The 113,777-nt window shown below is 66.6% G+C and carries 99 protein-coding genes and 1 tRNA gene (1 of these 100 running past the window's edge); 50 read left to right on the top strand and 50 right to left on the bottom strand.

The genetic code is table 11. The annotated features are described in order from the left end of the window. Positions 1 to 50 carry the beginning of a DoxX family protein gene (locus GV832_RS11040; RefSeq protein WP_168774911.1) on the bottom strand. Its footprint begins 316 nt before the window's first position, so 50 of the gene's 366 nt are visible here — the first part of the coding sequence; the start codon lies at positions 48 to 50; the stop codon falls past the left edge of the window. 127 nt (positions 51 to 177) lie between these two features. On the opposite strand from GV832_RS11040, the gene GV832_RS11035 reads away from it, so the two are divergent. From GV832_RS11035 to GV832_RS11020, 4 genes are all read left to right on the top strand, one after another. After that, positions 178 to 1,065, top strand: coding sequence for a LysR family transcriptional regulator (locus GV832_RS11035; protein ID WP_168774910.1), 888 nt, complete (start codon positions 178 to 180; stop codon positions 1,063 to 1,065). Positions 1,066 to 1,426: 361 nt separating this feature from the next. Next, positions 1,427 to 2,311 carry a DMT family transporter gene (locus GV832_RS11030; protein WP_168774909.1) on the top strand — a complete coding sequence of 295 codons (885 nt, stop codon included), beginning with the start codon at positions 1,427 to 1,429 and terminating at the stop codon, positions 2,309 to 2,311. A 192-nt stretch (positions 2,312 to 2,503) separates the two neighbouring features. Beyond that, positions 2,504 to 5,632 (top strand): error-prone DNA polymerase, encoded by a 3,129-nt coding sequence (locus GV832_RS11025; RefSeq protein WP_168774908.1) that lies wholly within the window; start codon positions 2,504 to 2,506, stop codon positions 5,630 to 5,632. Between the two features lie 513 nt (positions 5,633 to 6,145). Further along, positions 6,146 to 7,783: a DUF4139 domain-containing protein gene (locus tag GV832_RS11020; protein WP_168774907.1), complete on the top strand. Its 1,638-nt coding sequence runs from the start codon at positions 6,146 to 6,148 to the stop codon at positions 7,781 to 7,783. A 300-nt stretch (positions 7,784 to 8,083) separates the two neighbouring features. Here GV832_RS11020 and GV832_RS11015 read toward each other — a convergent pair whose 3' ends face one another. Further along, positions 8,084 to 8,728 carry a carbonic anhydrase gene (locus GV832_RS11015; protein WP_168774906.1) on the bottom strand — a complete coding sequence of 215 codons (645 nt, stop codon included), beginning with the start codon at positions 8,726 to 8,728 and terminating at the stop codon, positions 8,084 to 8,086. Positions 8,729 to 8,897: 169 nt separating this feature from the next. Here GV832_RS11015 and GV832_RS11010 point away from each other — a divergent pair, with 169 nt between their 5' ends. The 3 genes from GV832_RS11010 (at position 8,898) to GV832_RS11000 (ending at position 11,774) form a co-directional block, all read left to right on the top strand. Continuing rightward, positions 8,898 to 9,314, top strand: a complete 417-nt coding sequence (locus GV832_RS11010; protein ID WP_168774905.1) for a hypothetical protein — start codon at positions 8,898 to 8,900, stop codon at positions 9,312 to 9,314. 257 nt (positions 9,315 to 9,571) lie between these two features. Further along, positions 9,572 to 10,963, top strand: coding sequence for a leucyl aminopeptidase family protein (locus tag GV832_RS11005; RefSeq protein WP_168774904.1), 1,392 nt, complete (start codon positions 9,572 to 9,574; stop codon positions 10,961 to 10,963). 1 nt (position 10,964) lies between these two features. Beyond that, positions 10,965 to 11,774, top strand: coding sequence for a C40 family peptidase (locus GV832_RS11000; RefSeq protein ID WP_168774903.1), 810 nt, complete (start codon positions 10,965 to 10,967; stop codon positions 11,772 to 11,774). 244 nt (positions 11,775 to 12,018) lie between these two features. Here GV832_RS11000 and GV832_RS10995 read toward each other — a convergent pair whose 3' ends face one another. Together GV832_RS10995 and GV832_RS10990 are read right to left on the bottom strand one after the other, a co-directional pair. Then, positions 12,019 to 12,351 (bottom strand): DUF2794 domain-containing protein, encoded by a 333-nt coding sequence (locus tag GV832_RS10995; protein WP_168774902.1) that lies wholly within the window; start codon positions 12,349 to 12,351, stop codon positions 12,019 to 12,021. A 469-nt stretch (positions 12,352 to 12,820) separates the two neighbouring features. Further along, positions 12,821 to 13,798 carry an asparaginase gene (locus GV832_RS10990; RefSeq protein WP_168774901.1) on the bottom strand — a complete coding sequence of 326 codons (978 nt, stop codon included), beginning with the start codon at positions 13,796 to 13,798 and terminating at the stop codon, positions 12,821 to 12,823. Positions 13,799 to 13,986: 188 nt separating this feature from the next. Between GV832_RS10990 and GV832_RS10985 the strand changes: the two genes are divergently transcribed. After that, positions 13,987 to 14,505 (top strand): invasion associated locus B family protein, encoded by a 519-nt coding sequence (locus GV832_RS10985; protein ID WP_168774900.1) that lies wholly within the window; start codon positions 13,987 to 13,989, stop codon positions 14,503 to 14,505. A gap of 12 nt (positions 14,506 to 14,517) precedes the next feature. On the opposite strand, the gene GV832_RS10980 is transcribed toward GV832_RS10985, so the two are convergent. Further along, positions 14,518 to 16,641, bottom strand: coding sequence for a calcium-binding protein (locus tag GV832_RS10980; RefSeq protein ID WP_168774899.1), 2,124 nt, complete (start codon positions 16,639 to 16,641; stop codon positions 14,518 to 14,520). Positions 16,642 to 16,756: 115 nt separating this feature from the next. Next, complete coding sequence (locus tag GV832_RS22430) at positions 16,757 to 18,946, bottom strand: calcium-binding protein (RefSeq protein WP_354001952.1); 2,190 nt, start codon at positions 18,944 to 18,946, stop codon at positions 16,757 to 16,759. 253 nt (positions 18,947 to 19,199) lie between these two features. Here GV832_RS22430 and rlmN point away from each other — a divergent pair, with 253 nt between their 5' ends. Further along, positions 19,200 to 20,396, top strand: a complete 1,197-nt coding sequence (gene rlmN / locus GV832_RS10970) for a dual-specificity RNA methyltransferase RlmN (RefSeq protein ID WP_168774897.1) — start codon at positions 19,200 to 19,202, stop codon at positions 20,394 to 20,396. 75 nt (positions 20,397 to 20,471) lie between these two features. Here the strand turns inward: rlmN and GV832_RS10965 are convergent, their stop codons facing one another. Together GV832_RS10965 and GV832_RS10960 are read right to left on the bottom strand one after the other, a co-directional pair. After that, positions 20,472 to 22,313 carry a family 20 glycosylhydrolase gene (locus tag GV832_RS10965; RefSeq protein WP_168774896.1) on the bottom strand — a complete coding sequence of 614 codons (1,842 nt, stop codon included), beginning with the start codon at positions 22,311 to 22,313 and terminating at the stop codon, positions 20,472 to 20,474. A gap of 107 nt (positions 22,314 to 22,420) precedes the next feature. Beyond that, a complete protein-coding gene (locus tag GV832_RS10960) occupies positions 22,421 to 23,176 on the bottom strand; it encodes a GntR family transcriptional regulator (RefSeq protein WP_168774895.1) in 756 nt (251 codons plus the stop codon). A gap of 224 nt (positions 23,177 to 23,400) precedes the next feature. Here GV832_RS10960 and GV832_RS10955 point away from each other — a divergent pair, with 224 nt between their 5' ends. The 9 genes from GV832_RS10955 (at position 23,401) to GV832_RS10915 (ending at position 32,133) form a co-directional block, all read left to right on the top strand. Further along, positions 23,401 to 24,324 carry a carbohydrate ABC transporter permease gene (locus GV832_RS10955; RefSeq protein WP_265332510.1) on the top strand — a complete coding sequence of 308 codons (924 nt, stop codon included), beginning with the start codon at positions 23,401 to 23,403 and terminating at the stop codon, positions 24,322 to 24,324. Position 24,325: 1 nt separating this feature from the next. After that, positions 24,326 to 25,171 (top strand): carbohydrate ABC transporter permease, encoded by an 846-nt coding sequence (locus GV832_RS10950; protein ID WP_227754373.1) that lies wholly within the window; start codon positions 24,326 to 24,328, stop codon positions 25,169 to 25,171. Between the two features lie 28 nt (positions 25,172 to 25,199). After that, positions 25,200 to 26,405: an ABC transporter substrate-binding protein gene (locus tag GV832_RS10945; RefSeq protein WP_168774894.1), complete on the top strand. Its 1,206-nt coding sequence runs from the start codon at positions 25,200 to 25,202 to the stop codon at positions 26,403 to 26,405. 79 nt (positions 26,406 to 26,484) lie between these two features. Further along, entirely contained in the window at positions 26,485 to 27,579 is a 1,095-nt protein-coding gene (locus tag GV832_RS10940) for an ABC transporter ATP-binding protein (protein ID WP_168774893.1), read from the top strand. 10 nt (positions 27,580 to 27,589) lie between these two features. Next, a complete protein-coding gene (locus tag GV832_RS10935) occupies positions 27,590 to 28,732 on the top strand; it encodes a Gfo/Idh/MocA family protein (RefSeq protein ID WP_168774892.1) in 1,143 nt (380 codons plus the stop codon). Beyond that, entirely contained in the window at positions 28,729 to 29,712 is a 984-nt protein-coding gene (locus tag GV832_RS10930; protein WP_227754372.1) for an SIS domain-containing protein, read from the top strand. The genes GV832_RS10935 and GV832_RS10930 overlap by 4 nt, the downstream gene beginning before the upstream one ends. Continuing rightward, on the top strand, positions 29,709 to 30,614 hold the full coding sequence (locus tag GV832_RS10925; protein ID WP_227754371.1) for an ROK family protein: 906 nt from the start codon (positions 29,709 to 29,711) through the stop codon (positions 30,612 to 30,614). Before GV832_RS10930 ends, GV832_RS10925 begins: the two co-directional genes overlap by 4 nt. Then, positions 30,611 to 31,684 (top strand): N-acetylglucosamine-6-phosphate deacetylase, encoded by a 1,074-nt coding sequence (locus GV832_RS10920; RefSeq protein ID WP_168774891.1) that lies wholly within the window; start codon positions 30,611 to 30,613, stop codon positions 31,682 to 31,684. The genes GV832_RS10925 and GV832_RS10920 overlap by 4 nt, the downstream gene beginning before the upstream one ends. Then, a complete protein-coding gene (locus tag GV832_RS10915; protein WP_168774890.1) occupies positions 31,681 to 32,133 on the top strand; it encodes a MaoC family dehydratase in 453 nt (150 codons plus the stop codon). The genes GV832_RS10920 and GV832_RS10915 overlap by 4 nt, the downstream gene beginning before the upstream one ends. A gap of 12 nt (positions 32,134 to 32,145) precedes the next feature. Here the strand turns inward: GV832_RS10915 and GV832_RS10910 are convergent, their stop codons facing one another. From GV832_RS10910 to cysQ, 6 genes are all read right to left on the bottom strand, one after another. Beyond that, complete coding sequence (locus tag GV832_RS10910; RefSeq protein WP_168774889.1) at positions 32,146 to 33,843, bottom strand: beta-1,6-N-acetylglucosaminyltransferase; 1,698 nt, start codon at positions 33,841 to 33,843, stop codon at positions 32,146 to 32,148. After that, a complete protein-coding gene (locus tag GV832_RS10905; RefSeq protein ID WP_168774888.1) occupies positions 33,840 to 34,850 on the bottom strand; it encodes a glycosyltransferase family 2 protein in 1,011 nt (336 codons plus the stop codon). Before GV832_RS10905 ends, GV832_RS10910 begins: the two co-directional genes overlap by 4 nt. A 167-nt stretch (positions 34,851 to 35,017) precedes the next feature. Beyond that, complete coding sequence (locus GV832_RS10900) at positions 35,018 to 35,935, bottom strand: glycosyltransferase family 2 protein (RefSeq protein ID WP_354001956.1); 918 nt, start codon at positions 35,933 to 35,935, stop codon at positions 35,018 to 35,020. 92 nt (positions 35,936 to 36,027) lie between these two features. Next, positions 36,028 to 36,942 carry a UTP--glucose-1-phosphate uridylyltransferase GalU gene (galU, locus tag GV832_RS10895; protein WP_168774887.1) on the bottom strand — a complete coding sequence of 305 codons (915 nt, stop codon included), beginning with the start codon at positions 36,940 to 36,942 and terminating at the stop codon, positions 36,028 to 36,030. Between the two features lie 175 nt (positions 36,943 to 37,117). Continuing rightward, positions 37,118 to 37,918: a 3-deoxy-manno-octulosonate cytidylyltransferase gene (locus tag GV832_RS10890; RefSeq protein ID WP_168774886.1), complete on the bottom strand. Its 801-nt coding sequence runs from the start codon at positions 37,916 to 37,918 to the stop codon at positions 37,118 to 37,120. Further along, positions 37,915 to 38,706 carry a 3'(2'),5'-bisphosphate nucleotidase CysQ gene (gene cysQ / locus GV832_RS10885; protein ID WP_168774885.1) on the bottom strand — a complete coding sequence of 264 codons (792 nt, stop codon included), beginning with the start codon at positions 38,704 to 38,706 and terminating at the stop codon, positions 37,915 to 37,917. The genes GV832_RS10890 and cysQ overlap by 4 nt, the downstream gene beginning before the upstream one ends. A 119-nt stretch (positions 38,707 to 38,825) precedes the next feature. Here cysQ and GV832_RS10880 point away from each other — a divergent pair, with 119 nt between their 5' ends. From GV832_RS10880 to radC, 5 genes are all read left to right on the top strand, one after another. Continuing rightward, positions 38,826 to 39,647, top strand: coding sequence for an ABC transporter permease (locus tag GV832_RS10880; RefSeq protein ID WP_168774884.1), 822 nt, complete (start codon positions 38,826 to 38,828; stop codon positions 39,645 to 39,647). A gap of 165 nt (positions 39,648 to 39,812) precedes the next feature. After that, entirely contained in the window at positions 39,813 to 41,717 is a 1,905-nt protein-coding gene (gene dnaK / locus GV832_RS10875; RefSeq protein ID WP_168774883.1) for a molecular chaperone DnaK, read from the top strand. A 63-nt stretch (positions 41,718 to 41,780) separates the two neighbouring features. Further along, positions 41,781 to 42,938 (top strand): molecular chaperone DnaJ, encoded by a 1,158-nt coding sequence (gene dnaJ, locus GV832_RS10870; RefSeq protein WP_168774882.1) that lies wholly within the window; start codon positions 41,781 to 41,783, stop codon positions 42,936 to 42,938. 69 nt (positions 42,939 to 43,007) lie between these two features. Then, entirely contained in the window at positions 43,008 to 44,336 is a 1,329-nt protein-coding gene (locus GV832_RS10865; RefSeq protein ID WP_168774881.1) for a calcium-binding protein, read from the top strand. 44 nt (positions 44,337 to 44,380) lie between these two features. Further along, complete coding sequence (gene radC / locus GV832_RS10860; RefSeq protein WP_168774880.1) at positions 44,381 to 45,154, top strand: RadC family protein; 774 nt, start codon at positions 44,381 to 44,383, stop codon at positions 45,152 to 45,154. 332 nt (positions 45,155 to 45,486) lie between these two features. Here the strand turns inward: radC and GV832_RS10855 are convergent, their stop codons facing one another. From GV832_RS10855 to secA, 3 genes are all read right to left on the bottom strand, one after another. Further along, positions 45,487 to 46,992: a phosphate ABC transporter substrate-binding/OmpA family protein gene (locus GV832_RS10855; RefSeq protein ID WP_168774879.1), complete on the bottom strand. Its 1,506-nt coding sequence runs from the start codon at positions 46,990 to 46,992 to the stop codon at positions 45,487 to 45,489. A 12-nt stretch (positions 46,993 to 47,004) separates the two neighbouring features. Next, a complete protein-coding gene (locus tag GV832_RS10850) occupies positions 47,005 to 47,871 on the bottom strand; it encodes a hypothetical protein (RefSeq protein WP_168774878.1) in 867 nt (288 codons plus the stop codon). A 118-nt stretch (positions 47,872 to 47,989) separates the two neighbouring features. Further along, on the bottom strand, positions 47,990 to 50,707 hold the full coding sequence (gene secA / locus GV832_RS10845) for a preprotein translocase subunit SecA (protein WP_168774877.1): 2,718 nt from the start codon (positions 50,705 to 50,707) through the stop codon (positions 47,990 to 47,992). Positions 50,708 to 50,908: 201 nt separating this feature from the next. Between secA and GV832_RS10840 the strand changes: the two genes are divergently transcribed. From GV832_RS10840 to GV832_RS10830, 3 genes are all read left to right on the top strand, one after another. Continuing rightward, positions 50,909 to 51,781, top strand: a complete 873-nt coding sequence (locus GV832_RS10840) for a peptidylprolyl isomerase (RefSeq protein WP_168774876.1) — start codon at positions 50,909 to 50,911, stop codon at positions 51,779 to 51,781. Positions 51,782 to 51,791: 10 nt separating this feature from the next. Further along, on the top strand, positions 51,792 to 53,114 hold the full coding sequence (gene argJ / locus GV832_RS10835; RefSeq protein ID WP_168774875.1) for a bifunctional glutamate N-acetyltransferase/amino-acid acetyltransferase ArgJ: 1,323 nt from the start codon (positions 51,792 to 51,794) through the stop codon (positions 53,112 to 53,114). Between the two features lie 108 nt (positions 53,115 to 53,222). Next, on the top strand, positions 53,223 to 53,621 hold the full coding sequence (locus tag GV832_RS10830; protein ID WP_168774874.1) for a (deoxy)nucleoside triphosphate pyrophosphohydrolase: 399 nt from the start codon (positions 53,223 to 53,225) through the stop codon (positions 53,619 to 53,621). 58 nt (positions 53,622 to 53,679) lie between these two features. On the opposite strand, the gene GV832_RS10825 is transcribed toward GV832_RS10830, so the two are convergent. The 3 genes from GV832_RS10825 to GV832_RS10815 form a co-directional block, all read right to left on the bottom strand. Continuing rightward, on the bottom strand, positions 53,680 to 53,880 hold the full coding sequence (locus GV832_RS10825) for a hypothetical protein (RefSeq protein WP_168774873.1): 201 nt from the start codon (positions 53,878 to 53,880) through the stop codon (positions 53,680 to 53,682). A gap of 318 nt (positions 53,881 to 54,198) precedes the next feature. Continuing rightward, positions 54,199 to 54,594: a hypothetical protein gene (locus GV832_RS10820; RefSeq protein ID WP_168774872.1), complete on the bottom strand. Its 396-nt coding sequence runs from the start codon at positions 54,592 to 54,594 to the stop codon at positions 54,199 to 54,201. Positions 54,595 to 54,606: 12 nt separating this feature from the next. Beyond that, positions 54,607 to 55,008: a DUF6497 family protein gene (locus GV832_RS10815; RefSeq protein WP_227754369.1), complete on the bottom strand. Its 402-nt coding sequence runs from the start codon at positions 55,006 to 55,008 to the stop codon at positions 54,607 to 54,609. A gap of 112 nt (positions 55,009 to 55,120) precedes the next feature. On the opposite strand from GV832_RS10815, the gene GV832_RS10810 reads away from it, so the two are divergent. Genes GV832_RS10810 through GV832_RS10800 form a run of 3 tightly spaced genes read left to right on the top strand, consistent with a single transcriptional unit; the run spans position 55,121 to position 57,148 of the window. After that, a complete protein-coding gene (locus GV832_RS10810) occupies positions 55,121 to 55,468 on the top strand; it encodes a DMT family protein (protein ID WP_168774871.1) in 348 nt (115 codons plus the stop codon). Then, positions 55,468 to 56,661 (top strand): multidrug effflux MFS transporter, encoded by a 1,194-nt coding sequence (locus GV832_RS10805; protein WP_168774870.1) that lies wholly within the window; start codon positions 55,468 to 55,470, stop codon positions 56,659 to 56,661. Before GV832_RS10810 ends, GV832_RS10805 begins: the two co-directional genes overlap by 1 nt. A gap of 40 nt (positions 56,662 to 56,701) precedes the next feature. Next, on the top strand, positions 56,702 to 57,148 hold the full coding sequence (locus GV832_RS10800; protein ID WP_168774869.1) for an SRPBCC family protein: 447 nt from the start codon (positions 56,702 to 56,704) through the stop codon (positions 57,146 to 57,148). Here the strand turns inward: GV832_RS10800 and betA are convergent. Next, the gene (betA, locus tag GV832_RS10795; RefSeq protein WP_168774868.1) at positions 57,145 to 58,806 is read right to left on the bottom strand and encodes a choline dehydrogenase; all 1,662 of its coding nucleotides are present in this window, start codon (positions 58,804 to 58,806) and stop codon (positions 57,145 to 57,147) included. The genes GV832_RS10800 and betA overlap by 4 nt on opposite strands. Positions 58,807 to 58,815: 9 nt before the next feature. Continuing rightward, on the bottom strand, positions 58,816 to 59,460 hold the full coding sequence (gene betI / locus GV832_RS10790; protein ID WP_168774867.1) for a choline-binding transcriptional repressor BetI: 645 nt from the start codon (positions 59,458 to 59,460) through the stop codon (positions 58,816 to 58,818). A gap of 97 nt (positions 59,461 to 59,557) precedes the next feature. On the opposite strand from betI, the gene choX reads away from it, so the two are divergent. Genes choX through choV form a run of 3 tightly spaced genes read left to right on the top strand, consistent with a single transcriptional unit; the run spans position 59,558 to position 62,396 of the window. After that, a complete protein-coding gene (gene choX / locus GV832_RS10785; protein WP_168774866.1) occupies positions 59,558 to 60,487 on the top strand; it encodes a choline ABC transporter substrate-binding protein in 930 nt (309 codons plus the stop codon). A gap of 53 nt (positions 60,488 to 60,540) precedes the next feature. Continuing rightward, a complete protein-coding gene (gene choW, locus GV832_RS10780) occupies positions 60,541 to 61,371 on the top strand; it encodes a choline ABC transporter permease subunit (RefSeq protein ID WP_168774865.1) in 831 nt (276 codons plus the stop codon). A 2-nt stretch (positions 61,372 to 61,373) separates the two neighbouring features. Further along, a complete protein-coding gene (gene choV / locus GV832_RS10775) occupies positions 61,374 to 62,396 on the top strand; it encodes a choline ABC transporter ATP-binding protein (protein WP_435531757.1) in 1,023 nt (340 codons plus the stop codon). A 46-nt stretch (positions 62,397 to 62,442) separates the two neighbouring features. Here choV and GV832_RS10770 read toward each other — a convergent pair whose 3' ends face one another. The 3 genes from GV832_RS10770 to dprA form a co-directional block, all read right to left on the bottom strand. Continuing rightward, positions 62,443 to 63,039: a hypothetical protein gene (locus GV832_RS10770; RefSeq protein WP_168774863.1), complete on the bottom strand. Its 597-nt coding sequence runs from the start codon at positions 63,037 to 63,039 to the stop codon at positions 62,443 to 62,445. A gap of 25 nt (positions 63,040 to 63,064) precedes the next feature. Next, positions 63,065 to 65,659: a type I DNA topoisomerase gene (gene topA, locus GV832_RS10765; RefSeq protein WP_168774862.1), complete on the bottom strand. Its 2,595-nt coding sequence runs from the start codon at positions 65,657 to 65,659 to the stop codon at positions 63,065 to 63,067. 229 nt (positions 65,660 to 65,888) lie between these two features. Continuing rightward, a complete protein-coding gene (dprA, locus tag GV832_RS10760; protein WP_227754368.1) occupies positions 65,889 to 67,070 on the bottom strand; it encodes a DNA-processing protein DprA in 1,182 nt (393 codons plus the stop codon). Positions 67,071 to 67,233: 163 nt separating this feature from the next. Between dprA and GV832_RS10755 the strand changes: the two genes are divergently transcribed. From GV832_RS10755 to GV832_RS10740, 4 genes are all read left to right on the top strand, one after another. After that, on the top strand, positions 67,234 to 68,511 hold the full coding sequence (locus tag GV832_RS10755) for a 4-aminobutyrate--2-oxoglutarate transaminase (protein ID WP_168774861.1): 1,278 nt from the start codon (positions 67,234 to 67,236) through the stop codon (positions 68,509 to 68,511). 106 nt (positions 68,512 to 68,617) lie between these two features. Continuing rightward, positions 68,618 to 69,268 (top strand): ABC transporter ATP-binding protein, encoded by a 651-nt coding sequence (locus GV832_RS10750; protein WP_168774860.1) that lies wholly within the window; start codon positions 68,618 to 68,620, stop codon positions 69,266 to 69,268. Continuing rightward, the gene (locus tag GV832_RS10745; protein WP_168774859.1) at positions 69,265 to 71,622 is read left to right on the top strand and encodes an FtsX-like permease family protein; all 2,358 of its coding nucleotides are present in this window, start codon (positions 69,265 to 69,267) and stop codon (positions 71,620 to 71,622) included. The genes GV832_RS10750 and GV832_RS10745 overlap by 4 nt, the downstream gene beginning before the upstream one ends. Beyond that, positions 71,612 to 72,634 carry a lipocalin-like domain-containing protein gene (locus GV832_RS10740; RefSeq protein ID WP_168774858.1) on the top strand — a complete coding sequence of 341 codons (1,023 nt, stop codon included), beginning with the start codon at positions 71,612 to 71,614 and terminating at the stop codon, positions 72,632 to 72,634. The genes GV832_RS10745 and GV832_RS10740 overlap by 11 nt, the downstream gene beginning before the upstream one ends. A gap of 3 nt (positions 72,635 to 72,637) precedes the next feature. Here the strand turns inward: GV832_RS10740 and GV832_RS10735 are convergent, their stop codons facing one another. Then, the gene (locus GV832_RS10735) at positions 72,638 to 73,909 is read right to left on the bottom strand and encodes an RsmB/NOP family class I SAM-dependent RNA methyltransferase (protein WP_168774857.1); all 1,272 of its coding nucleotides are present in this window, start codon (positions 73,907 to 73,909) and stop codon (positions 72,638 to 72,640) included. A gap of 198 nt (positions 73,910 to 74,107) precedes the next feature. On the opposite strand from GV832_RS10735, the gene GV832_RS10730 reads away from it, so the two are divergent. From GV832_RS10730 to GV832_RS10720, 3 genes are read left to right on the top strand one after another with little or no spacing between them, the layout of a single operon-like run. Then, entirely contained in the window at positions 74,108 to 74,500 is a 393-nt protein-coding gene (locus GV832_RS10730) for an MAPEG family protein (RefSeq protein WP_168774856.1), read from the top strand. Between the two features lie 13 nt (positions 74,501 to 74,513). Continuing rightward, entirely contained in the window at positions 74,514 to 74,873 is a 360-nt protein-coding gene (locus GV832_RS10725) for a YciI family protein (protein ID WP_168774855.1), read from the top strand. Positions 74,874 to 74,876: 3 nt separating this feature from the next. Continuing rightward, positions 74,877 to 76,097: an RNA polymerase sigma factor gene (locus GV832_RS10720; RefSeq protein ID WP_168774854.1), complete on the top strand. Its 1,221-nt coding sequence runs from the start codon at positions 74,877 to 74,879 to the stop codon at positions 76,095 to 76,097. Between the two features lie 92 nt (positions 76,098 to 76,189). On the opposite strand, the gene GV832_RS10715 is transcribed toward GV832_RS10720, so the two are convergent. The 5 genes from GV832_RS10715 to GV832_RS10695 all read right to left on the bottom strand — a co-directional run bounded on the left by GV832_RS10715 (position 76,190) and on the right by GV832_RS10695 (position 80,684). Then, positions 76,190 to 76,393: a hypothetical protein gene (locus GV832_RS10715; protein ID WP_168774853.1), complete on the bottom strand. Its 204-nt coding sequence runs from the start codon at positions 76,391 to 76,393 to the stop codon at positions 76,190 to 76,192. A gap of 1,879 nt (positions 76,394 to 78,272) precedes the next feature. Then, positions 78,273 to 78,349: transfer RNA gene (locus tag GV832_RS10710), tRNA-Arg, on the bottom strand. A 53-nt stretch (positions 78,350 to 78,402) separates the two neighbouring features. Then, the gene (locus tag GV832_RS10705; protein WP_354001951.1) at positions 78,403 to 78,867 is read right to left on the bottom strand and encodes a GNAT family N-acetyltransferase; all 465 of its coding nucleotides are present in this window, start codon (positions 78,865 to 78,867) and stop codon (positions 78,403 to 78,405) included. Next, positions 78,864 to 80,306, bottom strand: coding sequence for a hypothetical protein (locus GV832_RS10700; protein ID WP_168774852.1), 1,443 nt, complete (start codon positions 80,304 to 80,306; stop codon positions 78,864 to 78,866). Before GV832_RS10700 ends, GV832_RS10705 begins: the two co-directional genes overlap by 4 nt. Positions 80,307 to 80,372: 66 nt before the next feature. Beyond that, positions 80,373 to 80,684 carry an ETC complex I subunit gene (locus GV832_RS10695; RefSeq protein ID WP_168774851.1) on the bottom strand — a complete coding sequence of 104 codons (312 nt, stop codon included), beginning with the start codon at positions 80,682 to 80,684 and terminating at the stop codon, positions 80,373 to 80,375. A gap of 309 nt (positions 80,685 to 80,993) precedes the next feature. On the opposite strand from GV832_RS10695, the gene uvrB reads away from it, so the two are divergent. From uvrB to GV832_RS10680, 3 genes are all read left to right on the top strand, one after another. Then, on the top strand, positions 80,994 to 83,171 hold the full coding sequence (gene uvrB / locus GV832_RS10690; RefSeq protein WP_168774850.1) for an excinuclease ABC subunit UvrB: 2,178 nt from the start codon (positions 80,994 to 80,996) through the stop codon (positions 83,169 to 83,171). Between the two features lie 42 nt (positions 83,172 to 83,213). After that, a complete protein-coding gene (locus GV832_RS10685) occupies positions 83,214 to 83,477 on the top strand; it encodes a hypothetical protein (RefSeq protein WP_168774849.1) in 264 nt (87 codons plus the stop codon). Positions 83,478 to 83,712: 235 nt separating this feature from the next. After that, positions 83,713 to 83,901, top strand: coding sequence for a hypothetical protein (locus GV832_RS10680; RefSeq protein WP_168774848.1), 189 nt, complete (start codon positions 83,713 to 83,715; stop codon positions 83,899 to 83,901). Here GV832_RS10680 and GV832_RS10675 read toward each other — a convergent pair. Continuing rightward, positions 83,882 to 84,172: a hypothetical protein gene (locus GV832_RS10675; RefSeq protein ID WP_168774847.1), complete on the bottom strand. Its 291-nt coding sequence runs from the start codon at positions 84,170 to 84,172 to the stop codon at positions 83,882 to 83,884. The two genes, GV832_RS10680 and GV832_RS10675, sit on opposite strands and share 20 nt — an antisense overlap. 42 nt (positions 84,173 to 84,214) lie before the next feature. Further along, positions 84,215 to 85,225: a LacI family DNA-binding transcriptional regulator gene (locus GV832_RS10670; RefSeq protein WP_227754367.1), complete on the bottom strand. Its 1,011-nt coding sequence runs from the start codon at positions 85,223 to 85,225 to the stop codon at positions 84,215 to 84,217. A 176-nt stretch (positions 85,226 to 85,401) separates the two neighbouring features. Between GV832_RS10670 and GV832_RS10665 the strand changes: the two genes are divergently transcribed. From GV832_RS10665 to GV832_RS10645, 5 genes are all read left to right on the top strand, one after another. Beyond that, on the top strand, positions 85,402 to 87,630 hold the full coding sequence (locus GV832_RS10665) for an alpha-L-rhamnosidase (RefSeq protein ID WP_227754366.1): 2,229 nt from the start codon (positions 85,402 to 85,404) through the stop codon (positions 87,628 to 87,630). Between the two features lie 50 nt (positions 87,631 to 87,680). Beyond that, a complete protein-coding gene (locus GV832_RS10660; RefSeq protein WP_168774845.1) occupies positions 87,681 to 88,946 on the top strand; it encodes an ABC transporter substrate-binding protein in 1,266 nt (421 codons plus the stop codon). Positions 88,947 to 89,075: 129 nt separating this feature from the next. Further along, the gene (locus GV832_RS10655; protein ID WP_168774844.1) at positions 89,076 to 89,939 is read left to right on the top strand and encodes a carbohydrate ABC transporter permease; all 864 of its coding nucleotides are present in this window, start codon (positions 89,076 to 89,078) and stop codon (positions 89,937 to 89,939) included. Next, on the top strand, positions 89,936 to 90,775 hold the full coding sequence (locus GV832_RS10650; RefSeq protein ID WP_354001950.1) for a carbohydrate ABC transporter permease: 840 nt from the start codon (positions 89,936 to 89,938) through the stop codon (positions 90,773 to 90,775). Before GV832_RS10655 ends, GV832_RS10650 begins: the two co-directional genes overlap by 4 nt. Positions 90,776 to 90,778: 3 nt before the next feature. After that, on the top strand, positions 90,779 to 91,768 hold the full coding sequence (locus GV832_RS10645; protein WP_168774843.1) for an ABC transporter ATP-binding protein: 990 nt from the start codon (positions 90,779 to 90,781) through the stop codon (positions 91,766 to 91,768). 6 nt (positions 91,769 to 91,774) lie between these two features. Here GV832_RS10645 and GV832_RS10640 read toward each other — a convergent pair whose 3' ends face one another. The 9 genes from GV832_RS10640 to GV832_RS10600 form a co-directional block, all read right to left on the bottom strand. Then, positions 91,775 to 93,496 (bottom strand): methyl-accepting chemotaxis protein, encoded by a 1,722-nt coding sequence (locus GV832_RS10640; protein ID WP_168774842.1) that lies wholly within the window; start codon positions 93,494 to 93,496, stop codon positions 91,775 to 91,777. 20 nt (positions 93,497 to 93,516) lie between these two features. Further along, on the bottom strand, positions 93,517 to 94,089 hold the full coding sequence (locus tag GV832_RS10635) for a hypothetical protein (RefSeq protein WP_168774841.1): 573 nt from the start codon (positions 94,087 to 94,089) through the stop codon (positions 93,517 to 93,519). 79 nt (positions 94,090 to 94,168) lie between these two features. Next, positions 94,169 to 95,077 carry a 5-oxoprolinase subunit C family protein gene (locus GV832_RS10630; RefSeq protein ID WP_354001949.1) on the bottom strand — a complete coding sequence of 303 codons (909 nt, stop codon included), beginning with the start codon at positions 95,075 to 95,077 and terminating at the stop codon, positions 94,169 to 94,171. Further along, complete coding sequence (locus GV832_RS10625) at positions 95,074 to 95,694, bottom strand: 5-oxoprolinase subunit B family protein (RefSeq protein WP_168774840.1); 621 nt, start codon at positions 95,692 to 95,694, stop codon at positions 95,074 to 95,076. Before GV832_RS10625 ends, GV832_RS10630 begins: the two co-directional genes overlap by 4 nt. Beyond that, positions 95,691 to 96,431, bottom strand: a complete 741-nt coding sequence (locus tag GV832_RS10620; protein ID WP_168774839.1) for a LamB/YcsF family protein — start codon at positions 96,429 to 96,431, stop codon at positions 95,691 to 95,693. The genes GV832_RS10625 and GV832_RS10620 overlap by 4 nt, the downstream gene beginning before the upstream one ends. Positions 96,432 to 98,197: 1,766 nt before the next feature. Next, positions 98,198 to 99,736, bottom strand: coding sequence for a hypothetical protein (locus GV832_RS10615; RefSeq protein WP_168774838.1), 1,539 nt, complete (start codon positions 99,734 to 99,736; stop codon positions 98,198 to 98,200). 96 nt (positions 99,737 to 99,832) lie between these two features. After that, positions 99,833 to 101,716 (bottom strand): S8/S53 family peptidase, encoded by a 1,884-nt coding sequence (locus GV832_RS10610; protein WP_168774837.1) that lies wholly within the window; start codon positions 101,714 to 101,716, stop codon positions 99,833 to 99,835. Positions 101,717 to 101,723: 7 nt separating this feature from the next. Then, a complete protein-coding gene (locus GV832_RS10605) occupies positions 101,724 to 102,716 on the bottom strand; it encodes a phosphatase PAP2 family protein (RefSeq protein ID WP_227754365.1) in 993 nt (330 codons plus the stop codon). 136 nt (positions 102,717 to 102,852) lie between these two features. Beyond that, entirely contained in the window at positions 102,853 to 104,502 is a 1,650-nt protein-coding gene (locus GV832_RS10600; protein ID WP_168774835.1) for a hypothetical protein, read from the bottom strand. Between the two features lie 258 nt (positions 104,503 to 104,760). On the opposite strand from GV832_RS10600, the gene GV832_RS10595 reads away from it, so the two are divergent. Continuing rightward, positions 104,761 to 104,907 carry a hypothetical protein gene (locus GV832_RS10595; RefSeq protein ID WP_168774834.1) on the top strand — a complete coding sequence of 49 codons (147 nt, stop codon included), beginning with the start codon at positions 104,761 to 104,763 and terminating at the stop codon, positions 104,905 to 104,907. A 99-nt stretch (positions 104,908 to 105,006) separates the two neighbouring features. Beyond that, positions 105,007 to 106,848 (top strand): dihydroxy-acid dehydratase, encoded by a 1,842-nt coding sequence (ilvD, locus tag GV832_RS10590; protein ID WP_168774833.1) that lies wholly within the window; start codon positions 105,007 to 105,009, stop codon positions 106,846 to 106,848. Between the two features lie 143 nt (positions 106,849 to 106,991). Here the strand turns inward: ilvD and ureG are convergent, their stop codons facing one another. Genes ureG through GV832_RS10550 form a run of 8 tightly spaced genes read right to left on the bottom strand, consistent with a single transcriptional unit; the run spans position 106,992 to position 112,152 of the window. Continuing rightward, positions 106,992 to 107,621, bottom strand: coding sequence for an urease accessory protein UreG (ureG, locus tag GV832_RS10585; protein WP_168774832.1), 630 nt, complete (start codon positions 107,619 to 107,621; stop codon positions 106,992 to 106,994). Continuing rightward, a complete protein-coding gene (locus GV832_RS10580; RefSeq protein WP_227754364.1) occupies positions 107,618 to 108,328 on the bottom strand; it encodes an urease accessory protein UreF in 711 nt (236 codons plus the stop codon). Before GV832_RS10580 ends, ureG begins: the two co-directional genes overlap by 4 nt. Then, the gene (locus GV832_RS10575; protein WP_168774831.1) at positions 108,325 to 108,855 is read right to left on the bottom strand and encodes an urease accessory protein UreE; all 531 of its coding nucleotides are present in this window, start codon (positions 108,853 to 108,855) and stop codon (positions 108,325 to 108,327) included. Before GV832_RS10575 ends, GV832_RS10580 begins: the two co-directional genes overlap by 4 nt. Position 108,856: 1 nt before the next feature. Continuing rightward, positions 108,857 to 110,566 carry an urease subunit alpha gene (ureC, locus tag GV832_RS10570; protein WP_168774830.1) on the bottom strand — a complete coding sequence of 570 codons (1,710 nt, stop codon included), beginning with the start codon at positions 110,564 to 110,566 and terminating at the stop codon, positions 108,857 to 108,859. After that, positions 110,566 to 110,871: an urease subunit beta gene (locus GV832_RS10565; RefSeq protein WP_168774829.1), complete on the bottom strand. Its 306-nt coding sequence runs from the start codon at positions 110,869 to 110,871 to the stop codon at positions 110,566 to 110,568. Before GV832_RS10565 ends, ureC begins: the two co-directional genes overlap by 1 nt. Further along, the gene (locus GV832_RS10560; protein WP_168774828.1) at positions 110,868 to 111,035 is read right to left on the bottom strand and encodes a hypothetical protein; all 168 of its coding nucleotides are present in this window, start codon (positions 111,033 to 111,035) and stop codon (positions 110,868 to 110,870) included. The genes GV832_RS10565 and GV832_RS10560 overlap by 4 nt, the downstream gene beginning before the upstream one ends. Positions 111,036 to 111,043: 8 nt before the next feature. Next, positions 111,044 to 111,346: an urease subunit gamma gene (locus GV832_RS10555; RefSeq protein WP_168774827.1), complete on the bottom strand. Its 303-nt coding sequence runs from the start codon at positions 111,344 to 111,346 to the stop codon at positions 111,044 to 111,046. Then, positions 111,343 to 112,152: an urease accessory protein UreD gene (locus GV832_RS10550; RefSeq protein ID WP_227754363.1), complete on the bottom strand. Its 810-nt coding sequence runs from the start codon at positions 112,150 to 112,152 to the stop codon at positions 111,343 to 111,345. The genes GV832_RS10555 and GV832_RS10550 overlap by 4 nt, the downstream gene beginning before the upstream one ends. Positions 112,153 to 112,386: 234 nt before the next feature. On the opposite strand from GV832_RS10550, the gene GV832_RS10545 reads away from it, so the two are divergent. Next, complete coding sequence (locus GV832_RS10545; RefSeq protein WP_168774826.1) at positions 112,387 to 113,568, top strand: alpha-hydroxy acid oxidase; 1,182 nt, start codon at positions 112,387 to 112,389, stop codon at positions 113,566 to 113,568. The last annotated feature ends 209 nt before the right edge of the window (positions 113,569 to 113,777 follow it).

Genomic DNA, 113,777 nt, shown 5'->3' with positions numbered 1-113,777 from the left:
GCGAAGGCCGCTGTCAAAAGCACCCTGATCCCGATCAAAGCGTATTTCATGTCCCGTTCCCGTGTTGTTGGTTCCTTTCGCCAGTGTGCCACTTGCATTTTTCAAAGCTATTCCCACAATTCTGACAGACACTGTTCAACTGCGCACAGAAGAGCCCCAATCCATGAGCCTGACATCATGAGTCTCGACACCTGGGACGAGATCCGCACCGCCTATCAGGTGGCCCGTCTGGGCACCGTTTCCGGCGCGGCCGAGGTGCTGGGCGTCCACCATGCCACCGTGATCCGCCATATCGACGCGCTGGAAAAGCGGCTCGGCGCCAAGCTCTTCCAGCGCCATGCGCGGGGCTATACCGCGACCGAGGCCGGGCGCGATCTCTTGGCCACGGCCCAGCGCAGCGACGAGCAGTTCAGCCAGCTCGTCAGCCGCATCAAGGGCCAGGGCGAGACGGTGACGGGAGAATTGGTGGTCACCACGATCACCGGCATGGCCAAGCTCCTCGCGCCGATCTTCGCCGATTTCCAGGCCGAGCATCCCGGCGTGGTGATCCGCTATCATTCCGACATGCGGCTTTACCGGCTGGATTACGGCGAGGCCCATGTGGCGATCCGCGCCGGTGCCATGCCCGAGGACCCGGATTACGTCGTCCAGCCCCTGCTGCGGATGGGCATGGGTCTTTACGCCGCGCGGTCCTATGTGACGGCCCATGGCCTGCCCGAGGGTGCCAAGGACTATGCCGCCCATCGCTTCATCGGCCCGGCCGATCCGGAAAGCCGCGCGCCCTTCAACCGCTGGCTGCGCGAGAATGTGCCCTCCGAGCGCGTGACGATGCGGATCTCGGAGCCCGAGGCGATCACACCGGCCGTGCGGGCGGGCCTGGGCCTGGGCTTCCTGCCGCTGCGCGAGGCCGAGGCCGATCCCGACCTGGTCGAGGTCCTGCGCCTCGGCCCCGACTGGGAGAGCCCCTTGTGGATCGTGACCCATGTCGACCTGCACCGGACGCTGAAGGTCCAGGCCTTCCTGACCGTGCTGAAGAAGGCCGCCGCCGGCTGGAACTGCGCGTGAAGGGGGCTGAAGGGGGGAAAGCCGGGGGCTGAGGTCGAGGGCTGAGGTCGAGGGCTGAGGTCGAGGGCTGAGGTCGAGGGCGCCCTGCCGACTGCACGCCTCCCGCCCGAGGGCCCGACCCCGCCCCGCCGACTGCGCCTTCACGGCGGGTGACGGCGGGCGCCCATCCGACAGGGCCCGGGCACAGTCGGCAGGGCCGCGCCCAAGCATGACCTCCATCCTGTCAGTCGGCAGGGCCACCGCCCTCCAAGTCGGCAGCGCCAAGCCCGTCGCTCGCCGCCCCCCCCTGCAGTCGACAGAGCCCCCCTTGACCCTCCCTCCCTGCGGCCCCAACACTGGCCCGTCCCTTCCCGGAGCCCGCATGTCCCCCTCTTCCCAAGGCCATCTCGCCATGCTGGCCTTCTCGGCCCTCGTCGCGGGCTCCTTCTCGCTGGGCGCGCTGGCAGCGCCCCTGATCTCTCCCGCAGCCCTCACCGTGGCGCGCTTTGCCCTGGCCGGGGCGGCCGTGGGGCTGGTGGCAAGCCTCACCTCCGGCCTGCCGCGCCAGGCCGCGACCGCCCCCTGGCGCTATCTCGTGCTCGGAGGCCTCTTGGCCGCCTACTTCGTCCTGATGTTCAAGGGCCTGCAAACCGCCGAGGCCATCCCGACCGCTGCCGTCTTCACCCTGACACCGCTGATGGCGGCAGGCTTCGGCTGGGTCCTCCTGCGCCAGGTCACCTCGGCGCGGATGGCGCTGGCCCTGGGGCTTGGGGGGATCGGCGCGCTCTGGGTGATCTTCCGTGGCGATCTCCGGGCGGCCCTGGCGCTGCATGTCGGACGGGGCGAGGTCATCTATTTCTTCGGCTGCGTGGCCCATGCGATCTATGCCCCCATGGTGCGCAAGCTGAACCGGGGCGAGAGCGCCCTGGTCTTCACCTTCGGCACTATGCTGGCGGGCTTCGTCCTCCTGGTGCTCTGGGGCGCGCGCGATGTGCTGGAGACCGATTGGACCGCCCTGCCGCCCATCGTCTGGATCTGCCTCGTCTACGTGGCCTTCGCGGCCTCCTCGATGACCTTCGTGCTCTTGCAATATGCAGCGCTGCGCCTGCCTGCGGCCAAGGTCATGGCCTATACCTACCTGGTGCCCGCCTGGGTCATCCTGTGGGAACTGGCGCTTGGCCATGACCATCCGCCCTTGAACGTCCTGGGCGGAGTGGGGCTGATCCTGCTGGCCCTGGGTCTCCTGCTGAAGAACGAAAGCCCCTGACGCCGCCCGCCACCCAGCCCGCCGCCCTGGCGGGCATCGCGCCCCCTCGTCCGGCCCGCGCAGTCGGCAGGGCCGCCCCCCGCCAAACCCATCGCCCCCGGTCCAGTCGGCAGAGCCCCCTCCCCAGACTCACTGGCAAACCCCGCCGCATCGCGCTAATGTTCGCTTTATGTTCCTGAACAGCGCGGTCTCATGCCCTTCGTCGAACTCAGCGCCATCTCCAACTTCACCTTCCTCACCGGGGCCTCCCACCCCGAGGACTACATCACCCGCGCCCTCGAACTGGGCCTTCCCGCCATTGCCATCGCCGACACCAACTCCGTCGCGGGCATCGTCCGCGCCCATACCCGCGCCCGAGAGATCGCCCGCGACACGGGACAGGACACTGGGGCGCCTATCCGCCTGATCCCCGCCGCCCGCCTCGTCCTGACCTGCGGCCTGACCCTCACCGCCCTGCCCCGCGACCGCCTGGCCTGGGGCCGCCTCTGCCGCCTCTTGACCCTTGGCCGCACCCGCGCGCCCAAGGGCGACTGCGCAATCACCCTCCAGGACCTGCTGGACTGGGGCGAGGGCATGGCCCTGATCCTCCACCCGCCCGAGACCAAGGCCGGCAAGACACAGGCCGCCGCCAGGAAAGCCGCCACCCCGCCCGAAAGCGAAGCCGACAGCGAAGCCGACCGCGCCGCCCCAAGCTCCGCACAAACCCCGCCCCCGGTGGGCAGCGGCGCGGGTGATTGGGTGAAACGGGCGCAACGGGTCACGCGCCGCTTTCCCGGCGCCTGCCACCTGGCGATGGCCCCCGCCTATGACGGCCAGGACCCCCAGCGCTTCGCCCGCCTCACCCGCCTGGCCACCCGCCTCGGCATCCCTACCCTGGCCACGGCCCGCCCGCTCATGCACCACGGCTCCCGCCGCAGGCTGGCCGATGTCCTGACCGCCATCCGCCTCGGTCGCCGGATCGAGGCCCTGGGCTTCGACGCCGCCCCCCATGCCGAAACGCGCCTGCGCTCGGAGCCCGAGATGCTGCGCCTTTTCAAGGGCTTCGAAGACGCCGTTCACCGCAGCGGCGCCCTGGCCCAGACCCTCACCTTCTCGCTGGACGAACTCCGCTACGAATACCCATCCGAGGTGGCCAATGGCGAAACCCCTGCCGCCCGCCTCGCCCGCCTCGCCTGGGAAGGGCTGGCGCAGCGCTACCCCGCGGGCATCCCGGACCGCGCCTCGGCCCAGATGCGCCACGAGCTCGACCTGATCGGCAAGCTGAAATATGAGCCCTATTTCCTGACCGTCCATGACATCGTGGCCTTTGCAAGGTCGCGCAACATCCTCTGCCAGGGACGCGGCTCGGCCGCCAATTCCATCACCTGCTATGCCTTGGGCGTCACCTCGGTCTCGCCCGAGATCGGCACCATGGTTTTTGAGCGCTTCATCTCCGAGGCCCGCAACGAGCCTCCCGACATCGACGTCGACTTCGAACACGAACGCCGCGAAGAGGTCATCCAGCACATCTACGAGAAATACGGCCGCCACCGCGCGGGCCTTTGCGCGACCGTCATCCACTATCGCGGCAAACGCGCCGTGCGCGAAGTGGGCCGCGCCATGGGCCTGACCGAGGACACTTTGTCCGCCATGTCCTCGCAAATCTGGGGCTTCGGCTCCTCCAAGACCATGAACGAACAGCGCCTGCGCGAAATCGGCCTCGACCCTTCCGACCGGCGGCTGCAACTCACCCTCAACCTGATCGAGGAGATCCAGGGCTTCCCCCGCCACCTCTCGCAGCATGTCGGCGGCTTCATCATCACCGAAGGCCGCCTGGACGAGCTTGTCCCCATAGAGAACGCCACGATGGAGGACCGCACCGTCATCTGCTGGGACAAGGACGACATCGACGCCCTGGGGATATTGAAGGTCGATATCCTGGCGCTCGGGATGCTCTCTTGCATCCGCAAGGCATTCGACCTGCTGCACAAGCACCACCACACGGATTACACGCTGGCGACGCTGCCGCCCGAGGACCCGAGGGTCTATGACATGCTGGGCCGGGCGGATTCCCTGGGCGTCTTCCAGGTCGAAAGCCGGGCGCAGATGAATTTCCTGCCCCGGATGCGGCCGAAAAGCTTCTATGACCTGGTCATCCAGGTGGCCATCATCCGCCCGGGGCCGATCCAGGGCGACATGGTCCATCCCTATCTGCGCAGGCGGAACGGACAGGAAATCGTCACCTTCCCCTCCGACGCCCTGGGTCGCGTCCTGGGAAAAACCCTCGGCGTGCCGCTCTTCCAGGAACAGGCCATGCAGATCGCCATCATCGGCGCGGGGTTTACGCCGTCAGAGGCCGACCGCCTGCGCCGCTCGCTCGCCACCTTCAAGAAACACGGGAGCGTCTCCGAGTTCCAGGAGCGTTTCCTGACCGGCATGGCCGCCAATGGCTATGACGCGGATTTCGCCGCCCGCTGCTTTGCCCAGATCGAGGGCTTCGGCTCTTACGGCTTCCCCGAAAGCCATGCGGCAAGCTTTGCGCTCCTGGTCTATGCAAGCGCCTGGGTGAAATGCCACCACCCCGGCATCTTCGCCTGCGCTTTGCTCAATTCCCAACCCATGGGCTTTTACGCCCCCGCCCAGATCGTCCGCGACGCGCGGGAGCATGGGGTGATCGTCCTGCCGCCTTCGATCAACCGACCCGCCTGGGACAATGTGATGGAAGAGACCGAAGCCGGTCTCGCCCTGCGCCTGGGGTTCCGCCAGATCACCGGCCTCGCGGAGGAGGAGGCCATGTGGATCACCGCCGCCCGCCGCAATGGCTATGCGGGGGTCGAGGATGTCTGGCGCCGCTCGGGCGCCACGCCTGCGACGCTGGAGCGCCTGGCCGAGGCGGATTGCTTTGCCGAGTTGGGGATCTCGCGGCGGGAGGCCCTCTGGGCTGCCCGCGCCCTGGTCAAGGGGGGCGAGCTGCCGCTTTTCGCAGGCGACCTCGACGGTGAGGGGATCCAGGAGCCGGCGGTGATCTTCGCCGCGATGAGCGAGGGCGAGGCGGTGGTGGAGGATTACCTGAGCCTGCGCCTGACGCTCCGCAGCCACCCGATGGCCCTTTTGCGCCCCTGGTTCACCCCCGAGATGCCCGGGGCGCCGCCCGGCCCACCAACCGCAAATCCCACCCCAGCCGCCGCAATCGGGGGCATCGAGCCCCCTCATGCGGCCCTGCCGGGGAAAGCGGAACCCGGTCGCCCAATGCCCCAGGCGCGCAAGCCCCCCCTGCGCCGCCCCCAACCGCCGCGCTGGCTTTCCCGCCTCGCCAAGGACGAAGCGCGCCAAGGACCGTGAGAGGGGGGGAAAGCGGACAGAAGCCAAGAACCGGGGCAGAGGAAGCCAGGGCGCCTGCAGCCAAGGCACGTCAAACTGCAGCCAAGGCAACCGTGACCTGAACGCCCAGGCCCCGTGGGAGCCCGAGGGACGACACCATCCCAAGCCGAGACGCCGCTCCCGCCCACAGGCTGGCAAAGCCCGCCGCCCCCCCAAAACTCCACCGCCCCCCGAGCTTCCCCATCGGGCGCCCCGCACCCCTTCCAGCCTCCGCCATCCGCCGGATTCCCGTTGCACCTGGCGCCCCCCCCGTCCCCTTTCACACTGGCCCAAATATCCCGGGAGAGGTCTGGAGAGGGCAGAGCCCTCTCCAGCCACCGCCGCCGCGCGGGCCGAGCCAAAGGCGAGGCCCCCCTTGCCCGGAAGCCCCCCCTCAGCGCCCTCCCCCCGGCCACCTCCCGCCCATCGCCCCACCCCACCCTTGCCCAGGCCCCGCACCTCCCCTACCCTCGCGCCATAGCCCCGGAGGATTTCATGACCCGCTTGCCCCCCCGTCTCACCCTGATCGCCGCCCTCCTGCTCACGGCCCCCGCCTGGGCCGACCAGATCGCCGCAACCTCCCGCATCACCGCCGTCACGATCTATCCCATGGGCGCCGAGGTCACGCGCGAGGTCACCTTCACCGCAACCGCAGGCGCCCATGACCTGGTGATCACCGACCTGCCCATCGACACCGAAACCACCTACCTGCGCCTCGCCTCCCCCGACACCGACCTCGGCGCATTCGCGCTCCGCACCGACCGCCTGCCCCCCTCCGAGGCCCCGGAATCCGAGGCCACCAAGGCCGCCAAGGCCAAGGTCAAAGAGGCCGAGACCGCACTTAACGCCGCCCAATCCGCCCTCGCCTCGGTCAACGCCAGGATCGAGGCGCAGAATGCCGCCATCGCCCTCCTCTCGGGTCTGAAACTCGATGCCGCGGGCCAAAGCGCCGAGAGCCTGACCGCGATCTCCGACATGGTGGCCGCCAAGGTCCTCGCCGCCCGCGAGGCCGCCATCGCAGCAGGGGCCGACCTGCCCGCCGCCACCGAGGCCCTGGCCAAGGCGCAGGAGGCCCTGACCGCTGCGCAAGAGGCGGAAGCCGCCCTCGCCCAGGGCGCCGAGGACCGCGCCGCCCTGACTGTCGCCGTAACCGCCAAGGGCGGCGAGGGCCATGTGACGGTCAAGCATTTCGTCTCCGACACCTCATGGCGCCCGGTCTATGACCTGCGTCTCGACCGCAAGGCGGGCACGGTGACGCTGGATCGCGGCCTCCTCGTCACCCAGTATTCCGGCGAGGACTGGACGGGCGTCGACCTCACCCTCTCCACCGCGCAGCCCGGGCAACAGGCCCAGGCGAGCAACCTCTGGCCCGAACTGCGGCAGGTCTATGACCCGGCGGAACTCGCCAAGCAAAGCGACGCGACCATGGATGAGGAGGCCATGGCAGGGGCAATCATGGAGGCCGTCGCCCCCGCCGTCGAGGCGCGCTCGATGATGTCAGCAGGCATCCAGTTCCAGGGCGACACGGTGACCTATCACTACCCCGTCCCGGTGGACCTGGCCAACGGCGTCGAGGACCTGCGCCTCGCGCTCGACAGCCAGAGCCTGCCCGCCGATATCCTGGCGCTTGCCGTGCCGCGCTACGACCAGACCGCCTTCCTGCAAGCCGAGATCACCAACTCCGGCGCCGATATCCTCTTGCCCGGGACGGCTTTCCTGTACCGCGACGGGATGCTGACCGGGCAGACCGACCTGGCCTCCCTGGCGCCCGGCGACAAGACGAAGCTCGGTTTCGGCGCGATCCCGGGGCTCAAGCTCACGCGCGAGATGCCCGAGACCATGACCGGCGACCGGGGGGTCTTCACCACCTCGACCGAGCGGCAGGAGAAGGCGGTCCTGAAGATCGAGAACCTGACGGAGGAGGCCTGGAAGGTCCGCCTGATGGACCAGGTGCCCTATTCCGAACAGGAAGAGCTGAAGGTGACTTACGAGGCCAATCCGGCGGCCACGGAAGAGAATCCCGAAGGCCAACGCGGCCTCCTGGCCTGGGATTTCGACCTTGGCGCAAAGGAGACGAAGGAGATCGCCCTGACCACGACGCTCTCCTGGCCCGAGGGCAAAGAGCTGCAATAAGCCGCAAGAGCTGCAATAAGCCGGGCGGCCACCAAGACCCAAGCGTGGCGCGCGTGAGCGCGCCACCCCCGCCGGGCGGCGCGAGGGCTTTGCCCGAGCGCACCCTGTCCGGAGGAGGGCGCGCGGGACGCCAGCTGTGACCGGTCCAAGCTTCGGCCCAGCGCTTCGCCCCAAGGCTTCCCCGGATCGCCGCTCCGCACTCCGGGCCCTGCCGACTGCCAGCCCTGCCCCCATATGAAACCCGGCGCTCCGCCGACTGACAGACGGGCGCTGAACCCCGCCGTTTCCGGGGGCGCCCCTTCAGACCGCGATGAAACCGCGTTGGGCGTCGTATTGCTCCAAGAGCCCCTCGCCCGTGTTGTTCCAAAGCCCATGCAGGGTCAGCATGTCTTCCTTGACCGCCTTGGCGACGAAGGGGAAGGTCATGAGGTTTTCAAGGCTCACCAGCACCGCCTGGCGCTCCAGCGCCGGGATGCGCTCACCGTCGGGCAGATGGGCCACGCGCTGGAACCCCGGGCGCAGGATGTCCATCCAGCGGCCCACGAAGGACGATTTCTCCAACAGTTGCGGCGCATGGCCCGAGCACATGTCGTCGCAGCCCTTCACCCCGCCGCAGGACGAATGCCCCAGCACCACGATATGGGCCACCCCCAGCGAGGTCACCGCATATTCCACCGCGGCCGAGGTCCCGTGATACTCGCCATCCGGGTTATAGGGCGGCACCAGGTTCGCCACGTTGCGGTGGATGAAGAACTCCCCCTCATCCGCCCCGAAGATCGAGGTCACATGCACGCGGCTGTCGCAGCACGAGATCACCATGGCACGGGGATGCTGGCCCTTCTCGGCCAACCTGCGATACCAGGCGCGGTTTTCCTGGTAGGTCGTGGCTCGCCAGCCCTGAAAGCGGCTGACCAGGTAAGCGGGAAGGGGTCTGGCGTATTCCATGCAAGCTCCTCGGGCAAGGCTCCTTGGCGGTTCCCCCCTGATAGGCTGCAATCGCAGCAACTTCGAGAGGAATCTTGCGCATTTCCCCGCGCAGCCCAAGCCCGCCCGCAACCAATTCTAAAGCAAGGCGGCGCAATTTCGGCCCTGGGTGTGTGAACGGAGATGGGACATGACTTTGGGCGAAACAACCCTGGACAAACGGACTGGCAACAATGTCTTCACCTTGCGGCCGAAGGAGCGGGTGCGCCAAAGCGTCGAGCCGATTGCGACGATCTACCGCAACCTCGGGACCTCTTCGGCCGAACAGGTCGTGACACGGGCCCTGACCGAGCTGGCGATCACCATGGCAAGCCTGGCCGCGCAGGTGCAGGCCCATGACCTCGAGGACCTTGGCCGCAAGCTCCGCCGCCTTCAGCGCATGGCCGAGAACATCGGCATGATCAGCCTCGGCGCCGTGGCGGGCGATGTGCGCGACTGTCTTGAAGGGGCGGACCCCACGGCATTTGCCGCCGTCTGGGCGCGGCTTCTGCGGGTGGCGGAACGCTCCCTGGCGCAGGATTGCATCGCCGATCAGACGGTGGTCTGAAGGCGCTCGGTTCGCGCTGCGTAGCCCGGGGTAATCCCCGGGTCTTGCCCCAATGGGCCTTGGGCGTGACCCTTGGGCCACCCGGGGTTTACCCCGGGCCACGCGGCGCGGCCAAGGGCCCTTTGCGACTTGGCCGCGACATCCGACGCTGGGTCTTGGGCCCGGCTGCGCCCGGCCCAAGGGGGAATTTCCGGCAAATTCCATCCTAGCCGGGGCGCGCGGGTTGAATTAGGCTCCGGTCCAGACCGGAGACCCTCATGACCTATCCCCTGACCCAGCCCCGTTTCGCCCCTGCCGAGGCCCAGGCCCTGAACCTGACCGTGATCCGCGCCGAGGACTGGCCCGCCCTGTCCGAAACCCATCCGCAGCGCGACTGGCTCCGGGCCTCGGGCTTCGAGGCAGGGCTTGGAGAGCTGCGGCTTCTGCCCGGCCCCGGGGGGATCCTGGGCGCCGTGGCGGGGCTGGGCAGCGCCCAGGCTCGGCGGCGCCAGCGCTTTGGCCTGGCCAAGGCCATCGCCGCCCTGCCCGAGGGCGCCTGGACCCTTCAGGGAGACCTCACCCCTGCCGAGCGCGAAGAAGCCGTCCTCGCCTGGCTGCTGCAGGGTTATCGTTTCGACTGCTACCGCGCCAAGGGCCGGGCGGGCGCGCTCCTGGTTGCCCCCGAGGGCGTCGATGCGGCCAGGCTCCTCGCCATGGCCGAAGGCGAATACCTGACCCGCGACCTGGTCAACACCCCCGCCCAGGACATGGGTCCCGCCCAGCTCCAAGCGGCCTTCGCCGATCTGGCCGCGCGGCATGGCGCCAGCTTCCAGGCCGTGGTGGGGGATGACCTGCTGCCCGGCTATCCGATGGTCCATGCCGTGGGCCGCGCCGCAGCGCCCGACCGCGCGCCCCGCATCATGGAGCTGCGCTGGGGGGCGGAGGGCCCCGCCCTGACGCTGGTCGGCAAGGGGGTCTGCTTTGACACGGGCGGGCTGAACATCAAGCCCTCAAACGGCATGCAGCTGATGAAGAAGGACATGGGGGGCGCCGCCACGGTCATGGGGCTTGCCCATATGATCATGACCCTGGGGCTGAAGATCAGGCTGCGGGTCATCGTGCCCTCGGTGGAGAATGCGATTTCCGGCAATGCTTTGCGCCCCAAGGACATCCTGACCTCCCGCAAGGGGCTGACGGTCGAGGTCAATGACACCGATGCCGAGGGCCGCCTGATCCTGGGCGATGCGCTGGCCTGGGCCTGCGAGGAGGAGAGCGACCTTCTGGTCTCGATGGCGACGCTGACGGGGGCGGCGCGGGTGGCGGTGGGGCCGGATCTTGCGCCCTATTACACCGATGACGCGGCAGTCATGGCCGCGCTGGAAGCGGGCGCGGTCAAGGGCTTCGACCCGGTTTGGCGGCTGCCCTTCCATGACGCCTATGAAAGCGTGATCGAGCCCGGGATTGCCGATCTGGACAATGCCCCGGGCTATGGCTTTGCGGGCTCGGTCACGGCGGCCTTGTTCCTGCGGCGCTTCACCGATCAGCGGCCTTACCTGCATTTCGACCTTTACGCCCATTCGCCCTCGGACCTGCCCGCCCGCCCGAAAGGCGCCGTGGGCCAGGGCGCCCGGGCGGTCCTTGGCGCCGTGCAAGGCCTGTGGGGGGTGTGAGTTGGACCGCCGCCTCACCCCCGCCACCGCCCGCATCGCCCATGCCAGCCTGGCAGGCCAGACCGAGTTGCCCCTGACCGAGGGGCAAAGCCTGCGCATCACCCTGCCGCTGGTGGACCTGCTGCGGGCGCCTCAAGGCCCGCGCGAACGCCAGCTCTGGCTGGGCGAGCGCTTTACCGTCATCGACCGCGAGGGCGGCTTCGTCTTCGGCCAGGCGCAGAAGGACGGCTATTGCGGCTGGCTGCCCGAGGCTGCGGTGGCCGAGGGGCCGCAGCCCACGCATTGGGTGGCGGTGCCCGGCAGCCATCTCTACTCCGGCCCCAAGGTCCAGGCGCCCGAGATCGCGGCCCTGCCCATGGGAGCGCGGGTGACGGTGACCGGCGAGACGGGCGCCTTTGCAGAGACGCCGCAGGGCTTCGTCCCCATGGTCCATCTTTTGCCGATCGGGCGCTGGCTCTCCGATCCGGTCTCGGTCGCCGAAAGCCTTCTGGGCTCGCCCTATCTTTGGGGCGGCAATTCCCGGGCGGGGATCGATTGTTCGGGCCTGGTGCAGCTGGCCTGGCACGCCTGCGGGGTGAGCCTGCCCGCCGATTCCGACCTTCAGATGGCCGCCCTGCCCGAGGCCTCGGGCCCCTATCAACGCGGCGACCTGATCTTCTGGAAGGGTCATGTCGCGATGGCGGTCGGAGAGAGCCTTTTGATCCACGCCAATGGCCACCGCATGGCCGTGACCTACGAGCCCATCGCCGCCTGCATCGCCCGGGTCGAAGCCGCCGAGGGCCTGAGCCCCTCGGGCCACCGCCGCGTCTGAACCAGGCGGAGGCCTGCGGCCAAGCCCATGTCTCGGCTGCGCCTCGGGAGGGGGGCGCTGCCCCCCGCTGCGCTCCCCCCGGGATATTTGTGAAAAGATGAAAGGCGGGGGGCCGGGGTCTGGCCTGGGACGTCGGGGCCCGAAAACGGGGGGGGGGCCTGGAGGCTTTCGGTATTTCCGGGCTGACGGGATGTGAAGCAGGGCTTGGGCCTGCGTCGGGACGATGTTTGGGACGAATTGGCCGTCAGTCCACCGGCCGCACCGGCTTTTCCAGCACACGCAGCACCTGGGCCAGGTCATGGCCCCGGCGCAGGACCCTGCCGTCCTGGCCAAGGACCGCGAACATGCCCTGTCTTGCCCGCAGCTCTGGCCGTTTTTCGATGCGGTAAAGCGGCACTTCGGCGGCGCGGCGGAAGATGGCAAAGACCGCCACCTCGCGCCCGGTGCTGAGCGCGTAATCGCGCCATTCACCCGCCGCGACTTGCCGCCCGTAGACCGAGAAGATCGCGCCGAACTCGCGCCGGTCGAAACAGACGACCTCGGGCGAGGGCAGGGGAAGGGGCGTGGGCGCGTTCATGTCACAAGATTATCGCAGGAGCTTTACAAATCAAGACGCAGGGGACAGGGCGCTGTGCGTCTTGATCCCCTGAAGCGGATGCAGTGGGCCCGCTCCGCAAGCGCCAGGAGACAGAAGGGGCGCCCGGGGACCGCAGCCTTGGGCCGCGTCACAAAGGGGCGGAGCCTCTCGAGAGACCGACTTCTCCACAGGCAAAGCGCCTCGCCCGCAGAAAGGCCACGCCTGCGTCACGAGCCCGCCACGAATCTGGGGCAAACAGGGCCCAGGACAGGATCAGGCCGGGTGGACGAAGCCCCCACCCAGACCACCCGACCCCTGACCGCAGCAGGAAGCCCCCCGCCAGGACGGCAGGGGGCTTTCGATGCTTTGGGGGTCCGCAAGGACGGAGGCGATCCGCAAGGATAACCCCGCAGTCGGCAGAGCCCCGGGAAGCAGCCCATGACCGGAGGGCGCAGTCGGCAGGGCCCCCTTACAGGAACCCTTCCGCCAGTTTCAGCACCCCGGTCTCGATGCCGCGCCAGTTCTTCTGCACCGCGTTCAGCCGCTTCTTCGCCGCCGGGTGGTTGGCGTCCAGCACCCCGAGCCGCACCAGCAAAGCCACCATCACCGCATCCGAGGCCCTGGCCCCGCCATCGACGATCTTCAGCGCAATCCCGCGCTTGAGCTCGGGGATGATCGCGATGTGATAGGCCTCGGCCCCGCCCTTCAGCGCCACGCGGCCATCCATGGCCCGCATCAGCTCGGTATCGGCCCCGGTATCGCCCGAGACCATCTCGGGGAAGGCCCGCATCGCGGAAGCGAGCCGGAACATCGCCCGGTCACGCGCATCGCCCTCTCCGCTCGCCCCCGCAAAGCGGCCCATGGCCCGCGCCATCCCGGCAACCGTCAGCGCGAAATTCGGCGCCGAGCAGCCATCGACGCCCCAGCCCGCCGCCTCTTCGCCCGTCACTTCCGCCATGGCCTGGACGATGGCCTTCTGCAGCGGATGGTCGATCTCGACATATTCCGGACCGGCGCCAAGGTGCTTGGTCACGGTCAGGAAGCCCGAATGCTTGCCCGAGCAATTGTTGTGGAACTGGCAGGGGCGCTCTCCGGCGGCGATCAGCCGGTCGCGCTCGATCTTGTCGCTGGGCTCATGCGCCCCGCAGCGCAGATCGGCCTCGGAGAGCCCCAGGCCCTTGACCCAGGCCTCGGCCATCTTCACATGAAACCCCTGGCCGATGTGGCTGGCGCAGGCAAAGGCCAGTTGCGCCTCCTTCAGCCCGAAGGCATCGGCCGCGCCCGTCTCGATCAGCGGCAGGGCCTGGAGCATCTTGGCCGAAGAGCGCGGATAGACCACGGCGCCGGGATCGCCCCAGGCCTCGATCACCTCGCCCTTGTCATCGCAAATCACCGCATGTCCTGCATGGTAGCTCTCCAGCAAGCCCCCACGCCAAACCTCGATCATCCGTTCCGCTTGGTTGTTTCCCGCCATTTTCCCTCGCTCTCAGCGATTTTACGCCCTCGGGCGGCCCATGGGGCTTTCGCAGGCCGCACCTTTTCGCTACCACATCACCTATCGAGTGATGTAATCCCGCGCCACAGGAAAAACCCCTTTTCAAGGGTCCGGGCGGGGCCGAGGCTGGAGGTTCTAGGATGACGAACTGGAAGATGCGTTCTGTGGCAGGCCTCGTGCTGGCCCTGGCGGCGGGCGGAGCGCTGGCGCAGACGTCCGACAACGTGGTGGCCTCCAAGACCGCCTGGAGCGTCTTTGCCGAGACGGATCCCGTCGAATGCTGGGGCGTCTCCAAGCCGCAATCCACGGTCAACACCCGCGATGGCAAGGAAGTGACCGTCAAGCGGTCCGATATCCTGCTTTACATCACCTATCGTCCGGGCCAGCCCGGCGAGGTCTCCTTCACCGGCGGCTATACTTTTGCCGAAGGGTCCAATGTCGATGTCACGATCGACGGCAATTCCTTCAAGATGGTGACGCAGGGCGAATGGGCCTGGGCGGGCTCTCCGGCCGATGACGCCAAGCTCTTGGCCGCGATGCAAAAGGGCTCGACCGCCGTCCTGGTGGCACGGTCCGGCAAGGGCACGCAGACCAAGGACACCTTCAGCCTCTCGGGCTTTTCCGCCGCCGTGGGCGAGGCCTCCAAGCGCTGCAAGTAAGGGCCCCGGGCCTCAGCCGATCAGGAAGATGTCAGAGGCGGTCAAGAGGTCGGTGTGAACAATCGCGACCGTCTTGGCGCCCCAGTCGTTGCCTGACCCGTCGGGGTCGATCATGAGTTCCTTGGTCGTGCTGTTGAAGAGCACCCATTGCGCGCCGTTCTTCGGCACGGGCGCATTGGGGAAGCCGTCCCAGACCATGAAATGCGACGGATCAAGCGCGCCCGAAGGCAGGCCCTCCAGCCAGAAGGGCAGCTCGATCCGGTCTTCGCCATGGACGAAGTCCAGGAAAGTCGGCCGGCCCTGGGCAAAGGCGTCGAGCAGCGAGAAAGTATCGGCCCCTGCTCCGCCGGTCAGCTTGTCATAGTCGCCAAGCCCGCCGTCCAGCGTGTCGTTCCCCGCCCCGCCGTTCAGCGTGTCGTTGTGGGCGCCGCCCCAGAGGCTGTCATCCCCGGCGCTGCCCGTGATCAGGTCCGGCATCCCGGTGCCCCAGACCTCTTCGATGCCCGCGACCGAGGCCGTCTTGCCCGTGCCGTCGTTGCGCAAGAGCCCGAGGGCGAGGTCGATGTCGATCCCGGCTGTCAGGGTCTCGCCGGGGCGGAAGAAGCTGAGGATGTCCCAGTCCAGCCCGCCATCGATGCGCCCGCCGCCCGTCCCGGGCTCGAGCCGGTCATTGCCCGCCCCGCCCAGCAAGCGGTCGGCCCCTGCCCCGCCGAACAAGAGGTCGTCGCCCTGGAAGCCGGACAGGCTGTCGGCCCCACCCGCGCCCCACAGCGTCTCGGCCCCCGGAGTGCCGGACATCTGGTCGCCATGGCGGCTGCCCAGGATGATCTCGAAGCCCTGGATGGTCTCGGTCGCGCCGTAGCCGTCATCAAGGACCTGGCCCCTGATCCGCGACAGTTCCAGGACCACGCCATGGCCGGACTTGTCCACCCCATCAAAAGACAGCACGTCGATGCCAAGCCCCCCGGCAAGGGTATCGACCCCGCGCCCGCCGGCCAAGGTGTCGTTGCCCGCATTGCCGGTCAGGAAATCGTTGCCCCCCTCGCCCGAGAGGAAATCGTCGCCGAAGCCGCCATCCATCGTGTCATGGCCAAGTCCGCCCCAAAAGCCGTTGGACTTGGCATTGCCAAAGATCCGGTCGCCAAAGCGCGAGCCCTCGACCGTCAGGATCCCGGAGGCGGTCTCGACATTGCCGAAGCCGTCGTCCAGGATTTGCCCGGTGGCATTGAAGGTCTGGACCGAGACCCCGTGATCGGCGGTCACGAACAGCAGGTGCGGCACATCGCCCACAAAGGTATCGCGTCCCGCCCCGCCGTCGAAAACATCCTCCCCGCCCGAGCCCGCCAGGGTGTCGTCCCCGGTCCCGCCATAGATCGTGTCCGGTCCCAGGGTCGCTGTGATGCGGTCGTTGCCCGCATTGCCCCAAAGCTTCATGCCCAGCTTGTATTGCGACTCGGCGACATGGATGTTGTCGGCCCAGGCGCTGGCCGAGATCATCTCGATATCGGTGGCCTTGTCATAGCCGCCGAACTGGTCGCGGATGGCCAAGGTGGCGCCGTGGTCAAGCATCGTGACCACGATGCCCCGAGTTCCGGTCTCGAAGTCATAGGCGATGCCATCCCAGGGCGAGACATTGGTCCTGCGGTCGGAATCCCCCATCAAGAGGTCGTCGCCCGCCCCGCCAAAGAGCCAGTCGTTGCCCGCCTCGCCCTGCAGCGTGTCGTTCCCGCCAAAGCCATGCAGGCCCAGATCCTGGGAATAGGCGCCCGACACCACATCGCCCTGGGCGAAGATCTTTTGCAGGAAGGCCGCGCCATCGGTCGGGCCCGTCCTTGTGCCGCCCACGACCCCGAGGCTGGGCAAGAGCTGGGCCAGACTGAGGTAGGGCATGGGAAAGGTTATCAGCACGCCGTTCTCGGCCCCGGCGGGCCGGATCGCGACCCCACTCACATTGCCCGACAGCGGCACCCCATCCTTGAACGTGAAGCTGTTGCCCCACAACCTGACCGTCCCACCGGCGGCGGTCGTCCAGGACATGCCATGGACGCCATTGTCCAGGACGAATGTGCCAGTAACGAGGTCCTGCACGTTGCCGGTGATCAGGGAGATGTCGACTCCGATGGTGACGGTGGCCATTCGGGCTTCCTTTTGCGGCCTCGTCCCTTCGGGGGCGGGGGATCAGGTGGCTGCTTCCGGGATTGGACGCGGCTCTGGCAGGACCGGGGGCGCCATGGCCCCCGGCTGAACTGGCTCAGCCGATCCAGATATCGGAGGCCGTCAGCGCGGCCAGGTTGGTCAGCCGCGCAACCAGCACCGACCCAATGCCGCCAAGCCCGTCGCTGTCGATGTAAATATCCCCGGTCGTCGTGTTGTAAACCACGCGCTGCAGGGTCGTCGCCGCAGAGGTCATCCCGGCCCCGGAGCCGAACCGCGCCGCAGCCAGATAGGCATCCAGGCCCAGGTCGGAGGCGAAACGCCAAAGCTGCAGCTCGTCCACGCCCGCCGCGAAGTCCAGGACGACATCCGCCCCCGTGCTGTTCAGGACAAAGAGATCGGCCCCGGACAGTCCCTCCAGGGTATCGACACCCTCCCAGCCCCAGAGCTCGTCTTGGCCCTGGCCACCCGACAGAAGGTCATTGCCCTCGCCGCCGATCAGGATGTCGTTGCCGAGGAAGCCACGCAGCGTGTCGTTGCCCTCGTTGCCCCAGATCGTGTCGCTGCCCGAGCCGCCGACGATCGTGTCGTTCCAGAGCGTCCCCGCCACCTGCTCGAAGCCGAAGACGGTTTCGACATTGCCATAGCCGTCCTTCAGCACCTGGCCCGAGGCCAGCGAGAGATTGACCGAGACCGCATGCTTGGCCCCGTCATCCTCGTTCCAGAAGGCCAGAAGGTCATTGCCCGCACCGCCCCCCATGGCATCTCGGCCCTTGCCGCCCATGACCGTGTCATCGCCATCCCCGCCCCAGAGCGTGTCATTGCCAAGGCCGCCGTAAAGCTCGTCCCAGCCGCCGCGACCTTCAAGCGAGTCATTGCCCGAAAAGCCCCAGAAGACATTGTCGAGCGCATCGCCCAAAAGCGTGTCGCCAAGGATCGTGCCCGAGACCGCCTCGATGCCCGAGACCTGTTCGATGGACCCGAACCCGTCGTTCAGCACCCGTCCCGCCGCCAGATCGACCCGCACGCCGACCGTGACGTCGGTGTCGTCCATCACAAGCTCGTCCCAGCCCGCGCCGCCGTCGATCGTATCGACCCCGGCCCCGCCACCGATCACGTCGTCCTCCAATCCGCCGCTGAGCGAGTCATTGCCCTCCCCGCCATAAAGCGTGTCGCCATACCAGCCGCCGGTCAGGGTGTCGTTGCCCTCGTTGCCGTAGAACTCCATCGCGATCGATCTGGCTGTCATCTGGTCGGCAAGCTTGCTGCCATAGACCCCGAGCAGCGCTTTCGACTTGTTTTCCCAATTGAAGAAACCGTCATTGATGACACCCGAGGACGTATCGTAACGGATGCCGGTCCAGGCCGTGTCGGCCGACCAGAAGGCCAGGTAATTCGCGGTGATCTCGTCGCGCCCGTCGCCGCCATCTGCCACATCGGCGCCGCGCAAGGTGTCATCACCGTCCCCGCCGTAAAGCGTGTCCTGCGTGGTGCCCGTCATGCTGGAGACCAGCGAGTCATTGCCATCCATGCCCCAGACCACCAGGGGCGGAGCCGCGCTGTTCGGCTGGATGATCATCGTGTCGTTGTAATTGGTCAGCTCGAATTGCTCTGCCCGGTAGACCTGGTCGGTGCCCGAGCCCGTGACGACCTCGGCCAGGAAGGTCCCGGTCGGGTCCAGCTTGCCGGTCATCCGCACGCCCGCCGCCAGGGTCAGCCAGGAGACAAGGTCAAGCCCCGCCCCGCCATCCAGCCGGTCAGCCCCGACGCCGCCATCGAGGAGGTCGTCTCCCGCCCCGCCGTTCAGCGTGTCATTGCCGACGCCGCCATAAAGCCCGCTGTCCCCCGCCCCATCGTTGATCAGGTCATTGCCGAGATAGCCCGCGATGGAGCGACCATAGTCGACCACGTGGTTGACCGTGTCATTGCCCGCGCGGATCGTCACCTGGAAAGCCTCTGCCTGGGCCGTGGTCGAGGGCGTGCCGCCGAAGAAGCCCAAGAGCTGGTTGACCATGACGCCCACGCCCAGCGACAGGCCCGAAATGGTGAAGGTGCCGCCCCAGCTGGGCTCGCTTGCCACGATCTGGCTGATGGTCCCGGTCAGGGGCTTGCCCGTGGCGCCATAGGTAAAGCCCGTGCCCGTGACCGTGATCAAGACGCCGGGGGTCGCGCTTTGATAGCTGAAGCTCGTGGCGGTGCGTCCCGTGGCCAGGATCGAGGCGCCGATCAGCACGTCATAAGAGTTGAATTCCGCCGCCGTCGCATAGGTAAAAACAGCCACTGTCACATTCCTTCCAGCATGCACCGACTGGCGATTTCGCCAGCTTGACCCTTGGCGCATTTGGCAAATCGCTCCCGCCCCTGTCAATCGGGGGGCAAGGTTTCTTTTACGAATGGCCATATGGTTTTCGCGCGAACCGCGCCCCGGGCCGCGTGACCATCTCTGCCAGGTCAAGGCCGCCTTGCGCCCGCCCCCCCAGCCAGCGGCTTTCTTTTTCCCTTGCCCTGAATTATAGGAACCGCTTGCACGGAGAGAGCCGATGACCGCCCCCATCAAGTCCCCAGTTTCTGCCCCGATCACGCAAGATGTCCTGACCCTGCCGCGCAAGCTGGCCGAGGGGGGGAAGTTGAACATCATCGGCCTGACGCGCGACCAGCTGAAGGAAGCGCTGATTGCGGCGGGCACGCCGGTGGGCCAGGTCAAGATGCGGCTCGGCCAGGTCTGGCAATGGGTCTATTACTGGGGCATCCGCGACTTCATGGCGATGTCGAACCTCGCCAAGGATTACCGCCAGCTGCTCGCGGACAATTTCGTGATCGAGCTGCCCGAGGTCGTGACGCGGCAGGTGTCTTCGGATGGAACGCGGAAATACTTGGTCAAGGTGGCGGGCGGCCATGAGGTCGAGGTCGTCTATATCCCCGAAGAGGGGCGCGGGACGCTTTGCATTTCCAGCCAGGTGGGCTGCACGCTGACCTGTTCCTTCTGCCACACCGGCACGCAAAAGCTGGTGCGCAACCTGACCGCCGGAGAGATCGTGGGCCAGGTCATGCTGGCGCGCGACGACCTTGGAGAATGGCCGGTCAAGGGGGAACCCAAGCCGGAAGTGCGGCTTCTCTCCAACATCGTCCTGATGGGCATGGGCGAGCCGCTTTACAATTTCGACAATGTGCGCGACGCGATGAAGGTCGTGATGGATGACGAGGGCATCGCCCTTGGCCGCCGCCGGATCACGCTGTCGACCTCTGGCGTGGTGCCCGAGATCGCCCGCTGCGCCACCGAGATCGGCTGTCTCCTGGCGGTGTCCTTCCACGCGACCACGGACGAGGTCCGCGACGTGCTGGTGCCGGTGAACAAGAAGTGGAACATCGCCACGCTGTTGGAGGCTCTGCGCGCCTATCCGGGCCTGTCGAATTCCGAACGGATCACCTTCGAATATGTCATGCTGGACCATGTGAACGACAGCAAGGAAGACGCGCATCGGCTGGTGAAGCTCCTGGACGGCATCCCGGCCAAGGTCAACCTGATCCCCTTCAACGAATGGCCCGGCGCGCCGTATAAACGGTCGAGCGGCAACCGGATCCATGCCTTTGCCGATATCATCCACAACGCGGGCTATGCCTCGCCGATCCGCACCCCCCGGGGCGAGGATATCATGGCGGCCTGCGGGCAGCTGAAATCGGCGACCGAGCGGGCGCGCAAGAGCCGCGCCGAGATCGCGCGCGAGGCGGGGCTTTAAGGCCCAAGCCTTCCCCCCTCTCCCCGCCGTCCCGGGCTTGACCCGGGACCTCGACGCGGAAAGCGCAGCGCTTGGTCAGGGGAGACCCGGGGTATACCCCGGGTTCACGCCCCCCCTGTGCCGCTGCCAGCCGATGCGGTCCAACAGCGGCCCATAGGCCTGGGCCAGGGCGCGGAGGCTCGGGCCATCGACGCTGTCCCTGCGGTCCCAGGCCTTGTTGGCCAGGCCCAGGATGCGCGGCGCCACCATGGGTTCCATTTCGACGTCTTGCGTGGTGAATTCGCCCCAGAAACAGCCCTCGACGCCTGCGACCTTGTCGGCAATGTCGGGAGCGCTGTCTGGCACGGGCTTCCAGTTCACCACTTGCTCAAGCGGCGTGATCCCCGCCCAGGTCGCGCCCCAGTCCTCGGGGTCGGGGCTATGGGCAATGTCGAAATAGGTGTTCTGCGCCGGGCACATGACGACCTGGTGGCCCTTGCGCGCGGCATGTATCCCCTCGCCCTGCCCCGTCCAGGAGAAGATCAGCGCGTCATGGCCGATGCCGCCCTGGTTTCCCCGCGTGGCCTCCTCCCAGGCGGCGGTGCGGATGCCGTGCTGGGCCAGGTATCCCGCCATCTTGGCCATGGTCCAGCCCTGGACGTCGAGATGGGTCGCAAGCCCCTCCCGCGCCTTCAGCGCCGTCACTTCCGGCGAGCCCGCCCAGGCGTCGGGCGGCAGCTCGTCGCCGCCGAGGTGGATCATGCCCATCGGGAAGAGGCTTGCCACCTCCAGCGCCAGGGGTTCCAGGAAGGCCCAGGTCTCGGGCAGCGCGGGGTTCACGATATTGTCGCGGTAGCCCTGGATCGAGACCTCGGCACGGTTGTCGGCGCGGTCTTGCAGGCCCGGGTGGGCGAGGTTCAGGCAGAAGCTGTGGGCGGGGACCTCGATCTCGGGCAGGACCTGTATATGCAGCGCCTGGGCATGGGTCAGGATGCGCTGCACATCGGCCTTGGAATAGCTGCCCCCCGAGGAGATGCCGCCGCCGAAGACGGAAGGCACCGCATGGCCCTCGCCGCGCAGCGCGGTCTTCTCCCAGATCTCGGGGGTCGAGGTGGTTTGCAGCCGGAAGGCCTCGTCGTCGGCGAAATGCCAGTGGAAGCGGTTGAGCTTCAAGAGCGCCATGAGGTCGAGGAGCTTCAGGATCGTCTCGACGGCGAAGAAATGCCGGGCGCAGTCGAGATGCTGGCCGCGATAGCCGAAGCGGGGGCCGTCTTGCAGGTTGCCATGGGGAAGGGCTCCATGGGTCTCGCGCAGGGTCAGGAGGGTGATGGCGGCGTGGAAGACAGCCGCCTCGTTACCCGCGCGGATCGTGATCTCGGGGCCGATGGTGATCTCGTGGTCGTCTTGCAGCGCGGGGTCGAGGGTCACGGTGACCCTGGGCCCGGGGCCGATGAGGGGCGCGATGCCCCGGCGGCGGGCCAGGGCATCGGCGGCGGCAAAGGCGGGATGGCTGGCGTCGAGCGTGGTGAACCGGGTCTCGCCCGGGGCGGGGTGCCAGCTCTGCGGCTGGGGGATCAGGCGCAGGCCCGGGTGGTCGGGCACGCGGGGCGCCTCGGCCTGGCGGATGCCCTGTTCCAGCGGCGGCAGTTGGATCGGGCCCTGTTGCGTCCGCAGGTAGGCGCCGAGCGGCAGCCAGGCACGGTTCCTCGGCACGAAGCCGGGGTTCTCATGCGCCAGGGTCAGCTCATGGGGCTCGCCGGGTGCCAGGTCCGGCAGGGCGACCTCGAGGTATCCGGCGACCTGCCGGGTCAGATGGCCGCCGGCAATCACGGTTCCAGGCGCCATCAGCGAGGCGCAGAAGGTGGGGGATTTCAGCGCCCGATCCGAGGTGATCGTGCAGGCGATGTGGGAACCTTGGATCTTGGCGGTGAAGTGCATGGCGGGTCTCTTTGCGCTGTTCGGGTCGAGGCCCCGGGGCTCAAGCCCGAAGCGGCGGGGAATGGGTGATACCGTCGCGCTGCGTAGCCCGGGGTATACCCCGGGGTTTACGGGTTGGGCTCTTGCCGCAGCTCGGCCACGAAGTCGTAGATGTCCGACCGATAGAGGCCGCGCGTGAACTCGATGGGGCGGCCCGAGGGCAGATAGGCGGTGCGGTCGACGCGCAGGACCGCCGTCCCCTGGGCGAGGTTCAGGAGACGCGCCTCCTCGGCGCCGATGTTGACGGCGTTGATGCGCTGGACGGCGCGGGTGGGGGCCGTGCCACTCGCCCGCAGCACGTCGTAAAGCGAGGTCTCCACCGCCTCGGGGTCGGGCAGGACATCCAGGGGCAGCGAGGAATATTCCAGCGCGATCGCCGCCCCATCGGCGGAGCGGATGCGGTCCACCCGCGCCACCCGCGTGGCGCCCGCAAGGCCCAGCGCCACCTGCTCATCCGGCGTGGGCAGGAATATCCCGCGCCGCAGGATGCGCGAGGTCGAGGTCATCCCCCGCGCCCGCATATATTCGGTGAAGGAGAGAAGCGCGGAGAGCGACTGCTCCATCTTGGGCGGCTGGGGGCGCACGAAGGTCCCCGCGCCGCGCCGCTGCTCGAGAAGCCCCTCTTCGACCAGTTGCGCCACGGCCTGGCGAACCGTCACCCGGCTAACCTCGGCCAGGTCGCCCAGGTCACGCTCGGGCGGGAGTTGGGTCCCGGGCTCCAAAGCGCCAGAGCGGATCAGCCCGGCGATATGCTGCGACAGCTGCATGTAGCGCGGGCCACGGTCGGCGCGATACCAGGTTTGCAGGGCGAAGGGCGCATCCATATTGGTATTACTTTCCCGGATGTAAACCAGACCACTTGCCGTAGATGACCCCTGAATCGGGATAAAAACAAGCGGAAAATCCGGTGGATGCAAAAATTCTGCCGGATTGGTATTAATTAGGTAGCATCGCGAAGAAGATTTGGTAACATTCCCGTAACGAGAGATTCGGGGCTGGCACAGACCCCGGACAGGGAACCCGAAGCGGAACCCATACCGGGAGAGGAATGACCATGACGGACGCGCCTGCGATCCAGACCGCACAACGCCGGGGCCTGTCGGACGCGGCCTTCGCCTGGCTTTTGATCTCGCCGGCACTGGCCTTCATCGCGGTCATCGTGGCCTGGCCCCTGGTCGAGACCATCCGGCTCTCCTTCACCGATGCCACGCTGGGCGGCGAAAACTATATCGGGCTGCAGAATTACATCGACCTCTTCTCCAGCCCCAAGTTCTTCGACACGGTGGGGCGGACCTTCTACTGGATGTTCCTGTCGGTCAGCCTGAAGCTGATCGTGGGCCTGATCGGGGCCACGCTGTTGAACGCCGCGATCCCGGGCAAGGCGCTCTTTCGCATCCTGGTCATGCCGCCCTGGGTCATTCCGGTGGCCATCGGCGTCATCGGCTGGAAATGGATGTACAACGGCTATTTCGGCCTGGTCTCGGGGCTCTTGCAGGAGTTCGGGCTGATCGAGGGCCAGATTGCGCTTCTGGCCACCAAGACCTCGGCCTTCTATGCGGCCATCGTCACCGATGTCTGGGTGGGCACGCCCATGGTGACGCTCTTCTTCCTGGCCGCCATGCAGGGCGTCAGCCGCGATCTTTACGAGGCCGCCTGGGTCGATGGCGCGGGCCGCTGGTATCGCTTCCGCCGCATCACCATTCCGCAGATCATGCCGGTCATCGTCTCGATGGCGCTTTTGTCGGCGATCTGGACCTTCAACTCCTTCGAGATCATCTGGATCCTGACCGAGGGCGGCCCGCGCGGGGCCACGACCACCCTGATCATCGACACCTACAAGGTCGCGATCTCCTCCCAGCGTTTCGGCGAGGGGGCTGCGCGGGCCGTGGTCATCGTGGCGCTCCTGGCCATGTTCTCGCTGGCCTACCTTTACTTCCTGAACCGGGTGAACCGGCATTACGGGGCGAAATGACATGCTGATCGAGCGGCTTTCCATCTGGCAGAAGATCGGCGTCTATGCGGCGACCTTCGTCTTCCTTCTGTTCATCCTGATGCCCTTCATCGAGATGTTCCGCGTCTCGCTGCGCCCCATGTCGCATCTGATGACGGCCGATTTCACCTGGTGGAGCGATGACTTCTCCTGGCAGGCCTATCGCGACATGTGGAAGACCGTGCCGCTCCTGGGGCTTTACATCTTCAACTCGATCTTCATTGCCACGGCGGTGACGGTCCTGACCATGGTGGTCGTCGTGCCCGCGGCCTATGCCTATGCCCGGCTGGAGTTCCCCTTCCGCGCCCTGTCGCTGGGCGGGTTCCTTGCCGTCAACATGTTCACCGGGGCGGTGCTTTTGATCCCGCTTTACCGGGTGCTGCGGTCGCTGTCTCTGCTCAACACCTACTGGGCGATCATCATCCCGGGCGTGGCCTTCCTGATCCCCACGGGCATCTGGCTCTTGCGGTCTTACCTGGAGAAAATCCCGCGCGAGCTGGAGGAGGCGGCTTTCGTCGACGGCGCCTCGCGGATGTATACGCTGCGCCGCGTGGTCATCCCGCTGGCCGTGCCGGGGCTGATCGTGGTGGGGACCTCGGTCTTCATCGGGGCCTATGCGCAGCAATTCCTTTTTGCGATCACCTTCAACAATGTGCGCGAAATCCAACCCCTTCCGGCCGGGCTTTACGAGTTCGTCGGATACCAGGACGTGACGTGGAACGAGATGATGGCGGCGGCCCTGACGGGTGTGCTTCCGGTCATGCTCTTCTTCCTCTTCCTGCAGAAATACCTCGTCGCCGGTCTGACGGCGGGCGCGGTGAAAGAGTGACATCAGACAGCAACCAAGGGAGACTAGAATGAATATCAAGACCCTGACCATGGCGGCGGCCCTGCTGGGCGGCACGGCCCTCTCGGCCCAGGCTGAAGAGCTGCATTTCATCATGTGCGGCGGCGAAGTCCGCCCGGCCGACCAGAAGGTCATCGACAAGTTCCAGGCCGACAATCCCGGCGTGACGGTCAAGATGGAAGCCGTCGAATGGGGCACCTGCCAGGACAAGTCGATGCAGCTCGCCGCTGCGGGCGATCCGCCCTCGCTGGCCTATATGGGCTCGCGCACTTTGCGCCAGCTGGCGGGCAATGACCTGATCGTCCCGGTGACCTTCACCGCCGAGGAAGAGGCCATGTTCCAGCCCGGCGTCCTGAAGACCGTGACCAACGGCGGCCAGTATTGGGGCATCCCGCATGCCTTCTCGACCAAGGCGCTGTATATGAACTGCGCCGTGATCCAGGCCGCTGGCGCCGAGTGCAAGGCCCCTGCCACCTGGGCTGACCTGGTGGCCCTGGCCAAGCAGGTGACCGACAATACCGACGCCGCTGGCATCGGCATCGCCGGCAAGGATTTCGACAACACGATGCACATGTTCCTCGACTTCCTCTACTCCAACGGCGGGGCGGTCTTCGATGCCGAGGGCAAGCCGGCGCTGGACAGCCAGCAGACCCGCGAGACGCTGCAGCTTTACGCGGACCTCCTGCCCTATATGCAGGCCGGCCCGACCGAGTGGGAGCGGGACCAGATGAAGGACCTGTTCAACGACGGCCAGATCGCCATGTATGTCACCGGCCCCTGGGGCAAGGGCCAGCATGCCGAAAAGGTTCCGACCCAGCTGATCGCGCCGATCCCGGCTGGCCCCTCGGGCCCCTCGGGCACCATCCTGATCACCGACTCGCTCGCCGTCTTCAAGGGCACCGGGCATGAAGAGCTGGCCATCAAGCTCGCCAAGGCCCTGACCTCGGGCGAGGCGCAGTATGACCTCGACAGCTCCTGGGGCCTGACCCCGATCCTGGACTATGAAAAGGCCGGGATGACGGATGTCTACTACACCAAGGACAGCTGGCCGATCTTCGTCGCGGGCATCTCGACCGGCGGGCCGGAGCCCATGGTCGAAGACTTCAAGGCGCTGCAGGCCGTCTTCACCAACATGGTGCAGGGCATCATGCTGGGCGAAGGCTCGGTCGACGAGCTGGTGACGACGGCTGGCGAAGAGCTCGCCGCCGTCCGCTAAGTGACCTGGGGGGGCGCCAGCCGCCCCCCCTCCCCCCGGGCCGGACCCCGCCCCCATCCCCCTTTCGACGGAGCTGCCCATGGCCACGCTTGACCTTCGTTCCATCACCAAGTCCTTCGGCACCGCCTCGGTCCTGAAAGGCATCGACCTGGCCATCCGCGACAAGGAGTTCGTGGTCTTCGTCGGCCCCTCGGGCTGCGGCAAATCCACCCTGTTGCGCATCGTCGCCGGGCTGGAAGAGGCGACCTCGGGGCAGATCGTGATCGGGGGCACCGACGTGAGCGCCCTCGCCCCGGTGGATCGCGGGATTTCCATGGTCTTTCAAAGCTATGCGCTTTATCCCCACCTCTCGGTCTTTGAGAACATCGCCTTCCCCCTGCGCGTGGCCAAGCTCTCCGAGGCCGAGGTGAAGTCCAAGGTCGGCAAGGCGGCCGAGATCCTGCAGCTGACCGACAAGCTGCATCTGAAGCCCGGCCAGCTTTCGGGCGGCCAGCGCCAGCGGGTCGCCATCGGGCGGTCCATCGTGCGCAACCCCAAGGTTTTCCTGTTTGACGAGCCCCTGTCGAACCTCGACGCGGCCTTGCGGGGCGACATGCGGGTCGAGCTTTCACAGCTCCACCGCGACCTCTCCGCCACCATGGTCTATGTCACCCATGACCAGGTCGAGGCCATGACCATGGCCCATCGCATCGTTGTCCTGAACGCCGGACGGGTCGAGCAATTCGGCACGCCGATGGAGCTCTACCACCACCCCGCCACCCGTTTCGTCGCCACTTTCATCGGCCAGCCCAACATGAACCTCCTGCCCGCAAGGGTCGTGGGCCAGGATGCAAGCGGCCTGACCGTCGACATCGACGGCGGCCCCCGCATGACGCTCCCGGTCGAGGGGCGCGCGGCCCCGGGCGACCGCGTCGAGGTCGGCATGCGGCCCGAGAACCTGCACCTTGGCCAGGGCCTGACCATGAAGGTCCGCGTGCTGGAGCGGCTGGGCGGGGTGTCCATCACCTATGGCATGCTCGCCTCCGGTCAGCGGCTTTGTGCAGCACTTCCGGGCGATGCGCCGATCCGCGAGGGAGAGGAGCTCTCGGTCGCGATCAACCCCGCCGATGCCCATGTCTTCGATGCCTCCGGTGCCGTGATGCGCCGGACCCAAGCCCCTGCCCTTGCCGCCTGAAGGAAGAAAAATGCGTATCGTCACCGCCGGGATCGGCCTTCGGGCCGGCCATGTCCTTTCAACCCTGAAAGCCGCCATGCCAGAGGCCGAGATCGTGGGCTTCTACGACCCCCAGCCCACGCATCTGGAGATGATCGGCCTGGACACGCCGCGTTATGACAGCATCGAGGCGATGCTGGCGCAGGCCAAACCCGACCTCTACTGCGTCTTTTCTCCGAACGTCTTTCACCTGGAGCAGCTGCGCATCGGGCTGGAAGCCGGGGTTCAGATCTTCACCGAAAAGCCGGTGGTCGTCTCGATCGAGGAGACCCTTGAACTGGCGCGGCTTCTCTCCATCCATGGCGGGGCCAAGCGGGCCATGGTGGGCCTGGTCCTGCGCTATTCGCAGCACATGGTCGACCTGCGGGCGGCCCTGTCGGCGGGGCAACTGGGCCAGGTGGTCTCCTTGGAGGCCAACGAACATATCCCGCCCTATCACGGCGCCTTCTTCATGCGCGATTGGCGGCGGATGGCGGGGCTGACCGGCGGCTTCATGCTGGAGAAATGCTGCCACGACATCGACATTTACAACATGGTGACAGGCTCGCGGCCCCGCAGGGTTGCGAGTTTCGGCGGGCGCAAAAGCTTCCTCCCGGCGAATGCGCCCGCCTCGAATGCCGAGGCCGAGATCTTCCACGTCAAGAAATCGGTCTGGAACTCGGTCGCTGACCCCTTCCATTCGGATGGCGATATCATCGACTGGCAGACGGCGATCCTTGAGTATGAATCGGGCGCTTCGCTCGCCTTCCACACCAACCTGAACGTGCCCGACGACCAGAGGCGCTTCTGCGTGCTGGGCACCCATGGCATGGCCGAGGGCGATTTCGTGCGCGGCTATCTGAAGGTCACGGCGCGGGATGGCACCAGGCTGGCCGACCACGACTATACCGCAGGTGCTGCCGCCAAGGGCGCCCATTACGGCGCCGACGAGATGATGTGCCAGGACATCACCGCCTATCTGCGCGGGCAGTCCAAGGGGCTCCCGGTCTCGATCCTGGACGCGATGGAGGCGGGGATTGCCGCCATCGCCTTGGACCAGGCCCGCATCACGGGCCAGGTCGTGGACCTGACCGAGACCTGGGCGAAACTCGACTCCTATGGGTTGCGCAAATGAGCCCCGGTCACCACATGCGCGCCGAGCTGGCCGAGGCGGCAGGGGTCTTCCGCGCCACGCTCGAGGGCGCGGTCAGCCCCGAAGCGGCGGCCGAGATCGCCCGGCTCTCGCCCCGCGCGATCTATACCATTGCGCGCGGGTCGTCGGATGCGGCGGCCAATATCCTGTCTTACGAGTTCATGCGCGAGCTTGGCGTGCCGATGACCTCGCTGCCGCCCTCGGTCTTTTCCGTCGGGCGCGGCGTGGCGATGGACGAGACCCTTGCGCTGGTGGTCAGCCAGTCGGGCGCCTCGAATGACCTGGTCCTCTCGGCGGAGGGCGCGCGGGCGCGGGGGGCCAGGGTTGTGGGTCTGATCAACGCAGCCAGCAGCCCGGTCTCCGCCCATGCCGACCTGATCCTGCCCATCGGCGCGGGGCCAGAGTTGGCCGTCCCCGCCACCAAATCCGTCGTCGGCGCCATCGCGGCGGGCATGGCGCTTTTGGGCGCCATGGTGCCCGATTACCGCGCCCGCGCCCTGGAACAGGACTTCCTCCTCACCGCCCTGCCCGAGGCCAAGGCCGTGCTCTCGGCCCTGTTGCGCGCCAACCATGTCTATGTCATCGGCCGCGACACCGGCTATGGCGCGGCGCAAGAGCTGGCCCTGAAGCTGAAAGAGACCTGCGCGATCCATGCCGAGGCCTATTCCTCTTCCGAGGTCCTGCATGGCCCCCTGCAACTGGCGACCAACCCGCTCTTGGTGCTGATCCTGGACACCGGCGCCGAGGATGTGCAGGCCAGCCTCGACACCGCCGAGGCGCGGTTCCGTGCAGCGGGCGGCACGGTCCACCGGCTGCGCACCGGGATCGCGGGCCTGACCCCGGCTGCGGCGGCGGCCTGTCTTCTGTGCCTGACCTATCCGCTGGTGCTGGAGACCGCCCTGGCGCTTGGCCATGACCCCGACCGGCCCGAGACCCTGTCGAAAGTGACGCAAACAATATGATCATCGCGGCTGGCATCGACCTGGGCGGGACCAAGATCGAAGCGCAGGTCTTCGACGCCCTTTGGCAGCGGGTGGATGCCCGGCGGATGCCCACGCCGCGCGATTACCCTGGCCTCGTCGCCGCCATGGCCGAGATGGTCGCCTGGGCCGAGGGCTTTGGCCCCGGCCTGCCCGTGGGCATCGCGGCGGCGGGGCTGATCCACCCGGTCACCGGGATTGCCCTGACCGCGAACCTCGCCGCCACGGGCAAGCCCTTCCCTGCCGACATCGCGGAGGCCTCCGGGCGCGGCGTCACTTATGTGAACGACTGCCGCGCCCAGGCGCTCTCCGAGGCGCAGTTCGGTGCGGCGCGGGGTTATCCCACGGCGCTCACGCTGAACCTCGGCACCGGGCTTGCCGGGGGGATCGTGGTGAACGGGCGCCTCCTGGAGGGCCCCTCGGCCACGGGCGGCGAGTTCGGCCACTTCGCCCTGCCCGCCCATCTGATGACCGACCTGCCGCTCCTCGCCTGCGGCTGCGGGCGCCTGGGCTGCACCGAGACCCTGATCGCGGGCCCCGGCCTCTCGCGCATCCTGGCGCATCGGACGGGGCGAGAGCTGCGCGCCGAAGAGATCGTCGCGGGCAAGGCCCTGGACCCTGACCTCGCCCAGGCCTGGCAGGTCTGGCTTGGCCTGACCGCCGAGCTGATCCACACCCTCGTCATGGTCGTCGATCCGGGCTGCATCGTGCTGGCGGGCGGGCTCTCGCGGGCTCCGGGCCTGGTCGCGGACCTTTCGGACGCCTTGACCCGGGTCGCCTTGCCGGGCTATGGCGCGCCTCCGATCCTCTTGGCCGAGGGCGGGGACACGACCGGCGCAAGGGGCGCCGCCTATGCTGCCTTTGCCCAAGGGAGGGCGGAATGACCCGTCTGGAACCCGACCTGATCTTCGACGGCGAGACCCTCCGCAAGGGCGTGGTCGAGATCGAGGAGGGCCGCGTCGTGGCCATCGGTCAGGGGCGGGGCGACAGGGTTCCGGGCATCCTGACCCCGGGCTTCGTCGATTTGCAGGTGAATGGCGGCGGGGATGTGCTCTTGAACACCTCTCCGACCGTCGCGGGGATGGAGGCCATTGCCGCCGCTCATCGCCGCTTTGGCACGGTTGGCATCCTGCCCACGGTGATCACCGATGCTCCGGGCGTGCTGGACGCGGTGACCGAGGCGGCCCTGGCGGCGCGGGGGCGGCCGGGGATCCTGGGCCTGCATATCGAGGGGCCGCATATCTCGACCGCAAGGCGGGGAACGCACAAGGCCGAATTTGTCCGGCCGCTGGATGCGCGCACGCTGACCGCCGTGGCGCGGCTGCGGGCTGGGGGCGTGCCGATCCTGCTGACCCTTGCCCCCGAGGCCGTGCGCCCGGGCCAGGTGGCCGAGCTGGTCGCAATGGGTGCCGTGGTCTCGATCGGCCATTCCGATGCGACGGCCGATGAGGTGCGCGCGCTGCTGGCCGAGGGCGCGCGCTGTTTCACACATCTTTTCAACGCCATGTCGCCCATGCTGAACCGTTCCGAAGGCGTCACGGGGGCCTGTATCAACTCCAGCGCCTATGCCGGGATCATCTGCGACGGCATCCATGTGGCCGATGCGATGGTGGGCCTGGCCTTGCGGGCCCGGCCCGTGGCGGACACGACCTTCCTCGTCTCGGATGCCATGCCGACGGTGGGCGGGTCCGACCGCTTCACGCTTTACGGCAATGAAATCCATGTCGAAAACGGGCGGCTGGTGAATGCGGAAGGATCATTGGCCGGCGCCCATGTCACCATGGCCCAAAGCCTCAAGCGGCTGATCGAGGTCGTGGGCCTCGCCCCCGAGGCAGCCCTGCGGATGGCCACCACGATCCCTTCGCGGGTCATGGGCCTGCCCGAGGGCATCATCGGACAAAGGGCCAGCGACCTGATCCTCCTGGACGCCTCCTGGCAGGTGCAAGAGCTGTGAGGCCCCTGCCCCCCGGCCTGCATGACCTGGGCACGCTTGCACCCGGGGACCATTGGCAGACGGGCCACGTCACCGTTTCAGCCGAGCGGATCGCGGAGTTTGCCCGCCTGACCGGGGATCAGACCGCGCTTCACCTCTGCGACAAGGCGGCCCGGGCTGCGGGCTTTCCGGGCCAGGTGGCCCATGGGCTTTTGGTCGTCAGCCTGATCGAGGGGCTGAAGGCGCAGGCCCCGGTGCAGCTCGCGACCCATACGGCACTGGGATGGGAGGTCACTTTCCGCGCCCCGGTCCTGGCGGGCGGCACCCTCTCGGCGCGGCTGCGGGTCGAGGAAGTGCGGCGGGTTGGCGCCAAGGGCCTTGTGGTGCTGGCGGTCGAGGGCTGGACCGAAACCCGGGTCCTGACGGCCCGCGCGCGGTATTTCGGGACTTTCACGCCGGCCGGAGCGTGAGATCAGTCAGCGTCACTTCACCAGATAAGGCCGCCCGCGGCGGGACGCGGCGGTGGTCGGGTCCTCCCCGGTCGGGAAATCGCCCATCATCACCGGCTGCATGCCCTGGTTGCGCAGGTTTTGCAGGAACTGGCCAAAGCCCTTGAGATCCGCCAGGCGCGGCGCCTCGGTCAGGCGGCGCTGCGAGCGCGGGCTGATCTCGTCGATGATCGACTGCAAGGGCTCCATCGGGTTTTCGACGAATTCGGCCAGGGTCCAGATCCGGATCCGGGCCTTGGCGTAATGGCTGCGCAGGATGCCGACATGGTCGCTTTCCAGCTTTTGCAGCCGCGCGGCCTCGCGCCTGATGTCGCTGAAATTGCGATTGGAGTGGAAAAGCGGGATGGCCCAGGCCCCGGTGATCACCGAAATCTGCGCATTGGGGTCGCAGGCGACGAACCAGGAAATCTCCTGGTTGTCGTTCGGGCCGAACTGGAAGCACTGACGCTCGCCCCGCGTGTTCCAGATGAGGTTCGAAAGGAAGTTCTTGGGGGCATAGTCGCGCAGCGCGGCGCTGTCCGAGAGAGCGCCCGAGAACACCGTCTCACCGCCCGCATATTCGACCCGACCCGGCGCAAAGAGATGGCCATGCGCCCGCGTCCCTGCGACCTTGCCGAGCCAGGCTTCGAAATTCTCGAAGACCTCGGAGAAGCCCTCGAAGACGGAATAGGGTGCGGCGGTGCGGCCATTCTCCCAGTTTTCATTGGGATAGCGGCTTTGCATGTAAAGCCCGGCGCGGCCCTTGGTGCGGCGGTCGACGGCCTTGGAGAAGAGCCGGTCGATCTTGCCGGGATTGGGCTCGGCGCTGGCCTGGCCGTGAGAGTTGCCACGCAGGAACGTGTCGTAAAGCTTGTCGGCCTGGGGCCAGATCTTGCGGGCGACGAAGCAATCCGACCGCCTGAGCAGCTGCAAATGGTCGTCGTAGAAGATATGCGGCTTGCCCTGGTAGTCGAACTTGGCCAGCGTCAGCGAGCGGCTTTCGACATTGGTCGAAAACCGCCGCACCATGGTCTGGAAATAGCTCTCATCCGGGATCCAGACGCGGCGGAAATAGCGGTCCAGCTTGGCGCGGTCGGGGTTTTCCAGGATGGCCGAGAGGGTCTGGCGCGTCAGGCACCACCATTGGCTGCCCAGGTGCGGCACGATGCCCTCGGGGATCGGGCGGCGAAAGCCCACGCGGCGTTGCAGGCTGACGTAAAGATCGAAGGCCTTGCGCTGCGACCGCCAGGAAAACGGAAAGCGCAGGGTGAAGCGTTCGAGGTTCAGCCCCCCCACCGTCCAGCCCACATCCGTCGTCGTCACGCTTTCGATGAAATCGGTGCGCGGGCGGCTTTCGAGATAGGCGCGCAGCTCCTCGACCGGGCGGAGCGGCAGGCAGGAGCCCGAGGCGAGGTAGACATGGCGCACATCGTCAAAGCGTTCCAGCATCAGGCTGGAGGCCGCCTGGGTGGCCGCCACGATGCCCCAGGTGCCCCATTCGCAGGCAAAACGCTGCGAGAACAAGACGTTGGGCAGGTCGGTCAGCGACTGCACCAACCCGTCATAGGCCAGCTTCGCCACGCGCTTGTCGACATGGATGACCACGGGGCAGCCCCGCTCGGCCCAATGCCGCGCGACCTCTGCCGCGCGTTCCAGCGCCGTGTGACAGAGCATGACGAAGCCCACGCTCATGCCCAGTTCCCCTTGGACATGAGGCCCAGGATCTCCAGCTGGCGCCAGTTGATGTATTTCTCGGAATACTTGCACCAGAGGTCGGGATGGCGGGCCAGCTTGTCGTGATAGGCCTTGTATTCCTTCGAGGCGCCGTAATGCTGGCCCCGCGCCATCTCTTCCGCGGCCTTTTCGGCGAAAGTATCGAGGAACTTGGCATGCAGAAGGCAACCCGAGGCCTTCTCCCCGCCGCGTTCGTCATAGACCAGGTTCAGACCGCGCGGCAGGATCATATGGGTCGAGGAGAGATAGGCGTAGGACCGCTGCCAGCGCACCAGCGGCACCTTGTTCAGCGCCGGTGCCATCTCGGGCCGGTCGGCGAAGAAGACCCGCGCCCTGGGGCCCCCTTGAATCCACAGGTTGCCCATCGCGTGGTTGCGGTGGATCGTATAGTTGCCGCTGTCGAACCACTGGGCGATCTCGAAAGGGTTCTGCCCCTCGTGATAGGGCTGGGCGGTGATCGAGCCCTTGGGATACATGTCCAGCATCATGGCCGAAAAGCTGCGCACCGCGCTGGCGTCCAGCCAGTCGGTCAGGGCACGCAGGGGCCGCGTCTCGCAGAAGGGATAGACGAAGAACTCGTCGACATCGACGGTCAGGCACCAATGGTCGTGGCAATAACGCCGCTGCAGATGGGCCAGCCAATCGACGCCAAAGCGCGAGCGCTTGTAGCTGCCCTTGGTCGTCCAGAGCGAAACGTCGGGCTGCGGTTCCAGGTATTCGCGCGAGCCATCGGTGCTGTCATTGTCGACGAAGAAGAAGTGTTCGACGCCAAGGTCGCGGTAATAACGCAAAAAGAACGGCAGGCGGATGCGTTCATTGCGCAGGGTGCAGAGAAGGATGATCGCATCCCGGGGCATGGTCCGGGTGCGGTCGGCCACGACGCGCATCTCTCGCCCCTTGATCCTTGCGCGAAGATGCGCAAGACGGCGGCGATAGCGCAGCTTGATGGCCTCTGTGATCTTCAACCCGCGCCTCCGACGTCGATCGGTGCCTTTCCCTTGGTCTATGCCTCAATGCTGAAGGAAGCCTTGACGCGACAGACCTTTCCCCGGGCAACCGGTTCTTTCTCGACGTATTGTTCACGTTTTGAAGTCAATCGCGGAAAAAATCCAGCGTTTCCCTGCGGGATTTGTTACAAATCCGCGACCTGTCGCCAAAGTCCACGCTGGATCAGGCCCAGGGCCTCGAGCTGGGCGGGCCCCTCGTAGCGCGCCGAACCCGCGTGCCAGAGGTCGGGACCGGCGATGATCCCGTCGTAATAATCGCCATAGCGCTCGGGATGGGTGAAGTGTTCGGCCCTCTCTCGCTCTTCGCGCGATTTCTGGACGATTTCGGGCAGGAATTTCGTGTGCAACAGCGCCCCGGTCGGCAGATCGGGGCGCGAGAAGCCGGCGTTCAGGCGCACGGGCAGAACGAGATGGGTCGAGGAGAGATAGGCGTAGCGCCAATGCCAGAAGACCAGCGGCGTCTTGTGCAGATGCGGCGCGCGGGAGGGGTCGTCGGCGAAGAAGACCCGCGCCCTTGGGCCGCCCCGGATCGAGACATGGTCATAGCGGGCAACCGGGGTGCGGCTGTAACCCGTGGGGTCGAAATAGGGCAAGACTTCCAAGGGGTTGACGGCATGGATTTGAGAACCAAGCGGCCCCTTGGGGTAAAGGTCCAGCATCAGGGCGGACATGAAATCCACGCCCCTCGCGCGGAGCCAGGCGGTCAGGGGACGCAGGCCGCCCGCGTCGTCGGGGAAGGTCAAGAGCTCATCCGCGTCAAGCGTCAGGCACCAATGGCCCGAGCCATGGCGCAAGAGCAGCCAATTCACCCAGTCCATCCCGAATCGGCTGGCCTTGTAGCTGTGGGGCGTGGTCCAAAGCGAAACATCGGGCTGGGCGGCCAGGTGGTCAGCGCTGCCATCGGTGCTGGCATTGTCGACAAACAGGAAACGATCCACGCCGAGCTTGCGATGGTGATCCAGGAACCAGGGCAGGCGGGCGGCTTCGTTGCGGATGCAGCCGAAGCCCAGAATCGCGCCCTTGGGCAGGTCGCGCCGCGTCACCTGCGTCAACTGGGACCGGGCACGGAAGGCCCGGACAAGCAAACGCCTGCGCAGATGGCGCAGGCGCAGGGCTTCCCAAAGGGAGGCCAAATCTATTGTGCCGCCTTTTGCATGGCGACCATGTCGTTCAGATAGGCCGAGAATTCCTCGCGCAGATCGGGACGCGACAGGCCGAAGGCCACCGTCGCCTGAAGGAACCCGGCCTTGGAGCCGCAGTCATAGCGCTGGCCCCGGAAGCGGAAACCGAAGACCTGGCCGGGCTTCTTGGTCTCCATCGCGATGGCGTCGGTGAGCTGGATCTCGCCGCCGGCGCCGGGCTTCATCTTGTTGAGGTTGGCCATGACCTTGGGCGTCAGGATATAGCGCCCGATCACGGCCAGGTTCGAGGGCGCCTCGGCGGCCTTGGGCTTTTCGACCATGCCGCGGACCTGGACGATGGAGCCCATATCCTCGGACACATCCAGCACGCCATAGGAAGAGGTCTTTTCGACCGGCACTTCCATCGCGGCAACCATGTTGCCGCCGGTCTGTTCATAGGCCTCGATCATCTGCTGCAGGCAGGGCTTTTCGGCGGCGATCACGTCGTCGGGCAGCAGGACGGCGAAGGGCTCGTTCCCGATCAGGCGACGGGCGCACCAGACGGCGTGACCGAGCCCCATGGCGCGGTTCTGGCGGACATAGGCGATGGCGCCGCTGTCCATGTTGGTCTCGCGCAGGGTTTCCAGAAGCTGATCCTTGCCGCCGCGACGCAGCGTGGATTCAAGCTCGGGCGAGTGGTCGAAGTAGTCTTCCAGCGCCGACTTGCCGCGCGCGGTGACGAAGATGAATTCCTTGATGCCCGCAGCCCGCGCCTCGTCGATGGCGTATTGGATCAGGGGGCGATCCACCAGGGTCAGAATCTCTTTCGGGATGGACTTGGTGGCGGGAAGGAACCGCGTTCCCATACCGGCCACCGGGAACACCGCCTTGGTGACCTTCTTGATCTTGCGGGCCAATTGTACTGCCATCTGATCTCTCTTTAACTGAGTGCCTTGCCGCAGAATGCCCGCGACTCGGGGAAGAGTTGTTACTGTTTACCCGGTTTTCTTTGCCAAATCGTAGAGCAAACGTCGAAAAATTTATCATTCTTGTGAAGGGTCGGTAAAGTTGTTGCACGAAAGCGACCCGGTCGACAAGGTATGATCATTTTTTGACCGCGTCCATGGCCTGCATCATGGCTTCGATCACCGCGACATCCGAGGGGTTGTTCAGCTCCCAGAACTTGCGGCCATGGGCTTGAACCTGCACGCAAAGCACCTTGCGACCCTGTTCCAGGAAACGCAGCTGTTCCAGCCCCTCGAGCCGCTCCAGCGGGCCCATGGGCCAGGTCGGATAGGCGGCAAGCGCCTGGGGCCGATAGGCATAGACGCCGACATGGTGGAAGACCGGGGTCTCATCCTCGGGGGCGAAGGTGCGGCCGGTATAGGGGATGACCTCTTTCGAGAAGTAAAGCGCCCGGCCCCCGGACCCGAAAACCGCGGTCGTGCCGCCGACGCGGCCCGCGCGGCGGTCGGCCAGGAAGCCCTCGACGGCCGCACCGTCACAGGCCAGGACCGGCGTGGCGATATCGGCCTCGGGATCGGCCAGGAGACCCTTGACCAGGTCCTCGACGAACCAGGCGGGGGTCAGCGGCGCATCGCCTTGCAGGTTCACCACCACGTCATGGCCCGGCAGCTTCTGCACCACCTCGGCGCAGCGCTCGGTGCCGTTTTGCGCGTCGGAGGAGGTCATGACGACCTCGGCCCCAAAGCCCGCCGCATGGGTCGCGATGCGGTCATCATCGGTCGCCACGACGACACGGTCGACGCCCTTGACGGCCATCGCGGCCTCCCAGGAACGGCGGATCAGGGTCTTGTCGCCATCCGGGCCCTTCAACGAAACCAGGGGCTTGCCCGGGTAGCGGGTCGAGGCATAGCGGGCGGGGATCGCGATCAGGACGCTCATTTTTGCAGCGCGACCCCGGGGGCATAGGCGATGAAGAAGGGGTTGTCCCAGCCGGGCTTGCCATAGGCCAAGGGCGTGTGGTCGTCAAAGCGCACGACATGGCCGCCCGCCCCGCGCAGGACCGCATCGCCCGCCGCCGTGTCCCATTCCATGGTCCGGCCAAGGCGCGGGTAAAGATCGGCCTCTCCGGTCGCCACGAGGCAGAACTTCAGCGAGGAGCCGGCCGACTTCATGTCGGCCACGTCATACTTGGCGATATAGTCATCGGTGGCCTGGTCCCGGTGGCTTTTCGAGGCCACGACCATCAGCGGCCCCTTGGGCGTCGAGACGCGGATCGGCGCCACGGGGCCCGCCACGGCGGCGTCATGGGCGCCGGTCTCCTCGACCGAGGTGCCATCGGCCAGGGTATAGAAGAGCCGATTCTGCGCGGGCGCATAGACCACGCCGCGCAGGGGCACGCCGTTTTCGACATAGGCGATGTTGACCGTGAAATCGCCGCGCCGCTGGACGAATTCCTTCGTCCCATCCAGCGGATCGACGATCAGGAAGGTCGAAGCGGTCAGCGCATGCGAGGCCGCCTGCTCTTCGGTGATCAGCACCAGGTCGGGGAAAGCCTCACGCAGGCCCGCCGAGATCAGCGCATCGGCGGCCTCGTCCGCCTCGGTCACCGGAGAGCTGTCGCCCTTGGCCTTCACCGCGAAGTCGGGGCCATTGTAGACCTCCATGATTCGGGCCCCGGCCTCGATGGCCAGGCGGCGGAGGACGGGAACGAGGCGGTCGAAATCCATTGCGGCTCCTGATGGACATGATCTTGCCGCGTCCTTATGCTGTAATGGTTAAGGGATCGGCAAGGTTTCCCGTTCAAACTCGCAAAGATTGAGCAGATCGGCGCAGGAAAGAGGCAGGCATGTTCCATATCGGTGCGCCCCGGACCACGGCCGGTGGCTTTGTGCGGACGGTCGAGCTGATCTTCAACGTCGCGGTGCGCGATATCCGCAAGGCCCATGGCAATGCGATCATCGGGCTTTTGATCTCGATCGTGCAATCCGTGACGATGGTCCTGTTCTTCTGGCTGATGTTCACGCTTCTGAACATGCGCGGCACGGCGGTGCGTGGCGATTTCATGCTCTATTCGATGAGCGGGATCTTCATGTACATGACGCATATCAAGGCGATCAGCGCCGTCGCCAAGGCCGAGGGGCCGACCTCCGCCATGATGAAACATGCGCCGATGAACACGATCGTGGCCATCGGCGGCCAGGCCCTGGCGACGCTCTATCAGCAGGTCCTGGCGATCTTTGTCATCCTGTTCTTCTACCACACCTGCTTCAACGAGATCACGATCCACCAGCCCGTGGCCGCCATGGGGATGATCCTGATGGCCTGGTTCTCCGGCATCGCCATCGGCATGATCTTCAAGGCCGCCACCCCCTGGTCACCCAGCTTCTTCGGCATCGTCACCTCGGTCTATACAAGGATCAACGTCCTGGCCTCGGGCAAGATGTTCCTCGCCAATGCGACGCCGACCTGGCTTTTGTCCTGGTTCTGGTGGAACCCGCTCTTCCACATCATCGACCAGCAGCGCGGCTTCGTCTTCCTGAACTACAACCCGCATTACTCCTCGCTCTGGTATCCGGTCTGGGTCTCTTGCGGGCTCCTGGTGCTGGGGCTGATGGCCGATACCTTCACCAACAAATACGCCAGCGCCAGCTGGAGCGCGGGCCGCTAGGCTTTTCGCGCAATCCGGTGGAAATCGGCGCGCGGCGCCCATTGCAGGGCCATTTCGCCCCCCTTATATACGCCTCGAGCCCGGAGCGATCCGGCTCTCGTTCGGGATCGGGACGGACGCCTGATCGGGTCCGCCCCAACATATCGCCTTAGAGAGGACTATCACATGGCCAAGATCATCGGCATCGACCTCGGGACCACCAATTCCTGCGTCGCCATCATGGACGGCTCGCAGCCCCGCATCATCGAAAACTCCGAAGGCGCGCGCACCACGCCCTCCATCGTTGCCTTCACCGAGAATGAGCGTCTGGTCGGCCAGGCCGCCAAGCGCCAAGCCGTCACCAACGCCTCGAACACCATTTTCGCGGTCAAGCGTCTCATCGGCCGCCGCGCCGATGATGCGATGCTGGCCAAGGATCTGAAGAACCTGCCCTACAAGGTCTTGAACGGCGGCAATGGCGACGCCTGGGTCGAAGCGCGCGGCGAGAAGTATTCGCCCAGCCAGGTTTCGGCCATCATCCTGCAGAAGATGAAGGAAACCGCCGAAGCCTACCTGGGCGAGACGGTGACCCAGGCCGTCATCACCGTTCCGGCCTATTTCAACGACGCCCAGCGTCAGGCCACCAAGGATGCGGGCAAGATCGCGGGCCTGGAAGTCCTGCGGATCATCAACGAGCCGACGGCTGCGGCCCTGGCTTATGGCCTCGACAAGAAGGAAACGAAAACCATCGCGGTCTATGACCTCGGCGGCGGCACCTTCGACATCACGATCCTGGAAATCGACGACGGCCTCTTCGAGGTGAAATCGACCAACGGGGATACCTTCCTCGGCGGTGAAGACTTCGATATGCGCATCGTCAACTACCTGGCGGACGAGTTCAAGAAAGAGCATGGCGTCGACCTGACCTTGGACAAGATGGCCCTGCAGCGTCTGAAGGAGGCGGCTGAAAAGGCCAAGATCGAGCTGTCGTCCTCCAGCCAGACCGAGATCAACCAGCCGTTCATCAGCATGGACCGCAACACCGGGCAGCCCCTGCACCTGGTGGTCAAGCTGACCCGTGCGAAACTCGAAAGCCTCTGCGAAGACCTGATCAAGCGCTCGATCAAGCCCTGCCAGGCCGCGCTGAAGGATGCGGGCGTCTCGATCTCCGACATCGACGAGGTCGTCCTGGTCGGCGGCATGACCCGCATGCCCCGCGTGATCGAGGAAGTGACCAAGTTCTTCGGCAAGGAGCCCCACAAGGGTGTGAACCCGGATGAAGTCGTGGCCGCTGGCGCAGCGATCCAGGCCGGCGTGCTGCAAGGCGACGTCAAGGACGTGGTTCTCTTGGACGTCACGCCCCTGTCCTTGGGCATCGAAACGCTCGGCGGCGTCTTCACCCGCCTGATCGACCGCAACACCACGATCCCGACGAAGAAGAGCCAGATCTTCTCGACCGCCGAGGACAATCAGAACGCCGTGACCCTCCGCGTCTTCCAGGGCGAGCGTGAAATGGCGGCCGACAACAAGATGCTCGGCCAGTTCAACCTGGAAAACATCCCGCCCGCCCCGCGCGGCGTGCCCCAGATCGAGGTGACCTTCGACATCGACGCCAACGGCATCGTGACGGTCAAGGCCAAGGACAAGGGCACCGGCAAGGAGCAGGCGATCACGATCCAGGCCTCGGGCGGTCTGAGCGACGCCGATATCGAGCGCATGGTCAAGGACGCCGAGGCCAATGCCGATGCCGACAAGGCCCGCAAGGAGCTGGTCGAGGCCAAGAATCAGGCCGAAAGCCTTCTGCACTCGACCAAGAAGTCGATTGCCGAGCATTCGGACAAGGTCGACCCCTCGACCGTCGAGGCGATCGAACTGGCCATGGGCGCGCTGGAGGAAAACCTCAAGACCGAGGACGCCGGCAAGATCAAGGGCGGGATCCAGAACCTGACCGATGCGGCCATGCGTCTGGGCGAGGCGATCTACAAGGCCCAGGCCGAGCAGAACGAAGCGCCTGAGGGTCGCGATGGCGGCGATGACGATGACATCGTCGATGCCGACTTCGAGGATCTGGGCAACTCCAAGCGGAAGTAACCGCGCCGCATGGCGAAGGCTGCCCCCTTGGGGGCGGCCTTATCGCTTTCAGAAAGGTCAGAAATGGCAAAGCGCGATTACTATGACGTGTTGGGCGTGGCCAAGGGCGCTTCTGCGGAAGAGCTGAAGAAGGCCTATCGCACCAAGGCCAAGGAGCTGCACCCCGACCGCAACTCCGACAACCCGGATGCCGAGGCCCAGTTCAAGGAAGTGAACGAGGCCTATGACATCCTGAAGGATGAAAACAAGAAGGCCGCCTATGACCGTTACGGCCATGCCGCCTTCGAGGGCGGGGGCCCGCGGGGGGGCGGTCAGGGCTTCCAGGGCAATGGCGATTTCGCCTCTGCCTTCTCGGATGTCTTCGAGGACCTCTTTGGCGATTTCATGGGCCGGGGCGGCCAGCAGCGTGGCGGCGGCGGACGCCGGGCGCAGCGCGGCCAGGACCTGCGCTATAACCTGCGCGTGACGCTGGAAGAGGCTTTCAAGGGCGTCCAGAAGACCATCACCGTTCCGACCTCGGTCGGTTGCGACACCTGCAACGGCACCGGGGCCGAGGGCGGGGCGGAGCCTGTCGTCTGCCCGACCTGCTCGGGCATGGGCAAGGTCCGGGCGCAACAGGGCTTCTTCACCGTCGAACGCACCTGCCCGACCTGCCAGGGCGCGGGCCAGACGATCAAGAACCCCTGCAAGTCCTGCCATGGCGCCGGTCGGCTGGAGCGCGAGCGCTCCCTGTCGGTCAATATCCCGGCCGGGGTCGAGACCGGAACCCGGATCCGCCTGGCCGGAGAGGGTGAGGCGGGGATGCGCGGCGGCCCCTCGGGCGACCTTTACATCTTCATCGAGACCCGCGACCACCCGATCTTCCAGCGCGACGGGGTCAACCTGTTTTGCCGGGTTCCGGTGTCCCTTATCACGGCGGCGCTGGGGGGCGAGGTCGAGGTGCCCACCATTGACGGCGGCAAGGCAAGGGTGAAGGTCCCCTCGGGCACCCAGACCGGCAAGCAATTGCGCTTGCGCGCCAAGGGCATGCCCGCGCTGCGCGGCGGCGGGGTCGGCGACATGCTGATCGAGCTGGCGGTGGAGACACCGGTCAATCTCTCGACCCGGCAGAAGGAATTGCTGCGCGAGTTCGAAAAGCTCGAGGCCGACGAGAACAACCCGGAAGGGTCCAGTTTCTTCGCCAAGGTCAAGGGCTTTTGGGACGGGATGAAGGGTCAGTAACCCAAGCGCGCTTGCCCGAATCATCGGGCAAGCGCAATCTGGCACCGGATTTGAGAACCGGAGATTGCCATGGTCGTTGCCCTTCCTGTTGTTTACACCTCCAAGACCCTCGTCGTGAATGGGGATGCCGAAACCGGCCCCGTGGCCCAGAACTTCGGCACAAATGTCGCGCCTGCGGGCTGGACCACTTCGGGAACCTTTACCGGCGTGGCCTATGCGGCCGGGACCAGCAACGATCTGAACCCGACCACGGCAGCGGCGCTGCAAGCGGGCTCGGCCTATTTCTCGGGCGGCACCTCGGCGGCCCTGTCCGTGGCGCGGCAAACCGTCAGCATCGCCACCTATGCCGCCCGGGTCGACGCGGGCCAGCTGAGCCTGGACCTCGCGGCCCAGCTGGGCGGCTTTGCCTCGCAGGACGACCATGCCAGCGTCGTGGCGAATTACCTTGCGGCCGATGGCGTTACGGTCCTGGGCAGCGTGACCCTGACCGGACCGCTCTCGGCGGGGCGGGGCGCGGTCAGCACGCTTGTGGACCTCGAGCAGATCAGCGCAATCGCGGTGGGCACGCGGTCCATCGAATTCGTGGTGACGATGGAGCGCACCGCCGGAAGCTATAACGACGGCTATGCCGACAACATCAGCGCGCATCTGGTGGGCCTGACGCGCGGCCAGGTCCAGGTCATGGCGACGCGGGATTTCTCGGGCGCGGCCCTGGCGGCCAGCACGGGGGTCAGCTTCCTTGGGGCTGCGGATGCGACGGCCTCCTTCGGGGCGGCGCAGTTCGGAGCGGGCGGCATCGCCCTGGCCGGGCTGATCGAGGGCAACACCCAGGACAACACGCTGAGCATCCAGATGGCTCCGGGTGCCGCGTTCAACGCCAGCCGCCTGGCCTTTGCCAGCTGGACCGAGGGGCACGACCTGGTCACGATCACGGGGACCGACACGGGCGACAGGGTCACGGGTTCGGGGCGCTCGGACGTGATCGAGACGCTGGATGGATCGGACACCGTGGTGGGCGGGGCGGGCAATGACACGATCGACGGCGGGGCGGGGCTGGACCGGTTGATCGGCGGCTTCGGCGCTGACCGCTTCGTGCTGGCGGCCACGACGCAGAACCGCGACACCATCACCGACTTCGTTTCGGCACAGGACAAGTTCATCGTCGAAGTGGCGGATTTCCCGACCGCGTCGGGCCTGGTCGCCGGGACGGCCCTGGGCAGCGCCTTCCTCGCCCATGGCACGGATTTCGCCGCCGGGATCGAAGATCGCTTCATCTATAACACCTCGAACGGCAAGCTCTGGTTCGATGTCGATGGCACCGGGGCCCTGGCTGCCAAACTGGTGGCGGTCCTGTCCGGCTCCCCGGTCCTGGCCGATTTTGACTTCGTTTTGATCTGATCCATTAACCCTTCGTCAACCATGCCCGTGGCAGGATCGCGGGCATGGCACATCAGGGTTTCTCAGACAATCAGGCCGGGCTCTTCACCCTTGGGGATGGGGACGAGGCTGAACCGCTGCCGCTGGGCGCGCCCGGCGGCAAGATCCCGTCCTATATCGCCGATCACCGCAAACGGCTGCGCGCGCGCTTCATGGAGGGTGGGGCGGCAGCCCTGCCTGACTACGAGATGCTGGAACTGGTCCTGTTCCGTGCCATTCCGCGCCAGGATGTCAAGCCGCTGGCCCGGCTGCTTCTGGACACGTTCGGGGATTTCAACCGGGTGATCTCGGCCTCACCCCAGCGGCTGATGCTGGTCAAGGGCGTGGGCGAGGCGGTGGTGCAAGAGTTCAAGATCGTCGAGGCGGCGGCGGGGCGGCTGATGCGGGCCAAGGTCATGAACAAGCCGCTCCTGTCCTCCTGGGACGCGCTGTTGCAGTATTGCCAGACCGTGATGGCCCACCGCGAGACCGAGCAGTTCCGCATCCTCTTCCTCGACCGCAAGAATGTGCTGATCGCCGATGAGGAGCAGGGAAAGGGCACGGTCGACCATGTACCGGTCTATCCGCGAGAGGTGGTCAAGCGGGCGCTGGAGCTGAATGCCTCTGCCATCATCCTGGTGCACAATCATCCCTCGGGCGATCCGACGCCGTCAGAGGCGGATATCTCGATGACGATGCAGATCCAGGACGCGGCGCAGGTCCTGGGCATCGTGATCCACGACCACCTGATCATCGGCAAGAGCCGCGAGCTGTCATTCCGGGCCGAAGGCTATCTGTAACCCAGTGGAGCGCCTTTCAGGCGCAAGTCCATTTCTCGCCTCTGGCTGACGCCAACCGGCTCGGCGCTAGGGCAAGCTGCCGCACAATGCCTGCCCTCGGCCGCAACCAGCAAGCCGCGGGCGCCATGCGCACCAGAACCGTTTTTCGCAGAAAAACGGCCCCCTCCCTGCGCGACACGAGCCCCGCAGGGGCTTGGGGCGCTCAGGGACACCCACCCGGGCCCCAACCAAGGCGCGACCAGATCCCCCCGCACCCCCGTTTTTCGCAGAAGAACGGCCCCCTCCTTGCGGCGCCCCCGCCCCGCAGGGGCTTGGGCGCCGCAAGGACCCGCTCACGGCACCTCGCCATCCCCCCGGATCGGCTGCTGAAAGGCCGGGCGCATCCAGAGCTCCACTCGCCGGTTCAGCCGCCGCCCGGCCGGAACCCGGTCGCAGGCCATCGGCAGAGCCTCACCGAAGCCCTCGACCTGCGGCAATTGACCGACCTCGAGACCCGGCACCAAGAGCTCCAGCGCGGCCAGCACCGCCTCGGCCCGACCCAGCGCCAGATCGCGATTGGTCGCCGCACTGCCCTCGCCATCCGAGAAGCCCGCAAGCGTCAGGGCCTGGCCCTTGAAGAGTCCCGCCTCCAGCATCTGCGCCAGGTCCGCCAGGTTGTCGCGGCTGGCCGCGTCCAGCGTCGTCGTCCCCTCCTCGAAGCGGAAGGTCAGCGAGAGCCGGTCCGCCCCCTCCATCGCCCCCACCAGGGCCTGGAGATCGGCCAGCGTCGTCTCCTCCCCTGCCCCCTTGATCGCGTTGATCAGCCGCGTCCCGTCGGCGCCGACGGCCAGGCGCTCGACGCTGCGGTCGGTCAGGCCGGTGCGGGCGATGACGGCCTGGGCGGCGGGGGTCGAGAGAAAGGCCAGGAAGTCGCGCGCCACCAGGGGCAGGCGGTGGCGCGGCTTCAAAAGGAAGACCGGCAGGGTCAGCGGATAGTCCTGCGCCTTGACGGCCAGCCGCCCCGGAGACAGCGGAAAGCCGCAGCTGTCGGTCAGGGGCAGGACGCGGGCCGCGCCCGCCTCGCTGCGCCCCGTCACGGCAAGCGCCCAGGGGTCGCGGGCCACGGCAAGGGCCAGCTCCGCCGCCGAGCCATGGCGCACCGCCACCACCGGGTCACGCCCCAGCCGCGCGGCCAGGGCCCGGGCCAGGTCGCTTTCGGCCTGCAGCCCATGCAGCACCAGGGGCATATCCGGCCCACCGATCTCGGACCAGTTCGACACCTCGCCCGAAAGCACCCGCGCAAGGTCTGTCGTGGCGATGCGCGGCACGGGGTTGTCGGTCGCGACGATGGGCACCATGGCATCCAGCGCCACCGACTGGCTGCCAAGGTCCGGCTCGGTCAGCGAGGAGAAGGCCAGCTGCGCCCCACCCGTCAAAAGCGCATCGCGGGCGGCCTCGGGCGTGGCAGGCGTAAAGGAGACCTCGGCCAGGGTCTCGCCCTCTGCCGTGGTGAGGATCATCGGCGTGCCTGCCCTATAGCCCCAGCCATGGGTCTTCGCGAATTCCCGCACCAGGGGCTCCAGAAGGCGCGAGGCCATGTCGGCGCTGCCGGTGATCGCAATCACGGCCTTGGGTGCGGTCATCTCCGGGCAGGCAGGCCCGTCGCAGGTCACGCCCTCGGCATCGACGGTCAGGGGGCCAAAAGGCGTCTGCATGCGGAAGAACTCGCCGTCATAGCCGTTCAGCGTGCCCGCCACCGACAAGGCACCATCGCGCGAGGTCAGGGTGATGTCCTGCGCCCCGCCCTGAACCGGAATCAGAAGCGCGGCGAAGACCGCCGCGCGCGCACCCTTGACCATCCCACACCCCGCTTACCGCGAGGCGACTTTCACGTCTTGGTCGAGATTCTTCAAGTGCATGACGACCGGACCCGCCGAACATTCCGGCAAATCGACGCGCAGACCCGTGGCCTCGGCCTGGCCCAAGCGGCTGGAGAAGGTCCGGGCGATCAGTTTCTCGCCGCAAAGGCCGGGAAGCGAGGTCGCCCGCAGCGTCACCTCGGCCTGCGCCTCGGCGGGATAGGTATAGACCTGCGCCAGGGCCGGGTGCGGCAAGGCGGCATCGCCGAGCTCGGCCATCCAGCCCGCATCCGTGCCCAGCGTGGCGCGGGGCTCGGCCAGGCTGACCTCGACGCGCCCATCCCAGGCCACGAGGTCAAGCGCTTGGGGGCCCGTCCAGCTGACAGCAAAGCGGCGATGGTCTTTCATATCCGGCACGGGGGCGGCCTCGGCGATCTTGCGCCCGTCCTGCAGCAGGATCTCGACCTCTCCGCTGGCCTCAAGCGCGGGGAGGGTCAGGCGCAGGGGGCGGCCCACCGGCATGGGCACGGCAAAGCGCAGACCCGCATGGGAGATCTCGACCCGCTGATCGGCCAGGCAAGGTGCCTCCAGCGTCAGGACGATCAGCGCCCCGGTCTTGGGCTCCAGGGTCAGGGCCGACGTGCAGGCATGGCCCGGCGCCAGCCGCGAGAGCGGCCAGGTCGGCCCAGAGGTGCCGACAGGGCTTGCGGAAAGCGGCGTGATGGCCTGGGGGGCCAGATCGAAGCGCCGGGCGTCCTGGCGTTCCCGCGCAGCGCTTTCGACGAAAAGCCCGCAGGACAGCGCCAGGCCCAGCACGAATGCCGCCTGAGTCACCCGCCACAGCGGGGTCAAGGACAAGACGGGCGGGGCATCGCGCATCAGGATCTCCTGTTAACCATACAGAAAGACCTGAGCCGCAATCCGGGCTTGCTTAGGGTCGGAATGGGGAATTCTTGCGGCGAAGATGGCCCGAATGTGGCCAACTTCGCCGCAAGTGTTAATCCAGCCTGCCGTGGCAGTGCTTGAACTTCTCGCCCGAGCCGCAGGGGCAAGGGTCATTGCGCGAGGGATTGCCCCAGGTCGCGCGGTCCTCGGGGTCGAAGCCCGCAAGGGCTGCGGCTGCCGCCGGAGCCGCAGCCTGCAGGGCCGGAACCGGCTGCGCCTGCACGGGCTCGGACTGGGTCGCCTGCTGCTGCGCCACAAGCTGCGCCATCATCGCCTGCTGCTCTTCCTGGGTGATCGGCCGGATCAGGCCCAGCTTGTGGGTCACTTCCTGCCGCAGGGAGTTCAGCATCGATTCGAACAGCGCGAAGCTTTCGGTCTTGTATTCGTTCAGCGGGTCGCGCTGCGCATAGCCCCGGAAGCCGATGACCGAGCGCAGATGCTCCAGCCGCACCAGGTGCTCGCGCCACTTGGCGTCGATGGTCTGGAGAAGCAGCTGTTTTTCGATTTGGCGCATCGTGTCGGGGCCGAAGGCCTGCGTCTTGCCCGCCATCATCTTGTCGCTTTCCGCGATGATGCGCTCCAGCATGACGGCCTGGTCAACGCCCTCTTCGGCCGCCCAGGCAAGGATCGGCAGGTCCATGTTCATCTTTTCGATGACAGCGGCGTAAAGCCCCTTGGCGTCCCATTGATCGGCATAGGACTTGGGCGGCAGGAAGACATCGACCAGGTCCTCGGCCACCTGGTGGCGCATGTCCTGGGCGATCTCCTCGATATCGGAGGCCTCCATGATCTCCAGCCGCTGGCCGAAGATCGCCTTGCGCTGGTCGTTCATGACGTCGTCGAACTTCAACAGCTGCTTGCGGATGTCGAAGTTGCGGCCTTCGACCTTGGCTTGCGCGCGTTCCAGCGACTTGTTGACCCAAGGATGCTCGATCGACTCGCCATCCTTCAGCCCCAGGGTCGAAAGCACCTTGTCCAAGCGTTCCGAACCGAAGATGCGCATCAGGTCGTCTTCCAGCGAGAGGAAGAAGGCCGAGCGGCCCGGGTCGCCCTGGCGGCCCGAACGGCCACGGAGCTGGTTGTCGATCCGGCGGCTTTCGTGGCGCTCGGTGCCCAGGACAAAGAGCCCGCCAGCCGCCAGAACCCGCGCCTTTTCCTCGGCATGTTCCGCTTCGACACGGGCGCGGACCTCGTCGGGATGGGCGGTCGGATCGGCGGCCAGGGCCTCCATCACCGTCATGTCCACATTGCCGCCCAGCTGGATGTCGGTGCCGCGACCGGCCATGTTGGTGGCGATGGTCACCGCGCCGAACTTGCCGGCATCGGCCACGATCTTGGCCTCTTGCTCGTGCTGGCGGGCGTTCAAGACGTTGTGCTTGATCCCCGCCGCTTGCAGAAGGCCGCTCAGGTATTCCGACTTCTCGATAGAGGTCGTGCCCACCAGGATCGGCTGGCCCTTTTCATGCGCCGCCGCGATGGTCTTGACCACGCCGTCGTATTTCTCTTTCCCGGTGCGGTAGACCTGGTCGTGGTCATCCTTGCGGCTGATCGGACGGTTGGTCGGCACCTCGATCACGCCGAGCTTGTAGATTTCCATGAACTCTTCGGCCTCGGTCGCCGCCGTGCCGGTCATGCCCGCAAGCTTGCTGTAAAGCCGGAAGTAGTTCTGGAAGGTCACCGAGGCCAGGGTCACGTTCTCGGGCTGGACCTTGACGCGCTCTTTCGCCTCCAAGGCCTGGTGGAGCCCCTCGGACAGGCGACGGCCGCGCATCATGCGGCCGGTGAATTCGTCGATCAGCATGACCTCGCCATCCTTGACGATGTAGTGCTGGTCCTTGGCGTAAAGCTTGTGGGCCCGCAGCGCCTGGGTCACGTGGTGGACCACGGTGGTCGATTCCGGGTCGTAAAGCGACTGGCCCTCGGGCAGGACGCCCATGGCCTGAAGGCGGCTCTCGACGAATTCGTTGCCCTCTTCGGTATAGGTCGCCTGGCGGGACTTTTCGTCCAGCTTGTAATGTTCGGGCTGCAATTCGGGGATCAGCAGGTCGATCTTCTGGTAAAGGTCGCTGCGGTCCTGCGAGGGGCCAGAGATGATCAGGGGCGTGCGCGCCTCGTCGATGAGGATCGAGTCGACCTCGTCCACCACGGCGTAGAAATGCCCGCGCTGCGCCATTTCGGCGATCGAGCCCTTCATGTTGTCGCGCAGGTAGTCGAAGCCCAATTCGTTGTTGGTCGCATAGGTGATGTCGGCGCGGTAGGCCGCCATCTTCTCGGCCTCGGGCTGATAGGGATAGACGACGCCGGTCGTCATCCCCAGGGCGCCGTAAACCTTGCCCATCCAGGCCGCGTCACGCTTGGCCAGGTAGTCGTTGGCGGTCACCACATGCACGCCCTTGCCCGCCAAGGCGTTGAGATAGGTCGGGAAGGTCGCCACCAGGGTCTTGCCCTCACCCGTCCGCATTTCCGCAATATTGCCGCGATGGAGGAAGATGCCGCCCATCAGCTGCACATCGAAGGCCCGCAGGCCCAGGGCGCGCTTGGCGGCCTCGCGGCAGTTGGCGAAGGCCTCGGGCAGGACCGCATCCAGGTCCTCGCCGCCTTGAACGCGGGCTTGCAGGGCCCGGGTCTTCTCGATGATGCCTTCGTCGGTCAGGGCCGCGAATTCAGGCTCCAGCGCGTTGATCTGCGCCACCAGCGGCCGCACCGCCTTGACCGCCCGATCATTCGGCGTCCCAAAGATTTTCCGCGCAAGCGATCCGAAACCCAGCATCACGTCTCTCCGGCCAAGGTCATCACCGCCAATCGGCGGCTGACAGCATCGTGTGAGGCTTGGCCTTGCCCGCACAACTGTCACCCCCTAGAAGGGCCGGGAGCAGGGCCTTCATCCTGTCCAGAGGACGCCCGGGATTTAAGGGTTGGCCCTGCCATAGTCAACGCTGCGTGATCCGCAGCCGCTTCAGGAGCGTGTGAGATGATGAAACTTTCGGGATTCTGCGCGGTTCTGGCGCTGGCGGCGGGCCTTGGTCAGCCGCTGATGGCCGAAACCGCGGCCACGCCGGCAGCAGCCGCGCCGACCGCCGAGACGGTGCTGGCCACCGTGAACGGCGTGAACATCACCCTGGGCGATGTGATCGTCACCCGCGAGGGCCTGCCCGCGCAGTACCAGGCCCTGCCCGACGAGCAGCTCTTCACCGGGCTTCTGGACCAGCTGATCCAGCAAGAGACCCTGCGCCAATCGGCCGGGCAGAGCCTGACGCCGAAGCAGACCCGCGCCCTGGCCGCGCTGGAGCGCAACTTCCTGGCCAACGAGGCCCTGTTGAACGGCATCAAGGACGCGACCTCGGATGCGGCGATCCAGGCGGCCTATGACGCGAAATATGCCGGACAGGTGCCGACGCTGGAATATCACGCCTCCCATATTCTGGTGGACAGCGAAGAGAAGGCCAAGCAGCTCCTGATCGAGATCCAGGGCGGCAAGCCCTTTGCCGAAGTGGCCAAGACCAATTCGCTGGATGGCTCGGCGGCGCAGGGCGGCGACCTTGGCTGGTTCGGCCTGGGCGTCATGGTCAAGCCCTTCGAAGAGGCCGTCGTCTCCGCCAAGACGGGCGAGGTCGCAGGCCCGATCAAGTCGGATTTCGGCTGGCACCTGATCCTGGTGACCGAGACCCGCGACAAGGCGGCGCCTCCGCTCGAAGAGGTCAAGCCGCAGATCGCGGCCGAATTGCAGCAGGCCGCCATCGACGCCTTCATCAAGGGCAAGATGGATGCGGCGAAAGTCGAACGCCCCGACATCTCGGCCATTGACCCGGCCGTGATCAGGGATACTGCTTTGCTGGACCAATAAGGGGATGACCATGGGCAAGACCGACTGGAAGGCCGAGGCGAAGTCGCTGAAGAAGGAACTGAAAGCGGCAAAGGCCGCACCGGAGCCCAAGGCCAAGACCAAGGCGGCCAAGCCGGTCTCGCCCCTCGCGCCCGCCGCCTTCCCCGACCTGCCCCTGGTGCGCGGCGCCTCTTTCGCCGCGGCCGAAGCGGGGGTGAAGTATCAAAACCGCAAGGACGTCATGCTGATCAAGCTGGACCCCGGCACCGCCATGGCCGGGACCTTCACGCGGTCCACGACCCGGTCGGCCTGCGTGCGCGATTGCCAGCAGAAGATCGCCTTGCCCTCGAAAGAGGGCGCGGCCATCATCGTGAACTCGGGCAATTCCAATGCCTTCACCGGCAAGCGCGGCGAAGCCTCGGTCAAGGCCATCACCGAGGGCGTGGCCAAGGCGCTCGGCCTGCCCGCTGCCCGCGTCTTCTCCTCCTCGACCGGCGTGATCGGCGAGCCCCTGCCCCATGAGAAGATCGTGGCGGTGCTGCCCTCCCTCGTCGAGGGTCTGAAGGAGGACGCGATCTCCATGGCCGCCCAGGCCATGATGACGACCGACACTTTCCCGAAAGGCGCGGCTGCGACCATCGCGGGCGAGGGTGGCGACATCCATATCGCGGGCATCGCCAAGGGTTCGGGCATGATCGCGCCGGATATGGCGACGATGCTGGTCTATATCTTCACCGACGCGAAAATCCCCCAGGCGACCCTGCAAAAGCTCCTGTCGCGCAATGTCGATGCGAGTTTCAACTCGATCACCGTGGACAGCGACACCTCGACCTCGGACACGCTGCTCCTGGCCGCCACGGGCCAGTCCGAGGCCGCCGAGCCCAAGGGCGCCGTCCTCAAGGCCTTCGAGGCGGCCCTGTCCCAGGTCATGCTGGACCTCGCCCACCAGGTGATCCGCGACGGCGAGGGCGCGACCAAATTCGTCGAGATCAACGTGACCCGCGCGGCCTCCCCGGGTGACGCGGCGAAAATCGCCTTCGCCATCGCAAACTCGCCCCTGGTGAAGACCGCCATCGCAGGCCAGGACCCGAACTGGGGCCGCATCGTCGCCGCCATCGGCAAATCCGGCGCCATGGCCGACCGCGACCGCCTGACGATCAAGTTCGGCGATATCCTCGTGGCCGAAAAGGGCTGGCGGAACCCGAAATACCGCGAGGAAGACGGCGCGGCCTATATGCAGCAGCCCGAGCTGCAAATCTCGGTCGACATCGGCCTTGGTCGTGCCAACCGCAAGGTCTGGACCTGCGACCTGACCAACCGCTACATCGAGATCAACGCGGATTATCGCTCGTAACCGGCCCCCGAAAAGGGGCGCGCCCTCGCCGCGCGCGCCCCTTCCCCTTTCACATTGGCTCAAATATCCCACGGGGGTCCGGGGGTGTGAAACCCCCGGGATATCCACATGAAACTGCTCCTCGTCTCTGCCGTAGCGCTCATCGACCAAGATGGCCGCGTCCTCCTCGCCCAGCGCCCGCCGGGCAAGTCCATGGCGGGCCTCTGGGAATTCCCCGGCGGCAAGGTCGAAGAGAATGAGACCCCCGAGGCCGCGCTCATCCGCGAGCTGCAAGAGGAACTGGGCATCGAGACCCATAGCTCCTGCCTCGCCCCCCTGACCTTCGCCAGCCATGCCTATGAGAAGTTCCACCTGCTTATGCCGCTTTTCGCCTGCAGGCGGTGGCAGGGCATCCCCACCCCGCGCGAGGGTCAGACCCTGGCCTGGGTCGCGCCGCAGAGGCTGCGCGACTACCCGATGCCGCCCGCCGATATCCCGCTGATCCCGATCCTGCGCGACTGGCTCTGAAATGAAAACGCCCGGGGCACCAAGGGCCCCGGGCGTTTCCTTCCGCACTGCGCGAAGCTTAGCGGCAATAGCCCTGGTCGCCGGCCACCGCGCCCAGAACGCCACCGGCAATGGCCGATTGCGCGAGGTTGTTGCTGGTGGCCGCACCGAAGGCCGTGCCCGCGACCGCGCCCAAGGCGGCGCAGTTCGAATTGACCGGACCATTGCAGCCCGCGAGAACCGCGGTCAACAGGGCCATGGCTGCGAGAGATTTATACATGTTCTGCCTCATTCCTCGTTATGCACACTAAAGATGCTTCGCCATTGTCCCTCATTCGAGGACAATAGGCAAAGTGGTATCCCCCCGACCGGCAAAGCTCCGCCCAAGAAACGAACCGACCAGGAGGCAGGGCCGAAGGGGGAAAAAACGGCCCGACCTGGTGGCCGGGCCGAAGGGGAAGGAAGGGTCAGGCTCAAAGGGATCGCTTTCGAACCCGCATTCACCATGTTCCGGCCCAGGCCGCTTGGCAAATAACGCAGATGTGTTGTGGCTGCTTCCCGCCCGGGAGCCTGGGAGGTTTCGGCAAAAGCCTGCCGATCAGTCCCAGTCCTCGTCGTCCTCGCCCTCGAAGAAGTCCTCGGCGTCTTCGGCAAAGACCTCGGGAAAGGCGACCTTGGCCTTGGCCAGGTCGATGCGGAACAGCGTCTCGTAAGAGGCCGGGTCCCAATTGTCGGCGACCGGAACGACCTCGCGCCCGATGAGCCAGGAAAGCCGTCCGGCATCCAGGTTGCCGCGCTCGAACTCCTCCTCGCCGAACTGCGCCCACAAGGCCGCCATGAAGGCCGTGTCGGCCTTGCGGTCCAGGACCTTGCGGTCGCGGAACCTCTCGCGACGGACGATCTTGGAGGCGCCCTCCTTCACATTCGCCCGGCGAATGGTGAATTGCATGTCGGTGCCCGGCAGGCGGCTTGGGAATCCCCGGTGTTTTTGCATGGCGCGTCCCTCTCAGAAGGGTTCCCATAGGCAGTTTCCGGCCTCGATGGAATAGGCGTTGAAGAATTGCGTGGCCTCGGGGTCGCTTTCGCCGAAGGGCACATCGCGGTCCGACATCGAGATGATGATTTCGGCGGGCATGGGCCCGTTCACCGGCAGCTTTGGCAGGGCATAGGTCTGGCAGAGCCAGTCCATATCGGCCCCCGCCGTTTCGGCATCGACCGTGCCGCCCTCACGCGCGACCTCTGGCGCCAGGAAGCGGTAGCGCAGGGCCAGGCCATAGGCGCCGGGGACATTCGAGATGACCTCCAGGAGCGTGACCTCCTGCCCCGAGGGCAGCACGACCTTGCCCCCGGTCTCTGCCTGCACGGGCAGAGCCAAAGCCACAAGGCCCAGCCATACCGCTTTGCGCATCCTGCCCCCCTTTCGACCGGCCCCAACATAGGCGCGGATTTCCGCCCCGAAAAGCCCCGCCCTTCCCCCGGCGCCCCCCTTGCGCTATCTGGGCGCCATTCCCGGAGGTCCCATGTCCATTCCCGCGCCGATCCTGACGATTCTCCTCTTGGCCGCCTCGAACATCTTCATGACCTTCGCCTGGTATGGCCATCTGAAGTTCAAGACCGCGCCGCTGGTCGTGGTCATCCTGGTCTCCTGGGGCATCGCGCTCTTCGAATACATGCTGCAGGTCCCCGCCAACCGCATCGGCCACGGGGTCTATAACGCCGCCCAGCTCAAGACGATCCAGGAGGTTCTGACCCTGACCGTCTTCGTGGCCTTTTCCTATTTCTACCTGAAGGAGCCGATTTCCTGGTCCCAGGGCATCGGATTTGGCTTTATCGCGCTTGGCGCCTTTTTCATCTTCCACAAGTTCTGATGTTCCTCAACCGCAAGACCCCGCCCAAGATCGTGACCCTGACCCTGCTGGCGGGGCTCTCTTCCTTTACCCTGTCGCTGATGCTGCCCGCCCTGCCCGCCATGGCTTCCTGGTTCGGGACCTCGGTTTCGACGATGCAACTGGCCGTCTCGCTTTACCTCGCGCTCTCGGCGGTGGTGCAGCTGATCATCGGGCCGATCTCGGACCGCTTCGGCCGCCGCCCGGTGATCCTGGGGGCGCTGGTGGTCTTCCTTCTGGCGACCATCGGCACGATCTATGCCCCCGATGCCGGGACCTTCCTGGCCTTCCGCATGGCCCAGGCCGTGGTTTCGACGGGCCTCGTCCTCTCGCGTGCCGTGGTGCGCGATATGGTCGAGGGCCCCGCCGCCGCCTCGATGATCGGTTACGTCACCATGGGGATGAGCCTTGTCCCCATGATCGGCCCGCTGATCGGCGGCGCGCTGGAGGAGCGTTTCGGCTGGCAATCGACCTTCTGGCTGCTTTTTGGCCTTGGCGTCGCGACCACGGCCCTGGCCTTTGCCGACCTGGGCGAGACCTTTACCCGCCGCGAGGGCGGCACTTTCGCCCAGATGCGGCTTTACCCGCGCCTGTTGAAAAGCCGGATCTTCTGGGCCCATTGCGGCGTGGCAAGCCTGGCCTCGGGGGTCTTCTACGCCTTCCTGGGTGGCGCGCCCTACGTCGGCGCAGAGGTCTATCACCTGTCGTCCTCGCAGATCGGGGCGGCCTTTGCCCTGCCTTCGGTGGGCTATATGGCGGGGAACTACCTTGCGGGGCGCCATTCGGTAAGGGTGGGCATGGTGCGGATGATCGTCATGGGGACGTCGGTCACCACCTGCGCCATGACGGGGCTGGCGCTGATCACCGCGCTTGGCCTGTCGGGGCCTTGGGTCTTCTTCGGCGCCATGGTCTTTTTGGGGCTAGGCAACGGGATGAGCCTGCCCAATGCCAATGGCGGCATGCTGCAAGCGGTGCCCGAGCTTGCCGGTTCGGCCTCGGGCCTTGGCGGAGCGATCTCCATCGGCTCGGGCGCCGGGGTCTCGGCGCTGGCCATCTGGCTCTTGCCGCCGGGCGCGGGCGACCTGCCGCTGATCGTGCTGATGGCGGTGTCCTCGGCCCTTTCCACCCTCTCGCTCTTGATCCTGCCGCGCCGCAGCCTGGCCTTGCAAGCCTGACCCGCCTTGGCTAAGCAGGGCCGCATTTCATGTAAGGACGATGCCCATGCTGCTTGAAGGGAGTATCCGCACTTCCGGCCCGGCCGAGACCGTGCTGCTTGGCCTGACCCGGGTCGAGACCCTGACCGCGATCTCGCCCGCCGGGTTCGAGTTCCGCACTGTCGAGGGCGGTGTGGCCGAATTTGTGATCCGGCGGGGCTTTGGTCCGATCACCCTGACGCTGCAAGGCAAGATGAGCGTGGAAAAGGCCGACGCGGGCTACAAGCTGGAGATCAAGGCCGCCCATCTGATCGGCGGCAGGGTCCTGGTCGCCCTGGATGCCACCTGCGGCGAGGCCGAGGGCCAGGGCATCCTCTCGTGGAAGGGCGAGTTGACCGCCCAGGGCATGGCCGGCCGGCTCTTGTCCGAAAGGTCCGACCGCGCCAACGAGATCCTGGGCAACCTCTTCATCCGGCTGCGCGACCATGTCGAGGGCGCAGCCGCCTAACGCTGCGCCGTCCGCCAGTTCGGGTTGATCCAGGGCTGAAGGTTCGAGCGCGGAAGTTTGCGACCAAGGATATGATCGGCGATCTTCTCGCCGGTCATGATCGAGGGCCCGTTCAGGTTGCCATTGGTCACCTGCGGGAAAATCGAACTGTCCGCCACCCTCAGCCCCTCGACCCCGATGACCCGCGCTTCGGGATCGACCACGGCCAAGGGGTCATCCGCCCGCCCCATCCGGCTGGTGCCGCAGGGGTGATAGGCGCTTTCCACATGTTCACGGATGAAGCCATCGAGCTCGGCATCCGATTGCAGGGCCTCACCGGGCTGGATTTCCGATTTCACATGGCCCGCCATGGCCGGTTGAGCAAAGATCTCGCGCGTCAGGCGGATGGCCTTGCGGAAATCCTCCCAGTCCGAGGGCTCGGACATGTAGTTGAACAGGATTTTCGGCGAATCCTTCGGATCGGCCGAGCGCAGGCTGATGCGCCCCCGCGACTTCGACCGCATCGGCCCGGTATGGACCTGGAAGCCATGGCCATGCGCGCTGGCCTTGCCGTCATAGCGCACGGCGATGGGCAGGAAGTGATACTGGATATCGGGATATTCCAGCCCCGCACGCGAGCGGATGAAGCCGCAGCTTTCGAACTGGTTTGAGGCCCCCAGCCCCTTGCCGGTCAAGAGCCACTCGGCCCCCACCAGCGCCTTGCCCCAGAGGTTCCAGTATTTGTAGAGCGTGATGGGCTTTGCGGCCGCGAATTGCAGGTAAAGCTCCAGGTGGTCCTGCAGATTGCCGCCCACGCCGGGACGGTCGGCCACGACCTCGATCCCCATCTCGCGCAGATGCGCGGCGGGACCGATGCCGGACAGCATCAGGATTTTCGGCGTGTTGATGGTCGAGGCCGAGACGATCACCTCGCGGCTCGCCCGGATCACCTCGATTCGGTCGCCGCGATTGACCTCGACGCCGACCGCGCGGCCGTTCTCGATGACGACCTTGCGCGCATAGGCCCGGTAAAGCTGCACCCGCCCCGATTTCATCGCGGGCTTGAGGTAAGCCGTCGCCGCCGACCACCTTTTGCCCTTCCAGATCGTGGCCTCCATCGCGCCGAAACCCTCCTGGGCCTCGCCGTTGTAGTCGCCCGTCACGTTGTAACCCGCCTGCCGCCCGGCCTCGACGAAAGCGTTGAAGAGCACGTTGTTCCGAGGGCCGCGCGTGATGTGCAAAGGCCCATCGGTGCCGCGATACGCGGACACTTCCGAGGTCCCATCCGCCTCGCCGTGCCAGTTCTCCATGCGCTTGAAATAGGGCAGGACATCGGCATAGGCCCAGCCCTGGGCGCCCATCTCCTCCCAGGTGTCATAGTCCCGCGCATGGCCGCGCACATAGACCATGCCGTTGATCGAAGACGACCCGCCGATCACCCGCCCCCGGGGCGTCGCCAGGCGGCGCCCCCCCAGATAGGGCTCCGGCTCCGACTGAAACCCCCAGTCATAGCGCTTCATGTTCATCGGATAAGAGAGCGCCGCCGGCATCTGGATGAAGGGGCCGGCATCCGTGCCGCCCTCTTCGATCACGATGACCGAATGGCCCGCCTCGCCCAGGCGGTAAGCCACCGCCGATCCCGAGGACCCCGACCCGATGATCACATAATCCGCCTGCATATCCGTCTCCTAGATCATCCGCTTGGGCGAGGGGGCCCCGGCGCCCGCCACAGACTCTTGGGGGGTGGGCGGGTGGGAGGGCGCCGGGGCCCCCTCCTTCCCGAGCTCTGCCGCCAGGTATTCCAAGGCCATCGCCACGGCCGCCGCCCCATCCGGAGCGCCCGATTTCAACACTTCCCGCAGGTAAAGCCCGTCGATCAGCGCCCCAAGGCCATCCGCCACCGCCTCGGCCCGCTCGCCGCAGAGGGGCCTCAGCCCCGCCAGGAGATTCGACCGCAGCCGCCGCTGATAGACAGCCAAGAGCCGCCGCGCCTCGGGAACCGACTGCGCCAGGACCCAGAAGTTCAGCCAGGCCCCGATCGCCTCGCGCCGGAAATTCGCCGCACTGAACGAGGCCCGCAGCACCGCCTCGACCCGCGTCAGGGGCGTCTTGGCCAGGTGCAGCGCACCGCGCACCTCAGCGCCGTAGATCGTCAGGACATGGCGCATCGCGGCCAGGAACAACTCTTCCTTGGACCCGAAATAGTGATGCGCCAGGGCCGAAGACATGCCCGCCCGCTTGGCGATCTGGCTGACGGTCACGTCCAAAGACCCCGTCCGCCCGATCTCGGCGATCGTGGCTTTGACGAGAGCCTCTTTACGGATAGGCTGCATTCCAACCTTCGGCACGGCAGTCCTCAAAAAAAGCTTGATTTGGGATGCTTGCTTGAAGTTTATTGACTCGTCAATCAACAAAAACGGGGAGCTTGGAATGAAACTGAAAACGGCGCTGATGGCTTCGGCCGTCACCTTCGCCCTTGCCGGTTCGGCCTTTGCCGAAGGCTGCGACAAGGTGACCTTCTCGGATGTGGGCTGGACGGATATCACCGCCACCACCGCCGCAACCACCTTGGTGCTCGAGGCGCTCGGCTATGAGACCGAGACGAAAATCCTCGCGGTTCCGGTGACTTACACCGGCCTGGCCGAAGGCGACATCGACGTCTTCCTCGGCAACTGGATGCCCACGATGGAGGCCGACATCGCGCCCTATCGCGATGCCAAGACCGTCGACACCGTGCGCGTGAACCTGGAAGGCGCCAAGTACACGCTCGCCACCAACGAGGCCGGTGCCGCGCTTGGGATCAAGGATTTCAAGGACATCGCCGCCCAGAAAGAGGCGCTGGAAGGCAAGATCTATGGCATCGAGCCGGGCAATGACGGCAACCGCCTGATCTCGGACATGATCGCCTCGGGCCCCTTCGGCCTCGATGGTTTCGAAGTCGTCGAGAGCTCTGAACAGGGCATGCTGGCCGAGGTCGCCAACAAGGACGGCGAATCCAAGCCCATCGTCTTCCTCGGCTGGGAGCCCCATCCGATGAACGCCAACTTCAAGATGACCTACCTGACCGGCGGGGACGACTATTTCGGCCCGAATTTCGGCGGCGCGACCGTCGCGACCAACACCCGCGCGGGCTATGTCACCGAATGCCCGAACCAGGGCAAGCTGTTGCAGAACCTCGCTTTCTCCCTGCAGATGGAGAACGAGATCATGGGCGCCATCCTGAACGACGGCAAGGACCCGCGCGATGCGGCCAAGGCCTGGCTCGCGTCCAATCCCGCCGCCTGGGAGCCCTGGCTCGAGGGCGTGACCACCAAGGACGGCGGCGACGCCAAGGCAGCCGTCGCGGCCGCCCTGCAATAAGCCCTGAGCCCCGGGAAGAACTCCCGGGGTTTTCCTTTCCGCGCGGGGGATAGATGGACTTTCTCAGCTCTTGGGTCATCCCGGTCGGAGCCACGGCGAAATGGGTTTTCGACGGGCTCAAGGCCAATTTCAAACCGGCTTTCAAGGCCTTTGGCGATGCCACCGAAAACGCCATCGAGGGGCTGACCGACCTGTTGCAATGGCCCCATGCCCTGGTCGTCGTGGCGCTCTTCGTGGCGCTGACATGGGTGATCCAGCGCCGCTGGCAGCCCTGCGTCATCGTGGCGCTTGGGTTTCTCTTCATCCTGAACCAGGGCTACTGGAAGGAAACCACCGAGACCCTGGGCCTCGTGGCCTTCGTCTGCATCATCTGCATGGCGATCGGCGTGCCCATGGGGGTGCTGGCCGCGCATCGGCCCCGGCTTTACCAGGCCATGCAGCCCGTGCTTGACCTGATGCAGACCCTGCCCGCGCCGGTCTACCTCATCCCCTTCGTCATCCTCTTCGGCATCGGCCTCGTGCCCGCGCTCTTCGCCTCGATCATCTTCGTGGTGCCGACCTCGATCCGCCTGACGCATCTGGGCGTGTCCTCCACGCCCACCGCACTGCTCGAGGCCGCAACCTCCTTCGGCGCCACCCCGCGCCAGGTCTTGTGGAAGGTCGAACTCCCCTGGGCGCGGCCGCAGATCATGGCCGGGTTGAACCAGACCATCATGCTCTCGCTGTCCATGGTCGTGATCTCGGCCTGGGTGGGCGCGGCGGGCCTCGGCGTCCCGGTCGTCAAGGCGCTGAACCAGGTGCGTCCGGACCTGGGGTTTGAATCCGGCACCGTCATCGTGGCGCTCGCCATCCTTCTGGACCGCATGCTGAGGACGCCGAAATGACCCTGCCCGCTGTTGAATTCGACAAGGTCTCCATCGTCTTTGGCGACCACGCCGACCGCGCCCTGCCCTTGATGGACCAGGGCCTTTCGCGGGGAGAGATCCAGGCCCAGACCGGCCAGGTCCTGGGCGTGCATGACTGCTCGCTCTCGGTCGCCGAGGGCGAGATCCTCGTGCTGATGGGCCTCTCGGGTTCTGGCAAATCGACCCTGCTGCGCGGGGTGAACGCCTTGAACCCGGTCGTTCGGGGCGAGGTGCGGGTGGCGGATCAGGGCCGCATGGTCTCGGTCACCAAGGCCGAGCCCGAGGCTTTGCGCAAGCTCCGCCTTTCGAAAATCGCCATGGTTTTCCAGCAGTTCGGCCTGCTGCCTTGGCGGACGGTGCGGGAGAATGTCGGCCTCGGGCTGGAGCTTGCGGGGATGGAGCCCGCCAAGCGCGCCCCCAAGGTCGATGAGCAACTGGCCTTGGTGAACCTGACGCAATGGGCCGAGCGCAAGGTCGGAGAGCTCTCGGGCGGGATGCAGCAGCGTGTCGGCCTCGCGCGGGCTTTCGCGACCCAGGCGCCGATTCTCTTGATGGACGAGCCCTTCAGCGCCTTGGACCCGCTGATCCGCGCCAAGCTTCAGGACGAGCTTCTGGACCTTCAAGCAAGGCTCAAGCGGACGATCATCTTCGTCAGTCACGACCTCGACGAGGCCTTCAAGCTGGGCGACCGGATCGCCCTGATGGAGGGCGGGCGCATCGTCCAGATCGGCACGGCGCGCGAGATCATCGCGAACCCGGTCAGTGACTATGTCGCCGATTTCGTCGCCCATATGAACCCGCTGGGCGTGTTGACCGCGCGGGATGTCATGGTGGCGGGAGGGTCGGAGGCCACGGCCTCGGTCGATTGCGAGACGCCGGTCAAGGCGGTGATGGAGCTCCTCTCCAAGGGTGTCGAGGAGCTTGCGGTGACCGAGGGCGCGGCGCGGATCGGGCGGATCAGAAACGCCGACCTGATGGCCAAGCTCTTGAATCCACGCGGGTAAACTGCAGGCCCCGGATCACCCCGGACTTGATCCGGGGCCTGGCACCTCAGTTCTGGCGGATGAAGGTGACCTGGCCTTGCGTGCCGGTGAAATCGCGCAGGTCCATCTCGGTGTCGGTGGCATATTCCAGCTGCCAGCAGACCGCCGAGCCCGGGTCGCCGCCCATCGGGATCAGCGACAGGGCGATGCCGCCCGGCGTCACCCCATCGGCGCAACCGTCCGAGGCCTGGATCAGGAAGCTGGCCGCAACCTCTCCGTTCACGACCTCATCCCATTGCAAGCCGTTGATCTGGATAAAGAAAGGCGTCTCTTCGCCCATGGGCTTCCAGGCGCCCTGGATATAGCGGAGCGTGTCCTGGTAGAGGTCCTCCGGTTCCGTCTTGATATAGGTGACCTGGATGGGGGCGGAGATATCGCCCAACTCCCCCAACTCTCCGTCGAAGGAAACCGCCGTGATCGGGTCGAGCCCGGCCATGAAGTCCCAGACCTCGGGGGCGGTCGCCTCGACTGCAGCCGTCAGGATGAAGCCCGAGGCCACGATGGTGCAAGCGGCCTGGTCGCAACCCAAGGCATAGCCCCGGTCGGAAATCGGGTCGGCCAAAGCGGGTGAACCCGCGAGGGCGGCAAGCAGAATCAGGCGCATCGGTCTCTCCCCTTGGGTCAGGCGATCATGAGGCCGATGTCTTGACAGCCGGTTTCTTCGCGGCGGGTTTCTTGGCGGTTGCGGGCTTCTTGGCAGCGGGTTTCTTCGCCGCCTTGGGCGCGCCCTCGGCCTTGGGGGCGGCCTTGCGTGCCGGTTTCTTCGCCGGGCTCTTCCCCGCCTTTTCCGCAATCAGAACAAGGGCTTCCTCGATGGTCAGCGTCATGGGGTCAGCGGTCTTGGGGATGGTCGCATTGACCTTCTCCCACTTGACGTAAGGCCCATAGCGCCCCGGCATGACCTGGATCGCGCCGCCATCGGGATGCGCGCCCAGTTCTTTCAGCGGCCCCGCAGCAGGCGCCCGACCCGGACGCAGGGCCTTTTGCGCCAGGACCTCCATCGCGCGGTTCATGCCGATGGTGAAGACCTCTTCGGGGTCGGTCAGGTTCGCATAGGTGCTGTTGTGCTTGATATAGGGGCCAAAGCGACCAAGGCCCGCCTCGACCAAGGCACCGTCGTCGGGGTGAGGCCCGATGGCGCGGGGCAGGTTCAACAGCATGATCGCGCGTTCGAGGGTGATCGACTCGGGCGACCACCCCTTGGGCAGGGAGGAGCGCGGGGGTTTCGGCTGCTCGGTCGTCGCCTCTCCCTTTTGCACATAGGGACCGAAGCGGCCGGTTTTCAGGCTGATATCAAGACCTTCGTCCTGACCCAGGACCCGGTCGCCCGAGGCCTCATCGGCGCCATTGATGGGCCGGGTATAGCGGCATTCGGGGTAGTTGCCGCAGCCGATGAAGGCCCCACCCGAGCGGGCGGTCTTCAGATGCAGGCGGCCCTGGCCGCAGGTTGGGCAGATGCGGGGGTCAGAGCCATCCTCGCGGGGCGGATAGAGATGGGGCGCAAGGAACTCGTCAATCTTGTCAAGGACTTCGGTGATCCGCAGCTCTGCCGTCTCGGCAATCGCCGCCGAGAAGTCGCGCCAGAAGCGCGAAAGGACTTCCGTATAGGTCCGGCTGCCGTCCGAGACGTCGTCGAGCTCGGTCTCCAGGTCCGCCGTGAAGTCATATTCGACATAGCGGCGGAAGAAGTTGGTCAGAAAGGCCGTGACCATCCGCCCCTTGTCCTCGGGGATCAGGCGGTTCTTGTCTTTCCGCACATATTCCCGGTCCTGGATCGTGGTGATGACCGAGGCATAGGTCGAGGGCCGGCCGATGCCGAGCTCTTCCATCCGCTTGACCAGCGTCGCCTCGGTGTAACGCGGCGGAGCCTGGGTAAAGTGTTGTTCCGGCGTGACTTTTCGCTTCTCCGCCGCCTCGCCCTCCATGATCTGCGGCAGGCGGCCCTCGTCGTCGCCGTCGTCGTCGCGGCCCTCGTCATAGACCTTCAGGAAGCCGTCGAAGAGCACGACCTGGCCATTGGCGCGCAAACCCACCTGGCCATCGGGAGAGAGGACATCGACCACCGTCCGCTCCATCCGGGCGGCCGCCATCTGGGAGGCAATCGTGCGCTTCCAGATCAGGTCGTAAAGCTTGCGCTGATCGGGATCGGCCAGGCGCAGTTTCTCGGGCGTCGCATGCATGTCGGTCGGACGGATGCATTCATGCGCCTCTTGCGCATTCTTGGCCTTGTTCTTGTACATGCGGGGGCTGTCCGGCACATAGGCCGCGCCGAATTCGGACTTGATCGCGTCGCGGGCCTGCATCACGGCTTCGGGCGCCATGTCGATGCCATCGGTGCGCATATAGGTGATGTAACCCGCCTCATAAAGCCGCTGCGCCGCCGACATGCACATCTTGGCGCCCATGCCGTATTTGCGCGAGGCCTCTTGCTGAAGCGTCGAGGTCATGAAGGGCGGATAGGGGTTGCGGGTGGCGGGCTTCTTCTCGACCGCCTTCACCGAAAATGTTCGATGATCAATGGCCGAGACCGCCAATTCCGCCGCCGTCGCGGTCGGAATATCGAATTTGTCCAATTTCTTGCCGCCAAGCGTCACCAAGCGCGCCGCATATTCCGTGCCACGCGGCGTGGCCAGGACGACATCGACCGACCAGAATTCCTGCGGGCGGAAGGCCTCGATCTCCATCTCGCGTTCGACGATCAGGCGCAGGCAGACCGACTGCACGCGCCCCGCGGACTTGGCGCCCGGAAGCTTGCGCCACAGGACCGGCGAGAGCGTGAAGCCCACGAGGTAGTCCAGCGCGCGGCGGGCCAGATAGGCCTCGACCAGGGGGACATCGACCTGGCGGGGCTTGGCCATGGCCTCGGTCACGGCGGCCTTGGTGATGGCGTTGAAGGTGACGCGGGAGACCTTCTTGCCCTTCTTGATCGTCGAGGCCAGGGCCTCTTGCAGGTGCCAGGAGATCGCCTCGCCCTCGCGATCGGGGTCGGTGGCGAGGATCAGTTCGTCATCGGTCTTCAGCGCATCGGCGATGGCCTTGACATGCTTGCGGCTTTCCGCCGCAACCTCCCAGGTCATGGCGAAATTGTCGTCGGGGTTCACGGACCCGTCCTTGGGCGGCAGGTCGCGGACATGGCCGTAGGAGGCCAGGACCGTGTAGTTGCTGCCCAGGTATTTGTTGATCGTCTTGGCCTTGGCCGGGGATTCGACAACGACGACGGGCATGGAATTCCTTTCACCACAAGCCTTGCGACCCAAGGGCCTCAGGCGGGGCTAGATGGTAGGCTTTGGGGGGGAAAGTCAACCGGGGGGATTTCGCGCGGGTCCGGCCCCCGGAAACCTTGGTCCGAAAGGGACCGGCGTGGCGCGGGGGAATAGCGCCGCGATCCCGCGGCGCTATTCCCCCGCGCCACCCTGGTCTCCGGTGACACCGTTTCCGGTGGGATGGTGGGGATCACACCCGCGACAGCATCCCCCCGGCGCGACGCTCGATCTTGCCTTCCAGCTCCAGCGCGATGAGTTCGGGGTTCAGGGCCGAGGGCGGCATGGCGAGATCGCGGATCAACTGATCCTCGGGCAGCGGAGAAGGCCCAAGCCGCGACAGGATCATGTTGTGCAGCCGCGAGATATCCAGGAGCGGTTTGCGCGGCGGCACGGGGCCGGGCAGCGGCGCGGGCTCGTGCAGGGCGGGTTTGGTGGAGGTGTTCCGCGCCTCTTCGGCCGGGGAGGGGGAAGCTTTCCCGGCCTGGGAGCGCAACTCTGCGCTCCCATCCTCTGCGGTCGGCCCGGGCCGGGGCATCTCCTCGCCCAGCGCCGCGAAGATGTCGCTCACCCCGCGCACCAGGGCCGCGCCGTCCTTGATCAGGCGGTTGCAGCCGGCGGCGCGGGCGTCGAAAGGGTGACCCGGCACGGCCAGGACCTCACGCCCCTGTTCCAGCGCGGCTTCGGCGGTCAGCAAGGACCCCGACCGCGCCGCAGCCTCGACCACCACCACCGCCCGGGACAGGCCGGAGATGATTCGGTTGCGCAGGGGGAAATGGCGGGTCTGCGGCTCCATCCCCGGGGGCATTTCTGACACCCGGCACCCCTGCTCCAGGATTTGCTGTGCCAGGGCCGTATTCTCAGCCGGATAGATGTGATCCACCCCGCCCGCCTGCACCGCCACGGTCCCCGTGGCCAGGGCCGCGCGATGCGCCTCGGCATCGATCCCGCGCGCCAGGCCCGAGACCACGACCTGTCCCCCCTGCCCCAGCCCCTCGGCCAGTTTGCGCGCCATGCGCAGGCCCAGGGACGAGGCATTTCGCGCCCCGACCACGGCCACCATGGGCCGCGACAGCAAGCCGATATCGCCCTGAACCCAAAGCACCGGCGGCGCGTCGGGCAAATCCATCAGCCCGGCCGGGTAATCCCCCTGGCCATGGATCAGAAGCCGCGCCCCCGCCTTCTTGCCCGCCGCCATCTCGGCCCGCACGACGCCCAGGGGGCAAGGCTCATAGCCCTCGACCCCGGCGGCGGCGGCGATCTTCGGCAATTCGGCCAAGGCCCCCTCGACCCCATGCTCGGCCACCAGCCGATGCCAGGTCACCGGCCCCACGCGGCGCGAACGGATCAATTGCAGGCAAAGAATCGGGTCCAAGGCGGCACCTCCTGCCCAGACCCTCCCGCCTTAAGGTTAACAACCGGTGAATCGCTCTGGACTGATGCCTGCGGCGTCTCTGGCCCTAAGCCTGCGGCATCTCTGGCATTGTGCAAAACCGTGAAATTTGATCATATGGCGCCAACCATTGATGGAGACCCAAATGAAGAACGCAGAGGTGGCGACCCGCCGTGTCGAGGCGATTTCGCGCGGTGTGGGCATGCAGACCCAGATCTATGTCGACAAAGCCCTGAACTCCGAGGTTTGGGACATCGAGGGCAACCGCTATATCGACTTCGCGGCGGGCATCGCGGTGGTCAACACCGGCCACCGTCACCCCAAGATCATGGCGGCGGTGCAGGCCCAGCTTGAGCGTTTCACCCATACCTGCCACCAGGTCCTTCCTTACGAGAACTACATCCACCTGGCCGAGCGCCTGAACGCCGCCGTCCCCGGCGAAGGCCCGAAGAAGACGATCTTCGTGACCACCGGCGCCGAGGCCGTCGAGAACGCCATCAAGGTCGCCCGCATCGCCACCCAGCGCCCCGCCGTCATCGCCTTTGGCGGTGCCTTCCATGGAAGGACCTTCATGGGCATGACCCTGACCGGCAAGGTCGAGCCCTACAAGAAGGGCTTCGGCGCGATGATGCCGGACGTCTACCACGTCCCCTTCCCGCAAGAGGTCCACAATATCTCGACCGAGGACGCGCTGGCGGGCATCACCAAGCTCTTCAAGGCCGACCTCGACCCGGCCCGCGTCGCCGCCATCATCTTCGAACCCGTCCAGGGCGAGGGCGGCTTCTATCCGGCGCCGAAGTCGCTTGTCGTGGCTTTGCGCAAGCTCTGCGACGACAATGGCATCGTGCTGATCGCCGACGAGGTCCAGACCGGCTTCGCCCGCACCGGGACTTTGTTCGCCATGGAGGCCTACGGCGTCTCGGCGGACCTGACCACCATGGCCAAGGGCCTGGGCGGAGGCTTCCCGATCGCTGCAGTGACCGGCAAGGCTTCGATCATGGATGCGGCCCATCCGGGCGGTCTGGGCGGCACCTATGGCGGCAATCCGATCGGGATTGCGGCGGCCCATGCCGTGCTGGACGTGATCGAAGAGGAACAGCTCTGCGCCCGCGCCAATGAGCTCGGGAGCCGCCTGAAGCAGCGCCTGGAGGGTCTGCGCGCCGTCACGCCGGAGATTTCCGACATCCGCGGCCCGGGCTTCATGGTCGCCGTGGAATTTGCCAATCCGGCCAACCATGCCCCCGATGCCGACTTCACCAACCGCGTGAAGAACGAGGCGCAAAAGCGCGGGCTGATCCTTCTGACCTGCGGCGTCTATGGCAATGTGGTGCGCTTCCTGGCGCCGATCACCATCCCGGACGCGATCTTCAACGAGGCCATGGGCATTCTTGAGGAATCCGTCGCCGCCGCCCGCGCGGTCTGATCCCAAGGCATATCACCGCAAAGGCCGCCCTTGGGGGCGGCCTTTTCATGTCGACAGCTTTCCTTTCCCCCGCAAAGGTTTATCTTCCCCCGCGGGAGGACCGCCGATGCTTCTGCACGTTCAAGACCTGCGCAAGACCTATCCGGGCAGCGAGACGGAAGTCCTGCGCGGCGTCTCCTTGACCCTGGCCGCGGGTGAGACCCTGGCGCTGACCGGCGAATCCGGCTCGGGCAAGAGCACGCTTTTGCACCTGATCGGCGGGCTTGACCGGGCCGATGCCGGGATCGTGGCGGTTGAGGGCACCGACCTGACGGCGCTTGGCGATGCCGAACGCGCGGCGCTGCGGCGGGGGACGGTGGGGGTGATCTTCCAGCAGTTCAACCTGATCCCCTCTTTGACCGTGGCGGCCAATATCGCCTTTCAGGCCCGGCTCGCGGGGCGGCACGAGCCCAAGCGCGACCGGGGCCTCGCGGAGCGTCTGGGCCTGACGGATCACCTGGCGAAATACCCCGAGCAGCTTTCGGGCGGCCAGCAGCAGAGGGTGGCCATTGCGCGGACGCTCGCCGCACTCCCCCGGCTGGTCTTGGCAGACGAGCCCACGGGCAACCTGGATGAGGCCACCGCCGACCGGGTCATGGACCTTCTCTGCGAGCTGGTGGCCGAGACCGGGGCGGGGCTGATCCTCTGCACCCATTCCGAGCGCATCGCGGGGCGGATGGGGCGGCGGCTGCACCTGCGGGCCGGGGTCGTTTCGTGATTTGGGCGATCCTCTCCGCGCTTCTGGGCCATTGGCGCCGCAACCCCTTGCAGCTTTTGACTCTTCTGGCGGGGCTGGCCCTGGGCACCGCGCTTTGGTCCGGCGTCCAGGCGATCAATGCCGAGGCGCGGGCGAGCTATGACGAGGCGGCCAGCGCGCTCGGTGCGGGCCTGTCGGAACTCCGCGGGCCGATCACGCTGGAGACCTATGTCGCGCTCCGCCGGGCGGGGTGGAATGTCTCTCCGGTGATCGAGGGGCGGCTGGGGGGCGTCCGCCTCCTGGGCATCGAGCCCCTGACCGCGCCAAGGGGCCCCGTGACCCAGGGCGCCGATATCGCTTCCCTGATCACCGGCGGGGACCAGATCTTCGCCCGGGAGGAGGTCCTGGCCCGCCTGCCCGAGACCGGGGCCAAGGGCGTGGTGGCCGAGACGCCGCCCGACACCGCCCTGGCCGATATCGGGCTGGCGCAGAGGCTCCTCGGTCGCGAAGGCCAGATCGACCGGCTGATCGTCGCGGCCGACCAACCGCTCTCCCGCCCGCCGCTGACAGAGGTCGCCCCGGGCCTGACCCTGCGCGCGCCTTCTTCGGGCCAGGATGTTGCGCGGCTGACCGACAGCTTCCACCTGAACCTGACGGCCTTTGGCCTTTTGTCCTTTGCCGTCGGCCTCTTCATCGTCCATGGCGCCATTGGCCTCGCCTTTGAACAACGCCGTCCCATGGTCCGCACGCTGCGGGCGCTTGGGGCTCCTCTGAGGGGCCTCGTCGTGCTGATCGCCGCCGAGCTGGCGCTTCTGGCCCTGGTCGCGGGGGCGCTGGGGGTGGTTTTGGGTTACCTCGTCGCCGCGACGCTTTTGCCCGATGTGGCGGCGACCCTGCGCGGGCTTTACGGGGCCGAGGTGTCGGGGGCGCTTTCCTTGCGGCCCTCCTGGTGGCTTTCGGGGATGGCCATGGCGCTGGGGGGGACGGCGGTGGCGGCGGGAGGCGCGCTCTGGTCGCTGGCACGGACGCCGCTTTTGGCCAGCGCGCAGCCCCGCGCCTGGGTCCTGGCGCGGCGGGGGAGGTGGCAATTGGCGCTCTCCCTGGCGCTTCTGGCCCTGGCGGGGGGGCTGGCGCTTTGGGGCCAGGGGCTGATCTTGGGCTTCGTCATGCTGGGGGCGCTTTTCATCGGCGGCGCTTTGGCCCTGCCGACACTTCTGGCAGGGGCGCTCGGGCTGGGCGGAGCCCGCGCCAAGGGCCCCGTCGCGCAGTGGTTCTGGGCCGATACCGAGCAGCAACTGCCGGGCCTCTCCCTGGCCTTGATGGCGCTGCTTCTGGCCATGGCGGCCAATGTCGGGGTTTCGACCATGGTCTCGTCCTTCCGCACGACCTTCGTGGCCTTCCTCGACCAGCGCCTCGCCTCCGAGCTTTACGTCACCGCCACCGACGCCACCCAGGCAAGCGCCATCGAGGCCTTTGCCGCGCCAAGAACCGATGCCGTCCTGCCTATCCTGATGACCGAGACCCGCATCAAGGGCCTGCCCGCCACGATCTACGGCGCCCGCAACCACCGGACCTATCGCGACAACTGGCGCTTCCTCGAGGCCGCGCCGGGGGTCTGGGAGAGCTTGGCCCGGGGCGAGGGCCTCCTGGTTAACGAACAGCTCTTCCGCCGCGCGGGGCTCAGGCTTGGCGCCATGGTGCCTGTGGACGAGACCCTGAGCCTGCCGGTCCTGGGCATCTATGGCGATTACGGCAACCCGGTGGGGCAAGTGGTCATCACCGAGACGACCTTCCGCCAGCACTTCCCGCAAGTGACGGCGCAACGCTTTGGCCTGCGGCTGGACCCCAAGGGCGTCCCCGCGCTGCGCCAATCCCTGCGCGAGGGGCTTGGCCTCGATGACAGCGCCATGATCGACCAGGCCGGGCTGAAGGCCATGTCGCTCGCCGTCTTTGAACGCACCTTCACCGTGACCGCCGCGCTGAATGTCCTGACCCTGGCCGTGGCGGGCTTTGCCATCCTGATGAGCCTTCTGACGCTGGCCGCCATGCGCCTGCCGCAACTGGCCCCGGTCTGGGCGCTTGGCCTGACCCGCGCGCAGCTCGCCCGGCTGGAGATGGCGCGGGCCATGGTCCTGGCCGCGCTGACCGGGGTCCTGGCGCTGCCCCTGGGGCTCGCCTTGGCCTGGGCGCTTCTGGCCGTGGTCAATGTCGAGGCCTTTGGCTGGCGCCTGCCGCTTTACCTCTTCCCGCTGGATTACCTGCGGCTTGGGCTCTGGGCGCTTCTGGCGGCGGGGTTGGCCGCGCTTTGGCCGGCGTTCCGGCTGTCGCGGATGCCGCCCACGGCGCTTTTGGGGGTCTTCCGCCATGAACGTTAAGCTTCTGATCCTGCTTGTCCTTCTGCCCTTCCAGGCCCTGGCCCAGGGCTTCGCGGGCCTGGGGTCAGAGGCCGGCGACTTCGCCCAGCCCGAGCGCGGCCATGTCCTGACCTTTCCCGAAGATCACGGCGCCCATCCGGCCTTTCGCATCGAATGGTGGTATATGACCGCCAACCTCAAGGGCGCGGATGGCCGGGATTACGGCTTGCAATGGACGCTCTTCCGCTCGGCCCTGGCGCCCGTCGATGGCCAGGGCTGGGAGACCCCGCAGGTCTATATGGGCCATGCCGCCGTCACCACGCCGGAGGCCCATTTCGTGGCCGAGCGCCTGGCGCGCGGCGGCATCGGACAGGCCGGGGTCACGGCTTCGCCCTTTGCCGCCTGGATCGACGAATGGGCGCTGATGGGGCCCGATTTCGACCATCTGACGATGCGGGCCCAGGGCAGCGACTTCGGCTATGATGTCGCCTTGACGGCCAAGGGGCCCTTGGTCCTGCAAGGCGACAGGGGCTATTCGTTCAAATCCGCCTCGGGCCAGGCGAGCCATTACTACTCGCAGCCCTTCTTCGACCTGACGGGCACCTTGACCCTGCCCGAGGGCGAGGTGGCGGTCACGGGGCAGGCCTGGTTCGACCACGAATGGTCCTCGCAGCCCCTGGCGGAGGATCAGACCGGCTGGGACTGGTTCTCGCTGAGCTTTGACACGGGCGACAAGCTGATGGGCTTTGTCCTGCGCGGGGAGAGCGACTACACCTCCGCCACCTGGATCGCGGCGGATGGGACGGCGACGCCCCTGCCCAATGGCGCCTTCCAGGCCGAGCCGGTGGAGCAGACCGGCCTTCCCACGACCTGGCGCGTGACCCTGGCCGAGCAGGGCCTTGACGTCACGGTCACCGCGCTGAACCCCGGGGCCTGGATGACGACCTCGGTGCCCTATTGGGAGGGGCCGGTGACGATCACCGGCAGCCACCAGGGCCGCGGCTACCTGGAGATGACGGGCCGGGGCGACTGAGGTTCACGCCTGACGGGTGAGAATCGCGGCGAAGAAGCCATCCGTCCCATGGGCCTTGGGCGTCAGCGAGAGGTGATCGCCCAGGGCCTGCAACGGCGGGAAGGCCTCGCCCAGGGGCAAGAGCGCAAAACCCGGATGGGCGGCGAGGAAGGCCGCCACCTGGGCCTCGTTCTCTTCGACCAGGACCGAGCAGGTGGCATAGACCAGCCGCCCACCGGGCCGCACCAGGCGCGCGGCGCTGGCCAGGATGCGGGCTTGCAGCGCCATAAGGGCCGAAAGCCCGAGGTCGGGGGCGCGCCAGCGGGCATCGGGATTGCGCCGCCAGGTGCCCGTCCCGCTGCAAGGCGCGTCGATCAGCACCCGGTCATAGCCGCCCTTGTGACGCTTGACCCATTTGTCGGTCTCGGAGGCCAGGACCCGGGTCTCCACATTGTGCAGCCCCGCCTTGCGCAGCCTCTCGGCGCAGCGCTTGAGCCGCGCCTCGTTCACGTCGCAGGCCACCAGGTGCCCCCGGTTCTGCATCTGCGCCGCCAGGGCCAGGGTCTTGCCCCCCGCCCCGGCGCAGAAATCGACCACCCGCTCTCCGGGCTTGGCCTCGACGAGATGCGCCACGAGCTGGGACCCCTCGTCCTGGATCTCGATCTCTCCACTCTTCAGCCCCGGCAAAAGCGCCAGCGAGATGCGGTCAGGCAGGCGGATGCCAAGGGGCGACAGGGCCATGGGCTCGGCGCGCAGGCCAAGGCGCGACAGCCCGCGCAGGGCCTGATCGCGCGAGGTCTTGACCGGGTTGACCCGCAGGTCCAGGGGCGGCGCGACCAGGGTCGCGGCCATCTCTGCCGCAAAATCCGCGCCGAAACGGCGGCGCAGGGGCTCCAGCGCCCAGTCCGGACACTCCAGCCGGACGGGTTCGGGCATCTCGGCATGATCCAGCGCAGAGCCGTGCAGCGCGGTCACAAGGGCTGAATCCGCGGCCGAAAGCGGGGTGGGAAACAGGCGCGCGACCTGATCGGGGCCCTTGCGCTCGCCCAGGGCAAGCCAGGCCAAAAGGCGCCCACGGGCTGTTTCGGCCCGGCCCTGGCGGCTCAGCCACCAACCCAGCCGCGCCCGATGGCGCAGGATGGCATAAAGCGTCTCGAGCATGGCGCCGCGGTCCTGGTCGTCGATATGCCGCCGGGCGCGGAAGAAGGCGGATGTGACGGCATCGGCCGGGCGCGGGGCGCTTTCGACTTCGGTCAGAAGGTCCAGGATGGCAGCGAGCCGGGAAGAAGGGGTCACGGTGACAAGATCGCGATGAGAAGCGCCGCCAGCGGTTTAACCGCTTGCCGCGCTTTTGGAAACCGGCTTTCGCCCTGCGCGCCCTGGCGCTGCTTTCAGAAAAATCGCCGCCCACCAAGATTTTTTCCGCAGCCCTGTCGAAATCTGCAAGCCTGTGACGTCCTTGGGGTATCGAAACCCTGAAGCCATGGAGTTCTCATGCTTTTTTCCATCACGCCGCTCTACGCCCTGCCTGTTGCCATGATCTACCTTGCCCTCTGGTTCCGCGTGACCTCGATGCGGTCGGCCCGGGGCATTTCGATCGGCGATGGCGGCGACCGGGTGCTTTTGCAGCGCATGCGCCAGCACGGCAACTGCGCCGAATGGTCCAGTTTCGTCCTGATCCTGATGATCCTGGCCGAAGGCATGGGCACCCCTGCCCCCTGGCTCCATGTGTCGGGGGCGCTCTTGCTGGTGGGGCGCATCGCCCATCCCTTCGGCCTGCTCCCGGACAACGCGGGCCATCCGCTGCGCTATGTCGGCAACGGCACCAATATCCTGGCCGCGCTGAACGCCATGATCTGCATCGCCATCCATCTCCTCGGGCTGTGAAAGGACCCTTGCCATGCAATACATGCTCTTGATCTATAACGACCCCGCCCTTGAACCCGCCTATGGCACCCCCGATTTCCAGGCCATGATGGCTGGCTTCTTCGCCGCCAACGAGCGGATGAAGGCCGATGGCGTCCTGCGCGGCGGGGAGGGGCTGCAAGGCACCCATACCGCCACCAGCCTGCGCATCAAGGCGGGCAAGGTTGAGACGATGGACGGCCCCTTCGCCGAAACCCGCGAGCACCTGGGCGGCTATTACGTCATCGATGTCCCCGACCTCGATGCCGCCCTGACCTATGCCGCCCTGATCCCCGCCGCGCATTTCGGCACGATCGAGGTGCGGCCGCTGATGGACTACAACCCGGCAGGCTGACCCATGACCGCTCCCGCCTCCGCCATTTTCGTGACCAAGGCACTTGACCGCGTGATGAGGGCGGATCGGGGGCGGCTTCTGGCCATCCTCGCGGCGGGGCTGCGCGACCTGGCCCTGGCCGAAGAGGTCCTGCAAGAGGCCGCCATCTCGGCCCTTGTGCATTGGGGGCGGTCGGGACTTCCGGCCGCCCCTGCGGGCTGGCTCTTGCAGGTGGCACGGCGCCGCGCGATCGACCGGCTGCGCAGCGCCAGCCGCGACAGCGCCCGGGGCCGCGCCCTGGCCATCCTGGCCGAGGAAGAGGCCGCCCCCGACCACCAGGCCATCCCTGACGAGCGGCTGCGGCTGATCTTCGCCTGCTGCCACCCCGCGCTGGATCCGAAGTCCCGCGTGGCCCTGACCCTGCGCAGCGTCTGCGGCCTGACCACGGCCGAAATCGCCCGCGCCTTTCTGGATGCCGAGCCCACGATGGGCCAGCGCCTCTCGCGCGCCAAGGCCAAGATCGCGGCGGCGGGCATCCCCTTTGCCGTGCCCGATGCCGAACATTGGCCCGAGCGGCTGGATGGCGTGCTGACCGCGATCTACCTGATCTTCACCACGGGCTACCTCTCCCCGCCCGCAGAGGCCCGCGACCTGTGCCACGAGGCGCTCTACCTGATCCGGCTGGTCGACCGGCTGCGCCCCGAAGACCCCGAGATCGAAGGGGCCATGGCCATGATGCTCTTGACCTCGGCCCGCAGGCGCGCCCGGATCGGGGCGGATGGCGCGACGCTGCCGCCCATGGCGCAGGACCGCAGCCTCTGGGACCGGGCGCAGATCGAAGAGGGCCGCGCGGTGCTGGCCCGGGCCCTGGCCCGCCGCCGCCCTGGCCCCTTCCAGATCAAGGCCGCGATTGCCGATTGCCAGATGGCCGAGCCGGGCCCCGACTGGCCGCAGATCGCGGCGCTTTACGCGGCACTTTGGCAGCATGAGCCAACCCCGGTCGTGACGTTGAATGCCGCCGTGGCGGTGGCCGAGGCCGGAGACCCCGCGCGCGCCCTCGCCCTGACCGAGGGCCTGTCCGAGGCGCTGAGCGATTTTCAGCCCTATCACGCCGCAAGAGCCTCCCTTCTGGCCGCGACCGGGGCGTCAGACGAGGCCCGCAAGGCTTATCTTCGCGCCATCGCGCTGGCGCAAAGCCCCTCGGATGCGCTGTTCCTGCAAGCGGCCCTTGCCCGATTGCCCTGATCGGCCGGAGGGACGGCGCCGGGGATGACGGGCCCGGGCGTATGCGGCCCGTGGACGGCAGGGCATCCGGCTTGTGCGCCCGGTCAGGCGGCTCAGCCTTGGGCGATGCGATCACGCGCCCCGTGGTGGCGGGCAGCCGCCTGCACGTCGCCCAAGACGGGCTCCCGACCGCTGCCACCGTCGCAGAGCGCCTGGCCAGGCTGGGTCGGCGGAAGCGCGACCTTCCCGCCGAACCAGTCGGCCCCGGCCGAGATCGTGTCCAATATCCAGGGGGCGCCGACCCGTGTTCCTTCCATCACCCCGCTGCGCGGCCTGGCCGCTTCGCGGGGTTCTTTCCCCTTATCCCCGAACCGGCTCCGTGACCTCGGCGCGGATCACCGAGGTCACGGAGCCGGCGATGCGGCGAAGGTCGCGGCCGTCAGCTCCTTTGCCACTCTCACGGCACTTGCGGGTTCTTCGAGACTGCCAGGAACGACGGTGAAATCATCCCTGATCAGGCATGGGTGACGCGGACAAGCGTCGTTCAGGCCGCGGCCGGATGCCTCATTTGCAAGCGGCGGAGTGAGCCCATTGGGGGCGCCGAGTGGGAGCCTGCGGCCGCGATTGAAAAGCACGTGTTTGTCAGGAGCGTGATTTGGGGCGCGGAAAGCCCTTGGGCGCTTGGATGGGGGTCACCTGCGCGCCGCGTTGACAGACTTGGAACGAGAGCTTCAGGTCTTGGCGAAAGGGCGAATTTCCTCCAGGGACAGACCCATGTTCAGAGCAGCCCCCATGGTCACGACCAAAGGGGAGTAAAGTGGGGCGCGGCTTGCCCGAAGAAAGCTGTGCGCGACGCCGAACCTCCGCATCCGGCCCATCGCTGCGATCCTCGGGCCAATGCGAGCATCCTCGACCAAGGGAAAACCTGCCTCCGGTCAAGGGAGGCTCGTGTCGGGCGCAGTCAGACCTGGCTGCGGCATCCTCGCCCAGCCGCCATATCCCATGGGGATGCCTCGGGAATTGACCTTGGCCATCGAGAGGCGGCGGAGACGGCGCCCTCCATGGCCCGCGTGGTGAAATGGCCGCCACCTGGGACCTGGCCCCCTAAATCGAGGGATCGTGCAGGGTCACGAGCCGCTGCGGATCGCAAAGGGACAACCTTCGCCTTCCGCCAGGAAACCGTTCATCCGCCGAGGCCAGGTCAGTATCCGGATGGACCTGGATGATCCTCGCACCGGGGTGATCAAGGCGACGCTGCGCCTCGCAGATATCTCGCGCCCATAGAAGTCCGGAAGATCTCCCGGTCGGGCGAGGCGGGGTGATGATATAGCGAAAGATTGTCATGCCGCGCATTTTGGCCGTGGCGTGGTTAAGGGCGGGTGAAGAAGAGATGTGGTTCGCAAGTTGCCCATGGCGGCTTGCATGGGCCTCCGCCAGGGATCTGCGACACGACATGCCCCGGAGCCGCCTGCCCTCCCGGGCCAGGGCTCGACGCGACAGCGGCCGGCATTTGCAGGTTATGGATCAAGTCATTGACATCACCTGACATTTCATGACGCACACATGGCATTTCTTGGCGCGGTGTCCGGCCCGCGTCTCCGAGGGGCCGCGGAGGCTGAGATCGTCGGGCGCGATGTTGGGCTCTTCGTTCCGGGAGCAAAGGGCCCATGAGATAGGACGAGGCAACTGCGCTGGGTCGAGTTCCCAGCCCTTGCCGTTCCGGCGGACGCTGTCGCGGGGCCTTGGGAAAAGCTGCGGCGCGTCAAGGTTCGAGGGCCCTTTCTCGCCGAGCCTGCAAGAACGGCGGGTCGGGCTTCGTCGCCGTGGTCTAGCCGTCTCGGCCTCTTGGTCTGCACGACGCAGATCAACCACTTTGGGGGCGGCGTCGATACCTGGGGCAAGCGGTTCCTTGACCCGGCGGCTCTTGCACGATCCATCGGATTGCGGGGCAAGATCGCTTCGTCAGCAGTCTTGCGAAGGGTCATGTCCCGGCCCTGCGGAAGTCAGGTTTGCGGCCCCTTTCGCCGGGCGGAGTCGCCTGTGGCGCCATCTTCCTCCGGGACGAAGGGCAGGCCGCCACCCGCTGGGCTGGAAATTCGTTACCAATAAAAGAACTGTCTCAAGACCGCCAAGGGCAATGGATCGGATGCTGTGGTATCCGGAAAAGCCATGCTGTGGCGGGCAGGTGCGGAAATGTGGCGACCCCGGAAGGAATCGAACCCTCAACCTCGGACTTAGAAGGTCCTTGCTCTATCCAGTTGAGCTACGGGGCCAGGTGGTCTGCCACGGGGTCTTCTTGCCCAAAGGGCCCGGGGCTTGCAAGGGGTCAGGCCAAGACCTTGGTCATATAGACCGACATCGGGTCCAGCCGGTAATCGGCGAAGGGCGGGCATTCGGTGAAACCGGCCTTCTCGTAGAGCCTGCGCGCCGGAAGGAACATCGCCTGGCTGCCGGTCTCGAGGCTGAGGCGGGCCACGCCCGCAGCCTTCGCCTCGGCCAGAAGGTGATCCAGCATCAGGCGCGAGAGACCCCGGCCGCGCTCTTCGATCAGCACATGCATCGACTTGATCTCGGCATGACCCGCTTCGATCACCTTGAAGGCGCCCATGGCGACCGGGCGCGCCCCGTCGCGCATGACAAAGAAGGCGACCTCTGGAACATCCAGCTCCGAGGCATCCATCATGTGGATGCTCTCGGGCGGGGTGTCGGCATGCATGTCGGCGGTGTGGCGTTCGAACAGAAGCGCCAGCTCCGCCGACTGCGGGTTTATGCGAGAGACCGTCAGGCTCACTGGCCGCCCATCATCGAGACGCCGTTGATCAGCGGGTTCATCGGGTTGGTCGCGTCGATCTCCCAGATCAGCTTGTCGCCCTCTTGCTTGGCCATGCCCTGCGCCATGCCGAAGCCCATCATCGCCTGCATCTTCATGTCTTCCGGCGCGCCATTGATCGCGGCTTGCAGTTTGTCGGCGCCGGTCAGCGTCACAAGCGCCTTGCCCGAGGGCATCTCGCTGGCGATATCCACCGTCATGTCGCCCTGGTAGGTCAGCTCATAGCCGTCGCCCGTGATGGCGGAGGGGTTGATCGAGACCTGAACCGTGCCATTGGGCAAGAAGCCCTTCTCGACAGCGGCGTCGAACGCGGTCGTGTCGGCCATCCCGTCTTCGGGCAGATCGAAGGCGCCAAGCAAGGCGGTGACCCCGGCGGCGGCATCGAAGCCCGTGGCCTGGAAGTCGATCGAGACTTTCTGCGGCAGGATCGGTGCGGCCCAATCGGGCACCAGGCCCGGCGGCAGGGTCAGGCCCGAGACCGAGAAGGCCTCGCGGAACTTGCCTTCGGTGACGGCGCCGTTGAGATCGACCGTGAAAGTCACCTCGTCCAGCGCGACCGGGCCGACCGGGGTCTCGGCCGTGACGCCCGAAACCTTGCCGTCGACAAGGATGTTGTTCCACAGCGGCAAAGCAGCGGTGATCGCCGCCTTGGCCTCGTCCTTGGCGCCCTTGATCGCGGCCTCGTCGGGATGGGCCACGAAGAAGGCCAGGATGCCGAGGATGCCTTCGCTGCGCAGGCCGGTCAGCTTGCCTGCATAGTTGGCCGAGGCCGCCTTGATGGCGATGGGCATGGCGGGCATCCCCTCGCCCTGGGGCATCGACATGGTCATGCTGATGCCGGTCGAGTCATATTTGACTTCGCCATCCGCCCCGCCCGAAGCCCCCGCCACGGCGGTCGAGCTCGCGGTGGTCATCTCGACGATCATCTCGGAAGTCAGCGTGCTGCCATCGGGCATGGTCTGCGTCTGGACCTGCTTCAACCCCTCCAAAGTGCCGGTCGAGGAGGTCATGATCATCAGGCTCTCGTCGAAGACGCCTTCCATCGTCAACTTGGCGATGTCCTGCTTGCCTTCACCGCCCATGCCGTCCTTGGTGATGATCGAGAAGGCCTGGTCCTGGCTCACGCCCCAGGTGCCGTCGCCATTGTCGGTCAGCGTCATCTCGATGGGCGACGTCGTGAACTCGGCGCCATTCATCGCGAGGCCCGCCATCAGGATCGAGCCATCCAGCGTCACGGCATAGTCTTCGCCGTCGATCTCGACCGAGACCACGCCCTCGGTCGAGCCGAGATAGGTCTGGAAGACTTCGGTCAGATGGGCGGCGCCCTCTTCGGTGGCGGGGCCCGCAATCGCGGTCGAGGCCATCAGCAGGGGGATCAGGGCAAGGCTATATTTGGTCATGATAATCTCCCGAAAGGGGGTCAAAGCAAAAGGGCCCCATGCGGGGCCCCGAGGATCATCGCGTGGTCAATGGGTCCAGGCGCCCTTGCGGTCGGTGGCGAAATTCTCGCCATAGCCACGGGCGCGGATGTTGGGACGGCGGTCATGCGGCAGGGTCACGTCAAAGGCGATCCCGCGCGCGGTGGCATAGGCCTCGGCCGCCTCGCGCGTCTCGAAGCGCAGCTTGACCTGCGCCTCCATGTCGCCGGAAGAGGTCCAGCCCATCAGCGGATCGACCTCCCGCGCCGAGGCGGGGGCGAATTCCAGGACCCAGCCATGGGTCTTGGCGGTGCCGGACTGCATCGCGGTCTTGGCAGGTTGATAGATGCGGGCGCGCATGGGGATTCTCACGTTCGGAACACGCAAGCTTTTTGATCCATGAGGGGGGAAAATGCAAGGTGCTGTCGGCTGGTAGCTGGGAGTGGGTTGGGGTGTGTGTGCATCCCAGCCGACAGTCTGCTGCTTGCAAACCCAATATGCATCGGGACTTTTTGTCGCGCAACCAAAAGATGTATTGTTTGACTTGTGTTTTCGCTAAAATTGCATCGACTCTTTCAACCCTGCCGCAACTTCGGTTGCCTTCTGGTTAACGCGCCCCTTCCCCGGGAACAAAAACGGAATAGATTGGGGGCTTGAAGGGAATCACCCATGCCGCACAACAATTCGAACGCCTTGACGGAACGCCCCGAGGTCCTGTCCAAGCCCAAGCTGGAGGGCGGGCGGCGCTTCGTCATGCACTCGCCCTTCCAACCGGCGGGGGATCAGCCGACCGCGATCCGCGAGCTGTCGGCGGGGGTTCTGGCGGGGGACCGCGACCAGGTGCTTTTGGGCGCCACGGGCACGGGCAAGACCTTCACCATGGCCAAGGTGATCGAGGAAACCCAGCGCCCGGCGATCATCCTGGCGCCCAACAAGACGCTCGCCGCCCAGCTTTACGCTGAATTCAAAGGGTTTTTCCCCGAGAATGCGGTGGAGTATTTCGTTTCCTACTACGACTACTACCAGCCCGAAGCCTATGTCGCGCGGACCGACACCTATATCGAGAAGGAATCCCAGATCAACGAGCAGATCGACCGGATGCGCCACTCGGCGACAAGGGCGCTTCTGGAGCGGGACGATGTGATCATCGTGGCTTCGGTCTCCTGCATCTATGGCATCGGCTCGGTCGAGACTTACTCGGCCATGACCCAGGACCTGATCGTGGGCCAAAGCTACGATCCCCGAAAAGTGATGGCCGAGCTGATCGCCCAGGCCTATCGCCGCAACGATCAGGCCTTTCAGCGCGGGACTTTCCGGGTGCGCGGCGATGTCATCGAGCTCTGGCCCGCCCACCTTGAAGACCGCGCCTGGCGATTCTCCTTCTTCGGCGACGAGCTGGAGGGGATCACGGAATTCGACCCTCTGACCGGGGGGAAGACGGATGTCTTCAAGCAGATTCGCGTCTATGCGAACAGCCACTATGTCACCCCGCGTCCGACGCTGCAGCAGGCGATGAAGGGCATCAAGATCGAGCTGGCCCAGACGCTGGACCGCATGATCAAGGAGGGCAAGCTCCTCGAGGCGCAGCGGCTGGAGCAGCGCACCAATTTCGACCTGGAAATGCTGGAGGCCACCGGCTCCTGCGCCGGGATCGAGAACTATTCGCGCTACCTGACGGGGCGGGCCCCGGGCGAGCCTCCGCCGACGCTGTTTGAATTCATCCCCGACAATGCCATTGTTTTCGCAGACGAATCCCATGTCTCGGTGCCCCAGATCGGCGGCATGTATCGCGGCGACTATCGGCGGAAGTTCACCCTGGCCGAACACGGCTTCCGCCTGCCCTCCTGCATGGACAACCGCCCCCTGAAGTTCGAGGAATGGGACGCGATGCGGCCCCAGTCGGTGTTTGTCTCGGCGACGCCTGCGGCCTGGGAGATCGAGCAATCCGGCGGCGTCTTTGTCGAACAGGTGATCCGCCCGACCGGCCTTTTGGACCCGGTCGTCGAGATCCGCCCCGTCGAGATGCAGGTCGACGACCTTTTGGACGAGATCCGCAAGGTCGCGCTCCAGGGTCTGCGGGTGCTGGTCACGACCCTGACGAAACGCATGGCCGAGGACCTGACGGACTATTTCCACGAGCAGGGCATCCGCATCCGCTATATGCATTCCGACATCGACACGATCGAACGCATTGAAATCCTGCGGGATTTGCGGCTTGGCGCCTTCGACGTGCTGGTGGGCATCAACCTCTTGCGCGAGGGTCTGGATATCCCTGAATGTGGCCTCGTGGCGATCTTGGACGCCGACAAGGAGGGCTTCCTGCGCTCGGAAACCTCGCTGATCCAGACCATCGGGCGCGCGGCGCGCAATGCCGATGGCCGCGTCATCATGTATGCCGACCGCATCACGGGCTCGATGGAGCGCGCCTTGGCCGAGACCAACCGCAGGCGGGCCAAGCAAGAGGCTTATAACATCGCCCATGGCATCACGCCGACGACCGTGCGCAAGAATGTCGAGGATGTGCTTCAGGGCCTGTGGGCCGGCGACACCGACCAGGCCCGCATCACGACCAAGGTGGAAAAAGCCAATGTCGGTCAGAACCTTGCGGCCCATCTGGACGCCCTGCGCACCCAGATGCGCAAGGCGGCCGAGAACCTGGAATTCGAAGAGGCCGCCCGTCTGCGCGACGAGGTCAAGCGGCTGGAGGCGGTGGAGCTCGCCGTCTCCGACGACCCGATGGCGCGGCAAAGCGTGATCGACGACGCGGTCGAAGAGGCGGTGTCGAAATCGGGCCGCTCCACCGCCGGGCGCGCGGGGCAAAGGGGCGGGAACAAGCGGCGGAGGTAGCGGGGCCTACGAAAGACGAAGCGCCGTGATCCCCGGGAATGAATGATGAAGAAGTCGATGTTGCTGATTTCACATCAAGGCCCCGATGTCTTGAAGGTTCATCTCGAACCCTGGCCTGAGCTGCACAGTCTACGGACCGGCCAAAGCCTTGAAGTCGTTGTTGAAAGAAGCGACGCGGCAACTGGGCCGTTCTTTGAGGTCAGCCATAAGGATGGCGCCCTCGTGGTCTATCCAGCAGGCAACATGAACCCTTTTGTCGATATCTTCGCTCTGCGGGATGGCAGCCGATTGGCGACAGAAGAGTAGCGAAAGATCCGCAGTCCATGGCGGATCAAACCGGAGCACAAGCCAGTCGGGAAGCTTGACGGCGAGGGATTGCCGTTGCGATCAGTCCTGGAACGCGTGGTGCGGCATCGGCTTGGCGCAAGGCTCGCGCTTCGGAGAGGCCCCGGGGACACCTTGGCTCTGCGGCAACCTCGGCGCCCCTTGCCAAAAGCCCATCGGATCGCCATGTCGGACAAAAGCCGCGAAAGAGAGCCCCATGCAAAAACGCCCCTTCCTGGACCCCGATCACCCGATGTTCGCGCGTGCCTGGGTGCGCTGGCTGGTCTCGATCGGTCCCATGGCCTGGTCGGTGCTGGAATTCTGGCAGTCCGAACCGATGTGGGGCATCATCTTCCTCGCCATCGGCGCCTATGCGTTTTGGGTGCTTATCTGGAACAGGAGGTAAGCTTCCCCCGCATCTCGCCGCTGTCGCCCGACAGGACATGGGGCGTGCAGCCGGTCACCTGCTGCACCACCAGCAGCATGTTTTCATAGATCGTATCCTGCTCGGACCGCGGCGCCCAGCCATAGCGGATGACCTCGAAGGTCTTGTCCTTGCGGTAGACGGCATAGTCATGTCCATCCACGGTCACACGGGTGCTTTCCGCCCCCGCCATTTGCCAATGCGGAGAGGCGTCACAGGCGGCCAGAAGGCCAAGGATCAGGATGTATCTCATGACCTGACCATGGCGCAGCTTGGTTAACGGACGGTTAATCCCCTAGAGGCTCGCGCGGGGCACCAGCCTTGGCGTGATCAGCCGGTGTTCGGGCACTGTGCGCCCCCCGATGCGGCTGAGAAGGGCCTGGGCCGCCATCTTGCCCATCCGCGCCCCGTCCTGATCGACGGAAGCCAGCGAAATCAGGGGCAAGGCCGCGACCGGGCTGTTGTCATAGCCCACGATGGCCAGATCATGCGGCACCCTTATCCCCAGCTGATGCGCCAGGTTCAACAGCGGCACGGCGTCGAGGTCCGACCAGCAGAAGACCGCCCTCGGCCGGTCCGGCGCGGTCAGGACGGCCCGCAACTCCGCCTCGCGCGGGAGGTTCGAGGGCGGGACCCGGATCACCCGCGGGACCAGCCCCGCCGCCGTCATGGCCGAGCGATAGCCGCTCTCGCGCTGGGGCGAGACATCGGCCGAGTGATCCGGGCCATGGTCCATCGCCAGCATGGCAATGTCGCGATGCCCGGCCTCGCACAGCGCCCGCACCACCATCCGCGCGCCCTCGAAGTCATCCGAGTTGATCGTGTCGAAGCTCTGCGCGGTCGGCTCGTGGTGGCCCACGACCACCGTCGGGATCTGCCGGGCATAGCGGTCCAGGGTCTCGCCCGAGATCTGGCTGGCCACCAGGATCAGCCCATCCATCCGGTTGTCGATCATCTGCTCGATCAGCTGCGCCTCGCGCCCCGCCCGGGCCGCGCCGATGCCCACCATGATCTTGTAACCGGCCGCATCCGTTATGCTTTCGATGCCGTGATAGACAGAAGGCAGGAAAGGGTTGGCGATTTCGACCAACAGAACCCCCAGCGTGAAGGTCTGCCCCCGCATCCCCCGCGCCGCCACCGAGGGCCGATAGCCCAGCTTCTCGATCGAGGCCTCGACCCTGCCCCGCAGACTGTCCGACACGCCGTAAGCATTGCGCAAGACCTTCGAGACCGCCGCAACCGACACCCCCGCATCCGCCGCCACCGTGCGGATCGTCACCCGGACCTCTTCCCTGCCATCAGCCATCTGCCACCCCTTCATGGCCACCTTATCAAAAACCTGTTGCAAGGCAAAGCGGATCGTAGAATGATTGACGTATAACGGTATACGAAACGCCGGAGGGGCGATTCGCATACCCAAGGGAGGATGACAGGATGGGCCTTGAGGGGCAGGCGCGGGGCGTTTCCGCGATGGATAAAGCTTTGCCTGCGTTCAATTTTACCGCCGCGATGATCGCTCCGGCCTGCGACGCTGGCACGGGGGGGCCGGGCAGTTTCGTGGCGCGCGACTTCGACCTGGCCGAGGTGCCCGCCCAGGCCATTCTGCACCTGACGGCGCAGGGGCTGTACCGCGCTTTCCTGAACGGGGTGCGGGTGGGCAATGACCTCCTGACCCCGGGCTGGACCTGCTATGACGACCGCCTGGCCTATCAGAGCTACGAGGTCGCGGCGCTTCTGAAGCCGGGCAAGAACCGGCTGGAGATCTGGCTCGGCGACGGCTGGTATCGCTCGCGGCTGATGTGGGCCTTGAACCCGATCCCGAACACCTGGGGCGACCGCATCGGCGCCATGGCGGAGCTGGTCGCCGGGATCACCCTTTTGCGCACCGATGCGACCTGGGTCTCGGGCCTGACCCCGGTGACGGCCAATGGCATCTACTACGGCGAGGACCATGACGCGCGGATCGCGGTCAGGGACTCCGCCGGGGTCGAGGTCCTGCCCTTTGCCACGAAGCTCGTCCCGCATGAGACCCATCCCGTGGTCGAACTGCCGCCCCATGCCCCGGTCGAACACTGGACCGATGGTGGCGAGATCTACGACTTCGGCCAGAATTGCGGCGCCTATGCGCGGATCACGGTGAAGGGCCCGGCGGGGTCGAAGGTCCGGGTGGAGTTCTCGGAAGTCCTCGGCCCCAACCGCGCCTTCGACAACCGCAACTTCCGCTCTGCCCGGGCCGAGAGCCACTACACCCTCGCGGGAGGCGAGGCCACCTGGGCGCCGATGTTCACCTTTTTCGGCTTTCGCTATGCCCGCGTGACGTTGGAAGGCTGCGAACTTGTGAAGATTGAACAAGTCCCCGTCACCTCGGTTCCGACGGTGGCCGGGGGCTTCACCTGCGGCGTGCCTGCGGTCAACCGGCTGGTGCAGAACACGATCTGGTCGCAGCGTTCGAACTTCATCGAAATCCCGACCGACTGCCCGCAGCGCGACGAGCGCCTCGGCTGGACCGGCGACGCCCAGGTCTTTGCCGGAACCGCTTGCTGGCTGGCGGACTCCCAGTCCTTCCTGACGAAATACCTGCGCGACGTGCGCCATGATCAGCGCCCGAACGGCGCCGTTCCGCACTTCTCTCCCGATCCGACCCGTCTGCATCCGATCGACCAGCGCGGCGACTGGGCGGGCTCGACCGGCTGGGGCGACGCCATCGTCATCATCCCCTGGCAACTTTACCTTCATTACGGCGACAAGGCGGTGCTGGAAGAGAACTTCCCGGCCATGGAGAAATGGCTGGACTACCTTTGGGGGATTTCGGACGGCCCGATCATCCGGCCGCCCTCCGAATGGGGCGCCCATGGCTTCACCTTCGGCGACTGGCTGCAACCGGTGGGCGACAACCGCAAGCCCAGGCCCACGGTGGCCGATGACTGCGCGGCCACTTTGTATCACTATATCTCCACCGACCTTGCGGCCAAGATCGCGGGCCTGATCGGCCGCGACCCCGCCCCCCTGCGGGCCCGCGCCGAGGCCATCAAGGCGGCCTTCAAGCACGAATACTTCAGCCCCTCGGGCCGGATCGCGCATAATGACCAGACCTCCTGGAGCCTCGCTTTCCTTTACGGCCTGGTGCCGCCGGAATACTACGAACGGGGCAAGGACTATTTCCGCAAGGTGGTCGAGGATGCCGATGGGCTGATCGGCACGGGCTTCATCGGCACCCCTGCCCTGCTGCCCGCGCTGACCATGCATGGCATGGCCGACCTGGCCGAAAAGATCTTCCTGAACCGCAAGGTCCCCGGCTGGCTCTACCAGGTCGAACGCGGCGCGACCTCGATCTGGGAGCGCTGGGACGCGCTGGGAGAGGACGGGACGATCTATGACCCGGACATGAACAGCTACAACCACTATGCCTACGGCGCGGTCTGCCAGTGGCTCTTCGAGGGCGTGGCAGGCATCCAGCCGGAGCCCGGCTTTGACCTGGTGACGCTCAACCCCTTGATCCTGCCCGCGCTTTCCCCCGTGGCCGCCTGGCATGACTGCCGCCATGGCCGGATCGAGGCGGGCTGGGTGCTGGAGGGCGACAAGGTCACCTATACCGTCACCCTGCCCCCGGGCACCAAGGGTCGCCTGGGCTTCACCCCCGACAAGGTGAACGGCGCGGCGCCGCAGGGCGACCTGCCCCCCGGCACCCATGTGATCACGTTCCAGATTTGACGAAACGGGCGGATCAACCGCCCGAAACCCGGTCCAATGGAGGAGAGACCATGAAACTGATCCCGAGCGCGGCCTTCCTGTCCGCCTTCACGCTCTTGGCGGGCCTGGCCCAGGCCGAGACCGTCCTGCAAGTCACCACCGACGGCAATGCCGAGACCGTGGCGGCGATGGAGGCCCTGACGGCGGCCTATACCGCGGCCAATCCGGATGTGACCTTCGAAATCGAGAACCGCCCCGGCGGCGCCGAGGGGGACAATCTGGTCAAGACGCGCCTGGCCACCGGCGAGGCGGGCGATATCCTGCAATACAACTCGGGCTCGCTCTTCCAGGCGCTGGACCCGGCCAAGAACCTCGCCGACCTCTCGGACATCCAGGGCAACGTGATCGACAGCTTCAAGTCGGTCGTCACCGCCTCGGACGGCACCGTGCGCGGCGTGCCCTTCGGCGCGGCCATGGGCGGCGGCATCTATTACAACAAGAATATCTATGCCGAGCTTGGCCTTTCGGTGCCCAAGACCTGGGATGAGTTCATGGCCAACAACGCCAAGATCAAGGAGGCGGGCAAGGTCGCCGTCGCCACGACCTTTGGCGACACCTGGACTTCGCAACTCTTCGTTCTGGGCGACTATTTCAACGTCCAAGCCGAGGTCCCGAGCTTTGCCGCCGACTACACCGCCAACAAGGCGAAATATGCCACGACCCCGGCGGCGATGCGCGGCTTCCAATACCTCGAAGACGTCTTCAAGGGCGGCTACATGAACGAGGACTTCGGCGCCGCCAAGTTCGATGACGGCGTGCGCATGGTGGCCACCGGCGAGGCCGCGCATTACCCGATGCTGACCTTCGCCCTGGGCAACATCAAGCAGAACTTCCCCGAGAACCTCGAGGATGTGGGCTTCTTTGCCCAGCCCGGGCCTTCGGCGGACAAGAACGGCCTGACGGTCTGGATGCCGGCGGGGCTTTACGTTCCTGCGGCCTCCGAGAATATCGAGGCGGCCAAGGCGTTCCTCGCTTTCGTCGCCTCGGTCGAGGGGTGCGAGCTGATGATCAAGACCAATGGCGCGACCGGGCCCTATCTGATCAAGGATTGCGCCCTGCCCGCCGATGTGCCCGCCGCCGTGGCCGACATGATGCCCTATTTCCAGGCGGGCGCCACTGCTCCGGCGCTGGAGTTCCTGTCGCCGATCAAGGGCCCGGCGCTTGAGCAGATCACGGTCGAAGTGGGTTCGGGCATCCGTCCGACCGCCGAGGCCGCGGCGCTTTACGACCAGGACGTGGAAAAGCAGGCCAAGCAGCTCGGCCTGCCGAACTGGTAAGACCCCGGGGGACGCTCCCTCCCCCGAACCGGAGAGGCTCCCGCCTGCGCGGGAGCCCCTTTGCGCCCCTGCAAGGGCTTTGCAAAACCCCGCCCCGCCGCGATCCTGTCCCGGCAGCCCGGAGCCCCCATGACCCGCCGAAGATCTCCCTATCCCTATTGGTTCGTCCTGCCCGCCGCCGTGGTCTTCGTCACCCTCTTCCTGGTGCCGACCGTGGCGAGCCTCTGGTTCTCGCTGACGCGCTGGGACCTGTTCGAGGCGCATTTCATCGGGCTGGACAATTACCGCCAGTTCTTCAAGGAGCCCTTCCTGGTCCAGGGCCTGGTCAACACGCTGATCTATGCGGTCCTGACCTCGGGCACCAAATCGGTGCTGGGGCTCTTGTTGGCAGTGCTGCTGACCTCGGGCATCCTTTGGCAGGGCTTCCTGCGCTCGGTGGTCTTCTTCCCGGTCCTGGTCTCGACCATCGGGGTCGGCATCACCTTTGCGGCCTTGATGCATCCGACCAAGGGGGCGATCAACGTGGCGCTGGCTTACGTCGGCATCGACGGCCCGGCCTGGCTGTCGGACCCGGGGCTGGCGCTCTATTCCGTGGCCTTCATCGACCTGTGGAAGGGCGTGGGCCTGGCCACCTTGATCTATATCGCGGGCCTCGCCGCCATCTCGCCCGACTATTACGAGGCCGCGCGGATCGACGGCGCCACCCGCGTCCAGCAGTTCTGGCGCGTGACCGTCCCCCTGGTGCGCCCCGCGACCGTGACCGTGGTGACGCTTTCGCTGATCGGAGGACTGCGGTCCTTCGACATCATCTGGGCCACGACCAAGGGCGGACCGGGCTTCGCCTCGGATGTCCTGGCCTCGGTCATCTACAAGCAATACCAGGCCGGGTTCTATGGCCTGGCCACGGCGGGCAATGTCATCCTCTTTGCCCTGATCGCCATCATCATCCTGCCGCTGACCTGGTGGTTCAACAAGCGCGAGGTGGATCTGTGAGCACGTCCTTCAGCCGCGCACGTCGGCGCAACATGGGCATTGCGGCCACGGCCGTGGCCTTCGTCGTCTTCATCCTGCCCTTCCTCTTCACCTTCCTGATGGCGGTGAAGACCAAGAAGGAGGCCGCGCTGTTCCTGTTCAGCTGGCCCAGCGAATGGCACTTCTGGGCCAATCTGACCGAGGTGATAAAGGCGCGCAACTACATGTTGTTGCTGGCCTATTTCAACTCGACCGTCATCACCGTGGCAGCCGTCGCGGGGCTTGTCGTCTTTGGCGCCATGGTGGGCTATGTCCTGCAGCGGCGCCCCTCGGGCTGGAACCGGGTGATCTATGCCGGGGTCCTGATGGGGCTGATGGTGCCGCCTGCCGTGGTGCCGACGATCTGGGTCCTGCAAGGTCTCGGCCTGTTCAAGACGATCCATGGCATGGTCCTGATCCAGGTGGCCTATGGCCTGGCCTTCTCGGTCCTGCTGTATCGCAGCTTCATCGGGACCATTCCGCGCGACCTGGACGAAGCCGCGATCATCGACGGCGCGAAACCCTTGGCGATCTTCTTCAAGGTCATCCTGCCGCTCTTGAAGCCCGTGACCGTGACGCTGATCGTCGTGCAATCCATCGCCATCTTCAACGACTTCACCAACCCGCTCTACTACCTGCCGGGCAAAGACAACGTGACGGTGCAGCTGACGCTCTTCAACTTTCAAAGCCAGTTCCAGAGCCAGTTCAACCTTCTGTTCATGAACATCCTCCTGGTGACCATTCCGCCACTTCTCGTCTTCATCTTCTTCAACCGGCAAATCGTCGCGGGCATGACAGCCGGCGCGGTGAAAGGCTGACCCATGACTGCTTCAAGCTCCTCCGTCGTCCTGAAAAACCTGGCCAAGAGCTTCGGTGCGGTCGATATCATCAAGGGCATCGACCTGGTGATCGAGCCGGGTGAGTTCTGCGTCTTCGTCGGCCCCTCGGGCTGCGGGAAGTCGACGCTTCTGCGGTTGATTTCGGGGCTGGAAGAGGCCACCTCGGGCACGATCGAGATCGCAGGCAGGGTCGTGACCGATGCGGAGCCCTCCGAGCGCGGGATTGCCATGGTTTTTCAAAGCTATGCGCTTTATCCGCATCTGACCGTGCGCCAGAACATCGGCTTTGGCCTGTCGCTGGCCAAGCGGCCCAAGGCCGAAATCGAGGCCAAGGTCCAGGCGGCGGCCTCGGTCTTGCAGCTCGGGCCGCTTCTGGACCGCAAGCCCAAGGCGCTTTCGGGCGGGCAGCGCCAGCGCGTGGCCATCGGGCGGGCCATGGTGCGCGACCCGGCAGTCTTTCTGCTGGACGAGCCGCTGTCGAACCTGGATGCGGCCTTGCGGGCGCAGATGCGGATCGAACTGACCGACCTGCACAAGAAGCTCGGCGCCACGATGATCTATGTGACCCATGACCAGGTCGAGGCCATGACCATGGCCGACAAGATCGTCGTGCTGAACGCGGGGCGGATCGAACAGGTGGGCTCGCCCATGGAGCTTTACAACCACCCGGTCTCGCCCTTCGTGGCGGGTTTCATCGGCAGTCCGAAGATGAACCTGATCACGGGACCTGCGGCGGCGGCCCTGGGCTGCACGACCTATGGGATCCGGCCAGAGCATCTTGACCTGTCGACGACCGAGGGCCAGTGGCAGGGCCGGATCCGCCATGTCGAAAGGCTGGGGGCCGAAAGCGTGCTCTACCTGCAGACCGAAGCCATGGGAGAGCTGGTCATCCGCCTGCCCGGGCAGGATTGCCCGGCACCGGGCAGCATCGCCTTCGTGACACCCCGGGCCGGGCGGTCCTTCCGGTTCTGACCGGCCTCAGGCCGCCCGCACCAGCCGCGAGGCGCCCGTCCCATCGATGCGGAAGACGGCGACCATCTCGGCCAGGTTGCGCGACTGGGCCTGAAGCGCCATGCAGGACTCAGTCGTCTCCTGCGCCATGGCGGCATTTTTCTGCGTCACCTGGTCCAGCTGGCCCACCCCGATATTGATCTCGCCCACGGCGGCGGACTGTGCCCCCGCGCCCCTGGCGATGCCAGAGATCAGCTGGGTGATGTTCTGCACCCGACCGACGATCTTGGAGAGCGCCTCACCCGCGTTCGACACCAGCTCGACCCCGCGCTCGACCTGCTGGGCCGAACCGTTGATCAGCGACTTGATCTCGCGCGCGGCATCGGAGGAGCGCTGCGCAAGCGCCCGCACTTCGCTGGCCACGACGGCAAAGCCGCGCCCCGCCTCACCGGCCCGCGCCGCCTCGACCCCGGCGTTCAGGGCGAGGAGGTTGGTCTGGAAGGCGATGTCGTCGATGACGCCGATGATCGTGGAAATCTGGCCCGAGAAGCGCTTGATGTCCTGCATCGCTGCCACGGCACTCTCGACCACGGCCCCGCTTTTCGCCGCCTCAGCCTCGGCGGAGTGGACGATGCTCTCGACCTCTTGCGTGGATGTGGCGGCCGAGCGCACGTTGGAATGCAGCTCATCCATGGCGGCGGCGGTCTCTTCCAGCGTTGCGGCCTGGTTTTCGGTGCGCTGCGACAGGTGACTGGTCTGCTGGCTGATCTCGGTCGCGGAGCTTTCGATCCGCCGCGCGGTGTCGATCACGGATTTCAGCACCGAACCCAGGCGCTCCAGCGCCGTGTTGTAATTGTCGCGCAGCTCTTCATAGCCAAAGGGCAAGTCGGCGGGCAGGCGCGCCGTCAGGTCGCCCGCAGACAATTGCCGCAGGCTGGCCGAAAGCCTCTCGACGACCAGGGCCTGATCGGCCTGCCCCTGCTCTTGCTGACGACGGGCCTCCTCGGCCATGCGCAGGTTGTGGCGCATGATGTCCAGCGCCTGGGCGATCTGCCCCGCCTCGTCCCGGCGATCCTTGCCCGCGATCTCGGTGTCGAAATCGGCATTCGCCACACGTTCCACCGCCTCGGCCAGCGCGGTCAGGGGCCGCTTCAGGCTGCGGTTCAGATACCAGCCGACCAGGCCGATCAAGGTCACGAAGACCACCGCCGCCAAGAGGAACGCCCGGTTCTGCTGGGCGCCGTAAGCCGCCTCGAGCCCGGCAGAGGACCACTGGAAGACCACTGCGCCCACCAGCGCCCCTTTCTCGCCGAACAGGGCGGGAGAGGCGACGAACATGCCCGTCGCGTCCTTTTCGATCTGGCCAGAGGCGATGGCACGCTTGGCCAGAACAAGGAACAGTGCCGAAGTATCGGCATCGGGCTGGCCCAGGACGACCCCGGGCTTGCCCTCGGCGTTGAAGGTCTGCCCGCCCACCAGACGGTCGCCCATCTGCTTCTGGATGCCCAACATCGCAGCACTCAGGATATCGGGCTTGTCGAACTTGATGGCGCCCGACACATCGGCCGCCACCCCTTCCGTCGCAGCAATGGCCAAGTCCTGCAGCCCGTTGCGCGCCACATCCTTCAGCAGGCTGGCGGCATTGAAGGTTACCACGCCTGCCACCAGGGCCGTCGTGAGGGCCACAGCCACCAGGCACTTCTGATAGATGGTCAGGCCCTTGCGGGGCGGGGCATTCGACTTGGTCATATCACCGTCCTTGAACAGGATTACATCAGGGACTCGGCATTGACCCCGACGGTCAGCGTGCCGATGACCTCGCCCGTGGCCGGATCGGTGATCGAGATGGAGATCTGGCCGGAATAGATCTGGGTCGATTCATCCAGCTCGACATCCGAGAACAGAACCCCGTCCTTGCCCTTGGGGAAGACCTCGGAGAACTTGGGCTCGTCGCCCTGCCACATGTCGGAGGTCGGCTCGGACACGGCGACATTCAGACCCTTGGCATCGGTGACGAAAGCCTCCGTCACGGCGCCGCCCGAAGCCTCGACCTGGGCGCGCAGGAAATCGGAAGCTGCGTTGGTCAGAACCGGCGTGATCGTGGGCGTGTCGGAGGTCCCGACCTCTGCCTTCCAGGCGGCGTCGAGCTCGTCGATCTTGGCCTGGTCGAAGGCGGCGCGTTCGGCATTGGCGGCCTTGATCGCATCGACCAGGGCGGCATTCTCGGCCCAGGGGCGGATCGAGGCGTTCAGATAGGCCTCTTCCGCGGCCTTGAAGTCGGCGGCGGCGGCCACGGTGGCGATCAGGGCGAAGGGCAGGAGAGCGGAGACGCGACGGAACATGGAAGCCTCATGATTGACCAAAAGTCGCGGAGATGCCGCGATTCAAGGCACAGATTCGCAGGCCCAGCTTTCCAACCGATTAATCCCGCCCCGTCTTGGGCAAAATTCTTTGCAGGCGCTCAATACCGAGCGCCTGTTCAGGTGTAACCGGGGCAAAGCGCAGCCGGTCGCCGGGGCGCAGACGGGCGGCGGCGTCAAGGTCGGCATCGATCACGGTGGCGATCTTGGGATAACCCCCGGTGGTCTGGTGATCGGCCATCAGGATCGAGGCCACGCCGGCGCCATTGACCTGCACCGACCCGCGCAGCAGGGGCTCGGAGGGGATCGAGAGGGCGCCTTCCGGTGGCAGATGCGGGCCCGTCAGGCGCAGGCCCATGCGGTCGATGGCGGGCGACAGGGTGAAGCTTTCCGAAAAGATCGCGGTCAGCGAAGTGCGCGAGAAGAACCGGTCCTGCGGCCCCGGGGTGGCCCGCAGTATCGAACGGGGGCGGGCGGTGACCGGGCAAGGGATCGCGGTCTCGGGCAGGGTCCGGGGCGTCTCGATGGTCAGGATCTGGCCCGTGGTCAGGCGCCCTCCGCCAAGGCCGGAGGGGCCGTGGGTGGCCTGCGCGCCAAGCCAGGTCGACGCCTGGATCCGTCCCGCCACGGCGACATAGGTCCAGGCCCCCCAGAAGCCGGGGCGAAGGCGCAGGGTCTCGCCCCGCCGCAGCGTCAGGACCTGCCAGGAGGTCCCCTTGCCGCGGTGCTCGGCGATGAACCCGCCCCCCGCGATGGCCAGGGTCACATCCTCGTCCAGGTTCTGCAGGGCCAAACCGCCGAGCGAGACCTCGATGGCGGCGCCCTCGGCCCCGATCGCCCCCTGTGCCAGGCGAAAGGCCAGACGGTCCATCGGGCCCGAGGCCGGGACTCCAAACCGCAGATGCCCCGGGCGGCCCTGGTCCTGCAAGGTCACATGAGGCCCCGCGAAGAGGACTTTCAGCCGGGTCACGGGACGAACCTGATGGCGTCGCCCACGGCGAAGCGGAAGGGGCGGGCGGGGTCATCGGTCAGGACTTTCGTCTCGGTATGGCCGATGATCCACCAGCCGGTGGGCATGGTCAGCGTGGTGATCAGGCACTGGCCCCCGGCGATGATCACCGAACCCGCAGGCACGTCGCGGACGGGCGCAGGTTTGCGGTCCAGCCGCAGCGCGGCGGGCAGGCCACCCAGATAGGCATAGCCCGGGGCGAAGCCGTAGAGACAGACCTTGTAGTCGCCGCTGGCATGGGTCCGGGCGACCTCTGCCGGGGTCAGGCCGGTCTGGCGCGCCACCTCGGCCAGGTCGGGGCCGTCATAGGTCACCTGGATGTCATGGCTCTGGCCCGTCCTGGTCAGCGGCGGGGCCCGGAGAGCACGGAGATGTGTTTCGATGGCGGCGGGGTCGGTGCGCATCGGGTCGAAGGTGATCAGCAGGTTGACGAAGGCCGGGACGGTCTCGACCAGGCCCTCGAAGGGCCGGGCCTGCAGGGCGGCATCAAGGCCCAGGACCTCGGCATGGGCTGCCTCGCTGATCGTGTCGGCGAACGCGACCAGCACGGCATGGCCGGCGATGGGGCGCAGGATCATGCGAAGGGGGCGAGGGTCACGCCCTCGGCCATCAGGCGGGCCCGCAGCGCCCGGGCCAGGTCCAGCGCCTCGGGGCTGTCGCCATGGATGCAGATGGACTGGGCTTGCAGGCGGATCGGGGCTTCGGTGGTGGGCATGAGGCCGGTCTTCAGGAAGCCGAGAAGACGGTCGACGGCAGCGGCGCCGTGGAGCATCGCGTCGCTGCGGGACCGGGGCACGAGGCGCCCGTCGGGCAGATAGGCGCGGTCGGCGAAGATCTCGGAAAAGACCTTGTGACCGGCCCGGCGTGCGGCTTTCTCCTGCTCGGTGCCCGAGATGGCCAGGAGCGGCAGATCGGGGGGGAGGGCTGCGACCAGCGCCTCGGCGACCTCGGCGCTTTCGGCGGCGAGGTTGGCCAGCGCGCCATGGGCCTTGACATAGGCGACCCTGGTGCCCGCCAGCCGCGCGATGCCCTGAAGCGCGCCGATCTGCGCCGCGACCATCCGGGTGATCTCGGCCGGCGCCATGGGGATGACACGGCGGCCAAAGCCCAGGGGGTCGGCGTAACCGGGATGGGCGCCCACCGTCACCCCCCGCGCTCGGGCCAGGCAGAGGGTGCGATACATGGTCTCGGGGTCGCCCGCATGGCCGCCACAGGCCACGTTGGCCGAGGTCACGAGCGACAAAAGCTCGGCATCGGGGCCCATGGTCCAGGGGCCATAGGCCTCGCCCAGGTCGGAGTTGAGATCGATCTGCATGGGGCGATGGAAGCGGAAGCGGGGGCGTTAAGCAAGGGGGAAGTGGCGAGGCGGCCTTCCGGGGCCGAGGGAGGCCGCCGGGGGATCAGGGCGGCGTGGTTCCTGGTGATCGGCCAAGGCCGAAAAGCCCCCGTGTCAAGGAACGCAGGCAAACGGCCACGCATCGGCTTTGCCAAGTGATGCGGTCCCTGGCTCCACCAAGCGGAAGCGGAGCGGGCGCACCGCTCTCCGGCCTTTCCCGGCAGTCCTTTGGGACCTTGGTGAGAGGGTTGGCGCAATGTCGCCCAGCGCCCTGCCCGTCGCCGCGCGCCGGGCCTTGCGCGCCTTGAAGCAGTGCCACCCCAATCCTTTGGCCCTGGTCGCACCATTCGTCCCGGGGCATTCCGCCTGGGCAAAGGCTCATCGGCGCGAGCCTCTCCTGGTCCCCGGATCGACCAACCACCCCTCGGGCGGCTCCAGACTGGCTGGAAGCGACGCCTCGGGGCGCGAGGCTGCCGCGCCCCGAGGCAAGGGGCTTTCGGCAGGGCAAGGACTTTCGTCACGGGGGCGACCTCATGCCTGGCGGGTGGACGAACCCTGGCCGCAGCGCCAAGGCGCCCGGCGAGGAACCGCTCAAAGGGCAAGAGGCAGCCCGGGCCCTATCGGCAGTTCAGAGCCACCGCCGCGCCACGCGGAGTGGCAGTGGCACCAGCGCGCCCTCCGCGTGGCGGGAGGCCTTCCAGACGGAAGCCCTCCTACCAGATGCGGCGCTCGACATGGTTTCAGGAGGGATTGCGTCAGGCTGGGGAGCAGCAGAGGGGCATGGGCAGCGAGGGAGGCCGGCAGCTTGCCGTGACAGGTCCCACGCGGGATGCGCCCGTTCTGCGGTCCCTCCTTGGCAGTCCGTTGCGGGCAAGGACGGGGCAAGGGGGCGCCGCGCCTCCTGCGGCCAGGTCATGCCGACAGGGTCCTTCCGGGCAACGCGGGGTCGCCCCCGTCGCGGTCGATGCGAGGAGGGCAGCCTGGCAGGGCGGCGCACATGGCTCCCCGCGTCGCGGTCATCGCTAGAGAAGGGAAAGCTCACAGGGCGGCGCACATGGCTCCCCGCGTTGGGTTCATCGCGAGGGGGGGGAAGCCTCGCAGGCCATGGCGTCACGCCGCCCGGTGATGGTCCGGCGAGGTGAAGACCCGGGGCGCCCGCTGGAACCACCCCCCGGGCCCGCGTCGCGTGAGCCATCGGCCCAAGAGCGGTCCCTGCTGTCGCTTCCGGACAGGGGCGGAAGGCGGGGACTTTCGCAGCAAAGCGAGAGCTGGGCTGACGCGGTCACTTCAGGCCCCGGAGGGCAGCGCGCATGGCTCCCTGCGTCGCGGGTCATCGCGAGAAAAGGGAAAGCTCGCAGGGCGGCGCATATGGCTCCCCGCGTCGCGTTCATCGCGAGAGAAGGGAAAGCTCACAGGGCGGCGCACATGGCTCCCCGCGTCGCGGTCATCGCAAGGGAAGAAGCCTCGCATGCCTTGGCGTCACGCCGCCCCAGTGATGGTCCGGCGAGGTCAAGACCCGGCGCGCCCGCGTCGAGCTGGTCTGCGGCGAGGGTATCCTCGGTGCCTTGGAGGTCGATCCGTCTTGGGGCCAAATTCGCGCGCCCTCCCGGGGAAAGGGGCCCTCCCAAGGCCCCTCGCAGGGAGCCTGGGCCCCGATCACACCCGGCGGCTTGGCCGCAGCGCGGGCGCAGCGCTGCTGTCTCCTGCCGGATTGCATCCTGCAACGCCCCCCTGCGCGGTCTCGCTCAGGCGATCCGGCGCAGGGGGGCGGGAGACGCGCTCGGCTGCGGACCCAGCACCTGCAACAGGGTCGTGGCCTGGGTCTCGGCATGGATCAGCGCGGTCACCTGGCGTTCGACGCACAGGGCGATGTGCTCGGCCGTCTGGGTCAAGGGCGCCCCCATGCCAGCCCCTGCCTCCAAGGGTCGCGGCCCTTGCACAAGCGCCACGATCCGCCCGGTTTCGTCCTGAAGCGCCCTGCCATCGGCCAGGGCATGGCGCAGCGTCTCTTGCAACTGCTGCGCCGACTGGGCGGCGGCTTCGACCTGGGCCGTGCCGCCCCCCGGGGCCGTCATCATCGCAAGGGCGGCAAACCTCTGCCGCAACCGTTCGGGCAGGTCGGAGCGCGGCGCCCTGCCCTGCCCCAGCGCATCGAGCGAGGCCAGGACCGCCGTCTGGCCGGCCGAGATTCGCACCAGCGCCGAGGTCAGCCGTCCGGAGAGATTGCCATGGACCCAGGCGGCGGGCAGAACCTCGTCCCCCGCCATCTGCTCGGCCAGGCGCACCGCCCCCTCAAGCCCGCGCCCGATCCGGGACAGGGCCAGCGTCACCGCGCCAAACCCCAGGATCAGCGCCAGGTCAGCCAGGACCACCAGCGTCATCTGCGAGCCCAGGGCCGTCTCTTGCGCGGCCGCCTCGATCGCACGGCGCCCGGTCTGGAACAGCGCGGCCAGGCTGTCCAGCGTCTCGAGCCGCTGACGATCCAGCGGACGCAGCTGATCTGCGAAGATCGCCGAGGCCGTCTCGTCCGCGCCATCGCGCAACAGGGCCTCGATCTCCTGGTCCATGAGGCCGAGTTCGGCCACCATCGCCTGAAGCGGCGCAAGGCCCGGGCTCGGCTCCAGCGCCAGGTCCTGAAGCGCCACCACCAGGTTGCCATGCGCCAGGGCCGCCGCGGTCAGCTGGCCGGTGATATTGGCCGGCTCGGGCCGCAAAAGCGCGTTCTTCTGCGCCGCCGCCAGCGCGTTCAGCGCCGCCTCGGCCTCGGAGGCGACGAGCGACTTGCCGGTCTGCGCCGCCACGACCCGCAAGCCTGCGATGAGCTCTGCGCGCAGGCCCGGCATCTCGATCGTGGCAAGGTCGGTGGCCCGTCCCAGCGCGTTGCGGGCCGAGATCGACACCACCCTCTGGCGCAGGTCGGCCGCCTGGCGGACCTGGTGCGACAGGTCGGCAACCAAAGCCGCCTCTGCCCCCTGGGCGAGGGTTGCCAGCCTGGCCAGCGCCAGCGCCTCCCGCGTGTCGGCGGCCAGGAGTTCGGCGGCGATGCGCGACTTTTCCGCCCCGGTTCGGGCGGAGAGATGCGCCTGGACCAGGCCCTGCGCCTCATGCGTGATGGCGCGCAGGACGGCCATGGCGTCGACGGCGGTTTCCTGTCTTTGACCGACCTCTGCCGCCTGGCGGACCTGATCGCGCAGCGTTATCGAGGACAGGACCGTCACTGTCCCCATCACCCCGGCCATCAGCACGAAGGCCAGGAAAAGCTTGGCACGAGGGGACATGGGCATGAGGCTCTCCTGATCGTTCAAGAGGCACTATGGCGACGTCAAGGTTAACATGAGGTTTAGAACAAAAAGCGAAAGAGGGGGCCGCAGCCCCCTCCGTCAAAGCCGAAGCTGGCCCAGGCGGTCGACCAGGTCCGGCGGCACCGGGGCGCCGGTCAGAAGATCGGCGCCATTGCCCGCAGGAACCTCGGTCAGAAGCGCGAGGGCCAGGGCCGCCGCCACCTTGGGCGCGGCGGAAGAGGTCCCCGACTGCGCCACCACCCCCGCGCCCTGCGCCGTCCAGGACAGGACCCCGGGCCGCGCCACGCCCCGATCCGCCGTGGCCGAGACATCGACCCCGCGGCCCACCCCCGCCGAGGAATAGCGCGAAGGCCGTGCCAGGCTGTCGATGCTGCCCCCGACGTTCAGCGACACGGCCTGCGTCGCCAGCCCGTTCAGCCCGTCCATCCGGCAAAGCATCGAGCCGTTGTCCTTCTGTCCCGGTGCTCCGGTGGCGTCATAGGGTTCGTAACAGGGGTCCAACAGCCGCGACTGCCGCGCGCCGGTGCGGCCCTGGGGCTGGTCCTCGTCGCGCTGGATGCGGATTTGCACCACCCCTGTCGCCGTCGCGGGCCTGCGCACGGCGATCCGCCATTCCCCGGCGGGCGCCGGGCCATGGGGCATCGGCGGCAGGGCCTTGGCCTCGGTGGGGGCAAGGCAGAAGCTGGCCCGCCACCTTGTGCCGCGCGGGCAGTCCAGCATGGCCAGCCCCACGGTCCGCCCCGCCACGGTCACATCCTGCCACCCCGGCGCGGCCAGGGTCGTCACCGTCCCATCCGGAGCGGTCAGGCTGACCTCGTATCCTTGCGGTCCGCCCGGCAGCCAGACCTCGGCGAAAGACGAGGTCATGTCGCAGGGCGGGGCAAACCAGCGCAACGCCGCCTGGCCATCGACGAAGTGCCGGTCCTCGATCCGCGCGGCAAGCTGGTCGGTGAACATGTTGCCCGAGGGCAGGACCAGCAGCGTCGGCGCCAGGGTCCGGCGGGCTTCGATGATCTCGGCCAGCGCGGCCTCGATCGGAGAGGTCCCGTCATGCGGCCCGCCCGACCACCCCAGCGAGATGTTCAAGACGACGGGCACATGGGTCAGCCCATGCGCCGCCGCGATCCGGTCGGCGCGGTCGAAGACGTAATGCACCGCCGCCAGAAGGAACATGTCGGTGCCGAAGCCCGAAGTGTCCCACAACGCCGTGGCAGGCAGGTCGACGCCGATCAGCCGGACATTGCCGGGCCCCTGTGCCGCCGTGCCCAGCACATGGGTCCCATGCGCCACGCGGCGCGCCAGGGGCATCGGCGGACGGTTGGCGCCGCCCAGGAGCCCCGCCTCGCGGTAGAGCGCCTCTGCATCGCCGGCGTCGATCTGCTCCCTGGTGAACTCGCGCCCGAAGAGCACGGTTTCACCCTCGCGGGACAGGGCCGATTGCGACCAGCAATAATCCATCCGGGTCTGGCCACCCGCCCGCAGGCGACGGTCGGCAAAGGCGATGCCGTGGTCGATCACCGCCAGCACGCTCAGCGGCGCGCCGGGGGGCTGGCTTGGTGTCGCCGCCGTCGGAGGCTGGGGCTTCGCATTCAGCGTCTCGGACCGGACCGGGAAGTTCAGCCGCAGATGCCGGGCGCCTTCACGCGGCAGGCGGCCAAGCAGCTCGGCCAGCCGGGAGGGGTTGTGCTCTTCCAGCGCGGTCTGGCCCTGGGGCGTCAGAAGCAGGGGCAGGAAATGCGGCCGAAAGCCTCCCGCGCTCCACAGCGTCGGGAAGCGCGGCTGCATGGTGATGCCGTCGTGGTTCAACAGATTGGCCACGGCGGTCAGGGGATTGCCGACCGGGTTCGGGAACTCGGCCAGGCAAGAGAGGCTGGGCTGGGTGTCCAGCCAGAGGCCCGGCAGGTCGTAATGCTTGCCGGGCCCGAAGAGCCAGCGCTCATGGGGTCCAAGGGGATAGGGCATCTGCGCCTCACAAGCCGAATTCGGCGGCGGCCTGGGACCAGAGCCAGCCCAGAAGCGGGTCGGGCTCCACCCCGATGGGCGTGCCTGCGGGCGTGGCGGTCCAGAGCGCATGGGTCTCTTCGTAGAGATAGTCCTTGCCGGGCGCCAGGTTCGGGTCAAAGGGCCCGAGGTCGGCCAGCGTGCCCCCCGTCGTGCCCATGGCCACGAGGGCCCGGCCGATCTGAAGGCCCATGCGGGCCCCGGCGGCGGAATCCATCGGGTAATGCACCCCCGCCACGGTGCGGTTGACCGCGATGCGCTGCGCCGCGCGGTAGCAGAGGTCGACGCGGATATCGGCATCGGGGAAATGGCCCGGGTTGGCGCGGATCAGGGCCTCGCAGACCACGGCCAGGGCCATGGCCTGGGTCGCATGGCCCGAGGGGAAGGCACCATGCCCCGGCGTGCCGATCAGGGCGGCGACACGGACATCGATCTCGGCCGGCCGGCGGACGGCGAAGACGTGTTTGGGCACCATGGTCGCAGGCCCTGCGATCGTGGGGACCAGGGCCAAGAGCTCCAGCGTCCTGGGATTGCGCGCCGAGGTCAGGCCCAGGAGATGGCCGAAATAGGCCGCGAAAGCGTCCATCTGGCTGAAGACTTCGGCCGAGCGGTCGCCGCGCTGATCGGCATAGAACCGCACGATGTCGCATTGCGGCGCGAGCGTCGCATCGGTCGGACGGTAAAGCGTCACCAGCGCATTGCCGCTCCAGGTCAGGCTGACATGGGTGCCAGCGGGGTCCACCGCATGGCCCAGCTGCCGCGCGACGGCCTGCTGGATCAAGAGGGCCCGCACCTCGGGCGCCCAGCGCCGCATGTTGGCGGCAGAGTTCGGGGTCAGCTGCGTGATCCCGGCGGCAGGCAGAGGGTCAAGCCCCGCCGCATGCAGGATCGCCTCGGCGGCCGACTGCTGGCCCGCCTCGGCCCCGGGGCCCGCCGCCCCCATCCCGTGCATGCCGTGCATTCCGTGCATCCCATGCATGCCATGCATCCCATGCATACCATGCATACCATGCATACCGTGCATTCCATGCATGCCGTGCATCCCGTGCATGCCATGCATTCCGTGCATCGTTCCCAATGTCGTCATTCAATCCTCCTCAGGTCAAACCAGCGTCCAAAAGCGAAGAAATCACCCGTTGACCGATCTTGGCATCGGCAGCGGGATGGGTGCGGCGGTATTGCGCCACGGAAAATCCAGGCTGGCGGCGCTTCATCTCGGCCGCCGCGGAACGGGCCTCTTCGCCCCGCCCCAGTTGGTTCAGCGCGCAGATCTTCACCCGCAAGGACGAAGAGTGACGGTCGTTGCGCTGCAAGGAGCGGTCGGCGAAACTCAGCGCCTTGCCCCAGTCCTCGGCGGCCAGGTAGGCGGTAGAGGCCATGCTGTCGTAGAAATAGCCGAAGGGATCGACCGGAGAGAGCCGGAGCGCCTGTTCGGTGCGCTCGACCGCCTCGGCCCCATCGTCGCGATAGGCGGCAAGGACGCCCGACAGAAGCCAGGCGATGCTTTCGTTGGGGTTCAGGTCCAGCGCGGCATGAAAGCGCGCCCCGGCGGTGTCGAGCCGCTGGAAGAGGTTGTTCATCACCACCCCGTCGATGGTCAGGGCAAAGGTATTGTCGGGGTCGATGTTCAAGGCCTGCTCGGTGCAAGACATGGCGCGGCCCGCATCGCGCAGGGTGTCATCCGACCAGCCGTTGAAGATCGACATGACATACCATTCGGCCAGCCAGGCATGGGCCTCGGGCACATCGGGGGCGCGGCGGATCGCCTCTTCGATCAGCTCGCGCGATTTCGAGAAGGAGGAGAGCCGCAGCTCGTGCATCATCCCGATCCCGGCAATCAGCGGATGGTGATCGGCCAGGGCCTTCAGGCTGCGCCCGCGCGCCTGGGCGACCGCCTCGGTCGCCACCGTCCGCCCGACCGACCGCACGATCTCGGCCACGGCTTCGGCGTCGGGCGTCAGGAAATCGGCCATCTTGCCTTGCGTCTGCCGGGTCCAGAGGATCCGCCCCGAGGCCACGTCGATGCAATCGGCATCCAGCACGATGCGATCCCCCAGGACCCGCAGGCTGCCCGTCACCGCGTAATCGACCCCAAGCGCCCGGCGCAGGCGCTGGGTGTCGGGCCGCTGGCCACTGATCTCGCGCGAGGAAAGATGCGAGATGACGCTCAGGAGCGGGCTGCGGGAAAGCGCCCGGCAGATCTCTTCGGCCAGCCAGTCGCCGAGGACGGTGTGGATCGCCTCTCCGGCCACCAGGCGAAAGGGCAGGATCGCGATGGCGGGCAGGATGGAACGGGCGGCGGGCGCGGGCGCCGCCTGGCCGCGCAAGAGCGCGAAATACTGGTCGGGCGATTGGCGGATGCCTTGCAGCCAGTGATTGAAGTCGTCGTCCTTGATGTCGATGCCCTCAAGGAACTCGCCCGCCCCCGGCGCCCCGGTGAATTCGACCTTCGACAGGTCAAGCGTGATCTCGGTATTGTCGACGCGCAGCACCTGGTCGAAGGTCCCCGCCATCTCGGTCCTGAGCTTTGAAAGCGCGGTGCGCAGCGACTGGCGCCCGCCGTCATGGGCCGAGGCGCCCCAGAGCATGTTCAACAGCCAGACCCGCGTCCGCCTGCCGCCATTGGCCGTGGCGAGAAGGGCAAAGAGCGCGCGATGCTTGGCAGGCTTGATCTCGAAGGCGCCGCCCGGACCCTTGCCCTGCACGCTGCAAGCCCCAAAGAGGTTGATCTGCAAAATCCTGGTCATCGTCCGCCCAATCCCGATGACGGGACTGTGACCTCAGCCCGGCCACCGGGCAAGACCTTTGACGTTTTTTTAACAGGCAGATTCGCAGACTGAAGCGACGGTTTCCCCTGATTGCGGGGCGAAAGGTCAATGACAGGATTTGAGATGCGCGATGGGTCCGGTATTGTCGGTGATGCTGCAAGGGGGGCGACAGTGAAGGGCCCCAAGAGGGTTCGGGACGTCGCGGATTTTCAGAATCGCTGGGCAGAGTTTCGCCCCGTGGCCTCGGGTGCCCTGCATGTCACGGGGCTGAGCCCGGCGCAGACCGACTGCCTTGGCTGGATGATCGAGGTGATGGACCGCATCGCCCCTCGCGACCTCGAGGGGGCCTGGCCTCCGGCAGAGGGTCCGGATGGCGGCGCCTGAGGGCGGGGAGACGCAAAGGCCGGGGCAGGCAAACGCGATGGGCCCTTGAAACCTTGGTCGTAAAGCGCGATGTGAAAGCGGCTGATCAGGAGGTTTCCCATGCCGCATTACCGTTCCCGCACGACGACCCATGGCCGCAACATGGCCGGAGCCCGTGGCCTTTGGCGCGCGACGGGGATGAAGGATGGCGATTTCGGCAAGCCGATCATCGCCGTGGTGAACAGCTTTACCCAGTTCGTCCCGGGCCATGTGCATCTGAAGGACATGGGCCAGCTTGTCGCCCGCGAGATCGAGAAGGCCGGCGGTGTGGCCAAGGAGTTCAACACCATCGCGGTGGATGACGGCATCGCCATGGGCCATGACGGGATGCTCTATTCCCTGCCCTCGCGCGAGTTGATCGCGGATTCGGTCGAATACATGGTCAATGCCCATTGCGCCGATGCCATGGTCTGTATTTCCAACTGCGACAAGATCACCCCCGGCATGCTGATGGCCGCCATGCGGTTGAACATCCCCGTGGTCTTCGTCTCGGGCGGTCCGATGGAGGCCGGCAAGGTCGTCATCAAGGGCAAGGAAGTGGCGCTGGACCTCGTCGATGCCATGGTCTCGGCGGCGGATGAAAGCTATTCGGATGAAGAGGTCGAGGCCATCGAGAAGGCCTCTTGCCCGACCTGTGGCTCCTGTTCCGGCATGTTCACCGCCAATTCGATGAACTGCCTGACCGAGGCACTGGGTCTGTCCTTGCCGGGCAATGGGTCCACCTTGGCGACCCATGCCGACCGCAAGCGGCTCTTCGAAGAGGCCGGTCACCTGATCGTCGAGATCACCAAGCGCTGGTATGAGGGCGAGGATGCTTCGGTCCTGCCGCGCAACATCGCGACGAAAGAGGCCTTCGAGAACGCCATGGCGCTGGATATCGCCATGGGGGGCTCGACCAACACGATCCTGCACGTCCTGGCCGCGGCCCATGAGGGCGGGGTGGATTTCGACATGGAGGATATCGACCGCCTGTCGCGCAAGGTGCCCTGCCTCTGCAAGGTCGCGCCCGCCAAGCAGGATGTCCATATGGAGGACGTCCACCGCGCGGGCGGGATCTTTGCGATCCTGGGTCAGCTGGACGCGGCGGGGCTGTTGCACCGTGAAGTGCCGACGGTCCATGCGCGGTCCTTGGGGGCGGCCATCGACAATTGGGATATCTCGCGCACCAACAAGGAAGAGGTGCGGCAGTTCTTCATGGCGGCCCCGGGCGGGGTGCGCTCGGCCACGGCCTTTACCGCCACGGGGCGCTTTGCCGACCTGGACCTGAACCGGGAGACGGGCGTGATCCGTTCGGCCAAGACGCCGTTTTCCAAGGATGGTGGACTGGCGGTCCTGTCGGGCAATATCGCCATCGACGGCTGCATCGTGAAGACGGCGGGGGTGGACGAGTCGATCCTGGTCTTCTCGGGGCCTGCGAAGGTGTTCGAGAGCCAGAACGCGGCGGTCGAGGCGATCTTGTCCAACAAGATCGTGGCGGGCGATGTCGTGGTGATCCGTTACGAGGGGCCGAAGGGTGGCCCGGGCATGCAGGAGATGCTTTATCCCACGAGCTATCTGAAGTCGAAGGGTCTGGGCAAGGCCTGCGCGCTTCTGACCGATGGGCGCTTCTCGGGCGGGACCTCGGGTCTTTCGATCGGCCATGTGAGCCCGGAGGCGGCCAGCGGCGGGACCATCGGCCTGGTGAAGGATGGCGATTTCATCGACATCGACATTCCGAACCGCAAGATCTCGCTGCGGGTCTCGGAGGAGGAGCTGGCGACGCGCCGGGCTGCACAGGATGTGGCCGGGTGGAAGCCCGCAAAGACGCGGCCGCGCAAGGTGAGCCAGGCGCTGAAGGCCTATGCGATGTTCGCCGCCTCGGCCGATCGTGGGGCTGTGCGGATTCTGCCGGGCGAGGAATGAGCGGGTCCGGTTGGTTTCGAAGGCATTTCATGCCTTTGAAACCAACCGGAGGAAGCGGGGGGCTGCCGCCCCCCCGCACCCCCCTGCCCAAAGGGGCCCACGGGCCCCTTTGGAAACCCCGTGGATATTTGGGCAGTGTGAAATCAGGCGGCCTTGGGCTTTAGCTCGAGGCCGCCTTCTTGTTCGAGGAAGGCCACGATGGCGTCTAGCCCCAGGCCCTTGCGTACCTGGGCCATGACATAGGGTTTCGTGCCACGGGCGCGCTTGGTATCCTCTTCGAGGAGCACCGGATCGACGCCGACATGGGGGGCGAGATCGGTCTTGTTCACCACCAGGAGGTCGGACTTGGTCACTCCGGGGCCCTTCTTGCGCGGGATGTCCTGACCGGCGGCCGTGTCGATGATATAGATGCTGAGGTCGGCCAGTTCCGGCGAGAAGGTGGCCGAGAGGTTGTCGCCTCCGCTCTCGATCAGGATCAGGTCGAGGTCGGGGAACTCCCGCCGCAGATCGGCCACGGCGGAGAGGTTGATCGAGGCATCCTCGCGGATCGCCGTATGGGGGCAGCCGCCGGTTTCCACGCCCCGGATCCGGTCAGAGGGCAGGACCTGGGCGCGGGTCAGGTAATCGGCATCCTCGCGCGTGTAGATGTCATTGGTGATCACCGCCATGGAACAGCGATGGGCCAAGGCGCGGCAGAGCATCTCGGTCAGCGAGGTCTTGCCCGCGCCGACCGGGCCGCCGATGCCGACTTTCAGAGGGCCATTCAGGGTCATGAGCGGAATATCCTTGGTTGCAGGGTTTCATGCGCCATGGCGGCGAGATCGGCCGCCAGGTGGGCCGAGGTGAGCTCGGGGGCGCTTTGGGCCTGGGTGACGATCAGGGGCGCGAGGCGGGCCATCAGCCTTTGGCCCAGGGTCGCCGAGAGCGGCAGAAAGCGCACCGCCGCCGAGGTCAGCTGGGCGGCGAGGGAGTGGAGGTAGAGCGCCAGGACCTCCGTGTCCGGCAAAGGCAGGGAGGAGGTCGCGGCCCCCAAGGCCACGGGATAGGGCAGGTCGGGGATGTCCAGCCCCAGGGCCCGGGCGCAGGCGGCGAAGGCGGCGCCCTGGTCGCGCAGCTCCTCGGCGCGTTCGCGGGCGGGGGCATAGGCCAGGGCCAGAGCCGCCAGGGCCGCAAGGTCGGCCCCGGGCGCGCGGGCCTGGGCGATCAGGGCCATGTCGATCCGGGCGGAGCCAAAGAGGATGACGCCCTCGATCCAGTCCTGCAAAGTCTCCACATCATGGACCCTGCCCGACGCCATGGCGACCTCCAGCCCCTGGGAATAGGCATAGGAGCCAATCGGAAAGGCGGGCGACAGGAGCTGGGTCAGAAGCAGGCGGGCCTCCGACACGGAGAGGCGAATCCGGGAGGGATCGAGGACTTCGGCCAGGGAGCCAACCTCTGCGTCCGGAGGCTCTGCACCATGGGGGGATGCTTCGGTCATGGCTTGGCGAAGGGGAAGAGCGCCACGGGGGCATGGGGGTCGAAGGCGGGGGCGTGGCCGTGGTCATGGCCCCCATGACTGTGACCAAGCGTGCGCCCATGGCCATAGGCGCCGCCTTCGGGGGTGAAGGGCTCGATGGCGCGCGAAAGGCCCGCGCCCAGTTGGGCCAGCATGGCCTCGATCACATGGTCCTGGCGGATCAGGAGCCGCGTGGGCTCGATCTGGCAGGGCGTGTGGCGGTTGCCGATGTGCCAGGCCAGCCGCGCGAGGTCGCCCGTGACGACGACGACCGGCTCTTCGGCGGCGATGACCTCGATCAGGCGGCCATCGTCCAGCTCGAAACAGTCGCCGTGGTTCAGCGAAAGGGTCTCGGCCAGGTTGACCATGACGCTGATGTCATGGGCGGTGACCAGGCGTTTGCGGCGCAGGAAGCGCTCGTCATAGGTCAGGGTCACGACGTCATGGGCAATCCGCCCGCCCAGGTCGGGCTGGCGGATCACCTGGCGGGCGGTGTTCAGAAGGCTCATGTCAGTACAGGAAATAGCGTTGGGCGAGGGGGAGCGACTTGGCGGGCTCGCAGGTCAGAAGCTCGCCATCGGCGCGGACCTCGTAGGTTTCGGGGTTCACCTCGATATGGGGCTTGGCCGAGTTGTGGATCATCGAGGACTTGCCGATCTTGCGGGTGCCTTCCACCGGAAGCGTCGATTTCGCCAGCCCCAAGGCGGCGCCCAGTCCATCGGCCTGCGCGGCCTGGGAGATGAACAGCACCGCGTTGCGCTCCACCGCACGGCCCATGGCGCCGAACATCGGGCGGGAATAGGTGGGCTGCGGGGTGGGAATGGAGGCGTTGGTGTCGCCCATCTGGGCGCAGGCGATCATGCCGCCGATCAGGACCATCTCGGGCTTGGCGGCGAAGAAGGCGGGGAACCAGAGGACCAGGTCGGCGCGCTTGCCGACCTCGATCGAGCCGATGTGGCGGCTCATGCCCTGGGCGATGGCCGGGTTGATCGTGTATTTCGCGATATAACGCTTGGCGCGGACATTGTCGTTGTCGCCGGTCTCTTCCGCGAGGCGCCCGCGCTGGACCTTCATCTTGTGGGCGGTTTGCCAGGTGCGGGTGATGACCTCGCCCACGCGGCCCATGGCCTGGCTGTCCGAGGACATGACCGAGAAAGCGCCCATGTCATGCAGGATATCCTCGGCGGCAATGGTCTCACGGCGGATGCGGCTTTCGGCAAAGGCCACGTCCTCGGGGATCGACTGGTCCAGGTGGTGGCAGACCATCAGCATGTCGAGATGCTCTTCGATCGTGTTGACCGTATAGGGCATGGTCGGGTTGGTCGACGAGGGGATGACGTTTTCCGAAGACACCACCTTGATGATGTCGGGCGCATGGCCTCCGCCCGCGCCTTCGGTGTGGAAGGCATGGATCGTGCGGCCGGCGATGGCGGCCATGGTGTTTTCCACGAAGCCCGATTCATTCAGCGTATCGGTGTGGATCATCACCTGCACATCCATGTCATCGGCCACCGAAAGGCAGCAGTCGATGGCGGCGGGGGTCGTGCCCCAATCCTCGTGCAGCTTCATGGCGCAGGCGCCGGCCTTCACCATCTCCACCAGGGCCTCGGGGCGGGAGGCATTGCCCTTGGCGGAAAGGCCGAAGTTCATGGGCAGCCCGTCCAGGGCCTGCAGCATGCGTGCCAGGTGCCAGGGGCCGGGAGTGCAAGTCGTGGCGAGCGTCCCATGCGCAGGCCCCGTGCCGCCACCCAGCATGGTCGTGATGCCCGAATGCAGCGCATCCTCGACCTGGCCCGGAGCGATGAAGTGGATATGGGCGTCAAAGCCCCCGGCGGTCAGGATCTTGCCCTCTCCCGCGATGATCTCGGTCGAGGGGCCGATGATGATGGTGACGCCCGGCTGGGTGTCCGGATTGCCCGCCTTGCCGATGCCCGAGATGCGCCCGTCCCTCAGCCCCACATCGGCCTTGTAGATGCCCGAGTGATCGAGGATCAGCGCATTGGTGATGACCGTATCGGCCGCCCCCCCTGCCCTTGTGACCTGGCTCTGTCCCATCCCGTCGCGGATCACCTTGCCGCCGCCGAACTTGACCTCTTCGCCATAGGTCGTCAGGTCGCGCTCGACCTGAATGATGATCTCGGTGTCGCCCAGGCGGACCTTGTCGCCCGTGGTCGGCCCATACATTGCCGCATAATCGGCGCGGGAAATCCGGTTGGCCATCAGAGGTCTCCCATCACTTTGCCGTTGAAGCCGTAGACACGGCGGAGCCCGCCATAGGGCACGAGGCGCACTTCGCGGCTTTGGCCGGGCTCGAAGCGGACGGCGGTGCCTGCGGGGATATCCAGGCGCTGGCCCCTTGCGGCCTCGCGGTCGAAGGAGAGCCCCGGATTGGTCTCGGCGAAGTGGTAATGCGAGCCCACCTGGATCGGACGGTCGCCGGTATTGGCCACCATCAGCACGGTGACCGGGGCGTCGGAGTTCAGCTCGATCTCGCCCTCCGGCGTGAAGACCTCGCCCGGGATCATCGCCGCACCTTCACGGCGACATAGACCACTGCCGCCACGGCCAGAGCCATCAACAGCAGGTGGTCGGGCTCGGTCAGGAGATGCAACAGGCCCGCATGCGAATGGTCGCCCTGGTGAGCGAAGGCGGGCGCGGGGATCAGGGCAAAGAGGGACAGACGCTTCATTTCGGGCCTCAACGGATCGGGTGATGGACGGTCACGAGCTTGGTGCCGTCGGGGAAAGTGGCTTCGACCTGGACGGAGTGGATCATCTCCGGGATGCCCTCCATGCATTGTTCGGCCGTGATGACATGGGCGCCGGCCTGCATCAGGTCCGAGACGCTGCGGCCATCCCGCGCGCCCTCGACGACGAAATCGGTGATCAGCGCCACGGCCTCGGGGTGGTTCAGCTTCACGCCGCGCGCAAGGCGGCCCCGGGCGACCATGGCGGCGACGGAGACAAGGAGCTTTTCCCGCTCACGGGGGGTCAGGTTCATGGGGTTCCTCCGCTGGCCCAGACGCGCGGCAGGGCGCGGCCGGAGAGTTGGGTGATGACGGCGGCCATCTGGCGCCGCAGGGCAAAGCCGCTGGAGGCGGCGATCCGGATCAGGGCGCGGCCGTCCCAGGCCGAGAGCTCCAGCCGCGCGCCCTCGGTCTGGGGCGGGCGGGGGATATCCTCGGCGCCCCGGGCCACCAGGGCCAGGACGCCAAAGGCCGTGGCGCCGCCCAGCAGGACGGGGCGCGAGAGCGTCTCGGGCGAGAGCATCTGCCCCTCGGCCCAGACCGGCACGCCATCGCGGCGGATCATGCGGCTGTCCGTCAGCCGCGCGCGGGTCAGGGTCTCGCCCATGGCATGACGGCCCAGGACAAGGCTTTCGCAGAGAAGGACCTCGGCCTCGCCCGAAAGGTCGATTTCGGTGGAGCGGGTCAGGTGGCTGTCCTGGAAAAGGATGGTCTCTTGCGGCAGCCAATGGAGGCTTGCCGCCTGAACCCTGGCGCGGAAGCAGACCTGGGCGGCGGGGCCCGGCGACTGATAGGCGCGCTCGGCCGTCTGGGTCGTGGCGGAAAGCTTCGTGCCGGGGGCAAGGTCGAGCGAAAGCTCGAGCAGGTCGCCGCCCGTCAGGCCTCCGGAGGTGTTCAGAAAGACCAACTCCGGGCGGTCGCCCGCGACGCGGGGCAGAAGCACCTTGGCCGAGCCCTGCTGGCGGAGGTCGGCCAGCCGCGTGCCCCCCTTGAGCGCAAAGGCAGCATGGGCGCGGCCCTTGGCGCGCTGCATCGGGATGAGGGGGGCGGCGTCCAGCATCTGTCCTCCGGTTCGGGGGAAGGATTGCGCCCTGTCCCGCCACAGGGCCAGAGCCGGGGAAAGCCGGGGGCGGGCTTGCCCCTGCGGTGCGGGGATGCCGCCCAAAATTGCGGCAAGTCGCCCGGAAAAGCGGCGCAAAAAGATCGGCGCCCGGGTGGAAACCGTTCCACGCGGCCTCTGGTCCTTGGCTTCGGGGCCAGCTAACATGCCAGTCACCCGCGCTTCGGAGGCCCCATGTCCCTGCTGTCAGATCCCGTCATCACCTGCATCGAAGACCTCAAGCGGCTGCACAAGCGGCGCGTGCCCAAGATGTTCTGGGATTATTGCGAGAGCGGCAGCTATACCGAGCAGACCTTCCGCGACAATGTCAGCGACTTTGCCCGGCTGCGCTTCCGGCAAAAGGTCGCGGTGGATATGTCGAACCGGACGATTGCCTCGACGATGGCCGGGGAGAAGGTCTCGATGCCCGTGGCCCTGGCGCCGGTGGGCCTGACGGGGATGCAATGCGCCGATGGCGAGATCAAGGCGGCACGGGCGGCAGAGGCCTTCGGCGTGCCCTTCACGCTCTCCACCATGTCGGTCTGTTCCATCGAGGATGTGGCGGCGCATACGACCAAGCCCTTCTGGTTCCAGCTTTACGTGATGAAGGATTGGGATTTCGTCGGCGCGACGCTGGAGCGGGCGAAGAAGGCGGGGGTCTCGGCCCTGGTCCTGACCTTGGACCTGCAGCTCCTGGGTCAGCGCCACAAGGATCTGAAGAACGGGCTTTCGACGCCGCCGAAGCCGACGCTCGCCAATATCATCGACATCGGGTTCCGCTGGCGTTGGGCCCTGGGGATGGCCGGGACCAAGCGGCATCACTTCGGCAATATCGTGGGGCACGCGAAGGGGGTGTCGAACCTCTCGTCCCTGTCCTCCTGGACGGCCGAGCAGTTCGACCCGCAGCTCGACTGGGGCAAGATCGCGCGGATCCGCGACATGTGGGGCGGCAAGCTGATCCTGAAGGGCATCCTGGACGAGGAAGACGCCCGCAAGGCCGCCGATTTCGGCGCGGCGGCGATTGTCGTGTCGAACCATGGCGGGCGGCAGCTGGACGGGGCCTTGAGCTCGATCCGGCGCTTGCCGGGGGTGGCGCGGGCGGTGGGCGACAAGGTCGAGGTCTGGATGGACAGCGGGATCCGCTCGGGCCAGGACGTGTTGAAAGCGCGGGCCATGGGGGCGCATGGGGTGATGATCGGGCGGGCCTTCGTCCATGGCCTGGGGGCCATGGGAGAGCGCGGTGTGACCAAGGCGCTTGAGGTCATCGGCAAGGAGATCGACACGACCATGGCGCTCTGCGGCGAGCGGGATATCGCGAACTTCGGCGCCCATAACCTGATGATTCCGGCGGATTTCGAGGGCGACTGGAAGGCCTGAGCGCCGATCTGGCGGCGACCCCAAGGGCCTGTGCCCCGCGCCACCTGCGGTGCAGAGATGAAGGTCGACCCGGTCTCGGGCAACGCTTGGGGGACGCCCCCCTTCAAGAAGATAGGGCCTGCCAGAATGCCTTTCGAAGAAAGGCATTTTGGACACGGCCGGGGGGCGGAGGCGGGGGGGCGCGCCCGGCCCATGCGGGCCGGGCGCGC

The organism is Stagnihabitans tardus, assembly GCF_009925085.1.
Taxonomy (GTDB): domain Bacteria; phylum Pseudomonadota; class Alphaproteobacteria; order Rhodobacterales; family Rhodobacteraceae; genus Stagnihabitans; species Stagnihabitans tardus.
This window is presented reverse-complemented; position numbering and strand designations above follow the sequence as displayed.

Excerpts from the sequence above, each read along its gene's own strand:
- GV832_RS11035 (WP_168774910.1), top strand. The coding sequence starts at position 178 with ATGAGTCTCGACACCTGGGACGAGATCCGCACCGCCTATCAGGTGGCC.
- GV832_RS11030 (WP_168774909.1), top strand. The coding sequence starts at position 1,427 with ATGTCCCCCTCTTCCCAAGGCCATCTCGCCATGCTGGCCTTCTCGGCC.
- GV832_RS11025 (WP_168774908.1), top strand. The coding sequence starts at position 2,504 with ATGCCCTTCGTCGAACTCAGCGCCATCTCCAACTTCACCTTCCTCACC.
- GV832_RS11020 (WP_168774907.1), top strand. The coding sequence starts at position 6,146 with ATGACCCGCTTGCCCCCCCGTCTCACCCTGATCGCCGCCCTCCTGCTC.
- GV832_RS11015 (WP_168774906.1), bottom strand. The coding sequence starts at position 8,728 with ATGGAATACGCCAGACCCCTTCCCGCTTACCTGGTCAGCCGCTTTCAG.
- GV832_RS11010 (WP_168774905.1), top strand. The coding sequence starts at position 8,898 with ATGACTTTGGGCGAAACAACCCTGGACAAACGGACTGGCAACAATGTC.
- GV832_RS11005 (WP_168774904.1), top strand. The coding sequence starts at position 9,572 with ATGACCTATCCCCTGACCCAGCCCCGTTTCGCCCCTGCCGAGGCCCAG.
- GV832_RS10995 (WP_168774902.1), bottom strand. The coding sequence starts at position 12,351 with ATGAACGCGCCCACGCCCCTTCCCCTGCCCTCGCCCGAGGTCGTCTGT.
- GV832_RS10990 (WP_168774901.1), bottom strand. The coding sequence starts at position 13,798 with ATGATCGAGGTTTGGCGTGGGGGCTTGCTGGAGAGCTACCATGCAGGA.
- GV832_RS10985 (WP_168774900.1), top strand. The coding sequence starts at position 13,987 with ATGACGAACTGGAAGATGCGTTCTGTGGCAGGCCTCGTGCTGGCCCTG.
- GV832_RS10980 (WP_168774899.1), bottom strand. The coding sequence starts at position 16,641 with ATGGCCACCGTCACCATCGGAGTCGACATCTCCCTGATCACCGGCAAC.
- rlmN (WP_168774897.1), top strand. The coding sequence starts at position 19,200 with ATGACCGCCCCCATCAAGTCCCCAGTTTCTGCCCCGATCACGCAAGAT.
- GV832_RS10965 (WP_168774896.1), bottom strand. The coding sequence starts at position 22,313 with ATGCACTTCACCGCCAAGATCCAAGGTTCCCACATCGCCTGCACGATC.
- GV832_RS10960 (WP_168774895.1), bottom strand. The coding sequence starts at position 23,176 with ATGGATGCGCCCTTCGCCCTGCAAACCTGGTATCGCGCCGACCGTGGC.
- GV832_RS10955 (WP_265332510.1), top strand. The coding sequence starts at position 23,401 with ATGACCATGACGGACGCGCCTGCGATCCAGACCGCACAACGCCGGGGC.
- GV832_RS10950 (WP_227754373.1), top strand. The coding sequence starts at position 24,326 with ATGCTGATCGAGCGGCTTTCCATCTGGCAGAAGATCGGCGTCTATGCG.
- GV832_RS10945 (WP_168774894.1), top strand. The coding sequence starts at position 25,200 with ATGAATATCAAGACCCTGACCATGGCGGCGGCCCTGCTGGGCGGCACG.
- GV832_RS10940 (WP_168774893.1), top strand. The coding sequence starts at position 26,485 with ATGGCCACGCTTGACCTTCGTTCCATCACCAAGTCCTTCGGCACCGCC.
- GV832_RS10935 (WP_168774892.1), top strand. The coding sequence starts at position 27,590 with ATGCGTATCGTCACCGCCGGGATCGGCCTTCGGGCCGGCCATGTCCTT.
- GV832_RS10930 (WP_227754372.1), top strand. The coding sequence starts at position 28,729 with ATGAGCCCCGGTCACCACATGCGCGCCGAGCTGGCCGAGGCGGCAGGG.
- GV832_RS10925 (WP_227754371.1), top strand. The coding sequence starts at position 29,709 with ATGATCATCGCGGCTGGCATCGACCTGGGCGGGACCAAGATCGAAGCG.
- GV832_RS10920 (WP_168774891.1), top strand. The coding sequence starts at position 30,611 with ATGACCCGTCTGGAACCCGACCTGATCTTCGACGGCGAGACCCTCCGC.
- GV832_RS10910 (WP_168774889.1), bottom strand. The coding sequence starts at position 33,843 with ATGAGCGTGGGCTTCGTCATGCTCTGTCACACGGCGCTGGAACGCGCG.
- galU (WP_168774887.1), bottom strand. The coding sequence starts at position 36,942 with ATGGCAGTACAATTGGCCCGCAAGATCAAGAAGGTCACCAAGGCGGTG.
- GV832_RS10890 (WP_168774886.1), bottom strand. The coding sequence starts at position 37,918 with ATGAGCGTCCTGATCGCGATCCCCGCCCGCTATGCCTCGACCCGCTAC.
- cysQ (WP_168774885.1), bottom strand. The coding sequence starts at position 38,706 with ATGGATTTCGACCGCCTCGTTCCCGTCCTCCGCCGCCTGGCCATCGAG.
- GV832_RS10880 (WP_168774884.1), top strand. The coding sequence starts at position 38,826 with ATGTTCCATATCGGTGCGCCCCGGACCACGGCCGGTGGCTTTGTGCGG.
- dnaK (WP_168774883.1), top strand. The coding sequence starts at position 39,813 with ATGGCCAAGATCATCGGCATCGACCTCGGGACCACCAATTCCTGCGTC.
- dnaJ (WP_168774882.1), top strand. The coding sequence starts at position 41,781 with ATGGCAAAGCGCGATTACTATGACGTGTTGGGCGTGGCCAAGGGCGCT.
- GV832_RS10865 (WP_168774881.1), top strand. The coding sequence starts at position 43,008 with ATGGTCGTTGCCCTTCCTGTTGTTTACACCTCCAAGACCCTCGTCGTG.
- radC (WP_168774880.1), top strand. The coding sequence starts at position 44,381 with ATGGCACATCAGGGTTTCTCAGACAATCAGGCCGGGCTCTTCACCCTT.
- GV832_RS10855 (WP_168774879.1), bottom strand. The coding sequence starts at position 46,992 with ATGGTCAAGGGTGCGCGCGCGGCGGTCTTCGCCGCGCTTCTGATTCCG.
- GV832_RS10850 (WP_168774878.1), bottom strand. The coding sequence starts at position 47,871 with ATGCGCGATGCCCCGCCCGTCTTGTCCTTGACCCCGCTGTGGCGGGTG.
- secA (WP_168774877.1), bottom strand. The coding sequence starts at position 50,707 with ATGCTGGGTTTCGGATCGCTTGCGCGGAAAATCTTTGGGACGCCGAAT.
- GV832_RS10840 (WP_168774876.1), top strand. The coding sequence starts at position 50,909 with ATGATGAAACTTTCGGGATTCTGCGCGGTTCTGGCGCTGGCGGCGGGC.
- argJ (WP_168774875.1), top strand. The coding sequence starts at position 51,792 with ATGGGCAAGACCGACTGGAAGGCCGAGGCGAAGTCGCTGAAGAAGGAA.
- GV832_RS10830 (WP_168774874.1), top strand. The coding sequence starts at position 53,223 with ATGAAACTGCTCCTCGTCTCTGCCGTAGCGCTCATCGACCAAGATGGC.
- GV832_RS10825 (WP_168774873.1), bottom strand. The coding sequence starts at position 53,880 with ATGTATAAATCTCTCGCAGCCATGGCCCTGTTGACCGCGGTTCTCGCG.
- GV832_RS10820 (WP_168774872.1), bottom strand. The coding sequence starts at position 54,594 with ATGCAAAAACACCGGGGATTCCCAAGCCGCCTGCCGGGCACCGACATG.
- GV832_RS10815 (WP_227754369.1), bottom strand. The coding sequence starts at position 55,008 with ATGCGCAAAGCGGTATGGCTGGGCCTTGTGGCTTTGGCTCTGCCCGTG.
- GV832_RS10810 (WP_168774871.1), top strand. The coding sequence starts at position 55,121 with ATGTCCATTCCCGCGCCGATCCTGACGATTCTCCTCTTGGCCGCCTCG.
- GV832_RS10805 (WP_168774870.1), top strand. The coding sequence starts at position 55,468 with ATGTTCCTCAACCGCAAGACCCCGCCCAAGATCGTGACCCTGACCCTG.
- GV832_RS10800 (WP_168774869.1), top strand. The coding sequence starts at position 56,702 with ATGCCCATGCTGCTTGAAGGGAGTATCCGCACTTCCGGCCCGGCCGAG.
- betA (WP_168774868.1), bottom strand. The coding sequence starts at position 58,806 with ATGCAGGCGGATTATGTGATCATCGGGTCGGGGTCCTCGGGATCGGCG.
- betI (WP_168774867.1), bottom strand. The coding sequence starts at position 59,460 with ATGCAGCCTATCCGTAAAGAGGCTCTCGTCAAAGCCACGATCGCCGAG.
- choX (WP_168774866.1), top strand. The coding sequence starts at position 59,558 with ATGAAACTGAAAACGGCGCTGATGGCTTCGGCCGTCACCTTCGCCCTT.
- choW (WP_168774865.1), top strand. The coding sequence starts at position 60,541 with ATGGACTTTCTCAGCTCTTGGGTCATCCCGGTCGGAGCCACGGCGAAA.
- GV832_RS10770 (WP_168774863.1), bottom strand. The coding sequence starts at position 63,039 with ATGCGCCTGATTCTGCTTGCCGCCCTCGCGGGTTCACCCGCTTTGGCC.
- topA (WP_168774862.1), bottom strand. The coding sequence starts at position 65,659 with ATGCCCGTCGTCGTTGTCGAATCCCCGGCCAAGGCCAAGACGATCAAC.
- GV832_RS10755 (WP_168774861.1), top strand. The coding sequence starts at position 67,234 with ATGAAGAACGCAGAGGTGGCGACCCGCCGTGTCGAGGCGATTTCGCGC.
- GV832_RS10750 (WP_168774860.1), top strand. The coding sequence starts at position 68,618 with ATGCTTCTGCACGTTCAAGACCTGCGCAAGACCTATCCGGGCAGCGAG.
- GV832_RS10740 (WP_168774858.1), top strand. The coding sequence starts at position 71,612 with ATGAACGTTAAGCTTCTGATCCTGCTTGTCCTTCTGCCCTTCCAGGCC.
- GV832_RS10730 (WP_168774856.1), top strand. The coding sequence starts at position 74,108 with ATGCTTTTTTCCATCACGCCGCTCTACGCCCTGCCTGTTGCCATGATC.
- GV832_RS10725 (WP_168774855.1), top strand. The coding sequence starts at position 74,514 with ATGCAATACATGCTCTTGATCTATAACGACCCCGCCCTTGAACCCGCC.
- GV832_RS10720 (WP_168774854.1), top strand. The coding sequence starts at position 74,877 with ATGACCGCTCCCGCCTCCGCCATTTTCGTGACCAAGGCACTTGACCGC.
- GV832_RS10715 (WP_168774853.1), bottom strand. The coding sequence starts at position 76,393 with ATGGAAGGAACACGGGTCGGCGCCCCCTGGATATTGGACACGATCTCG.
- GV832_RS10700 (WP_168774852.1), bottom strand. The coding sequence starts at position 80,306 with ATGACCAAATATAGCCTTGCCCTGATCCCCCTGCTGATGGCCTCGACC.
- GV832_RS10695 (WP_168774851.1), bottom strand. The coding sequence starts at position 80,684 with ATGCGCGCCCGCATCTATCAACCTGCCAAGACCGCGATGCAGTCCGGC.
- uvrB (WP_168774850.1), top strand. The coding sequence starts at position 80,994 with ATGCCGCACAACAATTCGAACGCCTTGACGGAACGCCCCGAGGTCCTG.
- GV832_RS10685 (WP_168774849.1), top strand. The coding sequence starts at position 83,214 with ATGATGAAGAAGTCGATGTTGCTGATTTCACATCAAGGCCCCGATGTC.
- GV832_RS10680 (WP_168774848.1), top strand. The coding sequence starts at position 83,713 with ATGCAAAAACGCCCCTTCCTGGACCCCGATCACCCGATGTTCGCGCGT.
- GV832_RS10675 (WP_168774847.1), bottom strand. The coding sequence starts at position 84,172 with ATGAGATACATCCTGATCCTTGGCCTTCTGGCCGCCTGTGACGCCTCT.
- GV832_RS10670 (WP_227754367.1), bottom strand. The coding sequence starts at position 85,225 with ATGGCTGATGGCAGGGAAGAGGTCCGGGTGACGATCCGCACGGTGGCG.
- GV832_RS10660 (WP_168774845.1), top strand. The coding sequence starts at position 87,681 with ATGAAACTGATCCCGAGCGCGGCCTTCCTGTCCGCCTTCACGCTCTTG.
- GV832_RS10655 (WP_168774844.1), top strand. The coding sequence starts at position 89,076 with ATGACCCGCCGAAGATCTCCCTATCCCTATTGGTTCGTCCTGCCCGCC.
- GV832_RS10645 (WP_168774843.1), top strand. The coding sequence starts at position 90,779 with ATGACTGCTTCAAGCTCCTCCGTCGTCCTGAAAAACCTGGCCAAGAGC.
- GV832_RS10640 (WP_168774842.1), bottom strand. The coding sequence starts at position 93,496 with ATGACCAAGTCGAATGCCCCGCCCCGCAAGGGCCTGACCATCTATCAG.
- GV832_RS10635 (WP_168774841.1), bottom strand. The coding sequence starts at position 94,089 with ATGTTCCGTCGCGTCTCCGCTCTCCTGCCCTTCGCCCTGATCGCCACC.
- GV832_RS10625 (WP_168774840.1), bottom strand. The coding sequence starts at position 95,694 with ATGATCCTGCGCCCCATCGCCGGCCATGCCGTGCTGGTCGCGTTCGCC.
- GV832_RS10620 (WP_168774839.1), bottom strand. The coding sequence starts at position 96,431 with ATGCAGATCGATCTCAACTCCGACCTGGGCGAGGCCTATGGCCCCTGG.
- GV832_RS10615 (WP_168774838.1), bottom strand. The coding sequence starts at position 99,736 with ATGCCCATGTCCCCTCGTGCCAAGCTTTTCCTGGCCTTCGTGCTGATG.
- GV832_RS10610 (WP_168774837.1), bottom strand. The coding sequence starts at position 101,716 with ATGCCCTATCCCCTTGGACCCCATGAGCGCTGGCTCTTCGGGCCCGGC.
- GV832_RS10605 (WP_227754365.1), bottom strand. The coding sequence starts at position 102,716 with ATGCACGGCATGCACGGGATGGGGGCGGCGGGCCCCGGGGCCGAGGCG.
- GV832_RS10600 (WP_168774835.1), bottom strand. The coding sequence starts at position 104,502 with ATGACCAGGATTTTGCAGATCAACCTCTTTGGGGCTTGCAGCGTGCAG.
- ilvD (WP_168774833.1), top strand. The coding sequence starts at position 105,007 with ATGCCGCATTACCGTTCCCGCACGACGACCCATGGCCGCAACATGGCC.
- ureG (WP_168774832.1), bottom strand. The coding sequence starts at position 107,621 with ATGACCCTGAATGGCCCTCTGAAAGTCGGCATCGGCGGCCCGGTCGGC.
- GV832_RS10580 (WP_227754364.1), bottom strand. The coding sequence starts at position 108,328 with ATGACCGAAGCATCCCCCCATGGTGCAGAGCCTCCGGACGCAGAGGTT.
- GV832_RS10575 (WP_168774831.1), bottom strand. The coding sequence starts at position 108,855 with ATGAGCCTTCTGAACACCGCCCGCCAGGTGATCCGCCAGCCCGACCTG.
- ureC (WP_168774830.1), bottom strand. The coding sequence starts at position 110,566 with ATGGCCAACCGGATTTCCCGCGCCGATTATGCGGCAATGTATGGGCCG.
- GV832_RS10565 (WP_168774829.1), bottom strand. The coding sequence starts at position 110,871 with ATGATCCCGGGCGAGGTCTTCACGCCGGAGGGCGAGATCGAGCTGAAC.
- GV832_RS10560 (WP_168774828.1), bottom strand. The coding sequence starts at position 111,035 with ATGAAGCGTCTGTCCCTCTTTGCCCTGATCCCCGCGCCCGCCTTCGCT.
- GV832_RS10555 (WP_168774827.1), bottom strand. The coding sequence starts at position 111,346 with ATGAACCTGACCCCCCGTGAGCGGGAAAAGCTCCTTGTCTCCGTCGCC.
- GV832_RS10550 (WP_227754363.1), bottom strand. The coding sequence starts at position 112,152 with ATGCTGGACGCCGCCCCCCTCATCCCGATGCAGCGCGCCAAGGGCCGC.
- GV832_RS10545 (WP_168774826.1), top strand. The coding sequence starts at position 112,387 with ATGTCCCTGCTGTCAGATCCCGTCATCACCTGCATCGAAGACCTCAAG.